Below are 111,514 nucleotides of genomic sequence, written 5' to 3'. Positions count from 1 at the left end.
TGGCGGTCACCCTCGGCGGCCGGGTCGACAACACCGGTGCCCGCGAGTACGGCCGCACCCCGCTGGCCGTCTCCAAGGCCGGCTCCACCCTCTTCGAGGGCACCCCCGAGAACCAGTCGGTGTGGATGTCCCACGGCGACGCCTGCTCCGCCGCCCCCGAGGGCTTCTCCGTCACCGCGTCGACGAACGTCGTCCCGGTCGCGGCCTTCGAGAACGACGAGAAGAAGCTGTACGGCGTGCAGTACCACCCCGAGGTGATGCACTCCACGCACGGCCAGCAGATCCTGGAGCACTTCCTCTACCGCGGCGCGGGCCTCGCCCCCACCTGGACCACTGGCAACATCGTCGAGGAGCAGATCGCGGCGATCCGCGAGCAGGTCGGCGACAAGCGCGCCATCTGCGGCCTCTCCGGCGGCGTGGACTCGGCGGTCGCCGCGGCCCTCGTGCAGAAGGCCATCGGCTCGCAGCTCACCTGCGTCTACGTCGACCACGGCCTGATGCGCAAGGGCGAGACCGAGCAGGTCGAGAAGGACTTCGTCGCCGCCACCGGCGTGCAGCTGAAGGTCGTCGACGCGCAGGAACGCTTCCTGGCCGCGCTCGCCGGCGTCTCCGACCCGGAGACCAAGCGCAAGATCATCGGCCGCGAGTTCATCCGCGTCTTCGAGCAGGCCCAGCTGGAGATCCTCCAGGAGGACGGCCCCGCGGTCGCCTTCCTCGTCCAGGGCACCCTGTACCCGGACGTCGTCGAGTCCGGCGGCGGCACCGGCACCGCGAACATCAAGTCCCACCACAACGTGGGCGGGCTCCCCGACGACATCGAGTTCGAGCTCGTCGAGCCGCTGCGTCAGCTGTTCAAGGACGAGGTCCGGATGGTCGGCCAGGAGCTCGGCCTGCCGGACGAGATCGTCCAGCGCCAGCCCTTCCCGGGCCCCGGCCTCGGCATCCGCATCGTCGGCGAGGTCACCAAGGAGCGCCTGGACCTGCTGCGCGAGGCCGACGCCATCGCCCGCCACGAGCTGACCGCGGCCGGCCTGGACCGCGAGATCTGGCAGTGCCCGGTCGTGCTGCTCGCGGACGTCCGCAGCGTCGGCGTCCAGGGCGACGGCCGCACCTACGGTCACCCGATCGTGCTGCGCCCCGTCTCGTCCGAGGACGCGATGACCGCGGACTGGACGCGCATGCCGTACGAGGTCCTCGCGCGGATCTCCACCCGCATCACCAACGAGGTGCCGGAGGTGAACCGGGTGGTCCTGGACTGCACGAGCAAGCCCCCGGGCACCATCGAGTGGGAGTAGTCCCCGCCACCGCCTGAACCGAAGCCGCCGCTCCCTCCGGAGCGGCGGCTTCGTCGTATGTATGGCCACTTCGCGGGGGCGCCGGTACTTTGCGCCGCGACCCGAAGACGACCGTAGGCGAACGTAGGCGACCGTGAGGAGGGCCCCATGCCGGACCGGCCCGTACCCGTGCCCGTGGAGCGGCTCGGTTTCGAGATGCCGCCCGTGCACGACACCGCCGAGGCGGCGCGCGCCCACCGCAAGGAGCGGCTCGCCGGGGCGCTGCGGCTGCTGGGCCGGCTGGGGTACGAGGACGGGGTGGCCGGGCAGGTCACCGTGCGGGATCCCGAGTTCGAGGACTGCTACTGGGTGAACCCCTTCGGGCAGCCCTTCGCCGCGCTCACCGCCGGCGACCTGCTGCTGGTCGACGGGGACGGGCGGGTGCTCCGTGGGGAGCGTCGGGTCAACGAGCTGGCCTTCGCCGTGCACGCGGCGGTCCACCGGGAGCGCCCCGAGGTGGTGTCCGTGGTGCGCGCGCAGGCCCCGTACGGCCGTGCCCTCGCGGCCCTGGGCGAGCTGCTGGCCCCGATCACCGAGGAGGCCTGCGCCTTCTACGAGGACCACGCGCTGCTGGACGAGTACGCCGGGGCCGAGGAGCCCGGCCGGATCGCGCTCGCGCTGGGCCCGTACAAGGCGCTGGTCCTGCGCAACCGGGGGCTGCTGACGGTCGGGGACTCCGTGGACGCCGCCCTGTGGTGGTTCGTCGCCGCGGAGCGGGCGGCGCAGGTGCAGCTGATCGCCCGGGGCGCCGGGAAGCCGGTGCTCATCGACCACCGCGCCGCGGTCGCCACCCGGGAGCGGTTCGGGTCCGACCTGGCCGCCTGGGCGAGCTGTCAGCCGCTGCTCCGCGAGGGACACGCCGGTGGCGTCAACATCATGAACCGTTAATCACCTGCTCTGACATCGTGCGCAATCCGGAGCACTGCCGCAGTGGTGCACAATTCGCTGGCATTGCACCGTAGTTCAGAGAGGCGGCACGTTCGTGGCTGTCCAAGAGATGTCCAGAGGTACCCATACCACGGCCTGCACCTGCGAGGAGTGCGCACGTGAAGGCCACCGCCGCGCCGTCGCCGCCTTCCTGGAGAAGCGCGACGAGTTCGCCTCCGGGCTCGGCGTGCCGGCCGCCGTGGCCCACTCGCTCGGCGCCTCCCGCCAGTGGGTCTCCGACGAACTGACCCTTTCGGCCCGTACCGTCGCCGACCGGGGCCGGGAGGCCGGGAACTCCTGGCTGTACCTGTTCTCGCGGCGGGCCGTCCTCGCCGTGTGGATCGCCGCCGGGGTGCTGCTGCTGGTCCAGGTCGCCGCGGCGCTCGGCACCGGCTGGACCACGGCGCGCACCGCCGGGCTGCTGGCGGCCGTGGTGCTGGCCGGGCTGCTCACGGTCGCCGCCCGCGCCCAGTCGGTGCGCGGCGGACTGCTGGCGCCACTGGTCGGCGAGGACAACCGGCTGTCCACCTCGAAGGCGGTGCCCAGCGCCTGGGTGGTGCTGACGGCGTTCGCCACCCTGCTGCCCGCGCTGCGGCTGGCCGCCTCGGCGCCCGGGCCCGAGCGGCAGGCGCTGTACGCGGGCCTCGCGCTGGACCGGGCGCTGCCGCTGCTGGCGGTGGTCTCGCTGACCTCGGCCGTTGCGGTGCTGGTGCGCCGGGTGGTGTCCGTACGGATCATGGGCCAGCGGCTGCAGAAGCTGCCGGCCGACCGGCCGCGCGGAGTGGACCTGCTGACGGACGACGCGGGCCGCGGGAGCTTCCCGGACGCGCAGTACGTGCTCGTCTCGACGGTGGTGCTGGCCTACGCGGCGGCGTCGCTGGCCCGCTTCCCCGACCGGCTGCCGCAGCTGCCCTGGGCGCTGGCCCTGCTGGTGGCGCTGTCCGCCGCGGTGTACCTGGCGGCGAAGTACGCGGAGGGCACCCGCCCGCTCGTGCTGTCGGTGGTGCGCAGACGGGAGCCCGGGGATCTGGACGCGGCCGTCCGCCCCGGGGACGACATCGAGATCCGGGGCGTGGGCTTCGTGCCGCCCGGGGCGCAGACGCCGGAGATGCTGGCCCGGCTGGTGGTGCGGATCGGGGCGGTGCACGTGCACGTCCCGCTGGTCCCGGTGCCGGGCGGGTTCACCAACCCCTCCGACGCCGTGCTGACGGTGCCGGTCCCGGCGGAAGTGGAACCGGGGCGCATCGAGATCCAGGTGGTCACCGCCGCAGGAGTGGAATCCAACCGCTGCACCATCGACGTTGCCGAGTGATCGGGGTAGACATGTTTCCGTGACCCGAACCGATGTTCTTGAAGCAGAAGCCCCTCGTGCCGCGGCGGGACTGCGCGAGCTGGCATCCCGGTACGCGCTGCTGCCCCTGCGGATCTTCCTGGGCGTGACCTTCGTCTACGCGGGGCTGGACAAACTGACCGACTCCGCGTTCCTCTCCGCCAGCGGTGACGGCTCCATCGGCGACCTGATGCGCGGGGTGCGCGACACCTCCGCGGTCCCCGCCCTGGTGGACCTGTCGCTGAACTCCCCCGTCGGCTTCGCCGTGGCCCTGGCCATCGGGGAGATCCTGGTGGGCCTCGGGACCCTGGCCGGTCTGCTGACCCGTGTCGCGGCACTCGGCGGAGCGCTGATCGCGCTCAGCCTGTGGCTCACGGTGTCGTGGGCGGTGACCCCGTACTACTACGGCAACGACCTCGTCTATCTGATGGCCTGGACCCCGCTGATCCTCGCCGGGGCGCCCTACCTGTCGCTGGACTCCGTGATCCGGTCGCGCCTGTCCCGGCGCACGGCGTAGGTCACCATCCCGACCAGGGCGGCGAACGAAAGGCCGCCCAAGGTCATCGGGATGACGAGGAACCACGGCAGATCGGCCTCGCCGGCCGCGTCGAGCAGGTACAGCACGCCCGCCGCGATGAGGACCAGCCCCGCGAGGAGCCGCCCCGGCTGGAACTCATGACGCCGCACGGGCCACCTCCACCTGTCCCACACCCGTGTTCAGGTGCAGCTCGATCGTTCCGCCGGCCTCCGTGCCGGCGGCGGGCGGCAGCGTCGCCCGCTGGTGTTCGCCGCCGCTGCGGATCCGCACGTCCCGGCTCGTCTCCCCGGGCATGTGGATGTCGCCCAGACGGACCGAGACGTCGGCCTCGGCCGTCACCTCCCGCGGCAGGATCACCTTGAGCTGCCCCGCGTCGAGGGAGGCGCGGACCGGGACGGTGGCGCCCTTCGGCACGTCCAGGCGGCTCAGGTCCAGGACGGCGAGCCCGGTGCCCGCCTCGTACGAGGGCCGTACGTCGGCCACCGCGGCGGGCCGCCATTCGGTCCGCCGCCAATCGGTGCCGATCTCGGAGGGCAGCGCCGACGCCACCGCGAGGAGGCCCGCCGTGACGACCGCGAGCAGGACGGTGCCGAAGCCGGTGCGGCCCTTGACCGAGCTGACCGCGAGGCCCAGGCCGAAGACGGCCAGTGCGCCGGCCAGCCCGATCTGCAGCGCGTGGCCGAGGGTGCTGCCCTCCCACACCGAGGCGGTGGAGACGATCCCGGCGAGCAGGGCCAGGACGAACACCCGGCCGCCGATCCCGCCGCGCGGGCGGGGCGCCGCCGGGGCGGCCGCGGGAGCCGCCGCGGCGACCGGGCCCGGTGCGCCGGTGACGGCGTCGTCGTCCGGGCCCCACAAGTAGCCGGTCGACCCGACGGGGCCGGTGGTGCCGTCCTTGACCAGCGGGTCCCGCCACCACGACGGGCCGCCGGGCGCCGGCGGGGCCTGGGTCTCGGGAGTCGGCGGGCGGTGGCCGGCCGCATCCTCCGCCTTCGGCGGCAAGGTGTGCCGGTGCCGCTGCGACCAGTACGCCGCCCCGCCCAGGGCGAGGGCGGCCAGGACCGAGAAGACCGCCAGCCCGCCGTTGTCCAGCATCGACAGGAACAGCGCGCAGCCCACCAGCGCGGCGAACACCGCCGCCAGCGTGGCCCCCTCGACCCGGCCCGTCAGCAGCTTCTTCGCCTCGCTGTCCTCCTCCCCCTCCTGCGGGAGCAGCAGCCACGCGAAGCCGTAGAAGATCAGACCGACGCCGCCGGTGACCGCGAGGACACCGAGGACGATGCGGAAGACCACCGGGTCCAGGTCGAAGTACCGGCCCAGTCCGCCGCACACGCCCGCGAGGACCTTGTCGCGCTTGCTGCGGCGCAGGGGCGGCCGGGCGCCGGCGGCCGGGGGACCCCCGGCGTCCGCCGCCGGGGCTTCGTGTACTTCGGTCATGGGTCCATGGTGACGGGCCGCGGAGGCGTGCGGCACCGGGCCCTACCCTGGCGCAACCCTGATATCCCCCGTACAGAAGTGGGGGGATGCCCTGATGCCGGGCCGCCGCCGCACGTGTGACCCTTGGTGACATGCCCGTAGCCGCCGCTCCCCGTACCCCGCACGCACCGGAAGCCGACGAACCACCGCACCGCAAGCTCTACCGCAGCGCGGACGGCCGGATGCTCGGCGGCGTCGCGCGCGGTCTCGCGGGGCACCTCGGGCTGCCCGTGATCTGGGTCCGGCTCGCGTTCCTGGGCCTGTTCATGTGGGGCGACGGGCTGGGCGTCCTGCTCTACGCCGCGTTCTGGGTCTTCGTACCGCTCGGCGTCGGCGGCCGCAGCGGGCACCGCTCCTTCTTCGAGACCCTCCCCGACGGCAGCCGCCGCCTGCGCAAACCCGACCGCGGGCAGATCGCCGCGCTGATCGCCCTGTCCGTCGGCGCGGGCATCTTCGTCTCGAAGGTCCAGGTCGGCGGCGCCTCCGGCCGGTACGTGTGGCCGACGCTGCTGGTCGGGGCCGGTGTGGTCCTCGTATGGCGGCAGGCCGACAATGCCCGCCGCGCCCACTGGACCACGGCCGCCGGACGGCACGGGCGCCTGTTCCAGGTCGCCCGGGCCCTCGCCGGCGTCGCCCTCGTCGGCGTGGGCCTGACCCTCTTCATCGTCGTACGGGGCTCCGCCGCCCAGCTCGGCAACGTCCTCACCGCCACCCTCGCCGTCCTCGTCGGCGTCGCCCTGCTCGCCGGCCCCTGGCTGATCCGGATGACCCAGGACCTCTCCGAGGAACGCCTGATGCGCATCCGCGCCCAGGAGCGCGCCGAAGTCGCCGCCCACGTGCACGACTCGGTGCTGCACACCCTCACCCTGATCCAGCGCAACGCGGAGGACGCCGGTGAGGTGCGCCGGCTCGCGCGGGCGCAGGAACGGGAGCTGCGGAACTGGCTCTACAAGCCCGAGGGCACCGGCAAGGAGGAGGCGGAGGAGCCCGCCACCCTGGCGGAGGCCGTGAAGAAGACCGCCGCCGAGGTGGAGGACCACCACGGCGTCCCCATCGAGGTCGTCGTCGTCGGCGACTGCCCGCTCGACGAGAGACTGGCGGCGCAGGTCCAGGCCGCGCGCGAGGCGATGGTCAACGCCGCCAAGTACGGTGGCGAGGGCGGCCCCGTGCAGGTGTACGCGGAAGTGGAGGGACAGACGGTCTTCGTGTCCGTACGGGACCGGGGACCGGGCTTCGACATCGACGCGGTACCGGACGACCGCATGGGCGTACGAGAATCGATCATCGGCCGGATGCAGCGCAACGGCGGGACCGCACGGCTGCGGTCCGCACCCGACGGCGGCACGGAAGTCGAGCTGGAGATGGAGAGGGCGGCGAACGCAGGATGACCGAGGACAGCGCTGTGACGGAGACCAGGAGGGTCCGCGTGGTCCTCGTCGACGACCACCGGATGTTCCGCACCGGAGTGCAGGCCGAGATCGGCGAGACCGCGCGGACCGGGGTCGAGGTCGTCGGCGAGGCCGCCGACGTCGACCAGGCCGTCACCGTCATCACCGCCACCCGGCCCGAGGTGGTCCTGCTCGACGTGCACCTGCCCGGCGGCGGCGGGGTCGAGGTACTGCGGCGCTGCGCCCCGCTGATGGCGGCGGCCGAGGCCCCCGTCAGATTTCTGGCGCTGTCGGTGTCCGACGCGGCCGAGGACGTCATCGGGGTCATCCGGGGCGGTGCGCGCGGGTACGTCACCAAGACCATCACCGGCACCGACCTGGTGGACTCGATCTTCCGCGTGCAGGACGGCGACGCGGTGTTCTCGCCGCGGCTGGCGGGCTTCGTGCTCGACGCCTTCGCCTCGACGGACGCCCCGCCGGTGGACGAGGACCTGGACCGGCTGACCCAGCGCGAGCGCGAGGTGCTGCGGCTGATCGCGCGCGGATACGCCTACAAGGAGATCGCCAAGCAGCTCTTCATCTCGGTGAAGACGGTGGAATCGCACGTCTCGGCCGTGCTCCGGAAGCTCCAGCTCTCCAACCGCCACGAGCTGACCCGCTGGGCGACGGCCCGCCGGCTGGTGTGACGTCCGGCCCGCTCTGACCTGCGGGTGTGACCCACACCGCAGGTCGGGCGGGCAACCGGGGCAGGTCACGCCGCCCTCTACGGTGGCGTGATGAGCTTGACGGGGACACCCTTCTTCGTGACGGTGATCGTGCTGACCGCGATCGCCGTCGTCCTGCCGCTGGCCGTGTGGAGCAAGGTGCGCGGCCCGGCCGTCGTACGCACCGCCGTACGCGCGCTGATGGTGGTGTTCGCGCAGGTCACCGCCGTCGCGGTGGTGTTCGTCGCCGTCAACAGGGCCGAGCACTTCTACGCGTCGTGGGGAGACCTCTTCGGCACCGGCACGTACGTCACCGCCGCCCCCGACCTCGGCCCGGACGGGCTCGGCGGGAAGAAGGTCGAAGAGGCCCCGAAGGTCAAACAGCAGTTCCAGCCGGTCGAGGGCCTCGGCGGCCGGGTCCAGAAGACCGAGCTCGACGGCAAGATATCCGGGGTCAAGGGCGACGTCATGGTGTGGCTGCCGCCGCAGTACGACGACCCGGCCTACAAGGACAAGAAGTTCCCGGTGGTCGAACTGATCCCGGGCATACCGGGGACGGGCAAGTCCTGGTTCCAGGGGGTCAAGGCGCACGAGGTGCTGGAGCCGCTGATGAAGAGCGGCAAGGTGCAGCCGTTCATCCTGGTCTCGCCGCGCGCCATGCTGGTCGGCAACGGCGACACCGGCTGCGCGAACATCCCCGGCAAGGTCAACGCCGACAGCTGGTTCAGCGTCGACGTCCGCAAGATGGTCGTCGACAACTTCCGGACCTCGGAGGAGGCCCGCACCTGGGGCGTGGCCGGGTACTCGGCCGGCGCCTACTGCGCCGCCAAGCTGGCGATCCTGCACCCCGACCGCTACAGCGCGGCCGTCTCCCTGTCCGGTTACAACGACCCCGGCCAGGAACCCTCCTCACTGGTCGCCCAGGACCCGCAGCTGCGCACCACGCACAACCTGAAGAACCTGCTCAAGGCCGCGCCCACGCCGCCGGCGGTCTCGCTGTGGATGTCGGGGGCGGAGCAGGACGGCTACCTGTCCGGCATGGACCTGAAGGGTCTCGCGCAGAAGCCGACCGTGGTGCACGCGGAGAAGGTGGTCGGCGGCCACAACCTCGAATCGTGGTCCAAGCAGCTGCCGCAGACCTTCGGCTGGCTGAGCACGGTCGTCAAGGCGCCGTAGCCGGCCGGGCCGCTGTCCGGCCGGGCCGCTGTCGGGCCGGGCCGCTGTCGGGCCGGGCGTCTGCTCGGCGGGGCGTATGCCGATCGGCGGATGCGGCCCGCCGAGCGGCCGTCGATCTCTGCCGGTCGGCCGATGTGCCCGGTACCCGCAGGCCGGGAGCCTGGTCCCAGGACGAAATCCAAGGGGGATCAGGGCCATGGCACTTGCGGTGGAGACCGGGGCAGGGCAGGCGGTGGCGGAGGCGACGGTGCGCCACCGGTGGTGGTCGGGCTGGCCCCGCTGGGCCCCGTACGCGGCGGCCGCGTGGTCCCTCGCCTACGGACTGGCCGGGCTGTACTGGGCCCTGGGCGGCGCCGGTTACCCGTTCGGGCCGGTCCCCGAGGACCGCTCGGCCGGATCCATCCTCGAACCGAGCCCGGCCGCCGTCGTGAGCCCGGTCATCGCGTCGCTCGGCCTCGCCGGGGCGGTCTGCGGGGTGCTCATGGCACGCCGCCCGGTGAGGGGCAGGGCCGTCCGGCGGTTCCTGCTCGGCTTCGGCTGGGTGCAGGCCCTCGCGCTCACGGTGGCCCTGCAGGACTACACGCTGATCGCCGTGGTCGCCTTCGCACCGCTCCTCGTGGTGTTCGCCTTCACGGGGGTGCCCGGCCCGCAGGGTGGGGTCGACGAGATCCTCTACTGGCACCGGGACAACCTGCTCATCCTGTTCGTGGGCGGTGTGCTCTGGACCCTGGCGGTGCTCGCCCACCAGCGGCGGACCCACGGACTGTGCGCGCACTGCGGGCGCGGCGGAAGGGCCGCGGCCTGGACCGCGCCGGAGTCGGCGGCCCGCTGGGGGCGCAAGGCCGTGCTGATCGCCGTCCTGTCGAGCATCCCGTACGACGTGACCCGGGTTGCCTGGTTCTTCGGCTACCCGCTGGGCATCACCGACGCGTTCCTCAAGGACATGCAGGACACCCCGGGCATGCTGGGGATCGGGCTCGGTCTGGCGATCGCGTCGACCGCCGGCGGCGTGCTGACCCACGGGCTGGTCGCGCGCTGGGGCGAGGTCTGGCCGCGGTGGGTGCCGTTCAAGGCGGGCAGGCCGGTGGCCCTCGCCACCGCGATCGTCCCGGCCCTGCTCGTCGCGGTGGTGCTCATCCCCGGCGGCCTGCAGATGATCCGGGGCGGGAACCAGCCCTTCGGCTGGGGGACCAACTACCCGGCGATGCTCTGGGTGGTGTGGGGAGCCGCGCTCGGCGCCGCCACCCTCGGCTACTACCTCCGCCGGCGCGGGACCTGCGGGCACTGCGCCCGCGGATGAGCGGGCAGGTGCACGTCCACGTCCACGTCCACGTCCACGTCCACGTCCACGTGCCGCAGGGCCTACGCCGGGCGGGAGGCGCCGGCCCAGGGCATCGAGTCGACCGGTGCCAGCCGGACCGTCGACCCGGGGCGCGGGGCGTGGATCATCTGGCCGTTTCCGATGTAGAGGCCGACGTGGGTCACCCCGGAGTAGAAGAACACCAGGTCTCCGGGGGCCAGCTGGTCGCGGGACACGCGCCGGCCGGCGTTGATCTGGGTGTAGGTGGTGCGGGGCAGGGAGACTCCGGCCGAGCGCCAGGCCGCCTGGGTCAGGCCCGAGCAGTCGAAGGACCCCGGGCCCGTCGCGCCCCACACGTACGGCTTCCCGATCGCCGTGTACGCGAAGGCCACGGCGCGGGCCGCGCGGGACCCGTCGGAAGGCGGCGGCGGGGTGCTGCCCTTCGGGGCGGCGGGCGGGGCGGCGGGCGAGGCGGCGGGCGTCTCGGCCTCGTAGGCGGCGCGCTCCTCGGCGGTGAGCTTGGCCAGCAGACGCTTGGCGGCGGTGAGCTTGTCCTCGATCACGGCCTTGTGCGCGGCGAGTTCGTCCTGCTTGGAGCGGAGGTCGGCGAGCTGCCCGGCGGCCTGGTCCCGGAGCTTCCCGACCTCGTCGAGCCGGCGGCGCACGGTGGTGATCCCGGCGGCGTTGCGGTCCCCGGCGCGGGTGATGAAGGAGGCCTGGGAGAGGTACTCCTGGGGGTCGGACGCCAGCGCGAGCTGCACGGCGGTGCCCAGGGACCCGCTGCGGTACTGGGAGGCGGCGAGCGTGCCGAGCGCGCTGCGGGCGGTGTTGAGCTGGTCGGTCTTGCGGGCGGTCTCCTCGCGCAGGCCGGTCAGCGCGCGCTCGGCCTCGTCGGCCTTCTCCTTCGCCCCGTTGTACTGCTCGGTCGCCGCCTCGGCCTCCTCGTAGAGCCGGTCCACCTCCGACTTGACCTGGGAGGGGGTGGGCCGGGGATCGGCCTGGGAGGTGCCTTCGAAGGCGGTGGCGGTGGCAGCGCCCGCGAGGGCGAGGGTGGCGGCGGTCGTCCGTGCCGTGCCGCCGGAGAGCGGGCGCTGCCTGGGCTTTCGATGACTGGCCACGAGGGCCTCACGTCCTTCCCCTGTCTCTGACGCTGGGTCTTGGGGGAGGACGCTAAACCTGAAAGTAACGGGCCGATGTCGAGATGATCCGAACTGATCGGATGTGGCGGATCGGTATCCGTCAGTGCCAGAGGACGGCGATAAAGATGTTGATCACGGTCAGTCCGCCGACCGCGCCGAACAGCGCCTTGTCGACCGTCTCCTCGTCGCGCTTGACGTAGACGAGGGCGAGGATCACGAAGAGGATCGCGAGCTTCACGCCGACCTTGACGTTGTTGACCGGCGTTCCGTCCATCTCGTTGAAGCCGACCAGCAGTACGCCCGTCACGAGCATGGTGAGCGCGCCGTGCAGCATGGCCGGCGTGAAGCGGGCGGTGCCCGCGCTCATCGCCTTCATCTGGGTCAGGAAACCGCCGAGCAGCGAGGCGATCCCGATGATGTGCAGGCCGACGAAGACATTGATGAGTACGTCCATGCGGTCGAGCGTACGGGGCGGTCCGATCAGCCCAGGAAGCGGACCAGCTCCTCGGTCACGGCCTCCGGCCGCTCCTCCGGGAGGTAGTGGCCGCTGCCGTCGACGCGGACGATCCGGGTGTCGGTGCCGAGCGCCGGCACGGCGCCCCGCAGCTGCTCGTAGTTGCTGTACTCGCCGCCCAGGGCGAGCAGCGGCGCGGTCACCGGGGCGTAGCCGGCGAGGTCGGCGATGTCCTGGGCGAAGGCGCGGTACCAGTCGTTGCCGGCCCGGATCGCCTCCGGTGAGTCGTAGGCGCGGGCGTACACGGCCCGCGAGCGGGCGTCGATGGACGCCGGGTCGGCGGACGCGGCGCCGAACAGCCAGTCCAGCAGGAGGTGGTAGCGGCCGGCGAGCAGTTGTTCGGGCAGGCCGTGCACCTGGTTGAAGGCGAACCACCACAGGTGGTACAGGTCGGGCCGGGGGATCAGCGGCATGAGGGCCCAGCTCTCGTCGGGGTGCGAGACGTCGAGGAGCGCGATGCGGCCGGTGGCCTCGGGGTGGTTGGCGGCGAAGGCGTAGGCGACCATCGCGCCGATGTCGTGGCCCGCGATGTGGGCCCGCTCCAGGCCGAGGTGGCCGAGCAGGGCCCGGACGTCGGCGGCCATCGTCTTCTTGTCGTATCCGCTCTCCGGCTTGGCGGAGCCGCCCATGCCGCGCAGGTCCACGGCGATCACCCGGTGGCGGCGTGCCAGGGCGGGCATCACCTTGTGCCACTGCCACCACGTCTGCGGCCAGCCGCCGAGGAGGACGAGCGGCTCGCCGCTGCCGCCCTGTACGTAGTGCAGGCGGGTGCCGTTGACCTCGGCGTGGTGGCTGGTGAAACCGCCGTCCAGGGAGGCGGCCAGGGAGGCGTCGTCGAGGTCGGTGGTGTCGGACGTGGCAGTGGGCATGGGGGTGTCCTTCGTGGAGGAGTGGGGAGGGACGGCCGGATGACCATACGGAGATCTCGTACGGTTGATCGGAACTGTACGAGATCTTCGAACGATTGGGCAAGGTCCGTACGAGATCTGCGTACAGTTGGGGCATGGCTGCCGCTGCTGACCTGCCCCACCCCGCCGCTGACCGCATCGAGCTGGCCGAGGTCCTGGCCGCGCTCGGGCATCCCGTCCGGCTGGAGATCGTCCGCAAGCTGGCCTCCGGCGAGGAGGCGTTCTGCGGCGAGGTGGTGCCGGACCTGCCCAGGTCGAGCGTCACGCACCACCTCAAGACGCTGCGCGAGAGCGGAGTGATCTGCCAGCGCCCCCACGGCCGCAAGCTCTACCTCGCGCTGCGCCGCGACGATCTGGACGAGTGTTTCCCCGGTCTGCTGGAACTCGTCCTGGCCTGTCGGTCCCGCCCCCTAGACTCGGAATGCGATGAGCAGCCTCTTTGACGACAGTTTCCTGGCGGACCTCTCCCCCTCCGACGAGGTCCCGCCGCCGCCCGAGGAACACGGCGCCCCGGAACCGGGCGCGGACGATCTCTTCGGGGGGCGGTTCGACGTGCCCATGAGCGGGGACGCGTACTACCGGGACGGCGCCCCCAGGCCCGTCATCGACCCGGCGACGCTCCTGGAAGGGCTCAACGAGGAGCAGCGCGCGGCCGTGGTGCACGCGGGCTCCCCGCTGCTCATCGTGGCCGGGGCCGGCTCCGGCAAGACCCGGGTGCTGACCCACCGCATCGGACACCTGCTGTCCGCGCGGAACGTCCACCCCGGCCAGATCCTGGCGATCACCTTCACCAACAAGGCCGCCGGCGAGATGAAGGAGCGCGTCGAGGGCCTGGTCGGCCCGCGCGCCAACGCCATGTGGGTCTCCACCTTCCACAGCGCGTGCGTCCGCATCCTGCGCCGCGAGTCCAAGCGGCTCGGCTTCACCTCCTCGTTCTCGATCTACGACGCGGCCGACTCGAAGCGCCTGATGGCGCTCGTCTGCCGTGACCTCGACCTGGACCCGAAGAAGTTCCCGCCGAAGTCGTTCAACGCCAAGATCTCGAACCTGAAGAACGAGCTGATCGACGAGGAAGCCTTCGCCGACCAGGCCGTCGACGGCTTCGAGAAGACCCTCGCCCAGGCGTACGCGATGTACCAGGGGCGGCTGCGCGAGGCGAACGCACTCGACTTCGACGACATCATCATGACCACGGTCCACCTGCTCCAGGCCTTCCCGGACGTCGCCGAGCACTACCGGCGCCGCTTCCGGCACGTCCTGGTGGACGAGTACCAGGACACCAACCACGCCCAGTACACGCTCGTGCGCGAGCTGGTCGGCACCGGCTACCCGGACCTGCCCCCGGCCGAGCTGTGCGTGGTGGGTGACGCCGACCAGTCGATCTACGCCTTCCGCGGCGCGACCATCCGCAACATCCTCCAGTTCGAAGAGGACTACAAGGACGCGACGACGATCCTGCTGGAGCAGAACTACCGCTCGACGCAGACGATCCTCTCCGCCGCCAACGCGGTCATCGAGCGCAACGAGAACCGCCGCGCCAAGAACCTGTGGACCGAGGCCGGCACGGGCGCGGTCATCACCGGCTACGTGGCGGACACCGAGCACGACGAGGCACAGTTCGTCGCCGACGAGATCGACCGGCTGACGGACGCCGGCGACGCCAAGGCGGGCGACGTCGCGATCTTCTACCGGACCAACGCGCAGTCGCGCGTGTTCGAGGAGATCTTCATCCGGGTCGGGCTGCCCTACAAGGTCGTCGGCGGCGTCCGCTTCTACGAGCGCAAGGAGGTCCGCGACGTCCTCGCGTACCTGCGCGTCCTCGCCAACCCGGAGGACAACGTCCCGCTGCGCCGCATCCTGAACGTGCCCAAGCGCGGCATCGGCGAACGCGCCGAGGCGATGATCGACGCCCTCGCGGCGCGCGAGAAGATCACCTTCCCGCAGGCGCTGCGGCGCGTGGACGAGGCCTTCGGCATGGCCGCCCGCTCGACGAACGCGGTGAAGCGGTTCAACGTGCTGATGGAGGAGCTCCGCACGATCGTCGACTCGGGCGCGGGCCCGGCGGTGGTCCTGGAAGCGGTCCTGGAGCGGACCGGCTACCTCGCCGAACTGCAGGCGTCGACCGACCCGCAGGACGAGACGCGGATCGAGAACCTGCAGGAGCTGGCGGCGGTGGCGCTGGAGTTCGAGCAGGCGCGGGAGGCCGCGGCGGCCGAGGCGGCCGAGACCGGAGCCCCGGCTCCCGGTTCCGGCACCCTGGCCGAGTTCCTGGAGCAGGTCGCGCTCGTCGCCGACTCCGACCAGATCCCCGACGAGGACACCGAGGGCACGGGCGTCATCACGCTGATGACCCTGCACACCGCCAAGGGCCTCGAGTTCCCGGTGGTCTTCCTGACCGGCATGGAGGACGGGGTCTTCCCGCACATGCGCGCGCTGGGCCAGACCAAGGAGCTGGAGGAGGAGCGCCGCCTCGCCTACGTCGGCATCACGCGCGCCCGCGAGCGGCTCTACCTCACCCGGTCGAGCATGCGCAGTGCCTGGGGCACGCCCTCGTACAACCCGCCGTCGCGGTTCCTCGAGGAGATCCCGGCCGAGTACCTCCAGTGGAAGCGGACGGGCGCCACCCAGAAGCCGGCGGGACCGATGCGGAGCTCCGGCTACGGGTCCTCCGGTTCGGGGAAGGCGACCTTCGGCACCTCGCCCGAGGCGTTCCTGTCCTCGTCGCGTACGAAGTCGGGCCCGTCCGGGTTCGCGACGCGGCGGGCCGCGGACAAGCCGGTCATCGCCCTGGTGGTCGGGGACCGCGTCACGCACGACCAGTTCGGGCTCGGCACCGTCATGGAGGTCAAGGGCGCGGGCGCGGACGCCCAGGCCACCATCGACTTCGGGGACGACAAGCCCAAGCGGCTGCTGCTGCGTTACGCGCCGGTGCAGAAGCTGTAGCGGCACGGGCCGGGCCCGGCGGGGTGGTCGGGCTCGGCCTTTCGGCCGGGCCCCGTCAGCTGGTTACGTCGGGTCCAGGCCGTGCACGCGGAGCCACGCCAGCGGGTCGATCGCGGAACCGCCGCCGGGACGGACCTCGAAGTGGAGGTGCGGGCCGGTGGAGTTGCCGGAGTTGCCGGAGTAGGCGATCACGTCGCCCGCCTTGACCTTGCCGCCGCGGATCTTGGTGGAGCTGAGGTGGCAGTACCAGGTCTCGGTTCCGTCGGGCGCGGTCACGATCGCCATGTTGCCGTAGGCGCTGTTGTACTGCGTGCGCACGGTCCCGTCGGTGGCCGCCATGACCGGGGTCCCGTAGGAGACCGGGAAGTCGATGCCGGTGTGCACCGACATCCACATGCCGCCGGCCTGGCCGAAGTTGGCGCTGAGGCCGTGCTGGTTCACGGGGATGGCGAACTTGGGGCGGGCGGCCTCCTTGGCCGCGGCCTCCTCCGCCTTCTTCTTCTTTTCCTCTTCCTGGCGTTCGCGCAGGTCGATGCGCTCCTGCGTGCGGCTCGCGCGGTCCGCGAAATCGCCCGCGTCGGCGCTGAGCGCGACCAGTTGGGTGTCGAGCTTGGTGTTCGCCGCGACCGGCTTCACCGAGGCCGGGTCGGGCGCGGCCATCGTGGTGGTGTCCTGGGCGGGCTTGTCCGTATCGGTGAGCCCGCCGACGGAGGCGGCCGCCACGCCCGCGACGCCCATCACGCAGGCGGAGGGCACGGCCACGGTCAGCAGGGCGGAACGCTTCGCCGGGGTGCGGCGACGGCTGCTGCCCGCCTTGGCGCTGCCCTTGGCGTTGCCCTTGGCGGCGGTCCGGCGCGCGGCGCGCGGAGCGGCGGTCACGGGCATGGCCTGCGTGGGAAGGTCGTGGACCTCGTGCGCGTCGTGGAGTTCGTGGACCTCGGGCAGCTCGTGGACCTCGGGCGCCAGGGGCGCATCCGGAGCCCCGGGGCTTCCGTCGGAGAGCACCTCGAAGACGGCCGTCTCGCTGTACGTGCCGGCGTACGCGTCGGTTCCGGCCTGGATCCCGGCGTCGTAGCCGACGGAGGTCGTCCCGTACGCGTACTGCTGCTGCTCCGGCTGCTCCTGCTGCTGCGCGGGCTGGTACTCGTATCCGTACGCGGCCTCGGGCTGGGCCGGGGTCTCGGCGACGGTGTTCCAGGCGGTGGCGTCGTAGGCGCCGGTCTCGGTACCGGTGGTGCCGTAGCCCGGCATCGCCCAGTGCCCGGTCTGCTCGCCGGAGGCGTCGTAGCCGAAGGAGGCCGGCTGGTACGCGGTGTAACCGGAGTAGTCCGCTCCCGGCGTGTTCCAGGCGCTCGCGTCCCAGGTCCCGGTGGTGTCCTCGGGTGCGGCCTGGGTCGGGACCGTGGACAGGTAAGTGTCCTGAGAGGTCCACGCGGTGGTGTCGTACGCGCCGGTCTCGTAGGAGCCGTAGGCAGCGTAGTTGACCCCCTGGCCCTGCGTTTCATAGGAAACGTAGGTCGAGTCACCAGCGAAAGTGGTGGTGGCAAGGCCGTCATACCCGGGATCCGGGTACTGGCCCGGCGAGGGGCGGTCGTTCACCAACTTCTCTTTCGCCTCGGCAGTGGGGCCTGGGTGGCCGGGAACTCGTGGTTCACCGGAGGAGAGCAGTGGCGTGACTGTACCCGCCGGTTACTCGCGACGACAATCTTCGATGGGTCCCCAGATTGCCGGAACCGGGCATTCAGCCGCCTTTCGGTCGCCGAAAGACGCACCCTTGGCCTTGAGTTCGAAATTCGTTCGACTGAAGGTCGCTCAGCGGCTAGGCGACGGAAGCGGCCTCCGAGCCCGTGACGGCGGTCAGACCGGGCCCGTCGAGGGCGCGACGGACCGCCGCGATCACGGCGGGGTGCGCGGGCAGTGCGAGATGTCCGATGCCGGTGACCTGCACATTTTCCACACATAGATCCGGGTGCTCGATCCGCGCCGTCCCGACCGGAGTCATCAGCGCGTCGAACTCGCTCCAGAACGCCACGCAGCGGGTGGCGCAGCCGGGCGCGGGCGCGGCCAGTTCGGCCAGTACCTCGGAGTCCGGGCGCATCTGCCGCACCAGCGGGTGCGCGTCCAAGAAGGGCGCCACCCGCGTGCCGGAATGCGGGGTCCCCAGGGTGACCAAGGTCCGGACGCGGGCGTCGCCGCCGAGGCGCTGGACGAAGTACCGGCCGACCAGGCCGCCGAGGCTGTGCCCGACCAGGTCCACCCGGTCCTGCCCGGTGCGCTCGCACAGCTCCTCGACGCGCCGGGCGAGATGGCGGGCGGTGACGCGCAGGTCGAGGGTGAAGGGCGAGTAGTTGTACGCCTCCACGTGCCGCAGGCCGCCCACTCCGAGGGCGCGGCGCAGGAGCACGAAGACGGACCGGTTGTCGGTGAATCCGTGGAGGAGGAGGACGGGCGGGCGTGTCGCGGGCGCGCCGGCGGTGACCTTTTCCTGGCACACTCCGGTCGGATAGAGGAGGAGGTGCCCGCCGAGCACCACCACCTCGAGCGCACCTGCCCGCAGTGCGGCGCCGGACAAGGGCATGGACACGGGTATGTACAGCCCCATCGACGGCCTCCCCTGAGCCTCTTGGGACCCGCGGCTTTTGCGCCACCGTGCCGTGCGGCTGTCGGCGCGGTGGCGCAATGCCGTCCCACGTGTGATTTCCCCCTCGTGGTTGACCGCGAAACGGTGGCGTGCGCGATGCTGTACTTAACGTTCGTTCACTCGGGAGGCAGTGCGATGGGTGTGACCGGTCCGATCCGTGTGGTGGTGGCCAAGCCGGGTCTCGACGGCCACGACCGCGGGGCCAAGGTGATCGCGCGGGCGCTGCGGGACGCGGGTATGGAGGTCATCTACACCGGCCTCCACCAGACCCCCGAGCAGATCGTGGACACCGCCATCCAGGAGGACGCCGACGCGATCGGCCTCTCGATCCTCTCCGGCGCCCACAACACGCTCTTCGCGCGCGTGCTGGAACTCCTCAAGGAGCGCGACGCGCAGGACATCAAGGTCTTCGGCGGCGGCATCATCCCGGAGGACGACATCGCCCCGCTCAAGGAGAAGGGCGTGGCCGAGATCTTCACCCCGGGCGCGACGACGACGTCCATCGTGGACTGGGTCAGGGCGAACGTCCGCACCTGACGGCCCCGCCGGCGTGTATTTCAGCCTCGCCGGCGTTTGAGGCGTGGGGTCCGGGGCGTCGTTGAGCCGCGCCGGACCGCCCAGCCCCCCGGGAGGGATCAGGCGGCCGGCGCCAGCTCCGAGAGCATGGCCGCGCGCAGCCGAAGCGTGGCCACCAGCCGCTGAAAGGCCTCGGCCCAGTACGCGGCTGCGCCGGGAGCCGCGTCCGGCGGCTCCTCCGTGGCCGCGGTCAGGGCCTCCAGCCGGCCGGCCTCCGCAGGATCGAGGCAGCGCTCGGCCAGGCCCATCACCCCGCTGAAGCTCCACGGGTAGCTGCCGGCCTCCCGGGCCATGTCCAGCGCGTCCACCACCGCCCGGCCCAGCGCCCCCGCCCACGGCACGACGCACACCCCGAGCAGCTGGAACGCCTCCGAAAGCCCGTGGGCCCGTATGAATGCGGCGACCCATTCCGCCCGCTCCGCATCCGGCAGGGTCTCCAGCAGCTTGGCCCGCTCCGCGAGCGATGCCGTGCCCGGACCCGCCGCGGGCGGTGCGGACGGCGGGCCGAGCAGGGCCCGCGACCACGACGCGTCGCGCTGACGCACCGCCGCCCGGCACCACGCCGCGTGCAGTTCCTCGGTCCAGCCCTCGCCCTCGGCCACCGGCAGTGCCACGATCTCCGCCGGGCCGAGCCCGCCGAACCGCTCCCGCCAGCACGACAGCGGCGCCGCCTCCACGATCTGGCCGAGCCACCAGGCCCGTTCCCCGCGTCCGGCGGGCGGCCGCTTGACCACCCCGTCGCGGAGCATCCCCGCATCGCACTCGGCCGGCGGGGTCACCCCCTCCGGGCCGACGCAGACCAGGGCGCGTTCGGCCATCCGGCCGGCCAGCGCCGATCGCGGCAGTGCCGACAGCAGTTCGGCGGCCGTGGCACGGACATTGCGGCTGCGGTCGCCCAGTGCCGCTTCCAGGAAGGGCTCGTCCCCTTCGGACAGCCCCACCCGCAGCGAATCGAGGAACATCAGCCGGTCCTCGGCCCGTTCGGTGGTCCAGGTCGTCGCCAGCAGCCGCGGCGCGGCCGCCGCCTCGTGCGCCCTCATGGCGCCGAGCAGCGCCACCCGCTCCGCGAACAGTCCCTCCTGCCACAGCCGTTCCACCCCGGCAGGATCCGTCACCTCGGGCAGCTCCCCGGTGCCGCCCGCCCCGCCGCGCAGGGCGAACCGCCAGTCCGGATTCAGCCGGGCCAGCCACAGCCCCCGGGTCCCGGCCAGGGCGAGCGCCTGCGGTCGAAGGTCGGTACGGGCCCGGGCCGCGTCCAGCAGCGCCGGTACGAGGGCGGCCGGCGCGCGGTAGCCGTGCCGGCCGGCCGCGGCCAGCCACTGGGGCAGCAGCTCCGTCAGGTCCGGCGCGGCCCCGCGCCGTCCGCTGCCGCTGCCGCTGCCCGGCCCGGTCCGGCCGGCCAGCAGCTGGGCGAGCCGGCGACGGGCCGCCTCCGGTGGCGCCGGGCGCGGATCCCGGGGTGCGGGCTCCGGGCGCGGGCCCGCCGCGGCCGGCCGCAGCCCGGCCCGGCGCCGTACGGTGTGCACGGCCGCCGCGTCCAGCAGCGCCTCCGGCGAGCCGGCCGGGCTCCCGCCCCTGCGCCGGTCGGTGCCCAGCAGCGCGGCGCCGACCAGCTCCTCCCACTCCCCGTACTCCCCGTACCCCTCGTCACCCTTGCTCATCGGGCCCCTCCCTCGCCGCTCGTCCTTCTTCGCGTCCTGCGCCCCCGTCCCGCCCCCTCCACGGGACCGGAGCAGTCGTGCGTCCGTGCCACTGCGCTCAACTGGCGTGGTTGTCGTTCATGCAAGCCCCCCGGCTTCTCGTCGTCCCAGCGCCGGCGCCCCCGCGCCGCCGCAACCTCGTCGTGCTCGTCGTGCCGCGTACGGCGCCCCCCGGCGCCCACGCGTTCCCTCCCCGCCGCCCCTGTGACGGCATACGTCCCCCCAGGCCCCCTGCTATGTGTGGTGTGTTCCGGCTGCCCTCAGGACAGGGCGACCGGCTCGGGCGAGTCCGGCTGCCAGGCCGTCAGCGGCGTGAAGCCGCGGTGGCCGCACTCCCCGAACACCGTCACCGGCCCCCCTCCCGACAACGCGGCCAGCTGCCACAGGCCCGAGCGGGAACGGCTGCCGGACCCCGTGAGGGGCACCGGCAGGGCACAGGTGCCCTCCGCGTCCGCCAGCTGCCAGCCGAGCTCTCCCGGTATCGGAACCACCGGGCCGAGCACCACCGGCCAGGACTCCAGCCACGGGTCCTCCCGCAGCGCCGCCCCGTACGCCTCCAGTGCCGTCCCCGTGCTCACCCCGGCCGGAACCCCGGCGCACGGAACGGCCGCCGAGAGTCTCTCCCCGAGGTCCGCCCGCAGCCCCGCCGATCCGGGCCGGAAGCGGACCTCCGCCTCCAGCACCAGCCCGACCGGCAGCGACAGGCCCGGCGGCCGCCCGGGCGGTCCGAAGTCCAGTACCAGGGCGGGCCGTCCGCCCTGCAGTCCGCGCAGCCATATCCGGCGGGTGGTGAGCCGGCCGTCCGGTGAAACCGAGTCGTACTGGGCCAGCACCAGCCAGCGGTCCCGTACGGCCTCCCCCTCCCCGGAGGCCGGCAGTCCCACCCGGCTGCGCACCGTCGCCGCCAGCTGTTCCGGCAGCCCGGCCACCCCCAGCCAGGCCCGGTCCAGCAGGTGCAGCAGCGCCGCCTCCTCCAGCATCCGGGCGGGCCAGCCCGGGCCGCAACTGGGTATCGTCCCCAACTCCCTTACCCGTCCGGCCAGTCCGGGCGCCTGTGCGTCGACCATCCGGGCGGCGGTCTCCTCCCACCCCGCGTAACCGGCCTGTTCCTGGCCCGCGAGGCCGCCTCGCAGCAGATCGGCCAGCCGCTGCTCCAGCTCGGTGACGCCCGTACCGACGCGGGCCGCCCGCCGCTCGGCCCGCTTCCGCGCCCCCTCCTCGTCCACCGGCCCGCCCGCCCCGGCGGCCGGACGCGCGGCCTTCGCCGCCCGGTCCGCCAGCCACTGCGCGGCCCAGTCCGGCGCCTCGCCCGGCTCGCCGACCCCCTCGGCGGACCAGAGCAGCAGCAGTCCCAGCGCGTGCTTGCACGGGAACTTACGGCTCGGACAGGAGCACTTGTACGCCGGTCCGGCCAGATCCACGACCGTCCGGTACGGCTTGCTGCCGCTGCCCTTGCACAACCCCCATACAGAACCGGAAGCGGAACCTCCGATCTGTGACCACGGACCCGCCCCGCCGAGTCTGCTCCCCGCTTTGCGTGAGGCATCGTCAGGAGCCAGAGCCAGTACCTGTTCCGCTGTCCAGCGGACCCCCTGCTCAGTCATGTGTCCCACCGTAGAGAACCCCACTGACAATCGCTCTGACCTGCAACAACACTGTGAACAGGGCCCGTTGTCAGTGGTGTGGTGCACCTTGGATGCAGCAGTCGGAAGCGGCTGCCGAGCCTTGGAGGGGGACCATGACCACGCCCGAGAACGAACGCCCGGCCGAAGCGCTGCGACCGCACGCCGAAGACGCCTTCGCACACGAACTGAAAGCCCTCGCGGCCGCCGACGACCGGCCCCGCCCGGCCCGCTGGAAGCTCTCCCCGTGGGCCGTCGCCACGTACCTGCAGGGCGGCACGCTCGACGACGGCACGGTCATCACACCCAAGTACGTGGGACCGCGCCGCATCGTCGAAGTCGCCGTCACCACCCTGGCCACCGACCGCGCGCTGCTCCTGCTCGGCGTCCCCGGCACCGCCAAGACCTGGGTGTCCGAACACCTCGCCGCCGCCGTCAGCGGAGACTCCACCCTCCTCGTCCAGGGCACCGCCGGCACTCCCGAGGAAGCCATCCGGTACGGCTGGAACTACGCCCGGCTCCTCGCCCACGGACCCAGCCGCGAGGCCCTCGTCCCCAGCCCCGTCATGCGGGCCATGGCCGAGGGCATGACCGCCCGCGTCGAGGAGCTCACCCGCATCCCCGCCGACGTCCAGGACACCCTCATCACCGTCCTGTCCGAGAAGACGCTGCCGATACCGGAGCTCGGCGAAGAGGTACAGGCCGTGCGCGGCTTCAACCTCATCGCCACCGCCAACGACCGCGACCGCGGGGTCAACGAACTCTCCAGCGCGCTGCGCCGCCGCTTCAACACCGTCGTGCTGCCGCTGCCCGCCAGCGCCGACGCCGAGGTCGACATCGTCGCCCGCCGGGTCGACCAGATGGGCCGCGCCCTCGACCTGCCGGCCGCGCCCGAAGGACTGGAGGAGATCCGCCGCGTCGTCACCGTCTTCCGCGAGCTGCGCGACGGGGTCACCGACGACGGCCGTACGAAGGTCAAGTCGCCCAGCGGCACGCTGTCCACCGCCGAGGCCATCTCCGTCGTCACCGGCGGCCTGGCCCTGGCCGCCCACTTCGGGGACGGCGTGCTGCGCCCCTCCGACGTGGCCGCCGGGATCCTCGGCGCCGTGGTCCGCGACCCGGCCGCCGACAAGGTGGTCTGGCAGGAGTACCTGGAGGCCGTGGTCCGCGAGCGCGACGGCTGGAAGGACTTCTACCGGGCCTGCCGGGAGGTGACGGTATGAGCCCGAGCCCACAGGGCCCGCTGCTGCTGGGGGTGCGGCACCACGGCCCCGGCTCGGCCCGCGCGGTGCGGGCCGCGCTGGACGCGGCCCGCCCGGCGGCCGTGCTGATCGAGGGGCCGCCCGAGGGGGACGGGCTGCTCGCGCTGGCCGCCGACCCCGGGATGCGGCCCCCCGTGGCGCTGCTCGCGCACGCCGCGGACGACCCCGGCCGGGCCGCGTTCTGGCCGCTGGCCGACTTCTCCCCGGAGTGGGTGGCGATCCGCTGGGCGCAGCGGGCCGGCGTACCGGTGCGGTTCATGGACCTGCCGGCCGCGCACTCGCTGGCCGCCGAGCCGGGCGCGGACCACGACGAGCCCGACGCGGTCAGGGTGGACCCCCTCGCGGTGCTGGCCGAGACAGCCGGGTACGACGACCCCGAGCGATGGTGGGAGGACGTGGTCGAGCACCGGGGCGCGGGGGGCGCCGACGGCACCGGGGGCGGGCCACAGGAGGTGCTCGGCGCGTTCGAGGCGCTCGGGGAGGCCATGGGAGCCCTGCGCGAGGCGTACGGCGACGGCGGCCACCGCCGCGACCTCGTGCGCGAGGCGTACATGCGGCAGCGGATGCGGGCCGCCCGCCGGGAGTTCGGCGACGCGTACGCCGTGGTGTGCGGGGCCTGGCACGTCCCGGCGCTGCGGGCGAAGACCACGGTGGCCGCGGACAAGGCTCTGCTGAGCGGCCTGCCGAAGGTCAAGGTGGAGACCACCTGGGTGCCGTGGACCCACCGCCGGCTCGCCCGGGCCGGCGGGTACGGCGCGGGGATCACCTCGCCCGGCTGGTACGCCCACCTCTTCGAGGCGCGGGACCGGCCCGTCGAGCGGTGGCTGACCAAGGTCGCCGGCCTGCTGCGCGCGGAGGACCGGCAGGTCTCCTCGGCGCACGTCATCGAGGCGGTCCGGCTGGCCGAGACCCTGGCCGCGATGCGGGGACGGCCGCTGCCCGGCCTGACGGAGACCCTCGAAGCGGTCCGGGCGGTGATGTGCGACGGCTCCGACATACCGCTCGCGCTGATCGAGGACCGCCTTGTGGTCGGCGACGTGCTCGGCGAGGTCCCGGACGCGGCGCCCGTCGTACCCCTCCAGCGGGACCTGACGCGGCAGCAGCGCTCGCTGCGGCTCAAGGCCGAGGCGCAGGACCGCGAACTGGAACTCGACCTGCGCAAGGACACCGACGCGGCGAAATCCCTGCTGCTGCACCGGCTGCGGCTGCTCGGCATCGGATGGGGCACCCCGACCGCCTCCCGCGGCAGCACCGGGACCTTCCGGGAGACGTGGCGGCTGCGGTGGGAGCCCGAACTGTCGGTGCGGGTCGCCGAGGCCGGGATCTGGGGCACCACCGTCCTCGCGGCGGCCACCGCCAAGGCCGAGGCCGACGCGGCCGGAGCCGAGGAGCTGGGCGAGGTGACGGCGCTCGCCGAGCGGTGCCTGCTGGCCGGGCTGTCGGAGGCGCTGCCCGCCGTACTGCGGGCCCTCGCGGACCGGGCCGCACTGGACACCGACGTGGCGCGCCTCGCCAAGGCCCTGCCCGCGCTGGCCCGTTCGCTGCGGTACGGGGACGTGCGCGGCACCGACGCGACGGCCCTCGCCGTGGTGGCGGCCGGGCTCGCCGAGCGGATATGCGTGGCGCTGCCGCCGGCCTGCGCGGCCGGCCTGGACGCCGACGCGGCGGCGGAGCTGCGGGGCCACGTGGACGGGGTGCACGGGGCGGTGGCACTGCTGGCCGACGCCGACGAAGGGCTGCGGGAGCGCTGGTCCGCGGTGCTGCGGACGCTGGCCGGCCGGGACACCGTGCCGGGCGTCATCCGCGGCCGGGCGGCCAGGCTGCTCCTCGACGACGGGCGGCTGCCGGCCGAGGAGACGGCGCGGCTGATGGGGCTCGCGCTGTCCCCGGCGGCCTCCCCGGCCGACGCGGCGGGCTGGATCGAGGGCTTCGCGGGCGGGAGTTCGGGCGGGGGCACGCTGCTGGTCCACGACGAGCGGCTGCTGGGGCTCATCGACACCTGGCTGGTGGGGGTGCCGGAGCGGGCCTTCACCGACGTACTCCCGCTGCTGCGGAGGACCTTCGGGGCGTACGAGCCGGGGGTGAAGCGGAGCCTGGGCGAGCTGGTGCGGCGGGGGCCGGGCCGGTCCGCTGCCGCGAGCCCGGCGTCCTCGGCGCCCGAGGGCTTCGCCCCGGACCTGGACCCGGAGCGGGCGGACGCGGTGGTGGGGCTGGTGCGGATGCTGCTTGCCGGGTGAGGTGCCGCGCCGCTGGGGCTGGATCGGTGCGGCGGGGCTGGATGAGCGGGTCGGGATGGACGGATGAAGCCGGCAGGACCGGTGGACACGACGAGTGCAGGGGGACGGACGGATGGGCGGTACGGACATGAGTGCGGGGGTACGACACGAAGCCGCAGACCCCGCCGGAGGCGAGCGGCTGAGGCGGTGGCGGATGGTGCTGGGCGGGGGTGAGGCCGACGGGACGGGGTGTGCGCTGGGCGGGCGGGATGCGGCGATGGACGCCGCGCTCGGCGCGCTGTACGGGGGCGACGGCGGGTCGCGCAAGGGGCCGGGGGCACGGTCGGCGGGGCTCGGCGGGTCCGCGCCGAACGTGGCGCGCTGGCTCGGGGACATCCGCACGTACTTCCCCAGCTCGGTGGTCCAGGTGATGCAGCGCGACGCGATCGAGCGGCTCGGTCTGTCCGCACTGCTGCTGGAACCGGAGATGCTGGAGGCCGTCGAGCCCGACGTGCACCTCGTGGGCACGCTGCTCTCGCTGAACAAGGCGATGCCCGAGACGACGAAGGAGACGGCGCGGGCCGTGGTCCGCAAGGTGGTCGAGCAGCTGGAGAAGAAGCTCGCGGCGCGGACCCGCGCGACGCTGACCGGCGCCCTCGACCGGTCCGCGCGGATCAGCCGCCCCCGCCACCACGACATCGACTGGAACCGCACGATCCGGGCCAACCTCAAGAACTACCTGCCCGAGTACCGGACGGTCGTCCCCGAGCGGCTGATCGGGTACGGCCGTGCGGCGCAATCGGTGAAGAAGGAGGTGATCCTCTGCATCGACCAGTCGGGTTCGATGGCGGCCTCCGTCGTCTACGCCTCCGTCTTCGGCGCGGTGCTGGCCTCCATGCGCTCGATCGCGACCCGGCTCGTCGTCTTCGACACCGCCGTCGTGGACCTCACCGATCAGCTCGACGACCCGGTGGACGTCCTCTTCGGCACCCAACTGGGTGGCGGCACCGACATCAACCGCGCCCTCGCCTACTGCCAGTCGAAGATCACCCGGCCCGCCGACACGGTCGTCGTCCTGATCAGTGATCTCTACGAGGGCGGCATCCGCAACGAGATGCTCAAGCGGGTCGCCGCGATGAAGGGGGCGGGGGTCGAGTTCGTGACCCTGCTGGCGCTGTCCGACGAGGGGGCCCCGGCCTATGACCGCGAGCACGCCGCCGCCCTTGCGGCGCTCGGGGCGCCGGCCTTCGCCTGCACCCCGGACCTGTTTCCGGAGGTCATGGCCGCGGCGCTGGAGAAGAGGCCCCTGCCGACCCCCTGACGGCGCGGTTCCGGCTTCGTCCCGGCCGCGTCCCGGCCCGTCCTGTGAATCGGTGAAACGCACGAACTTCCAGTTCAACCGTGAGGCGATCTGTGACAGGTATCACCGCTCAGGTGTGATCTGCGATTTAGGGACCTACGGCCTGCGGGGATAACCTGCGGGACGGACATGCCGCGTCCACGGTCACCGTGTGCGCCTTCCTTGTGACAGCGCCGTCACGTTGCCCTCCGCGGCACGCCCACGCAGATAGCAGACAACCGCGAATCACTGCGAATCTTTAAAAAAGACAAGGGACGGACGCGCGTGGACCTGTTCGAGTACCAGGCGAGGGACCTCTTCGCCAAGCACGGTGTACCGGTGCTGGCCGGTGAAGTCATCGACACGCCTGAGGCGGCTCGCGAGGCCACCGAGCGGCTGGGCGGCAAGTCGGTCGTCAAGGCGCAGGTGAAGGTCGGCGGCCGCGGCAAGGCCGGCGGCGTGAAGCTGGCCGCCACCCCGGACGAGGCCGTCGCCCGGGCGACGGACATCCTCGGCATGGACATCAAGGGCCACACGGTCCACAAGGTGATGATCGCCGAGACGGCTCCCGAGATCCTCGAGGAGTACTACGTCTCGTACCTCCTCGACCGCACCAACCGCACCTTCCTGGCCATGGCCTCGGTCGCGGGCGGCATGGACATCGAGCAGGTCGCCGAGGAGACCCCGGAGAAGCTCGCCAAGGTCCCGGTGAACGCCAACGAGGGCGTGACCATCGAGAAGGCCCGCGAGATCGTCGCGCTGGCGCAGTTCCCGGCCGAGGTCGCGGAGAAGGTCGCCGAGGTCCTCGTGACCCTGTGGGCCACCTTCATCGCCGAGGACGCGCTCCTCGTCGAGGTCAACCCGCTCGCGAAGGTCGCCAACGGCGACGTCATCGCGCTCGACGGCAAGGTCTCGCTCGACGAGAACGCCGAGTTCCGCCAGCCGGGTCACGAGGAGTTCGTGGACCACGCGGCCGCGAACCCGCTCGAGGCCGCCGCCAAGGCGAAGAACCTCAACTACGTCAAGCTCGACGGTGAGGTCGGCATCATCGGCAACGGCGCGGGTCTCGTCATGAGCACCCTCGACGTCGTCGCCTACGCCGGCGAGAACCACGGTGGCGTCAAGCCCGCCAACTTCCTGGACATCGGCGGTGGCGCCTCCGCCGCCGTCATGGCCAACGGTCTCGAGATCATCCTCGGCGACCCGGACGTCAAGTCCGTCTTCGTCAACGTCTTCGGTGGCATCACCGCCTGCGACGAGGTCGCCAACGGCATCGTCCAGGCGCTGGCCCTGCTGGAGGAGAAGGGCGAGGCGGTCACCAAGCCGCTCGTCGTCCGTCTCGACGGCAACAACGCCGAGCTGGGTCGCAAGATCCTCTCGGACGCCAACCACCCGCTGGTGCAGCGCGTGGACACCATGGACGGCGCGGCCGACAAGGCCGCCGAGCTCGCGGCTGCGAAGTAAGGGCAGAGGTCACAGACTCACATGGCTATCTTCCTCAACAAGGACAGCAAGGTCATCGTCCAGGGCATGACCGGTGCCACGGGCATGAAGCACACCAAGCTGATGCTGGCTGACGGCACCAACATCGTCGGCGGCGTGAACCCGCGCAAGGCCGGCACCACCGTCGACTTCGACGGCACCGAGGTCCCGGTCTTCGGCTCCGTCGCCGAGGCGATGGAGAAGACGGGCGCCAACGTCTCCGTCCTCTTCGTCCCGCCGGCCTTCGCCAAGGCCGCCGTGGTCGAGGCGATCGACGCCGAGATCCCGCTGGCCGTCGTCATCACCGAGGGCATCGCGGTGCACGACTCCGCCGCCTTCTGGGCGTACGCGACCGCCAAGGGCAACAAGACCCGGATCATCGGTCCGAACTGCCCGGGTCTGATCACCCCCGGCCAGTCCAACGCCGGCATCATCCCGGGCGACATCACCAAGCCCGGCAAGATCGGTCTCGTGTCCAAGTCCGGCACGCTGACCTACCAGATGATGTACGAGCTCCGTGACATCGGCTTCACCTCCGCCGTCGGCATCGGTGGCGACCCGGTCATCGGCACCACGCACATCGACGCCCTGGAGGCCTTCGAGGCCGACCCGGACACCGAGCTGATCGTCATGATCGGCGAGATCGGCGGCGACGCCGAGGAGCGTGCGGCGGACTTCATCGCGAAGAACGTCACCAAGCCGGTCGTCGGTTACGTCGCGGGCTTCACCGCCCCCGAGGGCAAGACCATGGGCCACGCCGGCGCCATCGTCTCCGGCTCCTCCGGCACCGCGCAGGCCAAGAAGGAGGCCCTCGAGGCCGCCGGCGTCAAGGTCGGCAAGACGCCGACCGAGACCGCGAAGCTGGCGCGCGAGATCCTGAACGCCGCTCAGTAAGCAGTCCCCGTACGGTCACACGTACGGATGTACGGGCGTGGCCCGCACCCCTCGGTGGGTGCGGGCCACGCCCGTTCTCATTCGCCCTTCGGGGCGATCCTGGCGGGCCCGGCCTCCGGGTCGGCGCGCAGCTTGTCGTGGAGCTGCCGGCTCCGCGCGGTGAGCTGCTGGGGTCCGCTCAGCGGAGGCACGCCGGAGACGCTCTGGCCGGGTGCCTGCGGGGGCTCGTAGTGGTCGGCCGCGGTCACCGCGGTGTAGCCGGTCGCGGTGGCGATCACCGCGGTCAGCCCGAGGGCCCCGCGGCTCCACAGCCGTACGCGCCGCTCGCCGCCGCCCCGTACGGCCGCCGCCGGGCGCGGGTCGAGCGGGGCGGCCGGCCGCAGCGCGGTGAACAGGTCGCGCAGCAGCGCGGACTGCTTCTCGGGCGGTACTTCGGCCAGCTCGGGGATCCGGTCGGCGAGGTCGGCGTGCGCGTGCACGAGGCGGATGCCGGCGGTGGGGGTGCTGGCCTCGGTCTCGGCAGCGGTGTCGGGCAGGTCGAGGCCGACGCCGTCGTAGAGCATGACGGTACGGCGGTGGCGCGTGGGCAGCGCGAGCACGGCGTCGAGCAGGATGCGGTCGGCGGGATCGGCGGGGCGCGCGTCCTGCCGGCGGTGGACGCGCCGGAACCGGTGCCAGGGGGAGAGGGCGTAGTCGTACGCGACCGCGCGCACCCAGCCCACCGGATCCGGGTCGGTGGCCACCTCGGGCCACCGGGCCCAGGCGCGGGTGAAGGCGCGCTCCACGGCCTTCAGGGCGAGGGTCCGGCGCCCGGTGAGCAGGTAGGTCTGCCGGGCGAGGGCGGGGGCGGCATGGTCGTAGAGGGCGTCGAAGTCCGCGGCCGGGCCCCTTGCCGGGCCTTCTGCCGGCACCCCTGCGGAGTCCTCGGCGGGCGTGGCGGGCGTGGCGGTCGTGGCGGGCGCGTCCGCCGTCGCTGTCTGCGCCGTCTGCGCCGTCTGGGCCGTTTGGGGCGTCCCGGCCTCGGATGCCGTACCGGCGGGCCCGTCTGACGCGGTGTCGGCCCGCTCCGGGGCGGCCGCCGGCGCCGCCAGGGCGGTCAGGAACGCCGCGTACGCCTCGCGGTTGCGGCCGCGGGGGTCCGTGCGGCCCGTTTCCCAGGAGCGGACCGTCGTCGCGGTGACGCCCACCGCCTCCGCGACCTGCTCGTGCGTCAGTTCCGCCGCTTCGCGCAGCCTGCGCCGCTCCTCGGGGGCGGGCAGGCGCAGCTCCGAGGCCGATGAGGAGGCCGTCTCGACGCTTCGTGTCATGCCACACTCCCCGCGACCCGACCGCCTTGGGCGAAAAAGTACATAAACGTATATTGGGCGACACCACGGACATTCGCCTGTTACCCGCCCATAGCGCGTGTCGTTGGCACCATGGCGGGGTGACCCAAGTGACCGAACGCGGGACCTCGTTGCCGACGGCCCCGCGAGCCGCTGCGCGGCGCCGTTCGCCCGCCGCCGCAGCATGCGTGGCGGGCGGCGCCGTGGCGGCCGGACTCGGGCTCGGCTTCCTCGCCGTGCTCGTCATCGTGCTGTGGATCAGTTCCCCCTACCCCGACAGCGGCCCCGGCGGGGCCCTGCACCTCGCCGCCGGGCTGTGGCTGCTCGCCCACGGGACGGAGCTGGTGCGGTACGAGACCCTGTCCGGCGTGCCCGCGCCCGTCGGCCTGACGCCGCTGCTCCTCATCGCGCTGCCCGTGCTCCTCATGCGGCGGGCCGCCCGGCTGGGGAGCGCGTCCGAGGAGGAGGACGAGGAGGTGCTGCCGGCCGGCGCCGTGTTCTCGGCCGTGCTCTGCGGATACCTCGCCGTCGGGGCCCTCGCCACGGTCTACGCCGCCGGCGGCCCCATGCCGGCCGACCCGCTCAGCGCGGCCTGGCACGTCCCGCTGGTCGCCGTGCTCGCCGCCCTCGGCGGGGTGTGGGGAGCCAGGGGGCGTCCGCTCGGACCGCTGCCGTCCTGGCTGCCAGGGGGCGTACGAAGGGCCGTCATGCGCCCCCGCTACGCGCTGGCGCTGCGGGCCGGGGCGGGCGGCGCGCTGGTCCTGCTGGGCGGCGGCGCGCTGCTCGTCGGCGCCTCGCTCGCGTGGCACGGCGCCGAGGTCCAGACCGCGTTCCTGTCGCTGACCGGGGTGTGGTCGGGCCGGTTCGCGGTCCTGCTGCTCGCGCTCGCGCTGATGCCGAACGCCACAATCTGGGGCGCGGCCTACGCCCTCGGGCCCGGCTTCGCCCTCGGCGCCAGCGCCACCGCCACGCCGCTCGGCTTCGCGGGCCAGCCCGGGCTGCCGCGCTTCCCGCTGCTGGCGGCGCTCCCGCCCGAGGGACCTGGTACCCCGCTGACCTGGGCGGTCGCCGGAGTGCCGGTGGCCGCCGGGCTGGCGGTGGGCTGGTTCGCGGTGCGCCGGGCGCGCGAGGTCTCGTACGGGGAGACCGCGCTCACGGCGGCGCTGGGGGCGGTGGTCTGCGGGCTGGTGATGACCGGGCTCGCGGCGGCCTCGGCGGGGCCGATGGGTTCGCGGCGGCTGTCGGACTTCGGGCCGGTGTGGTGGGCCACCGGGGCGGCGGCCTGCGCGTGGACGCTGCTGCTGGCCGTGCCGGTGGCGGTGGCGGTGCATGCGTGGCGGAACCGGCCGGCCAGGGGGCTGGCCGCGCTCGACGCGCTGTCCGCGCTGGACGTGGACGAGGTGGTGGACGACCGGTGGCACGACAGTGGCGTACGGGAGGTTCGGTGGGCCGCGATGCGGAAGGCGGCGGGGGTGCTGATTCCTGAGATCGGGGCGGTGGCGGCCCCGCCGGAGCCTCCGGCGGCTCCCTTGATCCCTCTGGCGGCCTTGGCTCCGGCCGCTGCTGAGGCTCCTGTGGCGCGGGCGCCTCGGGCGGTGACCGTCGTGTCGGGGCGCGGGCTGGATCTGACGCCGATCCTGATCGCGGCGAAACCGGTCGGCTTGCCGGTCGATCCGGCTCCTGCGCCGGCTCCGCCGTTGGCTCCGCCGGTGGTGGGGGTGCGGGTCTTGGCCCGCCGGAAGCCGCCCGCCTAGGCCCGGCTGCCGGGGGCTCCGCCCCCAGACCCCCGCGCCTCAAACGCCGGCGGGGCCGGGGGAGGCGGCGGGGGTGGATGGTGCGGCGGGGCCGGAATGTGCCGGGCGCGGCGCCGTTGCCGGGGGCTCCGCCCCCAGACCCCCGCGCCTCAAACGCCGGCGGGGCCGGGGGAGGCGGCGGGGCCGGATGGTGCGGAGGGGCTGGGGGTGCCGGCGAGGCTACTGGCGGACCTTCAGGACGTCGCCCACCACGTTGTCCGGGAGGAGGGTGTTGCACTGGAGTTCCGCCGTGCTCGTGAGGGCGTCGTCGCGGCAGACGTAGAAGTCCTTGTACGCGAGCTGCAGCCCGTACGAGCTCATCGCCAGCAGGATCGCCAGTGAGGCCGTGACCAGGCCGCTCACCGCCGCCGTGCGCTGGGGGCGGGCCGCCGGGCCCAGGGCGTCCAGGCCGGCGGGGGCGCCCGGGGCGGCCGCCGCCGCGGGCTTGCCGCGGAGGGCGCTGATTCCCCAGTACAGGGCGAGCGCACCCAGCAGCAGGCCCACCGACGGGATGCCGAAGATCCCGAAGAAGAAGCCCCACATGCCGGCCAGCAGCGCATAGCGGGCGCGGCGCTGGATCGGGTCGGTCGGGTCCCAGCGCGCCGGGCCCCGCCGGCCGTCGGAATCCCCCGGGCCCTCCCCGTTCCCGCCGTCACCACCGCTGCGCGGCTGCCAGGGCTGGTCGGGCCGGCCTTCCGGCGGAGCCGCGAAGGGGTTGTCGTCGGTGGGGGAGTCGGGCTGACGGCGGTCCGGCATCGGGTGTGTTTCTTCCCCTGTGTCATGGACGTCGTGGCGACGTCGTGGCGAGGTGAGGCCAGTTTGCGGCTTGTACGCCTGACGCTACCGCCCGGCCGTCCCCCCGTCCCTCGGGGGCCGTCCGGTGTGCCGGTATCGTTGCAGGCGGTCGGTGGCTTCGTATGGTTCCCCGTATATCGGTACCCCGAAGTTTTGTATGACCACACAAAGACGAACACCGCAATTCCGCGAGAAAGGGCCTCCCATGGCCGCCTCCCGCCTGGTCGTGCTGGTCTCCGGCTCCGGCACCAACCTCCAGGCCCTGCTCGACGCCATCGACGCCCACCCCGGCGGATCCGAGGGCTTCGGTGCCGAAGTCGTCGCCGTGGGGGCCGACCGCAAGGGCATCGCCGGCCTGGAGCGGGCGGAGAAGGCCGGGATCCCCACCTTCGTCTGCCCGGTGAAGGACTACGCGAGCCGTGCGGAGTGGGACGTCGCCCTGACGGAGGCGACCGACGCCCACGCGCCGGACCTCGTCGTGTCGGCCGGGTTCATGAAGATCGTGGGCAAGGAGTTCATCGACCGCTTCGGCGGCCGGTTCATCAACACCCACCCCGCCCTCCTCCCGGCCTTCCCCGGTGCGCACGGCGTACGGGACGCGCTCGCCTACGGCGCGAGGGTCACCGGCTGCACGGTCCACTTCGTGGACAGCGGCGTGGACACCGGTCCGATCATCGCCCAGGGTGTGGTCGAGGTCCGGGACGAGGACGACGAAGCCGCTCTCCATGAGCGCATCAAGGAAGTCGAGCGCCAGCTGCTCGTCGATGTCGTGGGGCGCCTGGCCCGGCACGGCTACCGCATTGAGGGACGAAAGGTAACGATCCAGTGACCGCCGCAGACATCGCAGCGAGCAACGACCCGACCACGAACCAGCGGCCGATCCGGCGTGCGCTCATCAGCGTCTACGACAAGACGGGACTGGAAGAGCTGGCCCGCGGGCTGCACGAGGCGGGCGTCGCGCTCGTCTCCACCGGCTCCACCGCCTCGAAGATCGCCGCGGCCGGGGTGCCCGTCACCAAGGTCGAGGAGCTGACCGGCTTCCCCGAGTGCCTGGACGGCCGCGTCAAGACCCTGCACCCGCGCGTGCACGCCGGCATCCTCGCCGACCTGCGCCTGGAGGACCACCGCAACCAGCTCGCCGAGCTGGGCGTCGAGCCCTTCGACCTCGTGGTCGTCAACCTGTACCCGTTCCTGGCCACCGTCCAGTCGGGTGCCACCCCCGACGAGTGCGTCGAGCAGATCGACATCGGCGGCCCGTCGATGGTCCGCGCCGCCGCCAAGAACCACCCGTCGGTCGCCGTCGTCACCAGCCCCGCGCGGTACGCCGACGTCATCGCCGCGGCCCAGGGCGGCGGCTTCGACCTCACCGCCCGCAAGCGGCTGGCGGCCGAGGCCTTCCAGCACACCGCCGCCTACGACGTGGCCGTCGCCTCCTGGTTCACGAACGCGTACGCGCCGGAGCCGGAGGCGGTCCTGCCGGAGTTCCTCGCGGGCGCCTGGGAGCGCAAGTCGACCCTGCGCTACGGCGAGAACCCGCACCAGGCCGCCGCGCTCTACACCGACGGGCAGCCGGGCGGGCTCGCCAACGCCGAGCAGCTGCACGGCAAGGAGATGTCCTTCAACAACTACGTGGACACCGAGGCCGCGCGCCGCGCCGCCTACGACCACGACGAGCCCTGCGTCGCGATCATCAAGCACGCCAACCCGTGCGGCATCGCGGTCGGCGATGACGTCGCCGCCGCCCACCGCAAGGCGCACGCCTGCGACCCGCTGTCGGCCTTCGGCGGCGTCATCGCCGTCAACCGCCCGGTGACCGTCGAGCTCGCCGAGCAGGTCGCGGAGATCTTCACCGAGGTCATCGCCGCCCCCGGCTACGAGGACGGCGCGGTCGAGATCCTGGCCAGGAAGAAGAACATCCGCGTCCTGAAGGTGGACGGCACCCCGCACCAGCCGGGCGACCTCAAGCCGATCTCGGGCGGCACGCTGCTCCAGCAGTCGGACGTCTTCCAGGCCGAGGGCGACGACCCGGCCAACTGGACCCTCGCCACCGGCGACGCCCTCTCCGGGGCCGAGCTCGCCGAGCTGGCCTTCGCGTGGAAGGCCTGCCGGGCCGTCAAGTCCAACGCGATCCTGCTCGCCAAGGACGGCGCCTCGGTCGGCGTCGGCATGGGCCAGGTCAACCGCGTCGACTCGGCGAAGCTCGCCGTCGAGCGGGCGGGCGCCGAGCGCGCGCAGGGCTCGTACGCCGCGTCCGACGCCTTCTTCCCCTTCCCGGACGGGCTGGAGATCCTGACGGCTGCGGGCATCAAGGCCGTGGTCCAGCCGGGCGGTTCGGTCCGTGACGAGCTGGTCGTCGAGGCCGCGCAGAAGGCCGGCGTGACCATGTACTTCACCGGCACCCGGCACTTCTTCCACTGATCACCGATACCCGGCTGACGGCGAAGGCCGCGCCCCGCACTGCGGGACGCGGCCTTCGCCGTGTGCGTACGGGAGGGGCTCAGTACTGGGGGCGCCGGAAGTAGTCGCCCGCCTTCGCGAGGCCCACGATGACCGTGATGCCGAGGGCGAGGGAGAGCAGCGACGGCAGTGCGGCGATCAGGGCGAAGCCGGCCGGGGTGTGCTCGTCGGCACTGAGCGCGACCAGGTTCGTCAGCAGGCCGAGAGCGGCGAAGAGGGCCTGCAGCGATCCGTAGATGATGCCGGAGACACGGACGCCGCCCCGGCCCTTGGCCATCTTGGCCGCGGTCAGGATGGGCCACAGGGCGAGGCCGATGAAGAGGAGGCCGATGACGAGGCCCACGGTGCCGGCGATGGCCCCCGCGTCCTCCGTGGAGGAGCTGGAGTAGCTGGATTCCGAGAACGCCGCGGCGAACACGGCGCCGCCGATGATGAAGAACAGGCCGCCCATGACCTGCAGGCCGCCGATGATGAAGAGGATGACCCGGGCCGCCTTCGCGCCGCCGGGCATCTCGTAGACCGGAGCGCCCGGGTATCCGACGGGACCGCCCGGGTACGCCTGGGGTGCCTGCTGCGGGTAGGCGTAGCCGCCCTGCGGCGGGATGCCCTGCGGGGCCTGCTGCGGGTAGCCGTAGCCGGGCTGGCCCTGCGGGGCCTGGGGCGGCTGCTGTCCGTACGGATTGTGCGGGTCGCCGAAGCTCATCTTGGGGTGTTCCTCCGTGGAAGTGCGGGGACGCACGGCAATGAGCGCGGAGGAATCCTGCACGGTGCGGTCCGCCCCCCGGCACTGCCCGCGGCACTCAGTCGTTTCATCGTCGTCCGGCAGCCATGGCTTGTCCAGTTCGTTACGGTGCGGCCGGTCACTTGTTGTGCAAGTGCAATGAACGCTGCACACCCGTGAGCGCCTTGACTGGAACAGGGGCCACCTCATCCGGGAGGATGGGGGCATGACCGCCCAGATTCTCGATGGCAAGGCCACCGCCGCCGCGATCAAGTCCGAACTGACCGCCCGCGTGGCGGCCCTGAAGGCCCGGGGCATCACCCCCGGCCTCGGCACCCTCCTGGTCGGTGACGATCCGGGCAGCCGCTGGTACGTCAACGGCAAGCACAAGGACTGCGCCGAGGTCGGCATCGCCTCCATCCAGCGCGAACTGCCCTCGACGGCCTCCCAGGAGGACATCGAGGCGGTCGTGCGGGAGCTCAACGCCAACCCGGAGTGCACGGGCTACATCGTCCAACTCCCGCTCCCCAAGGGCATCGACACCAACCGGGTCCTGGAGCTGATGGATCCGCTGAAGGACGCCGACGGCCTGCACCCCATGTCGCTCGGCCGGCTGGTGCTGAACGAGCCGGGCCCGCTGCCCTGCACCCCGTACGGGATCGTCGAACTGCTGCGCCACCACGGCGTCGGCATCAACGGCGCGCACGTCGTCGTCCTCGGCCGCGGGATCACCGTGGGGCGCTCCATCGGCCTGCTGCTCACCCGCAAGTCCGAGAACGCCACCGTGACGCTCTGCCACACCGGTACGCGCAACCTCTCCGGGCTGCTGCGCCAGGCGGACATCATCGTCGCCGCGGCCGGTGTCCCGCACCTGGTCAAGCCGGAGGACGTGAAGCCGGGCGCGGCCGTGCTCGACGTGGGCGTCAGCCGCGACCAGGACGGGAAGATCGTCGGCGACGTGCACCCCGGCGTGGCCGAGGTGGCCGAGTGGATCTCCCCGAACCCGGGCGGAGTCGGCCCGATGACCCGGGCCCAGCTCCTCGTCAACGTGGTCGAGGCGGCGGAACGGACCACCAGTGCAGGCTGAACGGGACGGCGAGCACGCCGGGCGCGCGGCCGGCGGCGGTGGCGCGGCCGCGGCGAACGGCACGCCCGTCACCGCCGGTGCGCCCGGCACGCCCGTCACCCCGGGCGCGGCCGGCGCGGTCGCCTCGCCCGCGGACGAGGCGCGCCGGTCCCGGCGCTTCCCGTCCGTCACCCGGGACACCGCCCGCCCCGAGGGCAGCGGCCGCGCCGTCCCGGGGGCCGTGTCCACCCCCGCCCGTCAGTGGCCGATGCTCAGCGTGCTCACCGCGACCGCGGCCGGGCTGCTGGCCACCGCGCTGGGGCACCCGAAGATCGGCTGCCTGGCGATCGGCGTGGCCCTGATCGCCGCCTCGGTGCTGCGCCGCGTGCTGCCCTCGGTGGGGATGCTCGCGGTGCGCTCCCGCTTCACGGACATGATCACGTACGGGCTGCTGGGCGTGGCGATCACGCTGCTCGCGCTGGTGATCGAGCCCAAGCCGCTGCTGGAGATCCCGTTCCTGGAGAGCGCGGTCCGCTTCACCGTGCGGTGAGTGCGCCGGGTCCTGCGAGCGCGGCGAGTCCGGTGAGTGCGGCCAGGGCGGCCGCGATGGCCGGCTGGGTCTCCGTGCCCGCCCGGACCTGCACGTCCAGGGTCCGCCCCGGCCCCGGCAGCTCCCGTACGGCGGCGCCGGGCGGCGGGGCGTCGCACAGCAGCCTCGGCAGGATCGACACCGCCCGCCCGGTGGCCACGAGCCACAGCCCGGCGCGCAGGTCCCCGCACTCGTGCGCGATGCGCGGGGTGAACCCGGCGTTCCTGCAGGCGTGGAGCAGCATCTCGCGGCAGCTGCTCGGGGCCGGGGCCGAGACCCAGTCGGCCTCCCGCAGCGCGGCGAGCCCGTCCCGCTCGTAGGCGGGGACCAGGGCCCGCGGCAGCGCCAGGCACAGCGGGTCCTCGAACAGCGGCACCGCGGTGGTCCCGGGCGCGGGCGGGGCGCCGAGCAGCGGATACGCGTAGGTGACCGCCAGGTCCAGACGGCGCGCGCGGAGCTGCGGCACGGCCTCCTCCGGGTCCGCCTGCACGATGCGCGGCCGCAGCCGGGGGTGGCGTACGGCTAGCTCGGCCACGAGCGGCGCGGCCACCGTGGCCAGCGCGCTCGGGGCGCAGCCGACGGCCAGTTCGCCGCAGGGCTCCGTGGCGAGGGCCCGTACCGCCCCTTCGGCCCGTTCCAGGGCGGCCAGCACCGGCTCGCAGGCGGCCGCCAGCGCCGCGCCGGCCGGGGTGAGCCGCAGACCGCGTCCGTCCCGCTCGACGAGGACGGCCCCGGCCTCGGCCTCCAGGGCGCGCAGCTGCTGGGAGACGGCGGAGGGGGTGACCGCGTGCAGGTCGGCGACGGCGGTCACCTTCCCGTGGGCCGCAAGGTCTCGGAGGATGATCATCCGCTTCACGTCAAGCATGAGCTCATCTTAATGATTGCTGTAGGAGAGGTAGCTGGACTTCATCATCAGGTGGGGTGATGCTCGTGCCATGAACGCGAAGCAGAAGGTCCTCCTGGTCGGAGCGAACGGCACCCTCGGCAGGGCGGTCCACGCGGCCCTGCGCGAGCGCGGCCACCAGGTCGTCACCGCCTCCCGCAAGGGCGCCGACGTTCCGGTGGACATCACCGACCCGGAGTCCGTCCGGACCATGTACGCGCAGGCGGCCGAACGGGTGGGCGAGATCGACGCGGTGGCGAGCGCGGCCGGCAGCGTGCCGTGGCGCCGCCTGGGCGAACTGGGCACGGACGACATCCGCAGCGGCCTCGAAGGGAAGGTCGTCAGCCAGATCGAGCTGGTCCGCCAGGGCCTCGCACACCTGCCCGCGCACGCCTCGTACACACTGATCACCGGCATCCTGGCCCGCGAACCCCTGCTCACCGGCGCGGTGGCCGCCCTCGCCAACGGCGCCGTCGAGGCCTTCGTGCGCGCCGCGGCCATCGAACTGCCCGGCCGCCAGCGCATCAACGCCGTCAGCCCCACCGTCTTCGAGGAGTCCCTCGACGTGTACGGGGACACCTTCGCGGGGTTCGACCCGGTGCCGGTCGCCCGCGCGGCGAACGCGTACGTCAAGTCGATCGAGGGCCACCAGACGGGCCGGATCTTCCTGGTGGAGTAGTCGGAACGGGGGCCGAACGGGGGCCGAACGGGGGCCCTGGAACCGGCTCCGCCTTCGAAACCGCGGGGTCCGTGTGCCACGCACCACAGGGACCCGGGGGTTAGCCCGCTTCCGGGTCGGATAGCCTGACCGCGGATGTCTCTTCACGTCAAGATTTACAGGGGAGCGGCGTCCTCCAGCACATGGGGCAGGGACGCCCCACCGCCAGCTGTCTAACGGAGAAGGCCATGACCCGCACTCCTGTGAATGTCACCGTCACCGGCGCCGCCGGCCAGATCGGCTACGCGCTGCTCTTCCGCATCGCCTCCGGTCACCTGCTCGGCGCGGACGTGCCGGTCAAGCTCCGTCTTCTGGAGATCCCCCAGGGCATGAAGGCCGCCGAGGGCACCGCCATGGAGCTCGACGACTGCGCCTTCCCGCTGCTCAAGGGCATCGACATCTTCGACGACCCCAACCAGGGCTTCGACGGCGCCAACGTCGCGCTGCTCGTGGGCGCCCGCCCGCGCACCAAGGGCATGGAGCGCGGTGACCTGCTCTCCGCCAACGGCGGCATCTTCAAGCCGCAGGGCGCCGCGATCAACGCGAACGCCGCGGACGACATCAAGGTCCTGGTCGTGGGCAACCCGGCCAACACCAACGCGCTCATCGCGCAGGCCGCCGCCCCGGACGTGCCGGCCGAGCGCTTCACCGCGATGACCCGCCTGGACCACAACCGCGCGATCTCGCAGCTCGCGCAGAAGACCGGCGCCGCCGTCTCCGACATCAAGCGCCTCACCATCTGGGGCAACCACTCGGCGACCCAGTACCCGGACATCTTCCACGCGGAGATCGCCGGCAAGAACGCCGCCGAGGTCGTCAACGACGAGCTGTGGCTCGGCGAGACCTTCATCCCGACCGTCGCCAAGCGCGGCGCCGCGATCATCGAGGCCCGTGGCGCGTCCTCGGCCGCCTCGGCCGCCAACGCCGCCATCGACCACGTGCACACGTGGGTCAACGGCACCGCCGAGGGCGACTGGACCTCGATGGGCATCCCGTCGGACGGCTCCTACGGCGTCCCGGCCGGTCTGATCTCCTCCTTCCCCGTCACCTGCAAGGACGGCAAGTACGAGATCGTCCAGGGCCTGGACATCAACGAGTTCTCCCGCACCCGCATCGACGCCTCCGTCCAGGAGCTGTCGGAGGAGCGCGACGCGGTCCGCGAGCTCGGCCTGATCTGATCCGTCCTTCCCGCCGAGGAGTGCGATCACCTCGGCGGGGAGTACGGACCCGAGCGCCCCGGCCCCACCCGGCCGGGGCGCTTTGGCGTGTTTACGCCTATCGCATGATGTAGGGGAAACCTAAGGTCGGTCGGTGACCGAGAGCCCGATTCCCCGTCAGTCCGCAGGCGATCCGCAGGACGACCTGCGCAACGGCCGTCCCCCCGTCGAACCGGCGTTCAGCGAGGCCGGCCGCTTCCTGTGCGCGGGCACCTACATCGACGCCGGGTACCGCGATCGGGTGATCGAGGAGCTGTACGTCCACGAGGAGCGGATCGTCGCGCCCTCGTACGGGTTCGACGCCTCGCGCGTCCTCGCCCACGCCCTCCGCGCCCGCCGCGCCGAACTCGGCTGGGCGCTCGGCGTACTCGGCGCCTGGTTCGTGGGTTCCGTGCTCACCGGGGGCGCCCTCGCGCTGCTGCTCGTCCCGTTCCTGCTGCTGAGCCTCGCCGGCTGGCTCAGGGCCCGGTCCGGCCTGCTGGCCCGCCTCCTGTCCATCGTGGTGCGGATCTACGCCTGGTGGAACCTGCTCGCCCTCCTGTTCCTGGTCCTCTGGATCTGGCTGGCCCTGCTCGGCGCCTTCGACGACACGGGCGGCACGATCGGCCTCGGCGCCCTGATCTTCTCGCAGGGCATCGGAGGCGTGGCGACCGGATTCGTCATCGGCTGGGTGCCGGCGGTCTTCGCCGCGGTCGTCACCGTCGTGGGACTCCAGCGCGGCTACGTCGCCCGGACCATCGCCAACGACCTCAACCGGGACCGGTACGCCCACCGGCCGGCCGATCCCGCCGAGGCCGACGTCGGCGTACGGTTCGCCCGCGTGCGGCAGCGCATCATCGACGAACAGCACTCGCCGCTGATCATGTACGACATCAACGACCCGTTCGCCGGGGCCGGTCAGGCGTACCGCCCCTGGCAGGACTCCTTCGAACTGCGCCCCCGCGAGGACCTGCCCGCCGGCACCACACCGGAGCCGCTCACCAACGCCCGCATCCTGGAGGGGGTCGTGCCCCTGGTGGAGCGGCTGCGGGTGCCCTCGCCGCACGGGTCCCCGCAGGCCCAGGCCGCCGTACTGGACCGGATGCGCGAGCTGGTCGTCGACCAGTGCGTGTTCCTGCCGGGCGGCGGCCTGGGGCACCGCGACGAAGGACCGCACGTGCGGGCGGACTTCGAAACGCACCGGGCCGAGGCCATCGAGGAGGGCGGCGAACGCCGCCGGCACTTCCTGCGCATCCGCGTGGGCGGCTGGGACGAGAACATGGTCGTCACCCTGTTCGTACGGGTCCACACCCAGGGCGGGATGATGATGGTGGAGCTGGCGCCGCACGTGCTGCTGCCCGTCCACGTCGCCTTCCACAACGCGGACGCGGACGCCCGCCGTTACCTGAACAACAACCGGTTCGGGAAGGTGGTCTGGGCCCTGCGGCACACCCCCGGCTCCTTCACGGCCTCCCTCGTCACCCTGGGCCGCGGCGTCGCGAGCTGGGTGAGGATCGCGGCCGGCGGTCACGGAGGCGCCCGGCCGGAGGGGCCGCGCGTGTCGGTGCGCGAACTCGCGGCGCAGGACAACGGATCGCTGTTCCATCTCATGGACCTCGACCGGTACTTGAAGACCATTCAGGACCGGGTCATCGCCGGTATTACCTTGGTCCTGCACGAAGGCGGCTGGCACACCGAGGCGTTCGCGCGGCGCGCGGGCATCCACATCGAGAACTACCTGGGTGCGGCGCACGACAGCGCGATCAGCTTCGGCGGCAGCGGCAATCACAACAGCACACACAGGGGGAGCCATGGCGGCAGATAGCGGAAGCGGAAGCGGGAGCGGGCCGGAGCCCGGGGTGTGGATCGGCGGCGTCCACGGCAGCGCGGTCAGTTTCAGCGGCTCCAACAACACCAACACCGTCCACCACGGCGGTACGGGAGCGAGCGCACCCGACGCGGCACAGCTGCTGGAGGCCGTGCTCACCCTGCGCGAGGCGCTCGTACGGGAAGCCCCCCGGGGCGACGACAGAACCGCGCTCGACGCCGAACTGGACGGGATCGCCGAGCAGCTGGAGGGCACCGAGACGATCCGGCCCGGCCTGCCCGCCCGGCTGCGCGCGGCGCTGGAGCGGTGGGCTCCGCTGGTCGAGTCGGTGAGCGCGGCCGCTGCCCTGGGCAGCCTGCTCGGCGCGCTGGGAGGCTGAGCCGTGGCTCCGGCACAGCCGCCGTCCGGCCCGCGCCGCTGGGACGCGCAGGCGCAGCGCTGGGTGGTGGACCAGGCCCCGCCGGCGGGGCCGCCACCGGGCATGCCTCCGGTTCCGCCGCCGCGGCCGCAGGGCGCGCCGCCGGCGTACGACCCGCTCGGGCCGGGGGCTCCGCCCCCGCCCCCGTACGGGGCGCCGACCGCACCGCAGCCGCCGTTCGGCGCCGAGCCCGCGTACCTGCCGCCCGTACCGCCGCCGCCCGGTTACCCGGCGCCCTCCGGCGGGCCGGGCGGCCGGTGGCGGACCCCGGTGACGGCGGGCATCGCGGTGGCCTCCGTCGTGATCGGCGCCGGGGCGGTGTGGTTCCTGGCCCGGGACACGGACGACCGCGCGGGGGAGAAGAACGAGACGGTGGCCTCGGGTACGCCGTCGTGGTCCGGCGGGGGGCCGTCCGGGACGGCATCGCCCACCGCCTCCGGCTCCCCGACGGCCGGCCCCGGCCCGAGCCTGGTCCCGGGCCCGAGCGCGTCCGGCACCGGGCCGGGGGCGGGGGGCCACGAGACCAGGCAGGACCCGTCGGGCTTCACCATCGCCGTCCCGGCCGGCTGGGTGCGGGAGGAGCTCAAGGAGGGGGTCTTCTACCGCTCGGCCGACCGGACCGCGCTGATCCAGATCTTCCGGGTGTCGGAGCCGGAGCTCAGCCCGCTCGACGCGGTCAAACAGGCCTCCACCTACCTGCGGGGCGGCACCCGCGGGTACGAGGAGATCAGCGTGGGCCCGGTCCAGGGCGGTTCCGGGGCGGCGGAGCTCGTCTACCAGTACGACAGCGAGGAGTCGCGCGGGGTGCGGCGCGGTGTCGAACGGGTCTTCTTCGCGGGGGACGGCGGCAAGTGGGCGGTGCTGACCGCCGGCCCGGCCGCCGAATGGCAGGTCACGCAGGACCACCACGCGGCGGCGCTGGCCGCGTTCCGGCTGGGCGGCTGACCGGGAGGCTGACCGGGCGTCGGGTGACCCGGCCCGGCGCCGGCCTGGCCGGTCGGCCGCCGCGGTGTGCCTGCTGCCCGGCCCGCTCCTTCAGGGGCGGGTCAGGACTGGTACATGCCCGGCTTGTAGTGGCCCGGCACCATGCGGGTGGTGACGCCGATGCGGTTCCAGACGTTGATCGTCGCGATGACGGCGATCAGCTGGGCCAGCTCGCGCTCCTCGAAGTGCTTCGAGGCCCTCTCGTACACCTCGTCCGGCACGAAACCGTCCGTCAGGACCGTGACGGCCTCGGTGAACTCGATCGCCGCGAGCTCCTTCTCGGTGTAGAAGTGCCGCGACTCCTCCCAGGCGGCCAGCTGCACGATCCGGTCGACGCTCTCACCGTGCGCGATCGCGTCCTTGGTGTGCATGTCGAGGCAGAAGGCGCAGTGGTTGACCTGCGAGGCGCGGATCTTGACGAGCTCGACCAGGGCCGGGTCCAGGCCCTTGCGGGAGGCGATCTCCAGGGCCAGGACGGCCTTGTAGACCTCGGGGGCGAGCTTCGCCATCTGCATGCGCGGGGTGTGCTCGGGCGCGTGCTCGTGCGCCGGGGAAGGGGTCTGCCGGTTCTGCGTGCTGTTCGTCATGTGATCCACCGTAGGAGGAAGGCGGCCCAGGGATATGGTCCATATCCATGACGGAATCATGGGCCACTTTCGGCGCCGACCTGCATCTGGACCTCTCTGCAGGGCGCGGTCTGCGGGCCGGTCTCACCGAGGCGCTGCGCGAGGCCGCGCGCAGCGGGCGGCTGGCGGCCGGGACCCGGCTGCCGTCCTCCCGCACCCTCGCCGCCGACCTGGGCATCGCACGCAACACGGTGGCGGAGGCGTACGCCGAACTGGTGGCCGAGGGGTGGCTGACCGCCCGCCAGGGGTCCGGCACCCGGGTCGCGGAACGGGCCCGTCCGCGCCGGGCCGCGGCGGCCGCGCCCGTACGGCGCCCCGCGCGCAAGGGGCCCTCGTACAGCCTGCTGCCCGGCTTCCCGGACCTGGGCGCCTTCCCGCGCGCGGCCTGGCTGTCGGCGGCCCGGCGGGCGCTGACCGACGCGCCGAACGAGGCCTTCGGGTACGGACTCGACGGGCGCGGCCGCATCGAGCTGCGGCAGGCGCTGGCCGGCTACCTGGCACGCGCCCGCGGGGTGTACGCGGACCCGGAGCGGATCGTGCTGTGCGCGGGCTTCCTGCACGGGCTGACGCTGCTGGCGGGGGTGTTGCGGGCGCGGCGGGTGCGGGAGGTGGCCGTCGAGGGGTACGGCCTGGACTTCCACCGGAACCTGCTGGTGCGGGCGGGGCTGCGGACGCGGCCGCTGGGGGTGGACGGGGACGGGGCCCGCACGGGGGAGCTGACCGCAGCGGCGGGCGCGGTGCTGCTGACCCCGGCGCACCAGTTCCCGACGGGCGCGGCCCTGACCCCGGCCCGCCGGGCGGCGGCGGTCGACTGGGCCCGGACCACGGGCGGTCTGATCCTGGAGGACGACTACGACGGGGAGTTCCGCTACGACCGCCAGCCGGTCGGCGCCCTCCAGGGGCTGGACCCGGACCGGGTGGTCTACCTCGGGACGGCCAGCAAGTCACTGGCGCCGGGGCTGCGGATGGGCTGGATGGTGGTCCCGCCGGGGCTGCTGGACGAGGTGCTGGCGGCCAAGGGCCCCACGGACTGGGCCTCCAGCACGCTGGAGCAGCTCACGCTGGCGGAGTTCATCACCTCGGGGGCGTACGACCGCCACGTGCGCGGGATGCGGCTGCGGTACCGGCGGCGGCGGGACGAACTGGTGGCGGCGGTGGCGGGCCGGGTGGGCGTGTCGGGGATCGCGGCGGGGCTGCACGCCGTGCTGGACCTCCCGGCGGGGACGGAGAGGTCGGTCCTGCAGTCGGCCGCCTGGCAGGACCTGGCCCTGCACGGCCTGTCCGCGTTCCGGCACCCGGAGGCGGGGCTCGCGCCGCGGGACGCGCTGGTCGTCGGCTACGGGACCCCGTCGGACAGCGCCTGGTCCCCCACCCTGGCCGCCCTCGTCGCCGCCCTCCCGTGACCGGCCGCCTGCTGGGGAGCCCCGGCGCGGCGGGGCGCGGGTGGCGGACGGGCCGGCATCACCGCCTGGGGTTCGGGCGGAGCCCCGGCGCGGCGGGGCGCGGGTGGCGGACGGGCCTGCATCACCCGCCTGGGGTGCGGGGCGGAGCCCCGGGGCGGCGGGGCGCGGGTGGCGGACGGGCCTGCATCACCCGCCTGGGGTGCGGGGCGGAGCCCCGGGGCGGCGGGCGGGGAGGATCGGCTTGGTCACCCGGCCGGGGACGGCGTCGGCGGTGGGGCTGGTTCGCCGAAGCGGGCCAGGGCCAGGGAGCCGGCCACCGCTACGACGAAGCCGGTCACGGCGAGCCAGGTCAGGCCCTCGCGGGTGCGGTCGCCGAGCCAGACCACGCCCACCACCGCCGGCCCGATCGTCTCGCCGAGCACCAGCCCCGCCGTCGCCGCGGTCACCGAGCCGCGCGCCAGCGCCGAGGTGAGCAGCAGGAAGGCCGCCCCGCCGCCCAGCAGGAGTGCGTACAGCGCGGGGTTGCGCAGGTCCCAGGGGGAGTCGATGAGCCGCACCGCGACCTCGACCACCCCGAAGCCCGTCCCCGCGGCCAGACCCAGGACCAGCGCCCGGGGGCCGTCCGGGAGCCGCCCCGCCACCGCGCCGACCACCAGCACCAGCCCCGCCACCGCCAGCAGCCCCAGCTCCAGCGCGAGCGACCCGGTGCCCGAGCCCTCCTCCCCGGCGGCGAGCCCGAGCATCAGCAGCCCCGCGCACACCACCCACACCGCGCCCCACTCCGTCCGGGACAGCCGCACCCGCAGCAGCCGCGCCGCGACCACCGCCGTCACCGCCAGGCTGGCGGCCAGCGCGGCCCCCACCGCGTAGATCGGGACATGGCGGAGCGCGATGATCTGGAGGACGAAGCCGACCGCGTCGAGGCCGAGGCCCAGCAGGTAGCGCCACTGCCGTACGGCGCGCAGGAACAGCGCCGTGTCCACCCCGGACCCCGATCCCGGCTCCGCCGCCCGCGCCGCGACCGCCTGGAGAACGGACGCCGTGCCGAAGCAGACCGCCGCACCGAGGGCGCAAATCATCCCAATGAGCACGAACTGACTCTAGGTCACGGATCTCACGGCGGCCGGATTCCATCGGCCGGGGCCACCGCTCTACTCTGTCGGCAGTACGCCAGGCCCCAGGGGGAGCAGCAGACATGGACAGCAGCAGCACCAACCAGCGCCGTATGCGCTCCGGCGCGGTCGCCCTCGGCGGCATGGGCCTGCTCGCGGCCACCCTCGTGGCCTGCGGCAGCAGCGACGAGCCCGACAAGCGCTGCGCGTCCCGCTCCACGCTGGAGCACCTGAACAACAAGGAGTGCAAGAGCGGCGGCCGCGGCGCGTACTACTACGGCGGCATCATCAGCGCCGGCAAGGTCTCCGGCGGCAGCTTCGACAAGTCCGCCGTCACCCGCGGCGGCATCGGCGGCCACAGCAGCTCCGGCTCCAGCGGCGGCTGAGGAAACCGGAACCCATGCAGCGGCACACCATCGAGCCCCGCCCCGGCTGGCAGAAGACCGTCGAGGAGCAGGGGCTCATCTATCCCCTCACCCGCTATCCCGACGACACCCTGCGCCCCTACTGGGACGAGAGCGCGTACTACTCCTTCTCCCTCCCCGAGGTCGAGGCCCTGGAGAACGTCGTCGAGGAACTGCACGCCATGTGCCTGGCGGCGGCCGCGCACATCGTCGAGCACGACCGTTTCGCCGACCTCGGCATCACCGATCCCGCGCTCGCCGCGCTGATCGCCGAGTCCTGGCGCCGGCGCGCCGAACAGCCCTCCCTCTACGGCCGTTTCGACCTGCGCTACGACGGCACCGGCAGCCCGGCCAAGATGCTGGAGTACAACGCCGACACGCCCACCTCCCTCGTGGAGGCGGCCAGCCCGCAGTGGTTCTGGATGGAAGAACGGTTCCCCGGCGCCGACCAGTGGAACTCCCTCCACGAGCGCCTCGTCGACGCCTGGCGCCGCCAGGCCGAGCTGCTGCCGTCCGGCCCGCTGCACTTCGCGCACTCCGAGACCGACGAGCTCGGCGAGGACCTGATGACGGTCGCCTACCTGCAGGAGACCGCCGAGCAGGCCGGCCTGGACACCCACGCCCTCTCCGTCGAGCAGATCGGCTGGGACGGCCTGTCCGGCCGGTTCGTGGACGAGAAGCTCCGCTTCATCCGCAGCTGCTTCAAGCTCTACCCGTGGGAGTGGCTGGCCACGGACGAGTTCGGCCCGCAGGTCCTCGGCACGTACGACCACGGCGGCGGCACCGGCACCACCTGCTGGATCGAGCCCCTGTGGAAGATGCTGCTCTCCAACAAGGCGCTGCTGGCGATCCTGTGGGAGCTCTTCCCGGAGCACCCGAACCTGCTGCCCGCCTACCTCGACGGCCCGCGCGAACTGGCCGCGGCCGGGTCCGCCGGCTACGTGGCCAAGCCGCTCCTCGGCCGCGAGGGCGCGGGGGTCACCCTGCACGAACCGGGCGAGGGCGGCGAGCCGTTCGTACCGGAGGAGGGCGAGCGGTACTGCTTCCAGGGCCTGGCCCCGCTGCCCGACTTCGACGGCAACCGGGTGGTGCTCGGCGCGTGGGTCGTCGAGGACGAGGCGGCGGGGCTCGGCATCCGCGAATCGGCGGGGCCGGTCACGGACGAGTACGCCCGCTTCCTGCCCCACGTGATCCTCTAGGCGCTCAGGCCAGCACCGCCCGGAGCTGGTCCAGCCCCCAGTCCAGGTCCTCCTTGCTGATCACCAGCGGCGGGGCGAGCCGGATCGTCGATCCGTGGGTGTCCTTCACGAGCACCCGCCGGTCCATCAGCCTCTCGGACACCTCCCGGCCCGTCCCGTGGCCCGGGGCGATGTCCACGCCCGCCCACAGTCCGCGGCCCCGTACGGCGGTTACGGCGCCCCCGCCGACCAGCAGGCCCAGCTCGTGGTGCAGGTGGTCGCCCAGCTCGGTGGCGCGCTGCTGGAACTCGCCGCTGCGGAGCATCGCGACGACCTCCAGGGCCACGGCGCACGCGAGGGGGTTCCCGCCGAAGGTGGACCCGTGCTGCCCCGGCCGGAACACCCCGAGCACGTCCCGGTCGGCGACGACGGCCGACACCGGCACCACGCCGCCGCCGAGCGCCTTGCCGAGGATGTAGACGTCGGGGACGACCCCCTCGTGCTCACAGGCGAAGGTCTTCCCGGTCCGCCCCAGCCCCGACTGGATCTCGTCCGCCATGAAGAGGACGTTCCGCTCGCGGGTCAGCTCCCGTACGCCGCTCAGGTACCCGGCGGGCGGCACCAGCACCCCCGCCTCGCCCTGGATCGGCTCCAGCAGCACGGCCACGGTGTTCTCGGTGACCGCGTGGGACAGCGCGGTGAGGTCCCCGTACGGGACGATCTCGAAGCCCGGCGTGTACGGACCGAAGTGGTCGCGGGCGTCGTGGTCCGTCGAGAAGGAGACGACGGTCGTGGTCCGGCCGTGAAAGTTGTCGGCGGCGACCACGATCTTGGCGTGGCCGTCCGGAACGCCCTTGACCTCGTAGCCCCACTTGCGGGCGGTCTTCACCGCCGTTTCCACGGCCTCCGCTCCCGTGTTCATCGGCAGCACCATCTCCTTGCCGCACAGCGCCGCGAGCTCGGTACAGAAGTCGGCGAACCGGTCGTGGTGGAAGGCGCGCGAGGTGAGCGTGACCCGCTCCAGCTGGGAGCGGGCGGCGTCGATCAGACGCCGGTTGCCGTGCCCGAAGTTGAGGGCGGAGTACCCGGCGAGCATGTCGAGGTATCTGCGGCCCTCCACGTCCGTCATCCACGCGCCTTCCGCGGACGCGACGACGACGGGCAGCGGATGGTAGGTGTGCGCGCTGTGCGCGTCGGCGGAGCGGATGGCATCAGCAGTTGTCGACACGGGGTCTCCGATCGTCCGTCTTGCCCGGTGCAGCGGTGACGAGGGTGGCGTCACCCTTCTTATCGTCGCTTTCTTATCGTCGCTCTGGTCCCGGAAGCAGAAACCTTCCGCGCGGCGCGCCCGCCGGGTGAGCAGAGTCCGCAGTGTCGCCTCCCCACAGGCGACAGTGCGGACTCGCTCATCTAGGGTGGGCGGTACGCACGGCGACTGGCGCACGGAGAACGAACTCCGGGGGAGTCGTGCGCGTTCGACCGCATTCAGGGCCGCTCGCCTGGGCCTCGCGGGGTACCGATCACATCGACCCCGGAGGAGCCCGCCATGTCCGCGAGCCGCCATCCCGCCCTTTGCGCGACCGATCCCGAACTGGCGTCGTTCGTCGCGGCGGAAGAAGTGCTCCAGGCGCAGACGCTGCGCCTGATCCCCAGCGAGAACTACGTGTCCGCGGCCGTCCTCGAGGCCTCCGGCACCGTGCTGCAGAACAAGTACAGCGAGGGCTACCCCGGCCGCCGCTACTACGAGGGCCAGCAGAACATCGACCGCGTCGAGGCCCTGGCGGTCGAGCGGGCGAAGGGCCTGTTCGGCGTGGACCACGCGAACGTGCAGCCGTACTCCGGCTCGCCGGCCAACCTGGCCGTGTACCTGGCCTTCGCGAAGCCCGGCGACACCGTGATGGGCATGGCCCTGCCGATGGGCGGGCACCTGACGCACGGCTGGGGCGTCTCGGCGACGGGCTCGTGGTTCCGGGGCGTGCAGTACGGCGTCCAGGCCGGCACCGGGCTCATCGACTACGACGCCGTGCGCGACCTGGCCCTCGCCGAGCGGCCCAAGCTGATCTTCTGCGGGGGCACCGCCCTGCCGCGCACGATCGACTTCGCGGCCTTCGCGTCCATCGCCGAGGAGGCGGGCTCGATCCTGGTCGCGGACGTGGCCCACATCGCGGGCCTGATCGCGGGTGGCGCGCACCCGTCCCCGGCGGGTCACGTGGACGTCATCTCCACCACGACGCACAAGACCCTGCGCGGTCCGCGGGGCGCGATGCTGATGTGCCGCGAGGAGCACGCGAAGGCCATCGACAAGGCGGTCTTCCCGGGCCTCCAGGGCGGCCCGCACAACCAGACGACGGCCGGCATCGCGGTGGCCCTGCACGAGGCGGCCCAGCCGTCCTTCACCGCCTACGCGCACGCGGTCGTCGCCAACGCGAAGGCGCTGGCGGCGGCGCTGCTGGAGCGGGGCTTCGACCTGGTGTCGGGCGGTACGGACAACCACCTGATCCTGATCGACCTGACGGGCAAGGACGTGCCGGGCAAGGTCGCGGCCAAGGCCCTGGACCGGGCGGGGATCGTGGTGAACTACAACACGGTTCCGTTCGACCCGCGCAAGCCGTTCGATCCCTCGGGGGTGCGGATCGGTACGCCGTCGCTGACGTCGCGGGGTCTGGGCGTCGCCCACATGCCGCAGGTCGCCGACTGGATCTCGCGCGCCGTCGACGCCGCGGCCAAGGGTGACGAGCCGGCCCTGGCCGCGGTCCGCGCCGAGGTCGCCGACCTCATGGCCGCCTTCCCGGCCCCGGGACTCCCGCTGTCCTGACCTGCGCCGCCGCTGCTGGGGCTCCGCCCCAGACCCCGCGCCCCAAACGCCGGCGGGGCTGGATTTCCAGCCCGCCCGGCGTTTGAGGGCGTCCCGGGCCGGAGGCCCCGGGTGCGGGCCTGAGCGGCCGCCGCACGACCAAGCCCCGCCGGCGATCGAGGCGCGGGTGTGGGCGGCGCCCGCGGAGCCCCGCGCAGCGGTGTCGGGCCTGCCCTGTCCCGGAACGGAAACCGGTCGCTCGGCCGGGGCTGGATCCGGACGCGCCGCTACCGCCCGGTACCCCGGCACCGTACGGACCGGGTCGGCGCGACCCGGAAGGATCCGGCCAGCGGCGGGCCCGAGCTCGCCCCCGCACCTGAGAGAATGAAGCCATGGCTTCTGATCGTCCTCGCGCGCTCTCCGGCATCCAGCCCACCTCCGGTTCGTTCCACCTCGGGAACTACCTCGGAGCCATTCGCCAGTACGTCGCCCTGCAGGAGACGCACGACGCGTTCTACATGGTCGTCGACCTGCACGCGATCACCATGCCGCAGGATCCGAAGGACCTCCGCGCGAACACCCGTCTCTCCGCCGCGCAGCTGCTCGCCGCCGGCCTGGACCCCGAGCGCTGCACGCTCTTCATCCAGAGCCACGTGCCCGAGCACGCGCAGCTCGGCTGGGTCATGAACTGCATCACCGGTTTCGGCGAGGCCAGCCGGATGACCCAGTTCAAGGACAAGTCCGCGAAGGGCGGCGTCAACAGCGCCAGCGTCGGCCTGTTCACGTACCCGATCCTCCAGGTCGCCGACATCCTGCTCTACCAGGCGAACGCCGTCCCCGTCGGCGAGGACCAGCGCCAGCACATCGAGCTGACCCGCGACCTCGCCGAGCGTTTCAACCAGCGCTACGGCCAGACCTTCACCCTGCCCGCCGCGCACATCGTCAAGGAGGTCGCGAAGATCTACGACCTCCAGGACCCGGCGATCAAGATGTCGAAGTCCGCGTCCTCCCCCAAGGGCCTGATCAACCTCCTCGACGAGCCCAAGGTCACCGAGAAGAAGATCAAGAGCGCGGTCACCGACACCGAGGCCGAGATCCGCTTCGATACCGAGAAGAAGCCCGGCGTCAGCAACCTGCTCACGATCTACTCCACCCTCACGGGCGAGACGATCGCCGAGCTGGAGGCGAAGTACGAGGGCAAGGGCTACGGCGCGCTGAAGACCGACCTGGCCGGTGTGATGGTCGATTTCGTCACACCGTTCAAGCAGCGCACCCAGGAGTACCTGGACGACCCGGAGACGCTGGACTCCATCCTGGCCAAGGGCGCGGAGAAGGCCCGTGCGGTCGCCGCCGAGACCCTCGCGCAGGCGTACGACCGCCTCGGTCTGGTGCCCGCCAAGCACTGACGAACGCAACTACGGACAGAGGGCCCTGGCAAGAACGGGGGTGCTGCCGCCACACTGGGGCGGCAGCAGTCCACAGCGACAAGCGGAGGAGAGATACGTGGGGACCGTAACGCTCGGCGTTTCGATCGCGGTCCCGGAGCCGTACGGCAGCCAGCTCCAGCAGCGGCGCGCCGGCTTCGGGGACGCCGCCGCGCACGGCATCCCCACGCACGTCACCCTCGTACCGCCGACCGAGGTGGAGGCGGACCGGCTCCCGGCGATCCGGGCCCACCTCGCCGGGGTCGCGGCAGCCTCCCGCGCCTTCCGGATGCGGCTGGGCGGGACGGGAACCTTCCGCCCCCTCTCGCCGGTCGTCTTCGTCCAGGTCGTCGAGGGCGCCGAGGGCTGCACCCGCCTCCAAGGCGAGGTCCGCGACCCCCACGGGCCGCTCAGCCGCGAGCTGGCCTTCCCGTACCACCCCCACGTCACCGTCGCCCACGGGATCTCCGAGGAGGCGATGGACCTGGCGTTCTCGGCCCTCTCCGAGTACGCCGCCGAGTGGCTCTGCGAGGGCTTCGCGCTCTACGAGCAGGGCTCGGACGGGGTCTGGCGCAAGCTGCGCGAGTACCCCTTCGGGACCGGGGCGAGCGGCGTGCCGACGCAGCCGGGCTGCCCCGCGGGCGAGGCGGCGGGCGCCACCGGGGCGACCGCACTGCCGTCCTGACGGAGCGGACGCAGGGTCAGCCGGGCGGTGCGCCGGGCGCGGAATCTCAGCCTTCGCAGGACCAGCGTGTGGAACGGGCGACCCGCAGGGCGCGCTTCGGAAAAAGTCACAGTCGACGACCGTAGTACCCGAAACCGACAATCCCGGCTATTTCCGAGCGCTCATTTACGGTGACCCCATGGACTGGCTGACGAAACTCCCGGTGATCGGGCCGCTGGCGGCCCGTCTCATGCGGACGCACGCGTGGCGTTCGTACGAACGCCTCGACCGCGTGCACTGGACCCGGCTCGCCGCCGCGATCACCTTCATCAGCTTCCTGGCGCTCTTCCCGCTGATCACCGTGGCCGCCGCGGTGGGCGCGGCGCTGCTCAGCGAGAAGCAGCTGGACCAGCTGGAGAAGAACCTCTCCGAGCAGGTCCCGGGCATCTCCGACCAGCTCGACATCGAGGGGCTCGTCGCGAACGCGGGCACCGTCGGGCTCGTCGCCGGCGCCCTCCTGCTCTTCACCGGCATCGGGTGGGTGGGCTCGATGCGGGACTGCCTGCGCGCCGTGTGGGACAAGGACGACGAGGACGACGGGAACCCCATCGTCCGCAAAGGCAAGGACGGGCTCGTCCTGCTCGGCCTCGGCGGGGTGGGCCTGGCCTCGGCCGCCGCCTCGATCTTCGGGGCTTCGGCGGTCGGGAAGTCCGCCGAGTGGCTGGGCATCCCGCGCGAGGGCGCGGGCGGCGCGCTCCTGCGCGCGGCCGCCTTCGTCGTCGGCGTCGTGGCCGCCTTCCTGGTGCTGCTCTACCTGCTGACCCTGCTCCCCGGGGTGGAACCGCCGCGCCGGCGCCTGATCGAGGCGGCGCTCATCGGCGCGGCGGGCTTCGAGCTGCTGAAGCTGCTGCTCAGCGGCTACATGCGGGAGGTCGCCGCGAAGAGCATGTACGGGGCCTTCGGCGTGCCGATCGCCCTGCTGCTGTGGATCAACTTCTCGGCGAAGCTGCTGCTGTTCGTCGCGTCCTGGACGGCCTCGCGCGATGAGGAAGAAGACCCGAAACCCCAGGTGAGGGGCGAGGCAGACTCGATCGGGTGAATCATGGGCTCGGCCCCGGCAGGCCTGGGCAGCGGCGCCAGTTCTGAGCGAAGGGTCCGGTCCGGGCCCGTCCGGGTCCGGACCGGACCTACACCAGGTCCTCGCCCCGGCTGCGGCGGCCGCGGGGCCAGCGGCGGTTGACCACGAAGGCGCCGCCCGCCAGTACGGCCAGCACGCCGCCCGCGACGCCCAGCGCGGTGCCCACGCCGCCCGAGCCCTGCCCGGCCGCCGACGGGTTGTTCTCGTGCGACTGGGCCGGGGAGCCGTGCGAGGAGGTGTCGGCGCTCTTCGGCGGCACCAGTTCACCCACCGGCTTGACCTTGCCGGCCGCCGCGAAGCCCCAGTCGAACAGCGCCGCTGTCTCCTCGTAGACGGAGTTCACGCCGCCCGCGTCCGGGTTCATCACCGTGACCAGCAGCTTCTTGGAGCCCTGCTGGGCGGCACCGGTGAAGGTGGAGCCGGCCATGGTGGTGTTGCCGTTCTTCACCCCGGCGATGCCCTTGTAGGGGGAGAGCCCGCCCGCACCCGTCATCAGCCGGTTGGTGTTCTGGATCTCGAAGTACTCGCGCGGCTTGCCGGCCTCCTGCCGGCCGGGGAACTTCGCGTTCGCCGTGCCGCAGTACTCCCGGAAGTCCTGCTTCTGCAGCCCGGAGCGGGCGATCAGCGTGAGGTCGTACGCGCTCGACACCTGTTCCGGGGCGTCGTACCCGTCGGGGGACACGACGTGCGTGTCGAGGGCCTGCAGCTCCTCGGCGTGCGCCTGCATGTCCTTGACGGTCTTGTCGATGCCGCCGTTCATGGCCGAAAGTACGTGCACGGCGTCGTTCCCCGAGCGCAGGAACACCCCGAGCCACAGGTCGTGGACGGAGTACTCGAGGTCCTCCTTGACCCCGACCAGGCTGCTGCCCGGGCCCACGCCGTCCATGTCCTGCTCGGTGACCTTGTGGACCTGCTCCTTGGGCAGGCCCGGCAGCACGGTGTCCGCGAAGAGCATCTTCATGGTGGAGGCCGGGGGAAGCCGCCAGTGCGCGTTGTGCGCCGCCAGGACCTCGCCCGACTCGGCGTCCGCCACGATCCAGGACCGCCCGGTGAGGTTCGTGGGCAGGGCGGGCGCGCCGGGCAGCAGGTTCACCTGGGTGCCCGGCTGGCCGAGCAGGGATCCGCCGACCGTCGACATCGACACGGGCGGAGCGGGCGCCTGCGGCGCCTTGACGGGCCCGCCCTTTCCGTCGGCCGGCGGGGTCGGTGCGGCGTGGGCGGGGGCCACCAGCAGGGCGGGCGCCAGCAACGCGGCGGAAAGGACCGTCAGCGCGGTCGTCTTGGCAGACACGCAGGTGAAAGTACCTCCCGATGAGCTGTCCGGCGCCGCGGACCGGCCAATTCGGTGCAACCACCCCCGGGACAGCCCACCCCGGCGCGTCCGTCCTGGGGACGAATCCGATACTGAAGGCATGAAACTCAGCCGTGCCGCCTCCTGGTTCCTGCTCGCCTTCGGAGTGTGGAGCTGGTTCATCTGGGTGTCTTTCGTCCGGAACCTGTGGAAGAACGGCAGTGGCCAGGCCTTTGATGCGGCGGGCGATCCCACTTCCTACTTCTGGGTGCACCTGACGCTCGCGGTGACGTCCTTTCTCCTGGGGACGGCGGTCGGTGTGATCGGGTTGCGCGGGGTCCGAGCCCTGCTGCGTGAATCACGTACGGCCACGGACACGGGCACGGGCGGCGACAGAGGGGCCTCGGCATGACGATCCTCGTCTTCGCGCTCGTCGCGCTCGCGGTCTGCGCCCTGCTGGTGCTGGTGCACCGCTGGCTCTGGATCCGCCTGGTCCGCGACACCACGGAGCCCGGCGCCCTCACCCGCCGCGTCGGCACGGCCTTGACCATCGCCCTGCCCCTCCTCTCTGTGGCCGCCCTGACCACGGGTCGCGCCGGAGCCCCCTTCTGGCTGCAGCAGACGGTGGCCTGGCCGGGATACCTCTGGCTCGCGGTGCTCCTGTACCTGACCCTGACGATGCTGGTCGCGGAGCCGATCCGCGCGCTGTTGCTCCGCCGTCTGGCCCACCGGGTCCCCTCCGGGGCGGTCGCCGGACCTCCCGCGCCGCAGACCGTTCCCCGGGCCGCCGGCCCGGGGCCCGCCCCCGAGCCGGCCCCCGAGCCCGCCCCGGCGTCCGTCGCGGCCGCCACCGCGGAGCCCGCCGAGCCCGCCGCCATGGGCCTGGAGCTGACCCGCCGCCGGTTCGTCGCGCGGGCGGTCGGCGGGGCGGCCGCCGCCGTGGCCGTCGGCACCGTCGCGACCGGGACGTACGGGGTCCTGCGCGGACCGAGCGTGCGGCGGGTGCAGGTACCGCTGGCCAAACTGCCGCGCGCGGCGCACGGTTTCCGCATCGCCGTCGTCAGCGACGTCCACCTCGGCCCGGTGCTCGGCCGCGCCCACACCCAGCGCATCGTCGACACCGTCAACCGCACCCAGCCCGACCTCATCGCCATCGTCGGCGACCTCGTCGACGGAAGCGTCCCGGACCTCGGGCCCGCCGCGGAGCCGCTGCGCCGGCTCTCCGCCCGCCACGGCTCGTACTTCGTGACCGGGAACCACGAGTACTTCTCCGGTGCACGGCAGTGGATCGACCACGTCCGCGAGCTCGGGCTGACCCCGCTGGAGAACGCCCGCCGCGCGCTGCCCCACTTCGACCTCGCCGGCGTCAACGACATCCAGGGGGAACTGGAGGGAAGCGGACCCGACTTCCAGGCGGCCCTCGGTGACCGCGACCGGACGCGGGCCGCCGTGCTCCTCGCCCACCAGCCCGTCGTCATCCACGACGCCGTCCGCCACGGCGTCGACCTCCAGCTCTCCGGCCACACCCACGGCGGCCAGCTCTGGCCCGGCAACTACCTCGCCGAGCTCGCCAACCCCACCGTCGCCGGGCTGGAGCGCTACGGAGACACCCAGCTCTACGTGTCCCGCGGGGCCGGCGCCTGGGGACCCCCGGTCCGGGTGGGCGCACCGTCCGACATCACGGTCGTAGAACTCGCCTCATATCAGGCCTGACCGCCGAACCGGCCATGCCCCGCGGCAAATCGGCGCTCCCGAAGCTGAATTCCGGCAGAAGAAGGCGGGCAGAGAGTCGTCCGGTCAAGACGCCATGGCCTGCGAGGCAGTCACTGGTGCCCAGTGCCTCTCTGCCGGGGCCGGGGTCTGGCGCCTGTGGGAACTCAACTGGCTCTGAGCCGGAGCCCCGGGCCTACGAGGGTTCCGGCTCAGAGCCGGGGTCCGGGTCCGACGCCTTGCGCCGGGCCCCCGCCGTGGCCGTCTGGGCCATGCCCGGCAGGAAGTCCGCGAAGAGTTCGTGCACTTCCCGCACCAGCGGCCGCAGCACCCGGAACCTGGCCAGGACGATGCCCCGCGTCGTCAGCTGCGCGCCGCGCTCGGCGAGCCGCCGCGTCTTCTCGCTGTTCGGGGAGCGGTCGAAGACCCAGTACAGGACCAGGCCCATCTGCGAGAGCCACATGAGCTCCGGCAGCACGTCGGCCAGCTCGGCCGGCACCTTGGTCTTCGCCCCCGCCAGCACCTCGCGGTGGATGTCGATCGCCGCCTGCCGCGCCGTTTCGGATTCCGGCGAGAACGGGCTGAGCGGACTCTCGGGGTCGGCCGCGTTCTTGAAGAACTGCGAGGCGAACTCGTGGTACGGAGCCGCGATGTCCATCCAGCTGGTCAGTACGCCCGCGAGCCGCTTCTGCAGATCGGTCTCGTTGTCCAGGATGGGCCGGACCGCTGCCTGGTGGGCGGCGCCGATCCGGTCGTAGAACCCCTGGACCAGATGTTCCTTCGATTCGAAGTAGTAGTAGGCGTTGCCGACCGAGACACCGGCCTCCTTCGCGATACCCCGCATCGTCGTCTTGTCGAAGCCGCGCTCCTGGAAGAGACGGAGCGCGGTTTCGAGGATGAGCGTGCGGGTCTGCTCGCTCTTGGGAGCCTTCTGATCAGTCACGGTGTATGAGCCTATCGGGGGACGGAGCACTGGTCGTCACAGGCCGGTCCCTCCGCACTCTCGGGCCCGCCCTCGGTCCGTACCGCCTGCCGCCAGGCGGAGGCGGTGTACATGGCGGCCCGGGCGAAGGGCCGGCCGGCCGTGGTGGCCAGCCAGTTGGCCTTCGGCCGGTGTTCCGCCAGCGCCCACAGGCACACGATGAAGGCGTCGGTCCCGGTCCACACCTGCCCCGAGTCCCCGATCACGGTGATCTCCTTCAGCGTCGACGCGTGGTCGAGCTGCGGGTACCGGCGCTGCGCCTCGTACGAGCCCGCGGGGACCAGGGCGAGCGGGACCAGCCGGCGCTGCGCGAGCAGCCAGTGCCGGATGTGCACGCAGAGCGGACAGTTCGCGTCGTACAGGACGGTCAGTTTCCGTATCGCTCCCGTGGCGGCCACGGTTCAGGCCCCGGCCGGCGCGGTCCACCCCTGCGGGGGGACGGGCGGGGTCTGCTGGCGCTCCATGATGCCCCGGCGGCGCATCTTGTTCAGGACCCACACGTTTCCGAGGTGCATGACCCCGAGGACCAGCAGGACGACGCCGAGCTTGACCGAGAGGGCCTCGAAGAGGCCGCGGGCGCTGTCGATCTCTTCGCTCGACCTCAGGTAGAGGGTCACGAAGCCGATGTTCACGAGGTAGAAGCCGACCACGAGCAGCTGGTTGACGGCGTCCGCGAGCTTCTCGTTCCCCTGGAGGACGTCGCCGATGAAGACGCGGCCGTTGCGGCTGAGCGTGCGGGCCACCCAGACGGTGAGCCCGATGCTGATGAGCAGGTAGATGACGTACGTGACCACGGTGAGGTCCATTGCCCCAGCCCCCTTGAACGCGTTCAAATGCTTACGTCGTTGACTGTAGGGCCTTTTTTGAACAAGTTCAAGCGAGCGGAGAGGCCCTGGGTGCACACGCCCGGCGGCTCTCGTACACGCTCGGCGACGGCCGCGTCACCTTCGTCAAGAACGGCTCCAAGGTCCACGTCATCCCGGCCGAGCTGACCGAGCTGCCGCTCCTGCGCGGCTTCGACGATCCGCTGGCGCTCGGCGCGCTGGCCGAGAAGTTCGTGCAGAAGGAGTACCAGCCCGGCCAGGTCATCGTGCACTCCGGCAAGAAGGCCGACCACGTCTTCCTCATCGCCCACGGCAAGGTCGAGAAGATCTGCCCGGGCAAGTACGGGGACGAGAACGTCGTCGGCCGCCTCGGCGACGGCGACACCTTCGGCGGCCACACCCTGGCCCGTGCCAAGGGCACCACCTGGGAGTACACCGCCCGCGCGGCGCCCACCCGAAGGCCATCGCCGCCTTCGGCAAGGAGTGCAACAAGCGGGGCATCGGTCTCGACGGCGTCGAGGTCGACGGCCACCGCATCCCCGCCTGGCGAGGGGTGCCGCTCCTGCCCTGCGGGAAGATCCCGCTCACCGCACAGCACACCTCCTCGATCATCGCGGTGCGCACGGGCGAGGACGACGAAGGCGTGATCGGCCTCTACCAGACCGGCCTGCCGGACGAGTTCGAGCCGGGGCTCAACGTCCGCTTCATGGGCATCGACGAGCGCGCGGTCATCTCGTACCTCGTCACCGCCTACTGCTCGGCGGCCGTCCTGGTCCCGGACGCCGTCGGCGTCCTGGAGAACGTCGAGGTCCGTCCGCGTGCGTGAGGGCGGCGGCTCCCGCCGGCCGGGGCCCCGCCCCGCCCGGTCGGATCCGTCAGAAGCTCAGTGACCGGGCGTAGTTCACCTGAGACATCACCCACTGGTAGGTGCCCGCGTTCGTCGCCGGGATCATCGTGGAGTGGTGGCGGCCGCCGCTGGTCACCGTGACCTGGATGTAGCCGGTGGTGGTCTTCTCCTTCATCAGGAGGAAGAGCAGGCCGAGCAGGCAGAAGATGAAGAACACGATCGCCAACACGATCGCGTGGGGCGGGATCTTCTCCTCGGTGCGCGAGAAGTCGGTCGCGTTCCACATCGCGCCCTTGAGCGGCATCGGGCCCGACGGGGTGATGATCTGGTCCCCGGCGATGGTGATGTCACCGAGGGACAGGGCGGCGCCGCCGACCGGGGCGGCGGCGGGGTAGCCGGGGGCCGGCAGGCCCGCGCCGCCGATGGTCGGCTGGTAGGCCGGGGCCGCCGGATAGGGCTGGGGGTAGCCGTAACTGGCCTCGCCGGGGCCCCACTTGTAGTCGTCCTGGCCGGGGGTGCCGGGCTGACCGCCCTGGCCGGCGGGGTCATTGGCGTACGGGTTCGGCTGCTGCTCGCTCATATGGCCGATCCTTCCACAACGACACCCTTCCCCGTGTGCCGGTCAGAGAGCTGCCTCGACGATGCCGGTGACGTGTTCGATGGCCTCGGCCCTGGTCGCGGTCCGGGTCGGCAGGAAGGAGTACGTGACCGCGCGGCGGCCGTCCGCGGTGCCGAAGACCCCGCCGGAGTACTGGGCCATGCTGCCGGTCTTGCCCCACACCTCGGTGCCGTCCGACAGCGTGTAGGGGGCCAACCCTCCCGCGCTGTAAGGCTCCTTGGCGGACTTGGAGAGCGGGGGCATGACGAACAGCCGCCGCTGCTGCGCCGGCGGCAGCAGACGGCCGCCGAGCAGCGCCTTCATGAAGCGCTCCATGTCGGGAGCGTTGGAGATCATGCCGCCCTCGGCCCACGCCCACGGCTCCTTGGGGGTCGGCGCGTCCAGTGACGGAGAGGGGACGGACGTGTCCCCCGGCTGCGGGAGGTACGTGTGGCGCAGGCCGAGCGGGCGTGTGATGCGCCGCCGGACCTCGTCGGCGTAGGTGTGGCCGGTGACCTTCTCGATCGCCAGGCCGAGGATGAAGTAGTTGGCGCCGTTGTACTGCTGGACGGTGACGGGGGACTCCGGTGCGGCGGCGCAGCTGGTCCAGGCGCGGACCACCCGCTCGGGCGTCAGACCGAGGCCGTCGCCGAGGGGCTCGCAGGGCAGGCCGAGGCCGCTGGTGTGGCTCAGCAGCTGGCCGATCGTGATCGGCTTCCAGTGCGCCGGAACGGTGTCGGGGAGGACCTCGCGGACCGGGGTGTCCAGGGTGAACCGCCCCTCGGCGACCAGCTGCAGCACCACCGTGGAGGTGAACAGCTTGGTCATGCTGCCGATGCGGAAGGACGCCGCGGGGTCCTGGGAGAGCGGGCCCGTCGCCTTCGTCCAGCGGACGCCCGGCCCGGAGATCCGCACCATCGTCCCCGTCGCGACACCGTCGGGGGCCATCGCCTTCGCCAGGGCCTCCTCGTCGACCGCCGGACGATGGCCGAAAATCGTGCCCGTGCCCGCCACCGGAGCCGGGTTCGGCTGGGCCGAGGCCGGCAGGGCGCCGACGGTGAGCGAGGCCACGGCCGCGCCGGCGGCTGCCAGGGTGATCCAACGGGCCGTGCGCGTACGGAGGTTCGCGGGGTTCGTCATGACCGCAAGCCTGCCGTGAGCAAGATCCGCCGACCATGAGGGACGTCCCCCACCCGCCCCCGACCCGCCCCTGACCTTCCGTCCGGTCCCGCCCCCGCCCGTTGTCAGTGGTCGCCCCTACGGTCGGCGGTATGGGAATGGTGACTTTCGTCGACGAGACGACCGCCGGGGGCCGTGGCGACGGCTGGGGACTCGAGATCGCCGAGGAGCGGCTCGCGCTGCGCGAACTGATCCGGCGCAGGGTGTTCCAGGAGGTCGCGGAGTACCACGCCCGGCGGCCCGAGGTCTTCCGGGGGCTGGTCCAGCCGGAGGAGGCCGAGCGGGCCCTGAACGGGTACGCGCTGCGCACGCCGCGCCGCATCGACCCGGAGAAGCAGACCGAGCTGGCACTCAGGGCGTTCGAGCGCAACGGCTTCCTGGTGCTGGTGGGGGACCGTCAGATCACGGAACTGGACGAGGAGATCGTCCTTCCGCTCGGCGTCGAGGTCACCTTCCTGAAGCTCGTCGCCCTGGTGGGTGGCTGATGACGACGGCGCACGAGGCCAAGGCGCTGGCGGACGGACTGGTCCGCCGGGCCGTGACGGCGAATCTCCACCAGCCCGCCGTCATGGAGCAGCTCGACGGGGTGCAGCGGCTCCCGGAAGACGACCGGCGCCGGCTGGTCGAGGCCCTCGCCGACCGCTACCGGCGGGCATCCGACACCGAGCGGGTGCAGGAGAAGGTCCTGACCCTGATCGCGATCGTCGGACGCGGTCTGGACGGTCTTCCGCTGGCCGGGGAGCGCACCGCCCGGCTCGACGTCCTCGCCCGGTCCCATTCCTACTGGTTCGCCGACCGGCACGAGGTCCTCGCCGACGCCGAGCTCGCCGCGGGGCACGCGCTCTCGCCCGCCGTCATCGCGACCATCCGGCGCAGCGCGCTGAGCTCGTACCGTGACAGCAGCCTCCCCGCGTTCGCCGCGCGGCTCACCGAGCCCGTGCTCAACGTCGGCGAGGAATGGGCCGAGCGGGCCATGGAGGACGGGGGCCTGCGGGAGCTGCTCGCGTACGCGCTGACCGCCACCGCCGCCAAGCCTTCCGCCGCATGGGAGAAGGGCGGCCGGGCGCTCATCGGGACCCTCGGCGGCGACGCGGTGCGCGAAGCCGTGCTGCCGTGGCTGGCCCTCGTCGGGCGGCCCCGCACCTTCGAGCTGGAGCGGGCTCCGTACGAAGCGGACGTCAACAGTGCCTTCGACCCGTACAACGCCAACGCCCTGCGCGGCCTGGCCTGGCTGCTGTCCTTCCTCCCGCCGCACCCCGCCACGGTCCGCGCGCTCGGCGTGCTCGTCGAGTGCTCCCTGCGCAAGGCCGCCGGACTCGGGCCGCGCAACCCCAAGGTGGCCAACGCGGCGGTCAACTCCCTGGCCCGGCTGGACGGTGAGGCCGCCCTCGCCGAACTGGCCAGGCTCGGCTCCCGGGTGACGTACAAGGGCACCCTCAAGCTCATCGACGCGGCGCTGGAGACGCGCGCCGCCGCCCTCGGGCTGAGCCGCGAGGAGATCGAGGAGCTGGCCGTTCCCGCGTACGGGCTGACGGAGGTGGGGAAGGCCGAGTTCCGCGTGGGGGAGGCGATCGCGCTGCTGGAGGTGCGCGGGAACAAGGCCGCACTGACCTGGAGCAACGCCACCGGGAAGCGGGTCAGGGCCGCGCCCGCCGCCGTCCGCAGGGACCACGCCGAGGAGCTCAAGGACCTCAAGGGCCTGGTCAAGGACATCGACAAGTCCCTGTCCGCGCAGGCGGAACGGCTGGACCGGCAGTTCCTGGCCCGGCGCACCTGGGCGTACGGGCAGTGGCGTGCGCGCTACCTCGACCACCCGCTGGTCGGGACCCTGGCCCGGCGGCTGATCTGGACCGTGGACGGGACGGCCGCCTGCTTCGCGGACGGTGCGCTGCGCACCCTCACGGGAGCCCCCGTCACCGGCGGCGCCACCGTCGAGCTGTGGCACCCGGTCGCCGCCGTGCCCGCCGAGGTGGTCGCCTGGCGGGAGTGGCTGGAGCGGCACGCCGTGACCCAGCCCTTCAAGCAGGCCCACCGCGAGGTCTACCTGCTCACCGACGCCGAACGCAGGACACGGACGTACTCCAACCGCTTCGCCGCGCACATCCTGCGCCAGCACCAGTTCAACTCGCTCGCCGCCGTCCGGGGATGGCGCAACAAGCTCCGTCTCTGCGTCGACGGCTCCGCCCCGCCGGCCACCCGCGAGCTGCCGCAGTGGGGGCTGCGGGCCGAGTACTGGATCGAGGGCGAGGGGCAGGAGTACGGGCTCGACACCACCGACGCGGGGACCTACCTGCGGCTGCGGACCGACCAGGTGCGCTTCTACCCGGTCGACGCCCCGCAGAACTGGGCGAGCACGTACGGCGGCGGGTACGCCATGTGGCCGGAGGACGGCCGCCGCCGCCACGTCGACCCGCTGCCGCTCGACCGGATACCGGCGCTGGTGCTGAGCGAGGTGCTCCGGGACGTCGACCTGTTCGTGGGCGTGGCCAGCGTCGGCAACGACCCGACCTGGTCCGACGGCGGGCCGCAGGGCCGCTTCCGCGAGTACTGGACCTCGTACGGCTTCGGCGAGCTGAACCAGAGCGCGGAGACCCGGCGGGCGCTGCTGGAGCGGCTGGTGCCGCGCCTGGCCGTCGCCGACCGCTGCACGGTCGAGGGCCGCTTCCTGCACGTGCGGGGCGAGCTGCACACGTACAAGATCCACCTGGGCTCGGGGAACGTCCTGATGACCCCGAACGACCAGTACCTGTGCATCGTCCCCGGCGGATCCACCGCTCCCGACACCGGCTACCTGCCCTTCGAGGGGGACCGGACGCTGGCCGTGATCCTCAGCAAGGCCATGCTGCTCACGAAGGACACGGAGATCACCGACCCGACCATCGTCAGCCAGCTCCGCCGCTGAACGCCTGCGGGAACGACGAGGGCCCCGCACCCGGTGAACCGGGTGCGGGGCCCTCGTACGGGCACGGGCCGGGAAATCAGAAGCGGCGCGTGATCAGGGCGCGCTTGACTTCCTGGATCGCCTTCGTGACCTCGATGCCGCGGGGGCAGGCATCGGTGCAGTTGAAGGTCGTGCGGCAGCGCCACACGCCGTCCTTGTCGTTCAGGATCTCCAGCCGCTGCTCGCCGGCCTCGTCACGCGAGTCGAAGATGAAGCGGTGCGCGTTGACGATCGCCGCCGGGCCGAAGTACTGGCCGTCGTTCCAGAACACCGGGCACGAGGACGTGCACGCGGCGCACAGGATGCACTTGGTGGTGTCGTCGAAGCGCTCGCGGTCCTCGGCGGACTGCAGGCGCTCGCGCGTCGGCTCGTTGCCCTTGGTGATCAGGAACGGCATGACGTCGCGGTACGCCTGGAAGAAGGGCTCCATGTCGACGACGAGGTCCTTCATCACCGTGAGGCCCTTGATGGCCTCGACGGTGATCGGCTTCTCCGGGTTGATGTCCTTGATCAGCGTCTTGCAGGCGAGCCTGTTCTTGCCGTTGATCCGCATCGCGTCGGAGCCGCAGATGCCGTGCGCGCACGAGCGGCGGAAGGTCAGCGTGCCGTCGAGGTCCCACTTGATCTTGTGGAGACCGTCGAGCACGCGCTCCTTCGGGTCGATCTCGACCTGGAAGTCCTGCCAGGTCGACTCCTCCGAGATCTCCGGGTTGAAGCGGCGGATCCGGAAGGTGACCGTGATGAACGGCGAGGCGGCGGCCGCCGCCTCCATCTTGTCCAGGGTGGGGGTGGCCATCAGTACTTACGCTCCATCGGCTGGTAGCGGGTGACGACGACGGGCTTGTAGTCCAGCCGGACGGAGTCCTTGCCGTTGTCGCCGACCTCGCGGTACGCCATGGTGTGGCGCATGAAGTTGACGTCGTCGCGGTTCGGGTAGTCCTCGCGGTAGTGACCGCCGCGGGACTCCTTGCGCGCCAGCGCGGACACGGCCATGACCTCGGCCAGGTCGAGCAGGTTGCCCAGCTCGATGGCCTCCAGCAGGTCCGTGTTGAAGCGCTTGCCCTTGTCCTGGACGGACACGTTCTTGTAGCGCTCGCGCAGCTCCGCGATCTTCTCGACCGCGGTCTTGATGGTCTGCTCCGTACGGAACACCATCACGCACGCGTCCATCGTCTCCTGGAGCTCCAGACGCAGGTCGGCGACCCGCTCCTTGCCCGTGGAGTTGCGCAGGTGCTCGACGAGGTCGATGACCTGCTGCGCCGGGTTCTCGGGGAGCTCGACGTAGTCGTTCTCCTGCGAGTACCTGGCCGCGGCGATACCGGAGCGCTTGCCGAAGACGTTGATGTCCAGCAGCGAGTTGGTGCCCAGGCGGTTCGCGCCGTGCACCGACACGCACGCGACCTCGCCGGCCGCGTACAGGCCCGGGACGACGGTGGTGTTGTCCGCCAGGACCTCACCCTCGACGTTGGTCGGGATGCCGCCCATGGCGTAGTGCGCGGTGGGCTGGATCGGGATCGGGTCCGTGTACGGCTCGATGCCCAGGTAGGTGCGCGCGAACTCGGTGATGTCCGGGAGCTTCGCGTCGAGCTGCTCCGGCGGCAGGTGCGTCAGGTCCAGGTACACGTGGTCACCGGCGGGACCGCAGCCGCGGCCCTCACGGATCTCGGTGTAGATGGAGCGCGAGACGACGTCACGGGACGCGAGGTCCTTCATGACCGGCGCGTACTTCTCCATGAAGCGCTCGCCGTCCTTGTTGCGGAGGATGCCGCCCTCACCGCGGGCGCCCTCCGTCAGCAGGATGCCCATGCGCCAGATGCCCGTCGGGTGGAACTGGAAGAACTCCATGTCCTCGAGCGGCAGGCCGCGGCGGTAGCAGGCCGCCTGGCCGTCACCCGTGAGGGTGTGCGCGTTGGAGGTCACCTTGAAGAACTTGCCGGTGCCGCCGGAGGCGTAGATGACGGCCTTGGCCTGGAACACGTGGATTTCGCCGGTGGCGAGCTCGTACGCGACCACACCGGCCGACTTCTTGACGCCGTCCTCCTCGACCAGGAGCTGGTCCAGGACGTAGAACTCGTTGAAGAACTCCACGCCCTCCTTGACGCAGTTCTGGTACAGCGTCTGGAGGATCATGTGACCGGTGCGGTCCGCGGCGTAGCAGGACCGGCGGACCGGGGCCTCGCCGTGGTTGCGCGAGTGGCCGCCGAAGCGGCGCTGGTCGATGGTGCCGTCCGGCGTGCGGTTGAACGGCAGGCCCATCTTCTCCAGGTCGAGGACCGCGTCGATGGCCTCCTTCGCCAGGATCTCGGCGGCGTCCTGGTCGACCAGGTAGTCACCGCCCTTGACCGTGTCGAAGGTGTGCCACTCCCAGTTGTCCTCTTCCACGTTGGCCAGCGCGGCGGCCATGCCGCCCTGCGCGGCACCCGTGTGGGAGCGGGTCGGGTAGAGCTTCGTCAGCACCGCGGTGCGGCTGCGCTTCGTCGACTCGATGGCGGCGCGCATGCCCGCGCCGCCCGCGCCGACGATGACGGTGTCGTACTTGTGGATCTTCATTGGTTTCGCCTCAGCCCCGTTGCCTAGCGGATGTTCGGGTCGAAGGTGAAGATCACCAGCGTGCCCAGAAGGATGGTGAACACCGTGGCGGTGTAGAGCAGGCCCTTCAGCCACAGCCGCGTGTTGGCGCGCTCCGCGTAGTCGTTGATGACCGTACGCAGACCGTTGGCGCCGTGCAGCATGGCCAGCCACAGCATCAGCAGGTCCCAGACCTGCCAGAACGGGGAAGCCCACCGGCCGGCCACGAAGGCGAAGCCGATCTTGGAGACGCCGCCGTCGAGCACCAGCTGGATCAGCAGGTGGCCGATGACCAGGACGACGAGCACGATGCCCGAGAGGCGCATGAAGAGCCACGCGACCATCTCGAAGTTGCCGCGGGTCGAGCGCGGGGTCTTGCCCGTGCGCTTGCGCGGGGCCTCGATGTAAGGCGCGGGGTTGTCGACGTCGTAGAGGGACACGCCCTCCACGCCGCCGACGCCCTTGGTCATGTCGACGGAAGAAGTGTCAGAAGACATGCGTGTCACTTCCCGAACAGTTCAAGGTAGGCGTGGCCCAGTACGGGGATCAGGGCCCCGACCATCAGCGCCATCCAGATGACCACGACGGACCAGAGCATCTGCTTCTGGTAGCGCGGGCCCTTGGACCAGAAGTCCACGGCGATGACACGGAGACCGTTGAGCGCGTGGAACAGGATTGCGGCGACGAGGCCGTACTCCAGCAGCGCGACGATCGGAGTCTTGTAGGTAGCCACCACGTCGTCGTACGCCTCGGGGGAGACGCGGACGAGTGCGGTGTCGAGGACGTGTACGAACAGGAAGAAGAAAATGAGGACGCCGGTGACTCGATGAGCCACCCAGGACCACATTCCTTCCCGGCCGCGGTACAACGTTCCAGCCGGCACGGAAAACCCTCCGGAAGCGGGGCGGGGGCCAGCCGGCTTCTTTGTCGGTCGGGCCCGGCCGGGTACGGTCCTCCGGCCCCGGACATCGTAGCGACGCTTTGTCGGTTCCCTTGCGCGGGGGCCATCGGTGTGATCAAACAGGCACGTACGGACTATCCCACAGGGGCGAATAGCCCGATTTCCGTGGCAGTCGGCCCATCCGTGGAGGTCAGCCAGCGTGTCAGGTCCCAGAGCCGGGCCTGTGCGACGCGGCGCAGCTCGTCCGCGGAGATCGAGCGCTCCTCGTCCACCTCGTGCGTCATCCGGCGGCGGATCGCCCCCAGCAGCTGGTCCGCCTGCTCCTCGGGCGGATGCCCTGCGAGGCAGATCACGAAGGCGTGCCCGAATTTACGTTCGTACTCCGCGTGCGCCGCGTCGAGGGCCAGCAGGGCGGCGTACGGCGCGCCGTGGTCCAGCTCCGCAGAGTTCTCCGCGGCCAGCGCCTCGGTCAGGTCGGCCTGCGAGAGGTCGTACGAGGCCTCGTCCGCGGCGGCGAGCAGGGCGCCCGGATCCGGGTAGGGGCGGTGGGTGGCCACCCGGTGCGCCCAGCGGCGGCTCCCGCAGCACTGCAGCAGGACGGCCTGGGCGGTCTCGGGGGACAGGACGTTGAACCGCGCCAGCCCTGAGCCGTGAGAAGGATCGGAGCAGCCGCGGGCCTGTCCCGGAAGGTGGCTGGACAGCGGGGGGCTCCTCTGGGCGCGGCGCGGGTGTACCGCCACGCTAGCGATGCAAGGCAGGGTGTGTCGTACCCATCAGGGGTTTTCACCCGGAAGTGAGCCGAAAGGATGACGTGAGCGCCGCAGCCAGGCCCGGGAAGTGGTCCGGGAGGGGGAGGGCGACCGAGGCCGCCACCCCCCACAGGAGAGGCCCCGGCCGCCATCCGTCACGGACTCGTGCGACAAGCCCGTATCCCTGTCAGCGCCTCGAGTGCGTTTTGTGTCACACCTCGCTCCGCACAGGGTTGGTTGCACGTTGTATCACGCGTGGACGCGAGGTACTTGAAAGCCGTAACGTGCTGATTTGCGCCACACGTACAGGACAGTGAACGGGTTGGGGACTTTGCTGGGGGACGACGCGGAGCTGACCGCCGCGGTGCTCGCGGCACAGGACGGCGACGAGAACGCGTTCCGTGCTGTGTACCGCGCCGTGCACCCACGCCTGCTCGGATACGTACGCACGCTCGTCGGGGACGGCGACGCGGAGGACGTGACCTCCGAGGCCTGGCTGCAGATCGCCCGCGACCTCGACTCCTTCACCGGCGACGCCGACCGCTTCCGCGGCTGGGCCGCCCGCATCGCCCGCAACCGGGCCCTCGACCACATCCGCATGCGCGGCCGCCGTCCCGCCATCGGCGGCGACGACACCGAACTGGCCGCGTGGGCCGCCGACTGCGACACCGCGGGCGCGGCGATGGAGTCCCTCTCCACCGGCCGGACCATGGCCCTCATCGCGAAGCTGCCGCAGGACCAGGCCGAGGCCGTCGTCCTGCGGGTCGTGGTCGGACTGGACGCCAAGAGCGCGGCCGAGACCCTCGGCAAGCGGCCCGGTGCCGTACGGACCGCGGCGCACCGGGGTCTGAAGAAGCTGGCCGAGCTGCTCGGCGAAGAGGGTTCCGAGGGCGGGTTCGGGCCCGACCAGGGCACCGGCGCGGAGCCGGCCGCGGCGGTCGGCCATAATGCCGGTGGCCAGCCGTGGGACGGCGGGGGCGGGAGGGATCTCGACGCCGTACCCGCACAGCGTGGCCGAGGCGGGGGCTTCGTAGAGCAAACCGGTGTGACGCATTCACGTTGGCGGACGCAGAAGGACATGTGATGGCCGACGAGCGCAACAGGTGGCTGGACCAGGCCGCGGCGGACAGACTGCTGCGCGGCGAACCGGCGGAACCTGTGGGCCCGGCCGGCGCCGAACCGCGCGCCCGCGTCGAGGCCGCCCGGCTGCGCGCCGCACTCGACGCCCTGGAAGCCCTGGGCGCCGGCGGAGCGCTGCCGCCCGCGGGAACGGAACTGCCCGGCGAGGCCGCGGCCGTGGCCGCCTTCCGTACGGCGCGGACCGCCGCCGGCCGCTCCGCGGACCGGTCGGAGCGGACCGCGACGGCCGGATCCGGCGAACCCGTGGTCGATCTCGGCCGTCTCGTCCCCTCCTTCGCACCCCCACCCGCACCCGCCCGCCGGCGCGGCCGGACCGTGAGCTTCGGTCTGGCGGCCGCCCTGGCGAGCGTCGCCGTCGGCGGCCTCGCCGCGGCGGCGGGTGCCGGGCTGCTGGACCGCGACCGGCACGACAGTGCGGGACCCGGACCGGCGATGTCCGTCACCGCCGGCGAGAACGCGGACCCGGGCATCGACAGCGGAGCCCCGACGCTCACCCCGAAGCTGCGGCCCACCCCGCTGCCGGACGGCTCGAATTCGATGCTCACCCCGGGCCCGTCGCAGCCGCCGGGCACGGACGGACGTACGGTGCCCGGCACCGGAACCGGCGGGGACACCTCGGCGGGCACCTCGCTGACCGGCGGCTCGGGCAAGGACACCCGGGGCGACCTGAGCGGCGCGGGCGGCACGGGCGACAAGGACCCGGACCGGGACACCTTCGGCGGCGGAGACACCGGCAAGGACCGCGAGCGGCGCGAGCGGGAGAACCTGATCAAGGCGCTGGACCTCTGCCAGGACTACCGGTCGGGCCGCCTCGACGACGACCGCCGCGAGCGGCTCTCACGCCTGGCCGACGGGCTCACCCGGATCCCGGACTACTGCAAGTCGCTGCTGGAGCGGGACTCCGGCGGCAGGCGCAACGACACCCCGCTGGGGGACGGGGTGCTCAAGGCCCCGACCCTGGACCCGGCGGTTCCGCGGGGCTCGACGGGCCTGCGCGCCGGTCTCTGACACATGCGCTGAGCTGCCTGTAACACTTTTCGAACCGGCGGCGCAGTACATATCGAGCCGACTGGTCATCGGCCGCGCATGAGCCGGGGTTCCCCCCGTACCCCTGGGCTCTGCGCAACCGGCGCGGGCGGGGCACGTTCCCCCGGCCCTGCCCGCGCCCTTTACTTCGACCCCCGGAGGCCGTCCCTCGGCCTCCCACAACAAGGCCTTCGACCGGATCCGGTCGAAGGCCTTCCGCATGGGCCCGTGGGGCCGCGCGCATCACCAGTACACGACGACCTTGTCGCCGACGTTGACCTGGCCGAAGAGGTTCGACAGCTTGCCCTTGTCCCGGACGTTCACACAGCCGTGCGAGGCGCCGTTGTAGCCGCGGGCCGCGAAGTCGGCCGAGTAGTGCACGGCCTGGCCGCCGCTGAAGAACATCGAGTACGGCATGGCGGTGTGGTAGAGCGTGGACGTCCACTCCTTCTCCTTGCGGTCCACCTTGAAGACGCCCTCGCGGGTCGGGGTGTTCTCCGAACCGAAGCGCACGTCCATGGTGGAGATGACCTTGCCGTCGATCATCCAGGCGAGGGTGCGGCTCTCCTTGCTGATGCACATCACCCGGCCCTCCATGCAGCGCGGGTCCGGCGCGTCGACCTCGTTGACGGTCGGCGGGCGCAGCTCGTCGTCGGTGGGCTTCTTGCTGGCGCTCTGGATCTTCTTCCAGGTGGCGTCGTCGACCGAACCGGTCGCGTTCAGGCCGTTCTTCGACTGGAAGGACTTGACCGCGGCCGTGGTCTTCGAGCCGTAGAAACCGGTCGGCGCCACCGACATCAGCTTGAGCTGGCGCAGACGCGCCTGGAGCTCGCGCACCTGGTCGCTGTCGTCGCCGTTGGCCATGATCTGCTTCACCGAGGGCGAAGGAGAGGACGACGGGGAAGCCGAGGCGGAGGGCGACGCGGAGGCCGACGGCGAGGCCTCGCCGGGCTTGTCGTCGGTGGTCGGTGAGGCTTCGGGGGAGACGCCCGCCGTGGGCGAGGACGAAGCCGGGGAAGCGGAGCCGGCGGACTCCGACTTCTGCGGCCCGCAGGCGGTCGCGGTGAGCGCGACGGCGGTGGCAACCCCGAGCGTGCGGATTATGAATCTCTGGCGCTGCATTGCAGTCCCCCGGTTTCTACGTCGTGTATCTAGGTGATGCCTGCCGCGCGTGGAGAGTTGCACTGGGCCACGGGATGTTGCGCCATTGTGACCAGCAGCCGTCCGCGGTCTTGAGAAGAGATGGCGGGCAAGGCTGTACCAGCCCGGGCCCGGCAGCTCCACGGAGGTCTTCGTCACATGGCACGCACCGAGAGCGGACTCCCGATCGAACCCGTCTACGGGCCCGGCGACCTGACGGGGTGGGACCCCGCGGCCGCCCTGGGCGAACCGGGTGATTTCCCCTACACCAGGGGGATTTATCCGAACATGTACACCGGTCGGCCGTGGACCATGCGGCAGTACGCCGGCTTCGGCACGGCCGCCGAGTCCAACGCCCGCTACCGGCAGCTCATCGCCGGCGGCGGCACCGGACTCTCCGTCGCCTTCGACCTGCCGACCCAGATGGGACACGACTCCGACGCCCCGCTCGCGCACGGAGAGGTCGGCAAGGTCGGGGTCGCCGTCGACTCCGTCGACGACATGCGGACGCTGTTCGACGGGATCCCGCTCGACCGGGTCTCCACCTCGATGACCATCAACGCGCCCGCCGCGCTGCTCCTGCTGCTCTATCAGCTGGTCGCGGAGGAACAGGGCATCCCGGGCGGGCAGCTGACGGGCACCGTCCAGAACGACGTCCTGAAGGAGTACATCGCTCGGGGGACGTACATCTTCCCGCCCGAGCCCTCGCTCCGGCTGACGGCCGACACCTTCCGCTACTGCCGGGCCGAGATCCCCAAGTGGAACACCATCTCCATCTCCGGCTACCACATGGCCGAAGCGGGGGCCTCGCCCGCGCAGGAGGTGGCCTTCACCCTCGCCGACGGCATCGCGTACGTCCGTACGGCCCTGGCCGCCGGGATGGCGGTCGACGAGTTCGCGCCCCGGCTCTCCTTCTTCTTCGTCTCCCGCACCACCCTGCTGGAGGAGGTCGCGAAGTTCCGCGCGGCCCGGCGGATCTGGGCCCGCGTCATGCGCGAGGAGTTCGGGGCGCGGGATCCGAAGTCGCTGATGCTGCGCTTCCACACCCAGACGGCCGGGGTCCAGCTGACCGCGCAGCAGCCCGAGCTGAACCTCGTACGGGTGGCCGTGCAGGCACTGGCCGCCGTCCTGGGCGGCACGCAGTCCCTGCACACCAACTCCTTCGACGAGGCCATCGCGCTGCCGACGGAGAAGTCCGCCCGCCTCGCGCTGCGCACCCAGCAGGTCCTCGCGTACGAGACGGACGTGCCGCACACCGTGGACCCGTTCGCCGGGTCGTACGCCGTGGAGCGGATGACGGACGAGCTGGAGGCGGCGGCGCTCGCGCTGATGCGGCGGGTCGAGGACCAGGGCGGGGCGGTGGCCGCGATCGAGAACGGCTTCCAGAAGGGCGAGATCGAGCGGAACGCCTACCGCATCGCGCAGGAGACCGAGAGCGGGGAGCGGGTGGTGGTCGGCGTCAACCGTTTCGCGCTCGACCGGGAGGAGCCGTACGAGCCGCTGCGCGTGGACCCGGCCATCGAGGCGCGGCAGTGCGCGGCGCTGGCGCGGCTGCGGGCGGAGCGGGACCCGGCGGCGGTCTCGGCGGCGCTCGCGGCCCTGCGGGAGGCGGCCGCGGGAACGGAGAACGTGCTGTATCCGATGAAGGAGGCGCTGCGGGCGAGGGCCACGGTGGGGGAGGTGTGCGGGGCGCTGCGGGAGGTGTGGGGGACGTACGAGCCGACGGATTCCACATGGTGAAACCCGCTGGACTGTCAGGTGTGTCCTCATGGGACACTCCTGCGCATGCTGGGTGTCACCGATCTGCCGACGTACCTCGCCGGCCTCGTACTGATCATTCTTCTGCCGGGTCCGAACTCGCTGTACGTGCTCTCCGTGGCCGCACGGCGAGGGGTGCGGACCGGATACAAGGCCGCCGCCGGGGTGTTCACCGGCGACGCCGTGCTGATGGTGCTCACCGCCGTGGGCGCCGGAGCACTGCTCCGGGCGAGCCCGCTGGTGTTCACCGTGGTCAAGTTCCTCGGCGCCGGGTACCTGGCCTGGCTGGCCGTGGGGATGATGCGGGGCGCCTGGGCGCTGTGGCGCACGCGCCGGGAGCGGCAGGAGGCGCCGGCCGCCGCCCCCGCCGAACCGGGCGGCAACGAGCGGCCCTACCGGCGGGCGCTGCTCATCAGCCTCCTCAACCCGAAGGCCATCCTCTTCCTGATGTCCTTCTTCGTGCAGTTCGTGGACCCGTCCTACGCCTACCCGGCGCTGTCGTTCCTGCTCCTCGGCGCTCTGCTGCAGACCGGCAGCTTCGTGTACCTGACGCTGCTGATCTTCGGCGGCACCCGGCTCTCGGAGGCATTCCGCCGGCGCAAGCGGCTGTCGGCCGGCGCCACCTCCGCGGCGGGCGTGCTCTTCCTCGGCTTCGCGGCCAAGCTCGCCGTCAGCTGACGGCGCGGCGCAGCCGGCTCAGCCGCCGTACGGCCCGGCGCACCGCGCGGCTGCGCGGCAGGAACGAGAGCTGCGCCGGGATGCCGCCCGGCAGCCCCAGGGCCGTGAGCCGGCGGCGGGTGAAGTACCGCCAGGTGCGGGTGGTCAGGTGCCGGGCCAGGTAGGCCTCGGCCGCCGGCCGGCGTGCGGCCAGGATCTGCGGCTGCATGGTGAACCCGACGGCGGTCAGCAGCGCCGCCGGCTTCCCCCGGACCTGCTCGGGTGTCGGGGGCGCCCAGGTGCGCACCGCCTCCGCGTCGGCGAGGTCCGGGAGCAGGGCGTCCACCAGGGCCAGCGGGACCCGGTTGCTGTTCGGGTACGGGGTCAGGCGGGCCAGGACCGCTTCCGTGCCGGTCCGGGCCACCGGGAGCCCGTACAGGGTGGCGGCGGTCAGCAGACCGGTGGAGAAGCAGCCGACGACCAGTGCCGGACGCAGCCGCTGGTAGAGGGTCTCGGCCAGTATCGGGGCGGCGATCACGGTCAGCCGGGCGCCGAGCCGCCCGGCCTCCTCCTCGGCCCGGCGGGAGTACGCGGCCGGGGCGCCGGGATGCGGTTTGAACACCAGCTCGTTGTGGCCCAGGGCGTGGGCGCCCCGCACCATCGACACGTGGAGCTCCTCCTCCTCGGCCAGGGTCATGAGGTCGAGCGCCGAGAGGTACTGGCCCAGGAGGAGCGCCGGCGGCTCGGCCCCAGGAGCCTCGACGGCGCCGGCGGTGGCCTCGGCGGTGCCGGTGGCCTCGGCGAGTTCGGCGAGGACCTTGAGGACGGACTCCGTCGGCACCAGCTCCTCCCGCGCCCCGAACTCGGTCAGCAGCAGCGGCTTCAGGCCCGGTACGAGGTCCAGGTGGAGCACCCGCCGCACCCGCATCCCGAGCTGCGGGTCCAGCCGGAAGCGGGTGGGTCCGTAGCTCATCAGCCCGTCGGCGTAGACGTCGACCGCGGCGCCGGGGAAGAGCCGGCACAGGGTCTGGGCCGGCGGCACCTGCAGGGACTCCACGATCAGCTCGACGCGGTCCTCGCCGAGGTCCCACAGGGAGCGCAGCTGCCGTTCCCAGATCGGGGCGTCCTCCGCGCGCGGGGCCCAGGTGCTCGGGTGCTGCGGCTCGATGACCCGGTTCCAGTCGAGCACCTCGTCGAAGCGGGTGCGCAGGGCGGCGAAGCCCGGCATGTCCGCGACCCCCGGGGTCACCTCGGCGGTGACGGCGTGATTGCTGGTCAGCAGGATCCGGCGGCCGGCGGGAGGGAAGCAGCCCGCGTCGATGCCCGCGGCAAGCGTGGCCGCACCGTAGAGGGTGGAGGCCAGGAAGATCTGGGTGGGCATCAGGCGGCCGCTCCCGACGGGGTGCGGCGGCCGCCGCGCACGCGCCGCAGCAGGGTGGAGCGTTCGATGTCCATCGAGTCCAGGACCTGGTCCAGAACCTCCTGGGGCATGCGGCCCATCGCGGCCGCGCTCATCGAACGGAGTTTCTTGGCCACGGCCGGTTCGAACCTTTCGATGGATCCGAAATGGTGCGCGATAATCGCGCAATATGTTCGGACGGCTTTCGGGAGCAGCAGACCGGATTCCCGGTCGGCGGCGACGTCCGCCAGCACTTGATCAAATGCGCGGATGAAATCGAGCTGCCGTTCGTCCCCGATCTGCGTCAGGGACGTGGCGACCCCGCGCCGGTAGAAGATCCCGGGCAGGCCCACCGCGGCGAAGGACTCCGCCTCCCGGTGCAGCCGCCAGATCCACGGCCGGTCCTCCGCCGTGCGCAGTCCGTCCGTGAAGTGCAGGACCCCGCGATCCAGCAGCCGCCGGTGGTACATGCCGGCCCAGGCGTACGGGTAGTCCACCGAGGTGGCCCGGTCGACGGGCAGGATCGCGGTGCGCGGATCGGCGACGACCGACTGCGGGCCGTACGGGACGCGCTGCACGCTCCGCGACCTGCCCGTGCACCGGACATGGTCGGTGCGGATGAAATCGCAGCTCAGCGCCTCTATGGCGGCCAGCGTGCGGGCCAGGTGGCCGGGGGCCAGCCAGTCGTCCCCGTCCAGGAAGGTGAGGTACTCGCCGCGGGCCGCGTCCAGGCCGGTGTTCCGCGCGGTGGCCAGGCCGCCGTTCCGCTCGTGTCTGAGGTGCACCGCCCCGGGCAGCTCGCTCGCCGCCCGCTCCAGCAGGCCGGGCGTCCCGTCCGTCGAGCAGTCGTCGACGAGCAGGAACTCGAAATCCTCCCGTGCGTTGAGTTCGAGACTCTTGAGGGCATCCGGTGCGTATGTCTGCACGTTGTAGAACGGCACGACAACAGAGAGCTTGGGCACCCGCGAGACATTAGGGCGCCGCCCGGCATTCACTGTGGCCCGGATGCGGATTCCACGTGAACGACGCGGGGCGGGCGAGTTAACCCGTGCGCTTTCGCATTGAGTCGACACGTTGTTAACCCGCTGTTGTGCGTTCGTTGGGCCGATCACCGAAATTGCGGAATAGCTTCTGCCGCGTGCCAGAACGCAAACGCGTCGCCGTACTCGCCGATTCCGATACGCGATGGAAATGGGGCGCACTCACCGCCCGCCGTCTCGTGCCCGACCACCAGCTCACCGGATACCTGCTGCGCGGCCGCGCCACACCCACCGCGCGCCAGCTCGGTGAGGTGGGGGTGCGGGCCGACCGGCTGACCGAGGTGACCTGCGCGGAGTTCCTCGCCGAGATCGGGCGGGAGCGCTACGACGTGGTCGTCCTCGCCCTCGTCGGAGGGGCCGTCCAGGCCGTCCTGCACGGGGCCCGCGCCCTGTGGCCGACCCCGGCGAAGCGCCCCGTACTCGTCACCGGATACGTCGGTGTCGTATACGAGAAGCTCGCCGACGGGCTGCTGCTGCGGCACGGGGCCGACCTCGTCCTCGCCAACTCCCGCCACGACGCGGAGCGTTTCCGCGCCGTGTACGAGGGGGTCGGCGCGGACGCCGGAGCCGTCACCGAGACCGCGCTGCCCTTCCTGGGCGGGGCGCCGTACGAGCCGGCCGGCAGCAGGGCCCACACCGTGGTCTTCGCCGTCCAGCCCTCCGTGCCCGACAGCCGCGCCGACCGCGCCTACCTGCTGGAACGGGCCGCCGGGCACGCGCGGCTGCACCCCGAGCGGGAGGTGCTGATCAAACTGCGCAGCAAGCCCGGGGAGCACACCACGCACCTGGAGGAGCAGCCGTACCAGCGGCTCGCGGAGAAGATCCCGGGCGGACTGCCCGCCAACTGCCGTCTGGTGTACGGGAACATGGGCGAGGTGCTGGACGGCACCGACCTGCTGGTCACCGTCTCCTCCACCGCCGCCCTGGAATCCCTGCACCGCTCCATCCCGACGGCGATCCTCACCGACCTCGGCATCCGCGAGGCCCTCGGCAACCACCACTTCCTGGGCTCCGGCTGCCTGGCCTCGTGGGACCAGCTCGACTCCGGCCTCCTCCCGGAGGGCGATCCGCTCTGGCTGGCGGCCCAGGGCGTACTCCCGGGCCGGGCCACGGCCGCGCCGGTCGCCGCCGAACCGGTCGCCGCCGAACCGGTCGCCGCCGAACCGGTCGCCGCCGAACCGGGTGCGGCCGAACCGGGTGCGGCCGAACCGGCCGAGGCCGCGCATCCGTCCGCCGAGCCCGCCGCAGGCGCGCCGCACGACGCCTACGCCGTCGCCCGGGCCAAGGTCGCCGGGCTGGTGGCCGCGGCCCGGCTGCCCGCCCCCGCGCCGTACTACACGCTCACCACCGCCCCCCGGTACCTGCCCGGGATCCTCGCCCGCCACCACCTCGCCCCCGACGGCACCCCGCTGCCCGGTGCGGTGCGCCCGTCCGCGGGGGAGTCCCGGCTGCGCCGCCGGCTCCGCGCCCACCTGCGCGAGGCCGCGCGCGGTGCGTACCGGCACGGCGTGCAGCGCGTCGCGCCGGTGATCCGCAGGCTGGGGGAGCTGTGAGCCCCCGCGTCCTCGCCGTGATCCCGGCCCGCGGCGGCTCCAAGGGGGTTCCGGGCAAGAACCTCGCCGAGGTCGCCGGCACCCCGCTCGTCGCCCGCGCCGTCCGGGCCTGCCGCTCCGCGCCGACTGTCACCGACGTGGTGGTCTCCACGGACTCCGGCGCGATCGCCGAAGCCGCCCGCGCCGCCGGAGCCGACGTGATCGCCCGTCCGACCGCGATCTCCGGCGACACCGCGAGCAGCGAGGCCGCCCTCCTGCACGCGCTCGCCGCCTTCGAGGAACTGCACTCCGTCAGCGTGGACGTGGTCCTCCTCGTCCAGTGCACGAGCCCCTTCCTCACCGCCTCCGACGTCGAGTCGGTCGCCGTGGCCGTCGCCTCCGGGGCGGCCGACTCGGCCCTGACCGCGGCCCCCTTCCACGGGTTCCTCTGGCGCTCCGGAGCCGACGGCTCCGGAGTCGGGGTCAACCACGACCAGGCGTACCGCCCCCGGCGCCAGGACCGGCCGCAGGACCTGCTGGAGACCGGCGCCGCCTACGCGATGGACGCCGACGGCTTCCGCGCCGCCCGCCACCGCTTCTTCGGCCGCACCCTGCCCGTCACCACCGACCCCTCCCGGGTCCTGGAGATCGACGACCCGCACGACCTGGAACGCGCCCGCCTGCTCGCGCCCCTGCTCGACCCGCACCCCGCACCCCGCTCATCCCCGCACACCGAGCCACACCCCCAGCCCCACCCCGACCCGCAGCCCACACCCCGCACACCCCCGCACCGAAGGACGCCCCCTGCCATGACCTCCACCCCCGACCCCCGCCTCCGTGCCTTCGGAGCGCGCACCGCGGGCCCCGGCCGCCCCGTCTACGTCGTCGGCGAGATCGGCATCAACCACAACGGCGACCTCGGCAACGCCTTCGCCCTGATCGACGCCGCCGCCGAAGCCGGCTGCGACGCCGTGAAGTTCCAGAAGCGCACCCCGGAGATCTGCACCCCGCGCGACCAGTGGGACATCGAACGCGACACCCCCTGGGGCCGGATGACCTACATCGACTACCGCCACAAGGTCGAGTTCGGCGAGGACGAGTACCGCGCCATCGACGAGCACTGCGCCAAGCGCGGCATCGACTGGTTCGCCTCCCCGTGGGACACCGAGGCGGTCGCCTTCCTGGAGAAGTTCGACGTACCCGCCCACAAGGTGGCCTCCGCCTCCCTCACCGACGACGAGCTGCTGCGCGCCCTGCGCGCCACCGGCCGCACCGTCGTGCTGTCCACCGGGATGTCCACCCCGCAGCAGATCCGCCACGCGGTGGAGGTGCTCGGCAGCGCCAACATCCTCCTCTGCCACGCCACTTCCACCTACCCGGCCAAGGCCGAGGAGCTCAACCTGCGGGTCATCGACACCCTGCGGGACGAGTACCCCAACGTCCCGATCGGCTACTCCGGTCACGAGACGGGTCTGCAGACCACCCTCGCCGCCGTCGCCCTCGGCGCCACCTTCGTCGAGCGGCACATCACCCTCGACCGCGCGATGTGGGGCTCCGACCAGGCCGCCTCGGTCGAGCCCGGCGGCCTGACCCGCCTGGTCCGCGACATCCGCACCATCGAGACCGCCCTCGGCGACGGGGTCAAGCGGGTCTACGAGTCCGAGCTCGGCCCCATGAAGAAGCTCCGCCGCGTCCGGGGCGAGCTGGCAGCCGTCTGACCTGCGGTTCGGCGCGTACGAGTTCCGCCCCCTGACAAGGAGTACGTGGTGCCCCCCTCCGCCTCCACCCTGGCGTTCGTCGAGAGCCCGGTCCAACTCCTCAACGTGCTGGAGTGGGCGCACGCGCGCAGCGCCCCGGCGGGCCCCGGCCCGCAGCAGCCGCAGCTGGACGGGGTCCCGCGCCAGCGGGGGTCCCGCGCCGGCGGGGCGGAACCCGGCCCGGACCGGGCCCGCGCGGAGGGGGGCGGCGGGGCCGGACCCGGCGGCGAACCCGCTCCGGCGGGCGCGGGGCCATCGCTGAGGATCGTCGTCCTGCCGCCCACCGACCCCATGTCCCGCGGCCAGCTGCGCCGGATGGCCGCGCTGGCCCGGGACGAGGGGTACGAGGTGTGCTGGCAGGAGGCGCGCGGCAGCCGGTTCGCGCCGCTGAAGGCGCTGGCCGCGCTGGCGCGCGACGTCCGCGCGGCGCGCACGGTCGTCATCGGCGACCCCTTCTCGCGCTACGTCCAGCTGCTGCTCACCCTCGTGCGCGCCGAGGAGCTCGTCGTGGTCGACGACGGCACCGCCACGATGGAGTTCGTCGCCCAGACCGCCCGCGGCGAACGCCTCGTACGCTGGCACCGGGCCGGCGGCGGGGGACTGCCCGGCCGGGTCCGCGAGCTGGTGTACGCGCCCGTCTCGGCGACCGCGCGCCGCCGCTTCACCCCCGTCCGGGGCCGCGGCCACCGCGTCGAGGTGTTCAGCTCGATGCCCGTCACCGCCCACGGCGCCATGACCCTGCGGGTCAACGACTTCGCCTGGACCCGCGCCCGCTTCGGCCCGCCCCGCCTGACCAAGGGCACCGACCTGGTCGGCACCTCGCTGGTGGAGACCGGTGTGGTGGACCCGGCCCGCTACCTGGAAGCCGTGCGCGCCCTCACCCTGGAGCACGGCGCCACCCGCTACTTCGCGCACCGCCGCGAGTCCCCGGAGAAGCTGCGCGCGCTGAGCCGGGCGACCGGGCTGGAGATCGTCCGCCCGGACCTGCCGCTGGAGCTGATCGCGCGGCGCGGTCCGGTCGGCCGGACGATCGTCAGCTTTCCGTCCACGGTCGTCCACACGCTGCCGTACGCCCTGACCGGTACCGGTGTGACCGTCGCCGTATGCGATGTGGACCCCGCCTGGCTCACCGGGTCCGCGTCCGCGCGCGCCCGCAGTTTCCTCGCCGGGGTCACCGACACCGCCCGTGATGTGCGCAGACTCCCTGCCCAGGCGGCTCCCACGGCCGGATGAGCGCGCGAGTTTACCCCCGGGGGCACCCGGTCATGCGCCAGAGGCCGCGTTTCTTTCCCCTAACGGCATGAACTTTTCGGGATCCCCGGCCAGTTGACCCGTCCGTGCGCCTACCCTTCAACGGGTGAACCAGTTGATGTCCCGCGAGTCCCAGACCGCCCAGCCCGCCGCGTCCGACCGGCCCGAGCTGCCCGGCACACTTCCGGACCACCTGCGTACCGAACTGATCGCCTTCCGCCGGGACTTGCACATGCACCCGGAGCTCGGACACCAGGAATTCCGTACCACCGCGGCGATCAAGGCCCGGCTGGAGGAAGCCGGCCTGCGACCACGGGTGCTGAAGTCCGGCACGGGCCTGATCTGTGACGTCGGCACCTGGGACGGGGGCCGGCCGATGCTGGCCCTGCGCGCGGACATCGACGCCCTGCCCATCCCGGATGCCAAGACGCACGTCTCGTACCGCTCGACCTTCCCGGACCGCGCCCACGCCTGCGGCCACGACGTGCACACCGCGGTCGTCCTCGGCGCCGGCCTGGTGCTCGCCGAGCTCGACCGGCAGGGGCTGCTGCCCCGCCCCGTACGGCTGCTCTTCCAGCCCGCCGAGGAGGTGCTCCCCGGCGGGGCCACCGATGCCATCGACTCCGGGGTGCTGGACGGCGTGGGCAGGATCGTCGCCGTGCACTGCGACCCCCGGGTCGACGCGGGGCGGATCGGGCTGCGGGCCGGCCCCATCACCTCGGCCTGCGACCGGCTGGAGGTCACCCTCACCGGCTCCGGCGGGCACACCGCCCGGCCGCACCTGACCACCGACCTGGTGACGGCCGCCGCCCGGGTGGCCGTCGACGCCCCGGCCCTGCTGGCCCGCCGGATGGACGCCCGCTCGGGCATGTCGGTCACCTGGGGCCGGATCGAGGCCGGGCACGCCTGCAACGTCATCCCGATGCACGCCGAGCTGTCCGGAACCGTCCGGTGCCTGGACCTGAACGCCTGGCACGAGGCGCCGGACATGATCCACGCGGCGATCGACGAGATCGCGACCATGCACGGGGCCAAGTTCGACATCGACCACGTGCGCGGGGTGCCGCCGGTGGTCAACGACCCGGTGATCACCGAATTGCTGCGCGAGGCGATGGCGGCCCGCTGCGGCACCGAGTCGGTCGAGGACACCGAGCAGAGCCTGGGCGGGGAGGACTTCTCCTGGTACCTGGAGCACGTTCCGGGCGCCATGGCCCGCCTGGGGGTCCGCGCACCCGGCGACACCGCCAAGCACGATCTGCACCGCGGGGACTTCGACGTGGACGAGGACGCGATCGCGGTCGGCGTGGAGTTCTTCACGGCCGCCGCGCTGCTGGACGGGCGGCGGGCCGGGCCCGCCAGGTAGCGGCCGGGGCGAGGCTCCTTACAACATCGACGGATCTTCCGTCGGGCGTGTCCGGCCCTTGGTACACAAGGGCTGGGCGCGTGAGGAGTCACCAATCGGTCACTGTCCGGTTCACGACGATCCGATAACGACTCATGAACGGGCCTTTAACTGACATCTACGCGCGTTACGATCGCCGCGAAACCAGCGCCGGTCGTGGCGCTTCGGTCAGGTTTTGAAGGAGCCTCCCCTTGCGCCGGATCACCAGGATCGCCACCGTGGGCATCGCGTCCGCGGCGCTGGCCCTCTCGGCCACCGCCTGTGGCGGTAAGAAGTCCTCTGACACCTCCTCCTCCTCCCCCTCGGAGTCGGGTCAGAAGTCCGCTGCCATCGCGTACGACATCGGTGGCCGCGGCGACCAGTCGTTCAACGACGCCGCCTACGCCGGCCTGAAGAAGGCCGAAACCGATCTGAAGATCAAGGGCGCCGAGGCGGAGCCCACCGACGGTGAGGGCGAGGCCGACAAGGTCCAGCGCCTCACCGAGCTTGCCCGCAAGGGCAACAACCCGGTCATCGGCGTCGGTTTCGCCTATGCCCCGGCCATCAAGAAGGTCGCGCCGAAGTTCCCGGACACCACCTTCGCCATCATCGACGACACCTCGGTGACCGGCCCGAACATCGCCAACCTCGTCTTCAACGAGGAGCAGGGCTCCTACCTGGCCGGCGTCGCCGCCGCCAAGGTGTCCAAGACCGGCACGGTCGGCTTCATCGGCGGTGTCGAGGTTCCGCTGATCAAGAAGTTCGAGGCGGGCTTCACCCAGGGCGTCAAGGACACCAACCCGAACGCCAAGGTGCTCTCCCAGTACCTGACCCAGCCGCCGAACTTCGACGGTTTCGCCAAGCCCGACCTCGGCAAGGCCGCCGCGCAGGGTCAGATCGACGCGGGCGCGGACGTTGTCTACGCCGCCGCCGGTCTCGCGGGTTCCGGTGCCATCGAGGCCGCTTCGGCCAAGGGCAAGTGGGCCATCGGTGTCGACTCCGACCAGTACAACCAGGCCGGTCTGGCGAAGTACAAGGACTCCATCCTGACCTCGGTCACGAAGGACGTCGAGGACTCCGTCTTCAACGTGATCAAGTCGGTCCAGGACGGCAAGCCGACCACCGGTGAGATCCGCTACGGCCTGGACAAGGACGGCGTCGGCCTGGCCGACTCCAACCCGAAGTACAAGGAGATGGCCGACGTCATCGCCGCGGTGGAGAAGGCCAAGGCCGACATCATCGCCAGCAAGATCAAGGTCAAGACCCAGCCGTAAGGCCGTCGCTGACATGTAGTCCTGGTCTCCGGGGTCCGGGAAGCGGTCTCGATCGCATCCCGGGCCCCGAGCCACGTTCTGTGATCACTATTCTGTGACCGAGCGGCCCCGTGGCCGCTAGTTTTCACTTCCGACAGTGCTACGCGCGTAGAAGCATCGTGGACGCGATACTTTCACTCCCCGCCCTGTCCCCCCCCCCTGCCTTCCGCTCCTTCCGCGCCAAGGAGAGTGCGTCATCAACGCGTCCAGCCCGCCCCACGCCGTAGAACTGCACGGCATCACCAAGCGCTTCCCCGGCGTCGTCGCCAACAAGGACATCGCGATCACCGTCCGCAAGGGCACGGTCCATGCCTTGATCGGCGAGAACGGCGCCGGCAAGTCGACCCTGATGAAGATCCTCTACGGCATGCAGAAGCCGGACGAGGGCACCATCGCCATCGACGGGCAGCAGGTCTCCTTCAGCACCCCCGGCGACGCCATCGCCCTCGGCATCGGCATGGTGCACCAGCACTTCATGCTCGCCGACAACCTCACCGTCCTGGAGAACGTGGTTCTCGGCGGCGAGAAGCTCTACGGCATCGGCGCCAAGGCCCGTAAGAAGATCAAGGAGATCTCGGACGCGTACGGCCTCGGCGTGCGCCCCGACGTCCTGGTCGAGGACCTCGGTGTCGCCGACCGGCAGCGCGTGGAGATCCTCAAGGTCCTCTACCGCGGCGCGAAGATCCTCATCCTCGACGAGCCGACCGCAGTGCTCGTGCCGCAGGAGGTGGACGCCCTCTTCGACAACCTGCGCGAGCTCAAGGCCGAGGGCCTGACCGTCATCTTCATCTCGCACAAGCTGGGCGAGGTGCTGAAGGTCGCCGACGACATCACCGTCATCCGGCGCGGCACCACGGTCGGCACCGCCGACCCGAAGACCGCCACCACCAAGCAGCTCGCCGAGCTGATGGTCGGCTCCGAGCTGCCGTCGCCCGAGACCCGCGAGTCGACGGTGACCGACGTCCCTATGCTCCAGGTGAAGAACCTGACCCTCGCCGCGAGCGACGTCGTCGTCGCCGAGCCGGAGGTCCTGGTTCCCGCGGGCGCCGCGGACTCCGCGACCGTGGAGAACGTCGAGACCGGCCGCCTCCTGCTGGACGACATCAGCTTCACGATCCACAAGGGCGAGATCCTCGGCATCGCCGGTGTCGAGGGCAACGGCCAGACCGAGCTGATCGAAGCCCTCATGGGCATGGCCGCCGCCGACGCGGGCGTGATCACGCTGGACGGCACGGACATCACCAAGACCTCGGTGCGCAAGCGCCGCGAGGGCGGCATCGGGTACATCCCCGAGGACCGCCACCGCCACGGCCTGCTGCTGGAGTCCCCGCTCTGGGAGAACCGGATCCTCGGCCACGTCACCGAGGCGCCCAACTCCAAGAAGGGCATCCTCGACCCGAAGGCGGCCCGCAAGGACACCGAGCGGATCGTGCGCGAGTACGACGTCCGCACCCCGGGCATCGAGGTCACCGCGGCCTCGCTCTCCGGCGGCAACCAGCAGAAGCTGATCGTCGGCCGCGAGATGAGCCACAACCCGAAGTTCCTCATCGCCGCCCACCCCACCCGTGGTGTGGACGTCGGTGCGCAGGCGCAGATCTGGGACGCGATCCGCGAGGCCCGCCGTGAGGGCCTGGCCGTCCTGCTCATCTCCGCGGACCTGGACGAGCTCATCGGCCTGTCCGACACCCTGCGCGTGATCTACCGCGGCCGCCTGGTCGCGGACGCCGACCCCGCGACCGTCACCCCCGAGGAGCTCGGCACCGCCATGACGGGCGCCGCTTCGGGGCACCTGGAAGCAACCGACAACCACTCCGCCGCTGCCGACGGTGACACGACGGAGGACGAGGCCCGATGAAGAAATTCGACAAGGACCGGCTGCTCCTCGGCTTCGCCGGGCCCGTGCTCGCCCTGGTCAGCGCCTTCCTGCTGACCATGATCGTGCTGGCCGCGACGGGCATCGACCCGATCGAGCCGCTGCGCCTCATGGTGGAGAACGCCGGCTACGAGGACGTCCAGGTCCTCATCGTGAACCAGGCCGGTACGTACTACCTGGCGGCCCTGGCCGTGGCCATCGGCTTCAGGATGAACCTCTTCAACATCGGCGTCGACGGCCAGTACCGCCTCGCGGCGATGCTCTCCGCCGTGGTCGGTGCGGCCGTGGCCCTGCCGGGCCCGCTGCACCTGCTGCTGATCCTGCTCGTGGCGATGTTCGTCGGTGCCTTCTGGTCCGGTATCGCCGGTGTCCTCAAGGCCAAGCGCGGGGTGAGCGAGGTCGTCTCCACGATCATGCTGAACGCCATCGCGACCAGCCTGATCGCCTGGCTGATGCTGACGAAGAACCTCGGCGTCCAGATCGAGGGCTCCAACGACCTGACGACCGGCGACATCGCCGAGTCGGGCTGGTTCCCGGCCGTGTCCCTCGGCGACGGGCTGGAGCTCTACGGCTTCACCTTCGTGGCCTTCGCCCTCGGCATCGTCTACTGGTTCGCGCTCAACCGGACCCGTTTCGGCTTCGACCTGCGCGCCACCGGTGCCAGTGAGTCCGCCGCCCAGGCCTCCGGCGTCGACGCCAAGAAGATGATCATCACCTCGATGCTCATCTCCGGTGCGGTCGCGGGTCTCGCCGGCATGCCGCAGCTGCTGGGCGAGACGCACACCTACAACCTGGCCTTCCCGGTCGGTGTCGGCTTCACCGGCATCACCATCGCGCTGCTCGGCCGCAACAGCCCGGTCGGCATGCTCTTCGCCGCGTTCCTGATGGCCTTCATCGACAAGGCCTCGGCCTCGCTCGACCAGGCCGGGTACGCCAAGGAGATCGGCACGATCATGAAGGGCCTGATCGTGATCGCGGTCGTCGTCTCGTACGAACTCGTCGGCCGCTACGGCATCCGGCGCCAGCAGCAGAGGGTCGGCGAGGAGCTCGCCGCCGGGCACGCCATCAAGACCGACAAGGAGGTCGCGGCGTGAGCACCAGCACTGTCTCCGCGACGGCCGCCGCCCCGAAGAAGTCCGGCGGCCGCAAGAAGCTCACCCTGCCCTGGATCATGCTGATCATCGCGGGCAGCCTCGCGCTGGTCTCGCTGGTCCGCCTGATCAGCGGCGCGAACGACCTGACCTCGGTCGGCCAGGTCTCCGGCGCCCTCTCGCTCGCCGTACCGATCGGCCTCGCCGGCCTCGGCGGCCTGTGGGCCGAGCGCGCGGGCGTCGTCAACATCGGCCTCGAGGGCATGATGATCCTCGGCACCTGGTTCGGTGCCTGGGCCGGCTACCAGTGGGGTCCGTGGACCGGCGTCATGGCCGGCATCATCGGCGGCGCCATCGGCGGCCTGCTGCACGCGATCATCACGATCACCTTCAACGTCAACCACATCGTCTCCGGTGTGGCCGTCAACATCCTGGCGCTGGGCTTCACCCAGTACCTGTCGAACTTCACCTTCGCGGACGCGCCGGGCGGCTCCTCCAAGCAGTCGCCGCAGGTCGAGCCGATCTACAAGATCACCGTTCCGGGGTTGTCCGACTGGATGTCCGATCTCCAGGCCGAGCACTGGTTCTTCGTCTCGGACCTCGCCGGCGTCATCGGCGGTCTGGTCACGGAGCTGTCGCTGCTTACCGTCGTCGCCCTGCTGCTGATCCCGGCCACCTGGTGGGTGCTGTGGCGGACCACCTTCGGTCTGCGGCTGCGCTCCTGCGGTGAGAACCCGATCGCCGCCGAGTCGCTGGGCGTCAACGTCTACAAGTACAAGTACATCGCCGTGATCGTCTCGGGCGGCCTGGCCGGCCTCGGCGGCGCGTTCCTGTCGATCGTCGCCAGCCCGATCTACCAGGAGGGCCAGACCGGCGGCCGCGGCTACATCGGCCTCGCCGCGATGATCTTCGGTAACTGGATGCCGGGCGGCATGGCGCTGGGCGCGGGCCTGTTCGGCTTCATCGACAGCCTCAAGCTGCGCGGTGGCGCCACGAACGTCCACGCGATGCTGCTGCTGATCGCCATCGTGCTGGTGCTCGTCTGCGCCTGGCAGCTCTACAAGAAGAAGTACCTGCAGGCCGGCATCTCGGCGGTCTTCGCCGCGCTGCTGTTCGTCTGGTACGCGATGACCGACTCGGTGCCCAGCCAGTTCGTGGACGCGGCGCCGTACGTGACCACGCTGCTGGTGCTCGCCCTGTCCGCGCAGCGCCTGCGGATGCCCAAGGCGGACGGCATGCCGTACCGCAAGGGTCAGGGCAAGTGACCCCGGCCCACGCCGTGGACTGGGAAGCCCTGCGGACGGCCGCCCGGGACGCGATGTCCCGGGCGTACGCCCCGTACTCGGGCTTCTCGGTCGGGGTCGCCGCCCTCGTCGACGACGGCCGTACCGTCGTGGGCTGCAACGTCGAGAACGCGAGCTACGGACTCAGCCTGTGCGCCGAGTGCGGCCTGGTCTCCTCCCTCCAGGCCACCGGCGGTGGCCGCCTCACGCACTTCACGTGCGTCGACGGCCGGGGCGAGATCCTCGTGCCGTGCGGCCGCTGCCGCCAGCTGCTCTTCGAATTCGGCGGACCGGACCTGCTGGTGGAGACCCCGAAGGGGATCCTTCCGCTGGCGGAGATGCTGCCCCAGGCCTTCGGGCCCGACCACTTGAGATAGCCGTGCCGACGGCCCTTCGCCCCCGGGGGGCGGAGGGCCGCCGTACTTCCGCAAACCCCTCTCTCTATGCGCGTAGAAGGAAGCACCACATGGACGTCATCTCCGTCATCCGTACGAAGCGGGACCGAGGCGAGCTGAGCCCGGAGCAGATCGACTGGGTCATCGACGCGTACACGCGCGGTGTCGTCGCCGACGAGCAGATGTCGGCGCTGGCGATGGCCATCCTGCTGAACGGCATGAACCGCACCGAGATCGCCCGCTGGACCGCGGCGATGATCGCCTCCGGCGAGCGGATGAACTTCGACTCCCTTTCCCGCCCCACCGCCGACAAGCACTCCACCGGCGGCGTGGGCGACAAGATCACCCTGCCCCTGGCCCCGCTCGTCGCCGCCTGTGGCGCGGCCGTCCCGCAGCTCTCGGGCCGCGGCCTCGGCCACACCGGCGGCACCCTCGACAAGCTGGAGTCGATCCCCGGCTGGCGCGCGCTGCTCTCCAACGAGGAGATGCTGCACGTCCTCGACACCACGGGCGCCGTCATCTGCGCGGCCGGCGACGGCCTGGCCCCGGCGGACAAGAAGCTCTACGCGCTGCGTGACGTCACCGGCACCGTCGAGGCCATCCCGCTGATCGCCTCCTCGATCATGTCCAAGAAGATCGCCGAGGGCACCGGCTCGCTCGTCCTGGACGTGAAGGTCGGCACCGGCGCCTTCATGAAGAACCTCGCGGACGCGCAGGAGCTGGCCCACACGATGGTCAGCCTCGGCACGGACAGCGGGGTGAAGACGGTCGCGCTGATCACCGACATGTCGACCCCGCTCGGCCTGACCGCCGGCAACGCCCTCGAGGTCCGCGAGTCGGTCGAGGTCCTGGCCGGCGGCGGCCCCTCGGACGTCGTGGAGCTGACCATCGCGCTGGCCAAGGAGATGCTGGACGCCGCGGGCATCAAGGACGCCGACCCGGCGAAGGCCCTGGCCGACGGCTCCGCGATGGACCACTGGCGCCGGATGATCGCGGCCCAGGGCGGCGACCCGGACGCGACCCTGCCGGTGGCCCGCGAGCAGCACGTGGTCACCGCCCCGGCCTCGGGCGTCCTGACCCGCCTCGACGCGTACGGGGTCGGCGTCGCCGCCTGGCGCCTCGGCGCCGGCCGCGCCCGCAAGGAGGACCCGGTGCAGGCCGGCGCGGGCGTCGAGCTGCACGCGAAGCCGGGCGACACCGTCACCGCCGGCCAGCCGCTGATGACCCTGCACACGGACACCCCGGAGAAGTTCAACTACGCCCTGTCCTCCCTGGAGGGCACGTACGACATCGCCCCGGCCGGCACGGCCTTCTCCGCCACGCCGATCGTCCTGGACCGCATCGCCTGACCTGCGCTTCCCTTTCGGGTGAACGGGATCGGTGGACCCCCGCCGGTCCCGTTCGGCATGCTGGGATCGGTGACGAACCGATTGAGGAGCACACCATGAGCGCACTCGCAGTCGAGCACCAGCCTCCGAGCGGTGACGACTGGGATTCGGTCGTCCGTCTCTGGGAGGAGATGGACTGGCCGGAGGGCTGCAAGGTGGAGATCATCGAGGGGATCATCACCGTGGCACCACCGCCCGTCAACGACCACAACCTGATCGCGGAGTCAGTGCAGCGCCGTCTGTACACGGTCATCCCCGATGGCTGGGGCGTCCACCAGACCCTCAACGTAGCCGTCCCGAGCCGGAGCGGTCTCTACGTTCCGGACCTCGCGGTCGTGCCGAGGGAGAAGGTCCCGGAAGGGGGAAAATTCGTTCCGGCGGCCGCCGCCGAACTCGTCGCCGAGGTCACCTCGAAGTCGAACGCAGTCAGCGACCGCGTCGCCAAGCTCAACGGCTACGCCGCGGCGGGCGTACCGCTCTACCTGCTCATCGATCCCCACGCGACGGGCAGCCCCACCATCCACCTGTACGGTGAGCCCAGCGACGGCAAGTACCGGCTTCTGCACGCGGGCAAGTTCGGCGAGGCCGTCCATCTCCCCGAGCCGTTCGACCTCATCCTCGACACCTTCGGCTTCCCCCGCCCCTGACCTCAGAGCCGCGGCGGGGATTCACCGGGCCATGGTGCGGACCCGCCGATGAGTTCGGGCGGGTAGGGGAGTCACCCCCTCGTGGAGATCAGACGACTCGTGCTGCCCGGACCCGGCCCGACCCGGCGCGACACCGCGCGGCTGTGCGCACGGCTGGCCCGGCTGTACGAGGGCGGGGCGACGGCGGTGGAGTGCGACGCGCGGGCCGTCACCGCGCCGGACCTGGCCGCGGTCGAGGTGCTGGCCCGGCTGCGGCTGACCGCCCGGGGGCGCGGGGGCCTCACCGTGACCGGCGCGGGCCCCGCCCTACGCGCCCTGCTGGACCTCGTAGGACTCGTCGAGCTGCTCGGGGAGCCCGAAGAGCGGGAACCAGCGGGCGGTGTCCAGGAAGGCGTTGAGCCCGACGATCCTGCCCCCTGAGATCTCCAGGACCTGGAGCGCCCACGGGGTGTGGCCCTTCCCGTCGGCGGCCGGCCGGTACTGCCCGAAGGCCGGCATGCCGTTCGCCGTCGTCGGGACCAGCCGCGAGCCCTTGCAGCCGATGCCCTGGTTCAGGTGCCAGGCCGCGATGTCCTCGTGGCCGCGCAGCCACAGGTCGAACGGCGGCATCGACAGCACCGCGTCCTCGTGCAGCAGCGTGGTGAGCCGCGTGATGTCGTACGCCTCGAAGGCCGACAGGTACCGCTCCAGCAGCTTCGCCTGGTCCGGGTCCAGCGGGTCCGCCGGATCGCTGTCGCGGATGCCCTGCGCGGCCAGCGTGGCCCGTGCCCGCTGCAGCGCGCTGTTCACCGAGGCCACCGTGGTCTCCAGCAGCTGCGCGACCTCGTCGGCCTTCCAGGCCAGCACCTCGCGCAGGATCAGCACCGCCCGCTGCTTCGGCGGCAGGTGCTGCAGCGCCGCGACGAAGGCCAGCCGTACGGACTCCTTCGCCAGCGCCATCTCGGCCGGATCGGCGGTCTGCGGCAGCACCCGGCCGTCCGGGACCGGCTCCAGCCAGGTCACCTCGGGCCGCTCGCTGAGCACGGCGGAGGCCTGGTGCTGCGGGGAAGTCAGGTCCATCGGGCGGGCCCGCTTGTTCCCCGCGTTCAGCAGGTCCAGGCACACGTTGGTGGCGATGCGGTACAGCCACGACCGCAGCGAGGAGCGGCCCTCGAACTTCTCGTAGCTCCGCCAGGCACGGACGTACGTGTCCTGCACGGCGTCCTCGGCGTCGAAGGAGGAGCCGAGCATCCGGTAGCAGTAGCCGGTGAGCTCGACCCGGTACCGGTCCATCGCCGCGTCGAGGTCCGTACTGGTGGCGAGGTCGCTCATGTCCGTTCATCCCCCTGCTGGTTCGGCTACTCCCGAAACTATCGGAGGGCTCTGACAACGGCAGCCGGAAGCGCTCGGGCGGTCCAGGTCTATCGACATCAAGTATCTTGACGTCAAGATTGAATTGGGGCAGGCTTCCGCATGTATCTCGACGTCGAGATACATGGACGGTGGATGCGGGGGCTGGGATGCGGCGCGGCGGGGAGATCCGGAAGGCACGGCGGGGGGAAGCCGGGCTGCTGGCGCAGTTGCGCCGGCCGCCGGGCGGCCGGGACGCGCGGATCATGCTGCTCGCCCAGCTGCTGGACCGCGCGGGCACGGGCGTGTGGGCCGCGTCCTCCGTCCTGTACTTCACCTTCGTCGTCGGCCTCGACGCCGGGCGGATCGGCCTGCTGCTCGGCGCGGCCGGAGCGGCGGGCATCGCCGGATCGCCGCTGGCCGGCCACCTCGCCGACCGCTTCCCGGTCCGCGCCCTGCTGATCGGCTGCCACCTGGTCCGCCTCGGGACGCTCTGCGCGCTGCTGGCCGTCACCGACTTCGCGGTGCTGCTGCCCGTCTTCGCCGTCACCCACCTGGGAGACCGCGCGGCCAAGACGCTGGAGATGCTCTTCGCCACCCGGGTCGCGGGCGAGCGGCGCGCCACCTACCAGGCACTGTCGCGCAGTTCCGCCAACGCCGGCTACGCGCTCGGCGCCGGCCTCGCCGCCATCGGCCTCGCCGTCGGCACCCCGGGCGCCTACCAGGTGCTGATCCTGGCCAACGCACTGTCGTTCCTCGTGGCCGCGGTCCTCGTGTGGCGCACCCGCGAGCCGCGCGGCCGCGGGCTCGTGGCCGCACCCCCCGGCGGCGCCGCGCCGGGGCCGGCCGAGGGCGCGGCCCCGGACCCCGCGCCCGGTACCGGGACGAGCGCCTGGCGGGACCGCGGCTACCTCCGGTTCGTCCTCCTGGACATCCCGATGAACCTGGACGACTCGATCCTGGGCGTCGGCCTGCCGCTGTGGCTGGTCAGCCACACCACGGCGCCGCACGCCCTGATCCCGGCCTTCCTGGTCGTCAACACCGTGCTCGTCGTCCTCCTACAGCTGCGCGTCTCGGCGCAGTTCCAGGGCGCCCGGGCCGCGACGCGCGCGGTCGCCCTCTACGGCGTGACGACGCTCGTGAGCTGCGTCCTGCTGGCCGCCGCGGCCGGCGGCGGGATCCTGCGCGCCTCGGCGGCCCTGCTCGCCGCGGCGGTGCTGGCCACCGCGGCGGAGCTGATGCGCTCGGTGAGCTCCTGGGAACTGGCGGTCTCCCTCGCGCCCCCGGAGGCACGGGCCTCGTACCTCGGCGTCGCCGGCATGGCCCAGTCCGTCCAGAAGTCCGCCGGCCCGCTGCTGCTGACCGGCGCGGTCATGACGGCGGGTCCCGCGGGCTGGCTGGTCCTCGGGGCCGCGGTGGCCGGCCTGTCCCTCGTGCAACGGCGGGCCAGCCTGCGGCGGTTGGACGACCTGAGGGCGGCGGCGGGCGAGCGCGCCGCGGCGGAGTCCGCGCCCGCGCGGTGAGGAATCAGGTGCCGGGCTTGCGGCCGTACACGTAGACGTCCTCGCCCTTCCCCAGCAGGTTCCAGTACGCCTTGGCGTCGGCGGGCCGCATGTTCACGCAGCCGCCCGAACCGGGCGGGTTCCACATGCTCTTGGTGGTCGAGTGGAAGGCGATGCCGCCGTCGAAGAACTGCGCGTACGGCATCGAGACGTCGTACAGCGTCGACCAGTGGTCGATGCTGCGGTAATAGATCTTCTTGAGGCCGGTCCGGGTCTCCGTGCCGTCCTTGCCGGTGCGGACCGGGACGGGACCGTACTTCAGCGCCGCACCGTCCTGGATCCAGCTGAGCTGCCGCGTCAGGTCGACGCAGGCGATCCGCCCCCGGTTCGTGGGGCAGTTGCCCGCCTTGTTCGGGGTGCTGCCCGCCGCCCGCTGGGCCAGCATCGTGCTCATCGTCTGCCAGGTCAGCGGTCCGGCGTACCCCTGGGCCGGGGTGATCCCGTGGGCCGCCTGGAACGACCTGGTCGCCGTGCAGTCCGCCGCGGACTGCTTCCCGTCCACGGGCCGCCCCAGGAACTGCTCCACCTGCCGCTGGTACGGCCCGGTGGTCAGATTGCAGGACGCGGCCGCCTGCGCCGTCCCGCCTCCCGCGACCACCAGCGGCAGCGCCAGCGCCAGCACCCCGCCCAGTACCGTCGCCCGCCGCTTCACGCGCACGCGTGTCGTCAGCGTCCCCATCCGGTCCTCCCCTGTTCGCACAGCTTCCGTTCTCCGTGTTGGATGCCCGGAAAACATGCGGGGGTTGCCTCGTGCGGGAGCGTAGATTTCGTCAGCGCGCGGCCATGGCCGACGTCGGCATCCGCCGTTCCGCACGGGCCGCGTGCGAGCCGTACAGGGTGATCGACACGACGCCCAGCACCGCCAGCAGCGCGATCCCGACCGTGGCCGCCCACCCGGCCCCGTGGTACGCGAGGGCGCCCAGGGTGCCACCGGCGCTGGAGCCGAGGTAGTACGCCGACTGGTAGAGCGCGGAGGCCTGCGCGCGGCCCGTCTTCGCCGTCCGGCTCACCGCGGCGGAGGCCGCCGCGTGCCCGGCGAAGAAGCCCGCCGTGATCAGGACCAGCCCGATCAGGACCGCCGCCAGGGACTCGGCCAGTGACAGCAACAGCCCCAGCGCCGTGGTCGTCACGGCCAGGTACAGCGCGCCGCGCCGCCCCGTACGGGCCACCAGCTTGCCGGCGGCGGCCGAGGACACCGTCCCCACCAGGTAGATCAGGAAGATCGACCCGATCACGCCCTGCCCGAGCGAGAACGGCTCCTCCACCAGGCGGTAGCCGATGACCGTGTAGACCGCGCCGAACACCGTCATGAACAGCGCGCCGATCCCGTACAGCCGCAGCAGCAGCGGATCGCGCAGATGACCGACGACCGTACGGCCCACCGCACGCGGGTTCAGCGACGCCGGGCGGAAGAACCGCGCCCGGGGCAGCAGCACCAGGAACGCCGCCGCGCAGGCCAGCGACATCAGCGCGACCGCTCCCAGCCCCGCCCGCCAGCCCCCCAGCTGTGCCGCCCAGCCGGTGACGAGGCGGCCGCTCATGCCGCCGATGGAGTTCCCCGCCACGAACAGGCCGATCGCGCCCACCAGGGCCTTCGGCTTGACCTCCTCCGCCAGGTACGCCATCGCGGAGGCCGGGATCCCGGCGATCGCCGCGCCCTGGACGGCGCGCAGCGCCACCAGCCACTCCAGGCTCGGCGCGAACGGCACCAGCAGGCCCACGCCCACGGCCACCGCCATCGACCAGGTCATCATCCGGGTGCGCCCGAACCGCTCGGACAGCGCGCTGAGCGGCAGGACGAACAGGGCGAGCGCGCCGGTGGCCGCGGACACCGTCCAGCTGGCCTGACCCGCGGTCACCCCGAACCCGTCGGAGATCGCGGGCAGCAGCGCCTGGGTGGAGTAGAGGAGGGCGAAGGTCGCGAGTCCGGCGGCGAAGAGCGCGAGGCTCATCCGGCGGTAGCCGGGGCGGCCGGGGGCTCGGAGCTCGGGGGGGCTGGGCTGCGGAAACGACGGGGTGGAGGCACCCGGGATGACGGGTGCCCCGGTATGAACGGGAGGCATGCATCGAAGGTAGGCCGGTGTTTTTGATGCGTCCAATGCACAGAATCGCGATAATCGATCCACTCACGCATCAGCACAGCTCAGGACGGTGCCTGTCTATGAACCGTTACGAAGAAGACATGACCGTGACACGTCTGCTGGCGCCCCGGCTGGCCTACTTCGCCGCCGTCGCCCGGCACGAGCACGTCACCCGCGCCGCGCACGAACTGGGCGTACCGCAGTCCACCCTGTCGCGGGCCATGGTCCGCCTCGAACAGGACCTGGGCGTCACGCTGTTCGCCCGCAAGGGCCGCAACGTCGCCCTCACCACGGCGGGCCGCACCTTCCTGGCCTCCGCCGAACAGGCCCTGGACGGCATCGCCCGCGCCGCCGAATCCGTCCAGCAGGACGCCGACCCGGCCTTCGGCAAGGTCGCCTTCGGCTTCCTCCACACCCTCGGCTCCGAGACCGTACCCGGCCTGATCCGCGCCTTCCGGGCCGACCACCCCCGTGTGCGCTTCTCCCTCGTCCAGAACTACGGCGAGGCCATGCTGGAGAAGCTCCGGGCCGGCGAACTCGACCTCTGCCTCACCTCGCCACTCCCCGACGCCCCCGACCTCGTCGCCCGCCGCCTCGACGAACAGCGCTTGCGCCTGGTCGTCCCCGAGGACCACCGCCTCGCCGTCCGCAAGCGCATCCGCCTCGCCGAGGCCGCGGAGGAAACCTTCGTGACCCTCGAACCCGGCTACGGCCTGCGCCGCATCACCGACGACCTGTGCGCGGAAGCCGGCTTCACCCCGCGCGTCGCCTTCGAGGGCGAGGAGGCCGAAACCCTGCGCGGCCTGGTCGCCGCCGGCCTCGGCGTGGCCCTCCTGCCGCCCCCGGCCGTGGCCCGCCCCGGGGTGGTCGAACTGACGGTCACCGCGCCGCGCGCCGTCCGCGAGATCGGCCTCGCCTGGCTCGACGGCCACCCCGACACCCCACCGGTGGCAGAGTTCAAACGCTTCCTCCTGTCCAGGAGGGGCAGCCTGATCCCCGCACTGGAACCGCCCGCCGCGTGAACCGGGCCGGCCCCCGCACCCGCCGGGGCCGTCATGAGGCCGTCCCTCCCGGGTCCGCCGGGGCCGGTGCGGGGGCCGGCGTCGCGGAGAGCAAGTAGCCGGCCTGGAAGCGGGACTTGGCGCCCACCGCCCGCATGATCTCCGCGATGTGGCGCTGGCACGTCCGCTCCGACATGCCGAGGCGGCGCGCGATCACCTTGTCCTCCAGGCCCTCCGACAGCAGCCGCACGATCGTCTGCCGCAGCTCGTCCGAGATCGACCGCGCCGCCTCCGGGCTCACCGAGGTCGGGAACGGCTCCGCCCCCAGCCAGGACCGCTCGAAGGCCGCCGTCATGAAGTGCACGACGCTCGGCTCCCGCACCACCAGCGCCGCGCCGGTCCGGTCCGGCACCGCCATCAGTCCCGTGCGCCCGTCGAAGACCAGCATCCGCATCAGCCCGTCGCCCAGCGTCCGTACCTGCGCGCCCAGTGCCGTCACCCGCTCGACGTACGCCGCCGTCGGCCGCGAGTACCGCGCCGTGGTGCTGGTAGATCGTGCGCATCCGGACCCCGCGCGTCAGCAGCGACTCGTCCCGTCCGATCGACTCCTCCAGCGTCTCCAGCGGCCGGCCGCCGCCGGGCTGCGAGGTCAGCAGCTCCCGCTCGCAGGAAGCGGCCAGTTCCGCGATCAGCCCCCGTACCGCGCCGAGGTCCGTGACCAGCTCCAGGCGGCCCGACCCGCTCAGGTCCCGGTGCGCGGTCCCCGCCTCGTAGGCCGGCACCAGCGTCTCCAGCCGCCCCCGCAGCCGGTCCATCTCGTCGTGGGTCTCCCGTACGAGCAGGGCCAGCGGGGCCAGCGCGCGGGCCGCCGCGGCCCGGGGCGCCACCGCGCTCCACCGCTCCGGCCCGCCGCCCGGGGCCCGCTGGAGCAGGTGCGCGGCGGCCAGCTCGGTGATCGCGGCGGCGGCGCGCACGCCCAGGGCCTCGGTGGCCTCGGCCGCGTCGAAGGCGTGCCGCTCGACGGCGTACGCGTACAGGCGCCGGGCCGCGGGACTCAGCTCCCCGGCGGCTCCGGTCCCTCCGGCCGCTCCGCCTGCTCCGGTCTCCTCTGCGGGCATATTCCCATTCGTCCCGTTCTGTTCATGTCTGTAAACCCCTCGTGTTCCCGCAAGGCGGCAAGACGACGCCTGGCCCGCCGCGACCGGCATATGCCGAACCGGCACAGTGGATGCACGGCGTGAGGGGGGAGCGCGGTATGCGGCAGCGGACGGCCGGTGAGGGGCGGGGGCCCGTGGCCGTCCTGCTGAGCCCGCGGCCAGCCGTGGTGGCGGCCGCCCGCCGTGCGGGCGCGCACACCGTGGTGGTCGCGCCGGGTCCATCGGTGCCATCCGACCGTGAGGGGGCGGAGCGGCGGGTACGGACGGACTGGCGCGACCACCGGCACCTGGTCGGGGCCGTCGGCCGGATGGAGGCCGTCCGGCACGGCCGCGCCGCCGTCTTCGGCTTCGACGCCGCCGGAGCCCTCGCCGCCGCCCGCGCCAACGAGGAGCTGGGCCTGCCCGGCACCCCCACCGCCGCCGTCACCGCCCTCATGGACAAGGCCGCCCTGCGCGCCCGCTCCAACGCCGTGCACCCGGTCCGGCCGGTCTCCTTCGCCCGCTGCGGCCGCGCCGACACGCTCCCCTTCGTCACCGGCCTCATCGGCTACCCCTGCGTCGTCAAGCCCCGGGCGGGCGCCGGCGGGGAAGGGGTCCGGCTGGTCCGCGACGAGGCCGAGGCCCGGGCCGCCGCCCACGGCTACCCCGAGGTCACCGACCTCCTCGTCGAGGAGTACCTCGAAGGCCCGGAGCTCACCGTCGAGGCCCATTCCAGAGCGGGCCGCCACCGCATCCTCGGCTGGGCCCGCCGCCTGCCCGCCCCCGCCGCCCCGCACCTCACCCCCACCAGCTTCGCGGCCACCGGCCACGGCCTGCCGGTGGCCCTGGCCCCCCGGACCGGCGAGGCCGTACGGGCCCTCGTACGCGCCGTCCTCGACCTCGTTCGCCACCGCGACGGCCCCTCGCACACCGGTGTCGTCCTCACCCCGCACGGCCCCCGCCTCGTCGAGGCGCACGCCCGCCCCGGCCCCGAGGAGTTCGCCGGGCTGCTGCGGCTCGCCCACGGCATCGACGTGCTCGGCCTCGCGCTCGCCGCCGGGCTCGGCCTGCCCGAGCCCGTGCGCGTCCCACGCCCGCGCACCGCCCACGCCGGGCTGCGGTACGTGGACTTCCCTCCCGGCCGCCTCGACGGGGTCCGCGCGGCGCTCGCCGCGGCCCGCGCCGTGCCCGGCGTGGCCCGGGTCCAGCTGGAGATCCCGCCGGGCGCCCTGGTCCGCCGTGCCCCCACGGGCGCGCTGCACCACGCCTACGTCCTCGCCACCGCCCCGACGGCGGGCTCGCTGGCCCGCACCCTCGACCGGGCCGCGGGTCTGCTCCGGCAGGGGTCGCCGGGCGGTCTGCGGGGGCCTCAGCCGGAAGGCTTCGCGAAGTTCCCGTAGCCGGTCCAGTCCAGGACGACGCACTGTTCGTCGCCCACGACCCAGGCGTCGTGCCCGGGCGGGATCCGGACGTAGTCGCCCGCCGCGACCTCGATGCTGTCGCCGCCGTCCATGACGATCTGCATGCGGCCCTTCACGACGTACCCGGTGTGGTCGCCCAGGCAGCTGTCCGTACCGGCCAGCGGCTTGATGTGCTCGGACCACTTCCAGCCCGGCTCGAAGACGGCGCGCCCGACCAGGCCGCCGCCGTCCGTCTCCACCAGGTCCAGCCGGCCCTTGCCGCCCTCGAACGGCCGGGTCTCGTCCGCCTTGTCGAAACTCTTGGACACCAGACCGGCCATGGTCATCGCCTCCGTCGGAGAAGCCCGAGTCCTTGCTTTCACTCTACGCGCGGGCTCTCTCTCCGTGCCCGCGCTCCGTGCCCGCGCGGACCGCCCCGCCCTCACCTGCGCAGCGACCTGCCGAATCCGGAGGCGAGCGGCATCCGCAGGCCCAGGGGCGGCGGCGCGGCCAGGGCGTCCGTCACCGGCCGCGAGTACCGCCCCGAGAACACCGCGCCGAGTACGAAGTCCACGGCCAGCGCCACCACTTCGGCCTGGTGCTCGCGCAGCCCGTGGCCGTCCGAATGCACCTCGAAGCGGCAGGTCGAACGATTCGCCTTCTTCGCCCGCGCCGCCAGCCGGAAGGAGGTCTCCGGGTCGCTGCGCGCGTCGTTGGTGCCGTGCACGATCAACACCTGCCGCCCCGACAGCTGTTTCACCGGTTCAGGGGAGTCCGGGGCGGCCGCCTCACCTAAACACGGAGCCATCGCCAGAACGGAGTTGACGGCCCCGTGCCCCGCGGCGCGCAGCGCGGCCAGTCCCCCCGCGTCGTAGCCGGCCAGGCACACCGGCACGTCCCCGTACCGCCGCACCACCTCGTCCGCCGCCCACCCCGCCTGCTCCTCCCGCGAGGACTCCCCGCCGTGGACGACGGTGTGCGTGACCAGCCCGTCCGCCCCGCCCTCCCGGGCCAGCGCCCGCGCGAGCGGACGTACCGGACCGGGGGAGAATCTGGACGCTCCGGGAAGCAGGAGCACCACCCCGTTGACCGGACTTTCCGTCGAACCCGAGCCGGTTCTCGCGCCGGCCGCCCGCCCCAGACGGGCCCCGCGCGCCGGCGGCGCATGCTGTGCCATGGCGGAACAGTCTCAGACCCCTGAGGTGTACGCCATCCGTCCGCGCGGTCTCTGTTACATATCGACGCCCGCCGTGGACACCCCGCTCTACGCGCGTAGGAGCTAGAGTGCGCAGATGACGAGCGAGACCCCCAACCTGCCGACCCCGGATCAGATCCGCCGCTCCCCGAAGGTGCTCCTGCACGATCACCTCGACGGTGGACTGCGCCCCGGGACGATCATCGAGCTGGCCCGCGAGGTCGGCTACGAGAACCTCCCCGAGACCGACGCCGACAAGCTCGGCATCTGGTTCCGTGAAGCCGCCGACTCCGGCTCCCTCCCGCGCTACCTCGAGACCTTCGCGCACACCTGCGCGGTCATGCAGACGAAGGCGGCCCTCTTCCGGGTCGCCGCCGAGTGCGCCGAGGACCTGGCCGAGGACGGCGTCGTGTACGCCGAGATCCGCTACGCCCCCGAACAGCACCTGGAAGCCGGCCTGACCCTCGAAGAGGTCGTCGAGGCCGTGAACGACGGCTTCCGCGAGGGCGAGCGGCGCGCGAAGGCCAACGGCCACCGCATCCGCATCGGCGCCCTGCTGACCGCGATGCGCCACGCGGCCCGTGCGCTGGAGATCGCCGAGCTGGCGAACCGCTACCGCGACAACGGCGTCGCCGGCTTCGACATCGCCGGTGCCGAGGCCGGTTTCCCTCCCACCCGCCACCTCGACGCCTTCGAGTACCTCAAGCGCGAGAACAACCACTTCACCATCCACGCGGGCGAGGCCTTCGGTCTGCCGTCGATCTGGCAGGCCCTGCAGTGGTGCGGCGCCGACCGCCTCGGTCACGGCGTGAAGATCATCGATGACATCGAGGTCGCCGCCGACGGTTCCGTGACCCTGGGCCGCCTGGCCTCGTACGTCCGGGACAAGCGCATCCCCCTGGAGATGTGCCCGACCTCGAACCTGCAGACGGCCGCGGCCGCCTCGTACGCCGAGCACCCGATCGGTCTGCTGCGGAAGCTGCACTTCAGGCTCACGGTCAACACCGACAACCGGCTGATGAGCGGCACCAGCATGAGCCGCGAGTTCGAGCACCTGGTGGACACCTTCGGCTACACGCTGGACGACATGCAGTGGTTCACCGTCAATGCGATGAAGTCCGCGTTCATTCCTTTCGATGAACGATTGGCCATGATCAACGAGGTCATCAAGCCCGGCTATGCGGAGCTGAAGTCGGAGTGGCTGTTCCAGCAGACCGCTTCCACCAGCGGTTCTGTCTCGGCCTAGGCCACGGCATGACGTACTGAAAGCGCCCGGGAGGGGCAATTCCCGGGCGTTTTCTCGTATTTAATGATGTTTGCGGGCGAGGGTTTCAAGTGACTAGTTTGCGGAGCCGCTCAATTCCCCGTCGCAAGGAATACCTTTCATGAAGCAGTCAGCTGCCAAGACCCTCGGCGTCGCCGCTCTCGGTGCCGCCCTCACCGCCGTCGCCGCCGGTACCGCTTCCGCCGCCGTTCCCGCAGTCGGTCTCACCGACGCCCTGGGCACCGTCACCGGCGCCGCCCAGGGGCTCACCAGCCAGCAGCAGGTGAAGGCCGAGGAGGGGCAGCAGTCGAGCGACCCGGCCGCCGCGCTCGCTCCGGTCACCGGTCTGCTCGGCGGTCTGCCGACCAGCAACCTCGGCGGCTGATTCGTAGCTGGATTCGTACGCGAGCACGCGTGGCGCACGCCTGATCGAGTGGGTGGGCGCCGCGTTGTGCCGTGTGCCACGATCGCCACCAACTGCCCGCCGACATAAGCGGTTTGAGGTCCTTGGTCATGCACATGAAGGCACGAGCGACGATGGTCGCGCTGGTCCCCGCCCTGCTCATCGCGGCGGTGGGGTGCAGCAGCGGCACCCCCGCCACGGGCAAGGACCCGGACCCCAAGGGTTCCTCCGGCGCACCCGGCGCCCCGGTACCGTCCGCCGGCTCGACGGGATCACCGGCATCCGCCACGCCGAAGACCGGCGGCACCCGGCTCGACCGCTCCGCGCTGGAACAGGGCGACCTGCCCGGCTACCAGATCTCCGCCCAGGGCAAGAACCCCAATGCCCCGGACGGTCAGCCGCAGGCCGACCGCAAGGCCTGCCAGCCGCTGGCCGACATCATGGGAGACAAGCCGGACCCGGCCGCGCGCCAGACCGTCAACCGCGGCGTCGGCTCCCAGAAGCAGGTCGGGCTCGCCGTGTCCGCCTCCGTCAGCTCCTACGCCGAGAGCGACGCCAAGGCGCTGATCGCCCGGCTCAAGGCCGCCGTGGCCGCCTGCGGTACGGGCTTCTCCGCCACCGTCGAGAAGCAGACCGGCAGCTACCGCGAGGTGCGGGCCGCCGCCTACCGCACGAGCGGCGACGAGACCGTCAGCTGGACCACGACCGCGGCCGCCCAGGGCGTCTCGGCGCCGGTCCACCTGGTCGTCGCACGTGAGGGCGACACCATCGTGCGGCTGATGGCCCTCAACGTGGCGGCGGCCGAGAAGAAGGCCCAGGTACCGCAGGAAGTGGCCGACAAGCAGCTGGAGAAGGTCCGCAAGGCCGGCTGACCGGCCGCCCCGCCGGGCGGCCGCCGATCGCGGCCGCCGGTCACCAGGCGGTGGAGGCGGACTTCTCGTTCGGCAGCAGCACCCACAGCGCGATGTAGATCAGGAACTGCGGGCCGGGCAGCAGGCACGAGACGGCGAAAATGGCTCGCATCGTGTTCGCGGAAATTCCGAAACGCCTGGCCAGTCCGGCGCACACTCCACCGATCCAGCGGCCGTCACGGGGGCGGACAAGGGCGCTCATGGGGTTCTCCTTCGTCGGGATCGCGGTTCTGAAGACCGGCACGGCCTCGCGATGACTCAATATTCCCGCTGGACCGCTGACAGAACGTCGGTCCAGGGGCCGAGCCCGACCCTGGAAATCTTCGGGGTGTTCCCCTGATAAGCGGTGTGTGAACGCCGCAGCCGGGCCCGCAGGGCCGGTACGACGGCCACGTGTGCGAGCAGCACACCGGCGGTGTTCAGCAGCACCGAATCCACGTCGACGACCTGGCCCGGGACGGCGGTCTGGAGCATCTCGATGCTCAGCGAGACCAGCGCGCCCGCGGCGGCGGTCCGGGCCAGCGAGGACCACGCGGACAGCGTCGACAGCGCGAGCCGTCCGCCCGCCAGCGGCAGCAGCACCCCGAGCGGGGCCAGCAGGGCCAGGCCCTCGCCGATCCGCCGGGCCGCCTCCAGCGGCCCGTAGGCGAGGTCCGTCCGGATCCCCTCCAGAGGGGTCAGATTGGCGGCCGCGGCCCAGGGTACGTCGAGCGGCCGAAGGGTCAGCCAGCCGACGACCAGGAGATGGGCGGCGAGCAGGACCCCGGCCAGGAGTCGGAGCCGGAGATGGATCGCGGTGGCGGTGGCGGCGCTGCCGCCGGCCTCAAGACGCTGCACACCTGCGAGGACGCACCACCCGGTAGCCCCGGTTCCGTCCTGACGGGGGGTGTGGCCGGGAGCACCCGGGGCCGCTCCGCGCAGGTCAGCGGATGGCGATGAGGACGATCAGCGCCAGCGCGCCGACCACGGCGGGCGCGATGATCTCGTACGACCAGTGGATGCGCACGCTGCCCTGGGCACCGGCCCGCTCGGCGCCGCGTTCGGCCATCCGCTGCAGCTCGTCCACGATCCGGTCCGCGCTCGCCCGCATCGGCTCGGCCGGCATCCGGGGCTTCTCGCCGGGGCTCCGCTGCTCCCGGTCCTTTAGACCCTCGTAGTGCAGCCGCTGCCGGTTCGCCTTCTTCCGCTCGCGCAGCGAAACGGGCACGGACCACAGCTGGTACTTCGACCCCTCGGCCAGCACCTCCGCCGAGTAGCCGGAGCGCACCGCGTCCACGGCCGCCCAGGGCAGCTCGATGACCCGGAAGGGGTTGCGCACGCGCATCCGGTCGTCGTCGGCGAAGACCGCCGGGCGGATCGTGAACGCCACGATCAGCGGTACGGCGCACAGTGCCAAGGCCACCGCGATCCAGGGAGTGTTCCCCGAGCCGCGCAGTACGGCGTCACCGCAGAGCCACGCGGTCAGCGCGAGCAGCAGTACCCCCGAGACGACGCCCATGGTGGAGCGGTAGACCCGGTCGTCGTGGACGGGCTCATCGGTCGGCTGCTGCTGGCTGCTCATGGGGTCGATTCTGCCCCACTGTGCCGCCGGGTGGATCAGCCGACGAGATCGGCGTACAGGATGATGTTGTCGGGCCGGTGGCCGTCGGTGATCTCGCCGCCGCAGGTGATGATGCGCAGCTCGGGACCCGCGGTGTCCCCGTACACCTTGGCGGTCGGGAACCTCTTCTTGTCCACCTGCTCCAGCTCGCGGACGCGGAAGACGGCCGTGCTGCCGTCCGCCCGCGAGACCGTGATCTGCTCACCGGCGCGCACGCGCGCGACGTCCTTCAGCACGGCCGGGCCGCGCGCGGTGTCGAAGTGGCCGATCAGCACGGCGGGACCGGTCTCGCCGGGGGTGACGCCCCTGGTGTACCAGCCGATCTTGTCCCCGTCGGCCACGGAGGGCACCTCCACGGTGCCGTCGGCGGCCAGCCCCAGCCGCAGCAGCGGGGAGGCGTCCACGCCGGCCGCCGGGATCCGTACGCGTACGGGCGCGGAGGCGGGCAGCGGGGCGGCCACCGTGCGGGCCGCGGGGGCGGTGGTGGGCGTGACCGACGGCGGGGCGGCGGAGGGGGCGGTCGCGCCGGGCGCGGGTGCGCCGGCGGTGGCCGCGCCGCAGCCGGTCAGGGCGGCGGCGAGGAGGACGGCGGCGAGCAGGGGGCGGACGCGGTGGGCCATGCAGGACTCCGGAGACGGCTTTCGGCGGGCCACCGGGTGGGTGGCCCGCCGGAGGAGGGCAGGAACAGGAGGGGATGAGGGCGCGTCAGCCCCGCGTGGGGCGGCGGCGGCGCAGGACCACGCTGGCGCCCAGGGCGCCGAAGGCGGCGATCAGGGCGGCGCCGGCCGTCATGGTGGCGGTGTTTCCGGTGTCCGCGGCGGTCTCGACCGGGAGCTCGGCGCCCGCGGCGACCGGACCCTTCGGGACCACCGACGTCTGTCCCGCGGTCTGCGGCTTCATCGGGGCGGCGGTGGTGGGGGCGGCCGACGCGGTGGGCTGCGGCACAGGCGTGGCCGCGTCTTCCTGCACCTTGTAGTTGAGCTTGCAGCCCTGGGGGAGCCCGGGGAAGTAGGCCTTACCGAGCGGGACGTGGACGCCGCCCTGGGGGTTCGACCACTCGAAGACGGGGTGGGCGCCGCTCGGGTTCACGATGCGCACGTCCCGGCCCGTGGGGTCGGTACGGGTCAGCGTCAACGACCAGGTCCGGGACGGGTCGGCGGAGTGGGCGACGGCCTTGGGGCCCTCCGGCGACATCGTCAGGTCGGCGACGCTGCCCTCCCCGATGTCGACCCGCTCGAGCCGGGAGACGCACTTGTCGGCCGGCGGCGGCGAAGCCTTCGGCAGCGGGTAGGACTTGGCGACCCCGCCCCGGGTGACGACGAGCACGGGCTCGGCGGATTCGGCCTCGGTGAGTTCGAGGTACACGTCGCCGACCTTGTCGGAGGTCCGGGTCCGGTCCAGCTTCGCCACGACCGAGACCATGTAGGGGTCGCCCGGCTTCCAGTCGTGGCCGACCCAGCGGATCCAGGCCTCGGGGCCCTCCTCCTTGTTGCGCAGCACCGCGACCATGCCCTGGCCGATGGCGTGCACCTCGCCCTCGTAGCGGTCGTCGTCCGCGGTGGCGGCCGTCTGCGGCACGGCCGTGACGGGTGCGGCGGCGACCGGGGCGGCGAAGGCGCTGCCGGCGAGGGGTGCGAACACCGCGCCCGCGAGGGCGGCGGTGACGATCGAGGTGCGGAGGGCGGTACGCATAACGACTCCTTGAAGCGTGGGTGAGGAGAGTGGAGGAGAGCCGCATGCCGCGTTGCGTCTGTTCGGTCTGGTGCACCGGGTCAGGTGTGGCGGGCTGCTGAAGAGAAAACTATGGCTCGCGTACGCGTGGAAGATCTTGCTCCTGTCATGGCCGCGTAACAGCAAACGGGGCCCTCGGTTCCGAATGAATCGGAGGGTGGGGGTGACAGGTCGCTACGCGCGTAGATATGCTCATGTGGTGACCATGCCCACCACCCTCACCGCATTCGCTGACGTGACGACGTCCGACAGTGCGCTGCGCCGCTTCCTGCACGGGCTGCCCGGCGTCGACACTGTCGGCCTGGAGGCCCGCGCGGCCTCCCTCGGCACCCGTTCGATCAAGACGACGGCCAAGGCGTACGCCATCGACCTGGCCATCTCGATGATCGACCTGACGACGCTCGAAGGCGCGGACACCCCGGGCAAGGTCCGGGCGCTCTCCGCCAAGGCCGTCCATCCCGATCCGACCGACCGTACGACGCCCATGACCGCCGCGGTCTGCGTCTACCCCGACATGGTGGCCACCGCCAAGGCCGCGCTGAACGGCGCCGACGTCAAGGTCGCCTCCGTCGCCACCGCCTTCCCGGCCGGCCGCGCCGCGCTGCCCGTCAAGCTCGCGGACACCCGTGACGCCGTCGCCGCCGGCGCCGACGAGATCGACATGGTCATCGACCGTGGCGCCTTCCTCGCCGGCCGCTACCTCGACACGTACGAGCTGATCAAGGCCGTCAAGGAGGCCTGCGTCCGCCCCGACGGCACCGCGGCCCGCCTCAAGGTCATCTTCGAGACCGGCGAACTGTCGACCTACGACAACATCCGCCGGGCCTCCTGGATCGGCATGCTCGCGGGCGCCGACTTCATCAAGACGTCGACCGGCAAGGTGGGCGTCAACGCCACCCCCGCGAACACCCTGCTCATGCTCGAAGCCGTCCGCGACTTCCGGGAGCAGACTGGAATCCAGATCGGCGTGAAGCCGGCCGGCGGCATCCGCACCACCAAGGACGCGATCAAGTTCCTGGTCCTGGTCAACGAGACCGTGGGCGAGGACTGGCTGAGCAACCACTGGTTCCGCTTCGGCGCCTCCAGCCTGCTCAACGACCTGCTGATGCAGCGCCAGAAGCTGAGCACCGGCCGTTACTCCGGTCCCGACTACGTGACGGTGGACTGATCACCATGGCATCTGCATTCGAATACGCACCGGCTCCCGAGTCCCGCTCGGTCGTCGACATCGCCCCCTCCTACGGGCTCTTCATCGACGGCGAGTTCACCGACGCCGCCGACGGCAAGGTCTTCAAGACCGTCTCGCCGTCGTCCGAGGAGGTCCTCGCCGAGGTCGCCCAGGCCGGCGCCGCCGACGTGGACCGCGCCGTCAAGGCCGCCCGCAAGGCCTTCGAGAAGTGGTCCGCGCTGCCCGGCTCCGAGCGCGCCAAGTACCTCTTCCGCATCGCCCGGATCATCCAGGAGCGCAGCCGCGAGCTCGCCGTCCTGGAGACCCTGGACAACGGCAAGCCGATCAAGGAGACCCGCGACGCGGACCTCCCGCTGGTCGCCGCCCACTTCTTCTACTACGCCGGCTGGGCCGACAAGCTCGACCACGCGGGCTACGGCGCGAACCCGCGCCCCCTCGGCGTGGCCGGCCAGGTCATCCCGTGGAACTTCCCGCTGCTGATGCTCGCGTGGAAGATCGCCCCGGCGCTCGCCACCGGCAACACGGTCGTGCTGAAGCCGGCGGAGACGACCCCCCTCTCGGCCCTGTTCTTCGCGGACATCTGCCGCCAGGCGGGCCTGCCCAAGGGCGTCGTCAACATCCTCACCGGCTACGGCGACGCGGGCGCGGCCCTCGTCGAGCACCCGGACGTCAACAAGGTCGCCTTCACCGGCTCGACCGCCGTGGGCAAGAAGATCGCCCGCCACGTCGCCGGCACCGACAAGAAGGTCACCCTGGAGCTGGGCGGCAAGGGCGCCAACATCGTCTTCGACGACGCCCCCATCGACCAGGCCGTCGAGGGCATCGTCAACGGCATCTTCTTCAACCAGGGCCAGGTCTGCTGCGCGGGCTCCCGCCTGCTGGTCCAGGAGTCGATCCACGACGAGCTGCTGGACAGCCTCAAGCGCCGCCTCTCCACGCTGCGCCTGGGCGACCCGCTCGACAAGAACACCGACATCGGCGCGATCAACTCCGCCGAGCAGCTCGCCCGGATCACCGCGCTCGCGGAGACCGGCGAGGCCGAGGGCGCCGAGCGCTGGTCCCCGGCGTGCGAGCTGCCGTCCGCCGGCTACTGGTTCGCCCCGACGCTCTTCACGAACGTCACCCAGGCGCACACCGTCGCCCGTGACGAGATCTTCGGCCCGGTGCTGTCCGTGCTGACCTTCCGCACGCCCGACGAGGCCGTCGCGAAGGCCAACAACAGCCAGTACGGCCTGTCCGCCGGCATCTGGACGGAGAAGGGCAGCCGCATCCTCGCGGTCGCGAACAAGCTCCGCGCGGGCGTCGTCTGGGCCAACACGTTCAACAAGTTCGACCCGACCTCGCCCTTCGGCGGCTACAAGGAGTCGGGCTTCGGCCGCGAGGGCGGCCGCCACGGCCTGGAGGGCTACCTCGATGTCTGAGTCGACCCGTCTGAACGTCTTCAAGACCTACAAGCTGTACGTCGGGGGCAAGTTCCCCCGCTCCGAGAGCGGCCGGGTGTACGAGGTGACGGACTCAAAGGGCAACTGGCTGGCCAACGCGCCGCTGTCCTCCCGCAAGGACGCCCGTGACGCGGTCGTCGCCGCGCGCAAGGCCTTCGGCGGCTGGTCGGGCGCGACCGCGTACAACCGCGGCCAGATCCTCTACCGCATCGCCGAGATGCTGGAGGGCCGCCGGGAGCAGTTCGTCCGCGAGGTCGGCGAGGCCGAGGGGCTGTCCAAGTCGAAGGCCGGCGCCGTCGTGGACGCGGCCGTCGACCGCTGGGTCTGGTACGCGGGCTGGACCGACAAGATCGGCCAGATCGTGGGCGGGGCCAACCCGGTCGCGGGGCCGTTCTTCAACCTCTCCACCCCGGAGCCGACCGGCGTCGTGACCGTGATCGCCCCCCAGGACTCGTCGTTCCTGGGCCTGATCTCGGTGATCGCCCCGGTCATCGCGACCGGCAACACGGCGGTCGTGATCACCTCCGAGAAGTCTCCGCTGCCGGCCCTCTCCCTGGGCGAGGTGCTCGCCACCTCCGACCTGCCCGGCGGCGTGGTCAACATCCTGTCCGGCAAGGCCGCCGAGATGGGCCCGCACCTGGCGTCCCACCAGGACGTCAACGCGATCGACCTGGCCGGAGCCGATGCGGCGCTGGCCAAGGAGCTGGAGATCGCGGCGGCCGACAACCTCAAGCGCGTCCTGCGTCCACAGCCTGTGGGCGACTGGAACGCCGACCCGGGCACGTCGCGCATGACGGCGTTCCTGGAGACCAAGACGGTCTGGCACCCCACGGGGTCGCTGGGCTCGGGCGGATCCTCGTACTAGGAGAAGATCCCCGCGAACCGGCCCCGGCAGCGTCCCCCGCGCTGCCGGGGCCTCCGCGTACCCGCTTCCCTACTTCTTCACTTCTTCGGCAGGACCGGCCCGAGCAGCGAGGAGACCGCGGCGGTGGGCAGCTCGCCGACGGACGGCCCCTGGGTCAGGACCCCGGTGACCATGCCGGTGCCGACGGCGGGGAAGTCCGCGACCTTGGTGGCCACGCCGTTGTCCAGCGGGTCCACGCCGGTGTGGGCGAGCGGGTTCACCTTGAGGTTCGCCACCGGATCGGTGACCCCGGCCAGAGCCGCCGGCACATCGAGCTCACTGGCCTGAGCACCCCCCGCGGCCATCGCGAGCGCGGCGCCCGCCATGGAGACCGTCAGACCCGCGGAACGGAGCCGGCTGCTTGCGGAGGAGGCTGCTGCGTGGCGTGCCATGGGATTCCCACCCTGTGGTCGTATGCGGTCGATCGTAATCATGCGCGCACGCAGCGTAGTGGAGCCGCGCTCCTCGAGACCAGCGGGCAGGTCCGCGGGCCGATGAGGTCACTCGTTCGTGGAGGCCGTCGGGAATCGGGCGAGGGTGGCGAGGCGGGGCGATACGTTCGCACCGAGAGACAAGAATTCCGCATACGTGATGTCGGTCCGGGCTGGTCTCAACCCGGCTGGCGCCGATCGCGGAAGACCTGACAGCCCGCAGGGCTGCCAGGCTGCGTGAGTCAGGAATCCCCTTTTGTCTTTTCGCGGGGGAGGATTCAAACTGGTGTCCCGTGAGCTCCTCCTCTCCTTTGCCGACGCGTGTCGTCCTTCTGACCGGACCCTCGGG

105 protein-coding genes, 3 pseudogenes and 1 riboswitch (2 of these 109 cut by a window edge) are annotated in these 111,514 nt (G+C 72.2%); of the genes and pseudogenes, 66 read left to right on the top strand and 42 right to left on the bottom strand.

Annotation, left to right across the window (positions count from 1 at the left end; translation table 11 throughout):
• The 4 genes from guaA to RIU97_RS16000 form a co-directional block, all read left to right on the top strand.
• Positions 1-1,295 carry the 3' portion of a glutamine-hydrolyzing GMP synthase gene (gene guaA / locus RIU97_RS16015; RefSeq protein ID WP_404957367.1) on the top strand. It extends 292 nt beyond the left edge of the window, so 1,295 of the gene's 1,587 nt are visible here — the last part of the coding sequence; the start codon falls outside the window, past its left edge; the stop codon is at positions 1,293-1,295.
• A gap of 147 nt (positions 1,296-1,442) precedes the next feature.
• Positions 1,443-2,222, top strand: a complete 780-nt coding sequence (locus RIU97_RS16010; RefSeq protein WP_404957365.1) for a class II aldolase/adducin family protein — start codon at positions 1,443-1,445, stop codon at positions 2,220-2,222.
• A gap of 109 nt (positions 2,223-2,331) precedes the next feature.
• Entirely contained in the window at positions 2,332-3,573 is a 1,242-nt protein-coding gene (locus RIU97_RS16005) for a hypothetical protein (protein WP_404957363.1), read from the top strand.
• Between the two features lie 19 nt (positions 3,574-3,592).
• Positions 3,593-4,108, top strand: a complete 516-nt coding sequence (locus RIU97_RS16000; RefSeq protein ID WP_404957361.1) for a DoxX family membrane protein — start codon at positions 3,593-3,595, stop codon at positions 4,106-4,108.
• Here RIU97_RS16000 and RIU97_RS15995 read toward each other — a convergent pair.
• Complete coding sequence (locus tag RIU97_RS15995) at positions 4,054-4,278, bottom strand: hypothetical protein (RefSeq protein ID WP_319726437.1); 225 nt, start codon at positions 4,276-4,278, stop codon at positions 4,054-4,056. The two genes, RIU97_RS16000 and RIU97_RS15995, sit on opposite strands and share 55 nt — an antisense overlap.
• Entirely contained in the window at positions 4,265-5,566 is a 1,302-nt protein-coding gene (locus tag RIU97_RS15990; RefSeq protein ID WP_404957359.1) for a PspC domain-containing protein, read from the bottom strand. The genes RIU97_RS15995 and RIU97_RS15990 overlap by 14 nt, the downstream gene beginning before the upstream one ends.
• A 131-nt stretch (positions 5,567-5,697) precedes the next feature.
• Between RIU97_RS15990 and RIU97_RS15985 the strand changes: the two genes are divergently transcribed.
• The 4 genes from RIU97_RS15985 (at position 5,698) to RIU97_RS15970 (ending at position 10,173) form a co-directional block, all read left to right on the top strand.
• On the top strand, positions 5,698-6,993 hold the full coding sequence (locus tag RIU97_RS15985) for a PspC domain-containing protein (protein WP_404957357.1): 1,296 nt from the start codon (positions 5,698-5,700) through the stop codon (positions 6,991-6,993).
• A complete protein-coding gene (locus RIU97_RS15980; RefSeq protein ID WP_383565237.1) occupies positions 6,990-7,679 on the top strand; it encodes a LuxR C-terminal-related transcriptional regulator in 690 nt (229 codons plus the stop codon). The genes RIU97_RS15985 and RIU97_RS15980 overlap by 4 nt, the downstream gene beginning before the upstream one ends.
• Positions 7,680-7,769: 90 nt before the next feature.
• Complete coding sequence (locus tag RIU97_RS15975) at positions 7,770-8,873, top strand: alpha/beta hydrolase (protein WP_404957354.1); 1,104 nt, start codon at positions 7,770-7,772, stop codon at positions 8,871-8,873.
• Positions 8,874-9,069: 196 nt separating this feature from the next.
• A complete protein-coding gene (locus RIU97_RS15970; RefSeq protein ID WP_404957352.1) occupies positions 9,070-10,173 on the top strand; it encodes an NYN domain-containing protein in 1,104 nt (367 codons plus the stop codon).
• 62 nt (positions 10,174-10,235) lie between these two features.
• On the opposite strand, the gene RIU97_RS15965 is transcribed toward RIU97_RS15970, so the two are convergent.
• From RIU97_RS15965 to RIU97_RS15955, 3 genes are all read right to left on the bottom strand, one after another.
• On the bottom strand, positions 10,236-11,291 hold the full coding sequence (locus RIU97_RS15965) for an NlpC/P60 family protein (RefSeq protein ID WP_404957349.1): 1,056 nt from the start codon (positions 11,289-11,291) through the stop codon (positions 10,236-10,238).
• Positions 11,292-11,412: 121 nt separating this feature from the next.
• The gene (locus RIU97_RS15960) at positions 11,413-11,766 is read right to left on the bottom strand and encodes a hypothetical protein (protein WP_404957347.1); all 354 of its coding nucleotides are present in this window, start codon (positions 11,764-11,766) and stop codon (positions 11,413-11,415) included.
• A 26-nt stretch (positions 11,767-11,792) separates the two neighbouring features.
• Positions 11,793-12,695 (bottom strand): alpha/beta fold hydrolase, encoded by a 903-nt coding sequence (locus RIU97_RS15955; protein ID WP_404957345.1) that lies wholly within the window; start codon positions 12,693-12,695, stop codon positions 11,793-11,795.
• 134 nt (positions 12,696-12,829) lie between these two features.
• On the opposite strand from RIU97_RS15955, the gene RIU97_RS15950 reads away from it, so the two are divergent.
• Together RIU97_RS15950 and pcrA are read left to right on the top strand one after the other, a co-directional pair.
• The gene (locus tag RIU97_RS15950; protein ID WP_404957343.1) at positions 12,830-13,177 is read left to right on the top strand and encodes an ArsR/SmtB family transcription factor; all 348 of its coding nucleotides are present in this window, start codon (positions 12,830-12,832) and stop codon (positions 13,175-13,177) included.
• Complete coding sequence (gene pcrA, locus RIU97_RS15945) at positions 13,161-15,677, top strand: DNA helicase PcrA (protein WP_404957341.1); 2,517 nt, start codon at positions 13,161-13,163, stop codon at positions 15,675-15,677. Before RIU97_RS15950 ends, pcrA begins: the two co-directional genes overlap by 17 nt.
• Positions 15,678-15,740: 63 nt before the next feature.
• Here pcrA and RIU97_RS15940 read toward each other — a convergent pair whose 3' ends face one another.
• Together RIU97_RS15940 and RIU97_RS15935 are read right to left on the bottom strand one after the other, a co-directional pair.
• Positions 15,741-17,276 carry a M23 family metallopeptidase gene (locus RIU97_RS15940; RefSeq protein WP_404957339.1) on the bottom strand — a complete coding sequence of 512 codons (1,536 nt, stop codon included), beginning with the start codon at positions 17,274-17,276 and terminating at the stop codon, positions 15,741-15,743.
• A gap of 220 nt (positions 17,277-17,496) precedes the next feature.
• On the bottom strand, positions 17,497-18,279 hold the full coding sequence (locus RIU97_RS15935; RefSeq protein ID WP_404957337.1) for an esterase/lipase family protein: 783 nt from the start codon (positions 18,277-18,279) through the stop codon (positions 17,497-17,499).
• A gap of 174 nt (positions 18,280-18,453) precedes the next feature.
• Between RIU97_RS15935 and RIU97_RS15930 the strand changes: the two genes are divergently transcribed.
• Entirely contained in the window at positions 18,454-18,855 is a 402-nt protein-coding gene (locus tag RIU97_RS15930) for a cobalamin B12-binding domain-containing protein (protein ID WP_404957335.1), read from the top strand.
• 98 nt (positions 18,856-18,953) lie between these two features.
• Here the strand turns inward: RIU97_RS15930 and RIU97_RS15925 are convergent, their stop codons facing one another.
• Together RIU97_RS15925 and RIU97_RS15920 are read right to left on the bottom strand one after the other, a co-directional pair.
• The gene (locus RIU97_RS15925; protein WP_404957333.1) at positions 18,954-20,555 is read right to left on the bottom strand and encodes a DUF5691 domain-containing protein; all 1,602 of its coding nucleotides are present in this window, start codon (positions 20,553-20,555) and stop codon (positions 18,954-18,956) included.
• 299 nt (positions 20,556-20,854) lie between these two features.
• Positions 20,855-22,198: an SWIM zinc finger family protein gene (locus tag RIU97_RS15920; RefSeq protein WP_404957331.1), complete on the bottom strand. Its 1,344-nt coding sequence runs from the start codon at positions 22,196-22,198 to the stop codon at positions 20,855-20,857.
• Between the two features lie 134 nt (positions 22,199-22,332).
• Between RIU97_RS15920 and RIU97_RS15915 the strand changes: the two genes are divergently transcribed.
• From RIU97_RS15915 to sucD, 5 genes are all read left to right on the top strand, one after another.
• A complete protein-coding gene (locus RIU97_RS15915; RefSeq protein ID WP_361760504.1) occupies positions 22,333-23,439 on the top strand; it encodes an AAA family ATPase in 1,107 nt (368 codons plus the stop codon).
• A complete protein-coding gene (locus RIU97_RS15910) occupies positions 23,436-25,715 on the top strand; it encodes a DUF5682 family protein (protein ID WP_404957328.1) in 2,280 nt (759 codons plus the stop codon). Before RIU97_RS15915 ends, RIU97_RS15910 begins: the two co-directional genes overlap by 4 nt.
• 112 nt (positions 25,716-25,827) lie before the next feature.
• On the top strand, positions 25,828-27,015 hold the full coding sequence (locus tag RIU97_RS15905) for a VWA domain-containing protein (RefSeq protein ID WP_404957326.1): 1,188 nt from the start codon (positions 25,828-25,830) through the stop codon (positions 27,013-27,015).
• A 303-nt stretch (positions 27,016-27,318) separates the two neighbouring features.
• On the top strand, positions 27,319-28,497 hold the full coding sequence (sucC, locus tag RIU97_RS15900; protein ID WP_266626308.1) for an ADP-forming succinate--CoA ligase subunit beta: 1,179 nt from the start codon (positions 27,319-27,321) through the stop codon (positions 28,495-28,497).
• 21 nt (positions 28,498-28,518) lie between these two features.
• Positions 28,519-29,409, top strand: a complete 891-nt coding sequence (gene sucD, locus RIU97_RS15895; RefSeq protein WP_362056576.1) for a succinate--CoA ligase subunit alpha — start codon at positions 28,519-28,521, stop codon at positions 29,407-29,409.
• Positions 29,410-29,486: 77 nt separating this feature from the next.
• Here the strand turns inward: sucD and RIU97_RS15890 are convergent, their stop codons facing one another.
• Entirely contained in the window at positions 29,487-30,716 is a 1,230-nt protein-coding gene (locus tag RIU97_RS15890) for a helix-turn-helix domain-containing protein (protein ID WP_404957323.1), read from the bottom strand.
• A 119-nt stretch (positions 30,717-30,835) separates the two neighbouring features.
• Between RIU97_RS15890 and RIU97_RS15885 the strand changes: the two genes are divergently transcribed.
• On the top strand, positions 30,836-32,488 hold the full coding sequence (locus RIU97_RS15885; protein WP_404957321.1) for a DUF6350 family protein: 1,653 nt from the start codon (positions 30,836-30,838) through the stop codon (positions 32,486-32,488).
• 219 nt (positions 32,489-32,707) lie between these two features.
• Here RIU97_RS15885 and RIU97_RS15880 read toward each other — a convergent pair whose 3' ends face one another.
• Positions 32,708-33,283: a hypothetical protein gene (locus tag RIU97_RS15880; RefSeq protein WP_404957319.1), complete on the bottom strand. Its 576-nt coding sequence runs from the start codon at positions 33,281-33,283 to the stop codon at positions 32,708-32,710.
• Positions 33,284-33,527: 244 nt separating this feature from the next.
• Here RIU97_RS15880 and purN point away from each other — a divergent pair, with 244 nt between their 5' ends.
• Entirely contained in the window at positions 33,528-34,151 is a 624-nt protein-coding gene (gene purN / locus RIU97_RS15875; RefSeq protein WP_404957317.1) for a phosphoribosylglycinamide formyltransferase, read from the top strand.
• The gene (gene purH, locus RIU97_RS15870) at positions 34,148-35,740 is read left to right on the top strand and encodes a bifunctional phosphoribosylaminoimidazolecarboxamide formyltransferase/IMP cyclohydrolase (RefSeq protein ID WP_404957315.1); all 1,593 of its coding nucleotides are present in this window, start codon (positions 34,148-34,150) and stop codon (positions 35,738-35,740) included. Before purN ends, purH begins: the two co-directional genes overlap by 4 nt.
• Before the next feature lie 79 nt (positions 35,741-35,819).
• On the opposite strand, the gene RIU97_RS15865 is transcribed toward purH, so the two are convergent.
• A complete protein-coding gene (locus RIU97_RS15865; RefSeq protein WP_404957313.1) occupies positions 35,820-36,482 on the bottom strand; it encodes a hypothetical protein in 663 nt (220 codons plus the stop codon).
• A gap of 244 nt (positions 36,483-36,726) precedes the next feature.
• Here RIU97_RS15865 and RIU97_RS15860 point away from each other — a divergent pair, with 244 nt between their 5' ends.
• The gene (locus RIU97_RS15860) at positions 36,727-37,587 is read left to right on the top strand and encodes a bifunctional methylenetetrahydrofolate dehydrogenase/methenyltetrahydrofolate cyclohydrolase (protein WP_404957311.1); all 861 of its coding nucleotides are present in this window, start codon (positions 36,727-36,729) and stop codon (positions 37,585-37,587) included.
• Entirely contained in the window at positions 37,577-38,116 is a 540-nt protein-coding gene (locus RIU97_RS15855; RefSeq protein WP_404957309.1) for a DUF3017 domain-containing protein, read from the top strand. The genes RIU97_RS15860 and RIU97_RS15855 overlap by 11 nt, the downstream gene beginning before the upstream one ends.
• On the opposite strand, the gene RIU97_RS15850 is transcribed toward RIU97_RS15855, so the two are convergent.
• Complete coding sequence (locus RIU97_RS15850) at positions 38,103-39,020, bottom strand: LysR family transcriptional regulator (RefSeq protein WP_404957307.1); 918 nt, start codon at positions 39,018-39,020, stop codon at positions 38,103-38,105. The two genes, RIU97_RS15855 and RIU97_RS15850, sit on opposite strands and share 14 nt — an antisense overlap.
• A gap of 70 nt (positions 39,021-39,090) precedes the next feature.
• Between RIU97_RS15850 and RIU97_RS15845 the strand changes: the two genes are divergently transcribed.
• The 5 genes from RIU97_RS15845 (at position 39,091) to RIU97_RS15825 (ending at position 44,143) form a co-directional block, all read left to right on the top strand.
• The gene (locus RIU97_RS15845) at positions 39,091-39,717 is read left to right on the top strand and encodes a short chain dehydrogenase (protein ID WP_404957305.1); all 627 of its coding nucleotides are present in this window, start codon (positions 39,091-39,093) and stop codon (positions 39,715-39,717) included.
• Between the two features lie 227 nt (positions 39,718-39,944).
• The gene (locus RIU97_RS15840; RefSeq protein WP_401607229.1) at positions 39,945-40,934 is read left to right on the top strand and encodes a malate dehydrogenase; all 990 of its coding nucleotides are present in this window, start codon (positions 39,945-39,947) and stop codon (positions 40,932-40,934) included.
• A 133-nt stretch (positions 40,935-41,067) separates the two neighbouring features.
• Positions 41,068-42,777 carry a hypothetical protein gene (locus tag RIU97_RS15835; RefSeq protein ID WP_404957302.1) on the top strand — a complete coding sequence of 570 codons (1,710 nt, stop codon included), beginning with the start codon at positions 41,068-41,070 and terminating at the stop codon, positions 42,775-42,777.
• On the top strand, positions 42,764-43,159 hold the full coding sequence (locus RIU97_RS15830; RefSeq protein WP_404957300.1) for a hypothetical protein: 396 nt from the start codon (positions 42,764-42,766) through the stop codon (positions 43,157-43,159). Before RIU97_RS15835 ends, RIU97_RS15830 begins: the two co-directional genes overlap by 14 nt.
• 3 nt (positions 43,160-43,162) lie before the next feature.
• Positions 43,163-44,143: a serine/arginine repetitive matrix protein 2 gene (locus RIU97_RS15825; RefSeq protein WP_404957298.1), complete on the top strand. Its 981-nt coding sequence runs from the start codon at positions 43,163-43,165 to the stop codon at positions 44,141-44,143.
• A 101-nt stretch (positions 44,144-44,244) separates the two neighbouring features.
• On the opposite strand, the gene RIU97_RS15820 is transcribed toward RIU97_RS15825, so the two are convergent.
• Entirely contained in the window at positions 44,245-44,769 is a 525-nt protein-coding gene (locus RIU97_RS15820) for a carboxymuconolactone decarboxylase family protein (RefSeq protein WP_404957297.1), read from the bottom strand.
• A 47-nt stretch (positions 44,770-44,816) separates the two neighbouring features.
• Between RIU97_RS15820 and RIU97_RS15815 the strand changes: the two genes are divergently transcribed.
• A complete protein-coding gene (locus RIU97_RS15815; protein ID WP_404957296.1) occupies positions 44,817-46,211 on the top strand; it encodes a PLP-dependent aminotransferase family protein in 1,395 nt (464 codons plus the stop codon).
• 245 nt (positions 46,212-46,456) lie between these two features.
• Here RIU97_RS15815 and RIU97_RS15810 read toward each other — a convergent pair whose 3' ends face one another.
• Complete coding sequence (locus RIU97_RS15810) at positions 46,457-47,302, bottom strand: hypothetical protein (RefSeq protein WP_404957294.1); 846 nt, start codon at positions 47,300-47,302, stop codon at positions 46,457-46,459.
• A gap of 104 nt (positions 47,303-47,406) precedes the next feature.
• On the opposite strand from RIU97_RS15810, the gene RIU97_RS15805 reads away from it, so the two are divergent.
• Both RIU97_RS15805 and RIU97_RS15800 read left to right on the top strand, forming a co-directional pair.
• Positions 47,407-47,709: a hypothetical protein gene (locus RIU97_RS15805; protein WP_404957292.1), complete on the top strand. Its 303-nt coding sequence runs from the start codon at positions 47,407-47,409 to the stop codon at positions 47,707-47,709.
• Between the two features lie 14 nt (positions 47,710-47,723).
• A complete protein-coding gene (locus tag RIU97_RS15800; protein WP_404957290.1) occupies positions 47,724-48,926 on the top strand; it encodes a glutathionylspermidine synthase family protein in 1,203 nt (400 codons plus the stop codon).
• Between the two features lie 4 nt (positions 48,927-48,930).
• Here RIU97_RS15800 and rocD read toward each other — a convergent pair whose 3' ends face one another.
• On the bottom strand, positions 48,931-50,133 hold the full coding sequence (rocD, locus tag RIU97_RS15795) for an ornithine--oxo-acid transaminase (protein WP_404957288.1): 1,203 nt from the start codon (positions 50,131-50,133) through the stop codon (positions 48,931-48,933).
• 193 nt (positions 50,134-50,326) lie between these two features.
• Positions 50,327-50,417: riboswitch (ZMP/ZTP riboswitch) on the top strand.
• Positions 50,418-50,451: 34 nt separating this feature from the next.
• Here rocD and glyA point away from each other — a divergent pair.
• The 4 genes from glyA (at position 50,452) to RIU97_RS15775 (ending at position 54,886) form a co-directional block, all read left to right on the top strand.
• Positions 50,452-51,720, top strand: coding sequence for a serine hydroxymethyltransferase (glyA, locus tag RIU97_RS15790; protein WP_404957286.1), 1,269 nt, complete (start codon positions 50,452-50,454; stop codon positions 51,718-51,720).
• Positions 51,721-52,091: 371 nt separating this feature from the next.
• Positions 52,092-53,105, top strand: coding sequence for a tryptophan--tRNA ligase (gene trpS / locus RIU97_RS15785; protein ID WP_404957284.1), 1,014 nt, complete (start codon positions 52,092-52,094; stop codon positions 53,103-53,105).
• A 97-nt stretch (positions 53,106-53,202) separates the two neighbouring features.
• Positions 53,203-53,808 carry a 2'-5' RNA ligase family protein gene (locus tag RIU97_RS15780; protein WP_404957282.1) on the top strand — a complete coding sequence of 202 codons (606 nt, stop codon included), beginning with the start codon at positions 53,203-53,205 and terminating at the stop codon, positions 53,806-53,808.
• Positions 53,809-53,986: 178 nt separating this feature from the next.
• A complete protein-coding gene (locus RIU97_RS15775) occupies positions 53,987-54,886 on the top strand; it encodes a YihY/virulence factor BrkB family protein (protein WP_404957280.1) in 900 nt (299 codons plus the stop codon).
• A gap of 88 nt (positions 54,887-54,974) precedes the next feature.
• Here RIU97_RS15775 and RIU97_RS15770 read toward each other — a convergent pair whose 3' ends face one another.
• Positions 54,975-56,195, bottom strand: coding sequence for a D-alanyl-D-alanine carboxypeptidase family protein (locus RIU97_RS15770; RefSeq protein ID WP_404962851.1), 1,221 nt, complete (start codon positions 56,193-56,195; stop codon positions 54,975-54,977).
• Between the two features lie 142 nt (positions 56,196-56,337).
• Here RIU97_RS15770 and RIU97_RS15765 point away from each other — a divergent pair, with 142 nt between their 5' ends.
• Together RIU97_RS15765 and RIU97_RS15760 are read left to right on the top strand one after the other, a co-directional pair.
• The gene (locus tag RIU97_RS15765; RefSeq protein ID WP_404957278.1) at positions 56,338-56,628 is read left to right on the top strand and encodes an SCO4848 family membrane protein; all 291 of its coding nucleotides are present in this window, start codon (positions 56,338-56,340) and stop codon (positions 56,626-56,628) included.
• On the top strand, positions 56,625-57,929 hold the full coding sequence (locus tag RIU97_RS15760) for a metallophosphoesterase (protein WP_404957276.1): 1,305 nt from the start codon (positions 56,625-56,627) through the stop codon (positions 57,927-57,929). The genes RIU97_RS15765 and RIU97_RS15760 overlap by 4 nt, the downstream gene beginning before the upstream one ends.
• Before the next feature lie 193 nt (positions 57,930-58,122).
• Here the strand turns inward: RIU97_RS15760 and RIU97_RS15755 are convergent, their stop codons facing one another.
• Genes RIU97_RS15755 through RIU97_RS15745 form a run of 3 tightly spaced genes read right to left on the bottom strand, consistent with a single transcriptional unit; the run spans position 58,123 to position 59,714 of the window.
• Positions 58,123-58,869, bottom strand: coding sequence for a TetR family transcriptional regulator (locus RIU97_RS15755; protein WP_404957274.1), 747 nt, complete (start codon positions 58,867-58,869; stop codon positions 58,123-58,125).
• Between the two features lie 11 nt (positions 58,870-58,880).
• A complete protein-coding gene (locus RIU97_RS15750; RefSeq protein ID WP_404957272.1) occupies positions 58,881-59,306 on the bottom strand; it encodes a thiol-disulfide oxidoreductase DCC family protein in 426 nt (141 codons plus the stop codon).
• A 3-nt stretch (positions 59,307-59,309) separates the two neighbouring features.
• Positions 59,310-59,714: a hypothetical protein gene (locus tag RIU97_RS15745; protein ID WP_319725769.1), complete on the bottom strand. Its 405-nt coding sequence runs from the start codon at positions 59,712-59,714 to the stop codon at positions 59,310-59,312.
• Positions 59,715-59,815: 101 nt separating this feature from the next.
• Between RIU97_RS15745 and RIU97_RS15740 the strand changes: the two are divergent.
• Positions 59,816-60,558 (top strand): annotated as a pseudogene (locus tag RIU97_RS15740) (cyclic nucleotide-binding domain-containing protein); the annotation flags it as partial.
• A 49-nt stretch (positions 60,559-60,607) separates the two neighbouring features.
• Here the strand turns inward: RIU97_RS15740 and RIU97_RS15735 are convergent.
• On the bottom strand, positions 60,608-61,159 hold the full coding sequence (locus tag RIU97_RS15735; RefSeq protein ID WP_404957269.1) for a hypothetical protein: 552 nt from the start codon (positions 61,157-61,159) through the stop codon (positions 60,608-60,610).
• Positions 61,160-61,201: 42 nt separating this feature from the next.
• Positions 61,202-62,317, bottom strand: a complete 1,116-nt coding sequence (locus tag RIU97_RS15730; protein WP_404957267.1) for a serine hydrolase domain-containing protein — start codon at positions 62,315-62,317, stop codon at positions 61,202-61,204.
• A 131-nt stretch (positions 62,318-62,448) separates the two neighbouring features.
• On the opposite strand from RIU97_RS15730, the gene RIU97_RS15725 reads away from it, so the two are divergent.
• Positions 62,449-62,841, top strand: coding sequence for a hypothetical protein (locus RIU97_RS15725; RefSeq protein WP_404957265.1), 393 nt, complete (start codon positions 62,449-62,451; stop codon positions 62,839-62,841).
• Positions 62,841-65,258 (top strand): DUF4132 domain-containing protein, encoded by a 2,418-nt coding sequence (locus tag RIU97_RS15720; protein ID WP_404957263.1) that lies wholly within the window; start codon positions 62,841-62,843, stop codon positions 65,256-65,258. Before RIU97_RS15725 ends, RIU97_RS15720 begins: the two co-directional genes overlap by 1 nt.
• A gap of 76 nt (positions 65,259-65,334) precedes the next feature.
• Here the strand turns inward: RIU97_RS15720 and RIU97_RS15715 are convergent, their stop codons facing one another.
• The 5 genes from RIU97_RS15715 to RIU97_RS15695 all read right to left on the bottom strand — a co-directional run bounded on the left by RIU97_RS15715 (position 65,335) and on the right by RIU97_RS15695 (position 69,506).
• A complete protein-coding gene (locus RIU97_RS15715; protein ID WP_389123214.1) occupies positions 65,335-66,093 on the bottom strand; it encodes a succinate dehydrogenase iron-sulfur subunit in 759 nt (252 codons plus the stop codon).
• On the bottom strand, positions 66,093-67,847 hold the full coding sequence (sdhA, locus tag RIU97_RS15710; RefSeq protein WP_404957260.1) for a succinate dehydrogenase flavoprotein subunit: 1,755 nt from the start codon (positions 67,845-67,847) through the stop codon (positions 66,093-66,095). The genes RIU97_RS15715 and sdhA overlap by 1 nt, the downstream gene beginning before the upstream one ends.
• 23 nt (positions 67,848-67,870) lie before the next feature.
• Positions 67,871-68,362 (bottom strand): succinate dehydrogenase hydrophobic membrane anchor subunit, encoded by a 492-nt coding sequence (locus RIU97_RS15705; RefSeq protein ID WP_361757804.1) that lies wholly within the window; start codon positions 68,360-68,362, stop codon positions 67,871-67,873.
• A 5-nt stretch (positions 68,363-68,367) separates the two neighbouring features.
• On the bottom strand, positions 68,368-68,748 hold the full coding sequence (gene sdhC, locus RIU97_RS15700) for a succinate dehydrogenase, cytochrome b556 subunit (RefSeq protein ID WP_404957258.1): 381 nt from the start codon (positions 68,746-68,748) through the stop codon (positions 68,368-68,370).
• Between the two features lie 152 nt (positions 68,749-68,900).
• Positions 68,901-69,506 (bottom strand): 2-oxo-4-hydroxy-4-carboxy-5-ureidoimidazoline decarboxylase, encoded by a 606-nt coding sequence (locus tag RIU97_RS15695; protein WP_404957256.1) that lies wholly within the window; start codon positions 69,504-69,506, stop codon positions 68,901-68,903.
• Positions 69,507-69,846: 340 nt separating this feature from the next.
• On the opposite strand from RIU97_RS15695, the gene RIU97_RS15690 reads away from it, so the two are divergent.
• Positions 69,847-70,599, top strand: a complete 753-nt coding sequence (locus RIU97_RS15690) for an RNA polymerase sigma factor (protein WP_404962850.1) — start codon at positions 69,847-69,849, stop codon at positions 70,597-70,599.
• Positions 70,599-71,663 (top strand): hypothetical protein, encoded by a 1,065-nt coding sequence (locus RIU97_RS15685; RefSeq protein ID WP_404957254.1) that lies wholly within the window; start codon positions 70,599-70,601, stop codon positions 71,661-71,663. The genes RIU97_RS15690 and RIU97_RS15685 overlap by 1 nt, the downstream gene beginning before the upstream one ends.
• Positions 71,664-71,924: 261 nt before the next feature.
• Here RIU97_RS15685 and RIU97_RS15680 read toward each other — a convergent pair whose 3' ends face one another.
• Positions 71,925-72,803 carry a peptidoglycan-binding protein gene (locus RIU97_RS15680; RefSeq protein ID WP_404957252.1) on the bottom strand — a complete coding sequence of 293 codons (879 nt, stop codon included), beginning with the start codon at positions 72,801-72,803 and terminating at the stop codon, positions 71,925-71,927.
• 177 nt (positions 72,804-72,980) lie between these two features.
• Between RIU97_RS15680 and RIU97_RS15675 the strand changes: the two genes are divergently transcribed.
• Together RIU97_RS15675 and leuE are read left to right on the top strand one after the other, a co-directional pair.
• Positions 72,981-74,561, top strand: a complete 1,581-nt coding sequence (locus RIU97_RS15675; RefSeq protein WP_404957250.1) for a methylmalonyl-CoA mutase — start codon at positions 72,981-72,983, stop codon at positions 74,559-74,561.
• A gap of 45 nt (positions 74,562-74,606) precedes the next feature.
• Positions 74,607-75,257, top strand: a complete 651-nt coding sequence (gene leuE, locus RIU97_RS15670; protein ID WP_404957248.1) for a leucine efflux protein LeuE — start codon at positions 74,607-74,609, stop codon at positions 75,255-75,257.
• On the opposite strand, the gene RIU97_RS15665 is transcribed toward leuE, so the two are convergent.
• Both RIU97_RS15665 and RIU97_RS15660 read right to left on the bottom strand, forming a co-directional pair.
• The gene (locus RIU97_RS15665) at positions 75,250-76,617 is read right to left on the bottom strand and encodes a polysialyltransferase family glycosyltransferase (protein ID WP_404957246.1); all 1,368 of its coding nucleotides are present in this window, start codon (positions 76,615-76,617) and stop codon (positions 75,250-75,252) included. The two genes, leuE and RIU97_RS15665, sit on opposite strands and share 8 nt — an antisense overlap.
• Positions 76,617-77,597, bottom strand: coding sequence for a glycosyltransferase family 2 protein (locus tag RIU97_RS15660; RefSeq protein ID WP_404957244.1), 981 nt, complete (start codon positions 77,595-77,597; stop codon positions 76,617-76,619). Before RIU97_RS15660 ends, RIU97_RS15665 begins: the two co-directional genes overlap by 1 nt.
• 176 nt (positions 77,598-77,773) lie before the next feature.
• Here RIU97_RS15660 and RIU97_RS15655 point away from each other — a divergent pair, with 176 nt between their 5' ends.
• From RIU97_RS15655 to RIU97_RS15595, 13 genes and pseudogenes are all read left to right on the top strand, one after another.
• Complete coding sequence (locus RIU97_RS15655) at positions 77,774-79,228, top strand: DUF6716 putative glycosyltransferase (RefSeq protein ID WP_404957242.1); 1,455 nt, start codon at positions 77,774-77,776, stop codon at positions 79,226-79,228.
• A pseudogene (locus tag RIU97_RS15650) lies at positions 79,225-79,593 on the top strand (cytidylyltransferase domain-containing protein); the annotation flags it as partial. The gene RIU97_RS15655 and the pseudogene RIU97_RS15650, both read left to right, overlap by 4 nt.
• 423 nt (positions 79,594-80,016) lie before the next feature.
• Complete coding sequence (locus RIU97_RS15645) at positions 80,017-80,925, top strand: N-acetylneuraminate synthase family protein (RefSeq protein WP_404962849.1); 909 nt, start codon at positions 80,017-80,019, stop codon at positions 80,923-80,925.
• A 48-nt stretch (positions 80,926-80,973) separates the two neighbouring features.
• Complete coding sequence (locus RIU97_RS15640) at positions 80,974-82,197, top strand: hypothetical protein (RefSeq protein ID WP_404957240.1); 1,224 nt, start codon at positions 80,974-80,976, stop codon at positions 82,195-82,197.
• A 136-nt stretch (positions 82,198-82,333) separates the two neighbouring features.
• The gene (locus RIU97_RS15635) at positions 82,334-83,578 is read left to right on the top strand and encodes an amidohydrolase (protein WP_404962848.1); all 1,245 of its coding nucleotides are present in this window, start codon (positions 82,334-82,336) and stop codon (positions 83,576-83,578) included.
• A gap of 230 nt (positions 83,579-83,808) precedes the next feature.
• Positions 83,809-84,870, top strand: a complete 1,062-nt coding sequence (locus tag RIU97_RS15630; protein WP_404957238.1) for a BMP family protein — start codon at positions 83,809-83,811, stop codon at positions 84,868-84,870.
• A gap of 235 nt (positions 84,871-85,105) precedes the next feature.
• The gene (locus RIU97_RS15625; protein WP_404962847.1) at positions 85,106-86,764 is read left to right on the top strand and encodes an ABC transporter ATP-binding protein; all 1,659 of its coding nucleotides are present in this window, start codon (positions 85,106-85,108) and stop codon (positions 86,762-86,764) included.
• Positions 86,761-87,876 carry an ABC transporter permease gene (locus RIU97_RS15620; RefSeq protein WP_404957236.1) on the top strand — a complete coding sequence of 372 codons (1,116 nt, stop codon included), beginning with the start codon at positions 86,761-86,763 and terminating at the stop codon, positions 87,874-87,876. Before RIU97_RS15625 ends, RIU97_RS15620 begins: the two co-directional genes overlap by 4 nt.
• Complete coding sequence (locus RIU97_RS15615) at positions 87,873-89,138, top strand: ABC transporter permease (RefSeq protein ID WP_404957234.1); 1,266 nt, start codon at positions 87,873-87,875, stop codon at positions 89,136-89,138. The genes RIU97_RS15620 and RIU97_RS15615 overlap by 4 nt, the downstream gene beginning before the upstream one ends.
• Positions 89,135-89,533, top strand: coding sequence for a cytidine deaminase (locus RIU97_RS15610; protein ID WP_319724002.1), 399 nt, complete (start codon positions 89,135-89,137; stop codon positions 89,531-89,533). The genes RIU97_RS15615 and RIU97_RS15610 overlap by 4 nt, the downstream gene beginning before the upstream one ends.
• Before the next feature lie 89 nt (positions 89,534-89,622).
• A complete protein-coding gene (locus RIU97_RS15605) occupies positions 89,623-90,900 on the top strand; it encodes a thymidine phosphorylase (RefSeq protein ID WP_404957232.1) in 1,278 nt (425 codons plus the stop codon).
• 95 nt (positions 90,901-90,995) lie between these two features.
• A complete protein-coding gene (locus RIU97_RS15600; protein ID WP_404957230.1) occupies positions 90,996-91,586 on the top strand; it encodes a Uma2 family endonuclease in 591 nt (196 codons plus the stop codon).
• Positions 91,587-91,667: 81 nt separating this feature from the next.
• Positions 91,668-92,006, top strand: a complete 339-nt coding sequence (locus RIU97_RS15595; protein WP_404957228.1) for an STAS domain-containing protein — start codon at positions 91,668-91,670, stop codon at positions 92,004-92,006.
• Here RIU97_RS15595 and RIU97_RS15590 read toward each other — a convergent pair.
• Positions 91,893-92,897, bottom strand: coding sequence for a sigma-70 family RNA polymerase sigma factor (locus tag RIU97_RS15590; protein WP_404957226.1), 1,005 nt, complete (start codon positions 92,895-92,897; stop codon positions 91,893-91,895). The two genes, RIU97_RS15595 and RIU97_RS15590, sit on opposite strands and share 114 nt — an antisense overlap.
• Before the next feature lie 170 nt (positions 92,898-93,067).
• Here RIU97_RS15590 and RIU97_RS15585 point away from each other — a divergent pair, with 170 nt between their 5' ends.
• Positions 93,068-94,438, top strand: coding sequence for an MFS transporter (locus RIU97_RS15585; protein WP_404957224.1), 1,371 nt, complete (start codon positions 93,068-93,070; stop codon positions 94,436-94,438).
• Between the two features lie 4 nt (positions 94,439-94,442).
• On the opposite strand, the gene RIU97_RS15580 is transcribed toward RIU97_RS15585, so the two are convergent.
• Positions 94,443-95,156 (bottom strand): L,D-transpeptidase family protein, encoded by a 714-nt coding sequence (locus RIU97_RS15580; protein ID WP_404957222.1) that lies wholly within the window; start codon positions 95,154-95,156, stop codon positions 94,443-94,445.
• A gap of 91 nt (positions 95,157-95,247) precedes the next feature.
• Positions 95,248-96,540: an MFS transporter gene (locus RIU97_RS15575; RefSeq protein WP_404957220.1), complete on the bottom strand. Its 1,293-nt coding sequence runs from the start codon at positions 96,538-96,540 to the stop codon at positions 95,248-95,250.
• Between the two features lie 98 nt (positions 96,541-96,638).
• Between RIU97_RS15575 and RIU97_RS15570 the strand changes: the two genes are divergently transcribed.
• Positions 96,639-97,580: a LysR family transcriptional regulator gene (locus RIU97_RS15570; protein WP_404957218.1), complete on the top strand. Its 942-nt coding sequence runs from the start codon at positions 96,639-96,641 to the stop codon at positions 97,578-97,580.
• A gap of 31 nt (positions 97,581-97,611) precedes the next feature.
• Here RIU97_RS15570 and RIU97_RS15565 read toward each other — a convergent pair whose 3' ends face one another.
• Positions 97,612-98,058: a LuxR C-terminal-related transcriptional regulator gene (locus tag RIU97_RS15565; RefSeq protein WP_404957216.1), complete on the bottom strand. Its 447-nt coding sequence runs from the start codon at positions 98,056-98,058 to the stop codon at positions 97,612-97,614.
• Positions 98,059-98,814: 756 nt separating this feature from the next.
• On the opposite strand from RIU97_RS15565, the gene RIU97_RS15560 reads away from it, so the two are divergent.
• Positions 98,815-100,095: an ATP-grasp domain-containing protein gene (locus tag RIU97_RS15560; RefSeq protein ID WP_404957214.1), complete on the top strand. Its 1,281-nt coding sequence runs from the start codon at positions 98,815-98,817 to the stop codon at positions 100,093-100,095.
• On the opposite strand, the gene RIU97_RS15555 is transcribed toward RIU97_RS15560, so the two are convergent.
• Together RIU97_RS15555 and RIU97_RS15550 are read right to left on the bottom strand one after the other, a co-directional pair.
• On the bottom strand, positions 100,065-100,436 hold the full coding sequence (locus tag RIU97_RS15555; RefSeq protein ID WP_404957212.1) for a cupin domain-containing protein: 372 nt from the start codon (positions 100,434-100,436) through the stop codon (positions 100,065-100,067). The two genes, RIU97_RS15560 and RIU97_RS15555, sit on opposite strands and share 31 nt — an antisense overlap.
• 101 nt (positions 100,437-100,537) lie before the next feature.
• Entirely contained in the window at positions 100,538-101,272 is a 735-nt protein-coding gene (locus tag RIU97_RS15550; RefSeq protein ID WP_404957210.1) for an alpha/beta hydrolase, read from the bottom strand.
• Between the two features lie 115 nt (positions 101,273-101,387).
• Between RIU97_RS15550 and RIU97_RS15545 the strand changes: the two genes are divergently transcribed.
• The 3 genes from RIU97_RS15545 (at position 101,388) to RIU97_RS15535 (ending at position 103,829) form a co-directional block, all read left to right on the top strand.
• Entirely contained in the window at positions 101,388-102,536 is a 1,149-nt protein-coding gene (locus RIU97_RS15545; protein ID WP_404957208.1) for an adenosine deaminase, read from the top strand.
• Between the two features lie 139 nt (positions 102,537-102,675).
• Positions 102,676-102,939, top strand: a complete 264-nt coding sequence (locus RIU97_RS15540; protein WP_404957206.1) for a hypothetical protein — start codon at positions 102,676-102,678, stop codon at positions 102,937-102,939.
• A gap of 134 nt (positions 102,940-103,073) precedes the next feature.
• Positions 103,074-103,829: a hypothetical protein gene (locus RIU97_RS15535; protein ID WP_404957204.1), complete on the top strand. Its 756-nt coding sequence runs from the start codon at positions 103,074-103,076 to the stop codon at positions 103,827-103,829.
• A gap of 40 nt (positions 103,830-103,869) precedes the next feature.
• Here RIU97_RS15535 and RIU97_RS15530 read toward each other — a convergent pair whose 3' ends face one another.
• From RIU97_RS15530 to RIU97_RS15510, 5 genes are all read right to left on the bottom strand, one after another.
• Complete coding sequence (locus tag RIU97_RS15530) at positions 103,870-104,070, bottom strand: PspC domain-containing protein (RefSeq protein ID WP_327415949.1); 201 nt, start codon at positions 104,068-104,070, stop codon at positions 103,870-103,872.
• Between the two features lie 56 nt (positions 104,071-104,126).
• Positions 104,127-104,705, bottom strand: coding sequence for a VanZ family protein (locus tag RIU97_RS15525; protein WP_404957202.1), 579 nt, complete (start codon positions 104,703-104,705; stop codon positions 104,127-104,129).
• Positions 104,706-104,790: 85 nt separating this feature from the next.
• Positions 104,791-105,429: a PH domain-containing protein gene (locus RIU97_RS15520; RefSeq protein ID WP_404957200.1), complete on the bottom strand. Its 639-nt coding sequence runs from the start codon at positions 105,427-105,429 to the stop codon at positions 104,791-104,793.
• Positions 105,430-105,464: 35 nt separating this feature from the next.
• Complete coding sequence (locus RIU97_RS15515; RefSeq protein WP_404957198.1) at positions 105,465-106,088, bottom strand: class F sortase; 624 nt, start codon at positions 106,086-106,088, stop codon at positions 105,465-105,467.
• A gap of 85 nt (positions 106,089-106,173) precedes the next feature.
• Entirely contained in the window at positions 106,174-107,160 is a 987-nt protein-coding gene (locus RIU97_RS15510) for a hypothetical protein (protein WP_404957196.1), read from the bottom strand.
• 244 nt (positions 107,161-107,404) lie between these two features.
• Between RIU97_RS15510 and deoC the strand changes: the two genes are divergently transcribed.
• Genes deoC through RIU97_RS15495 form a run of 3 tightly spaced genes read left to right on the top strand, consistent with a single transcriptional unit; the run spans position 107,405 to position 110,695 of the window.
• The gene (gene deoC, locus RIU97_RS15505) at positions 107,405-108,367 is read left to right on the top strand and encodes a deoxyribose-phosphate aldolase (protein ID WP_404962846.1); all 963 of its coding nucleotides are present in this window, start codon (positions 107,405-107,407) and stop codon (positions 108,365-108,367) included.
• Positions 108,368-108,372: 5 nt separating this feature from the next.
• Positions 108,373-109,809 (top strand): aldehyde dehydrogenase family protein, encoded by a 1,437-nt coding sequence (locus tag RIU97_RS15500; protein ID WP_404957194.1) that lies wholly within the window; start codon positions 108,373-108,375, stop codon positions 109,807-109,809.
• The gene (locus RIU97_RS15495; protein ID WP_404957192.1) at positions 109,802-110,695 is read left to right on the top strand and encodes an aldehyde dehydrogenase family protein; all 894 of its coding nucleotides are present in this window, start codon (positions 109,802-109,804) and stop codon (positions 110,693-110,695) included. Before RIU97_RS15500 ends, RIU97_RS15495 begins: the two co-directional genes overlap by 8 nt.
• 77 nt (positions 110,696-110,772) lie before the next feature.
• On the opposite strand, the gene RIU97_RS15490 is transcribed toward RIU97_RS15495, so the two are convergent.
• On the bottom strand, positions 110,773-111,126 hold the full coding sequence (locus tag RIU97_RS15490; RefSeq protein WP_404957190.1) for a hypothetical protein: 354 nt from the start codon (positions 111,124-111,126) through the stop codon (positions 110,773-110,775).
• 169 nt (positions 111,127-111,295) lie between these two features.
• Here RIU97_RS15490 and RIU97_RS15485 point away from each other — a divergent pair.
• Both RIU97_RS15485 and RIU97_RS15480 read left to right on the top strand, forming a co-directional pair.
• Positions 111,296-111,406, top strand: a pseudogene (locus tag RIU97_RS15485) (RNA-guided endonuclease TnpB family protein); the annotation flags it as partial.
• Positions 111,407-111,458: 52 nt separating this feature from the next.
• Positions 111,459-111,514, top strand: the 5' end (the start) of a protein-coding gene (locus RIU97_RS15480) for a uridine kinase (protein ID WP_404957188.1). Its footprint extends 580 nt past the window's final position; 56 of the gene's 636 nt are visible here — the first part of the coding sequence; it begins with the start codon at positions 111,459-111,461; its stop codon lies beyond the right edge, outside the window.

It is taken from the genome of Streptomyces sp. 147326 (assembly GCF_045000215.1).
Classification (GTDB): domain Bacteria; phylum Actinomycetota; class Actinomycetes; order Streptomycetales; family Streptomycetaceae; genus Streptomyces.
The sequence above is the reverse complement of the archived record's forward strand: the minus strand, read 5'-3'. Positions and strand labels throughout refer to the sequence as shown.

Excerpts from the sequence above, each read along its gene's own strand:
- RIU97_RS16010 (WP_404957365.1), top strand. The coding sequence starts at position 1,443 with ATGCCGGACCGGCCCGTACCCGTGCCCGTGGAGCGGCTCGGTTTCGAG.
- RIU97_RS16005 (WP_404957363.1), top strand. The coding sequence starts at position 2,332 with ATGTCCAGAGGTACCCATACCACGGCCTGCACCTGCGAGGAGTGCGCA.
- RIU97_RS15990 (WP_404957359.1), bottom strand. The coding sequence starts at position 5,566 with ATGACCGAAGTACACGAAGCCCCGGCGGCGGACGCCGGGGGTCCCCCG.
- RIU97_RS15985 (WP_404957357.1), top strand. The coding sequence starts at position 5,698 with ATGCCCGTAGCCGCCGCTCCCCGTACCCCGCACGCACCGGAAGCCGAC.
- RIU97_RS15980 (WP_383565237.1), top strand. The coding sequence starts at position 6,990 with ATGACCGAGGACAGCGCTGTGACGGAGACCAGGAGGGTCCGCGTGGTC.
- RIU97_RS15975 (WP_404957354.1), top strand. The coding sequence starts at position 7,770 with ATGAGCTTGACGGGGACACCCTTCTTCGTGACGGTGATCGTGCTGACC.
- RIU97_RS15970 (WP_404957352.1), top strand. The coding sequence starts at position 9,070 with ATGGCACTTGCGGTGGAGACCGGGGCAGGGCAGGCGGTGGCGGAGGCG.
- RIU97_RS15960 (WP_404957347.1), bottom strand. The coding sequence starts at position 11,766 with ATGGACGTACTCATCAATGTCTTCGTCGGCCTGCACATCATCGGGATC.
- RIU97_RS15955 (WP_404957345.1), bottom strand. The coding sequence starts at position 12,695 with ATGCCCACTGCCACGTCCGACACCACCGACCTCGACGACGCCTCCCTG.
- RIU97_RS15950 (WP_404957343.1), top strand. The coding sequence starts at position 12,830 with ATGGCTGCCGCTGCTGACCTGCCCCACCCCGCCGCTGACCGCATCGAG.
- pcrA (WP_404957341.1), top strand. The coding sequence starts at position 13,161 with ATGAGCAGCCTCTTTGACGACAGTTTCCTGGCGGACCTCTCCCCCTCC.
- RIU97_RS15935 (WP_404957337.1), bottom strand. The coding sequence starts at position 18,279 with ATGGGGCTGTACATACCCGTGTCCATGCCCTTGTCCGGCGCCGCACTG.
- RIU97_RS15930 (WP_404957335.1), top strand. The coding sequence starts at position 18,454 with ATGGGTGTGACCGGTCCGATCCGTGTGGTGGTGGCCAAGCCGGGTCTC.
- RIU97_RS15925 (WP_404957333.1), bottom strand. The coding sequence starts at position 20,555 with ATGAGCAAGGGTGACGAGGGGTACGGGGAGTACGGGGAGTGGGAGGAG.
- RIU97_RS15920 (WP_404957331.1), bottom strand. The coding sequence starts at position 22,198 with ATGACTGAGCAGGGGGTCCGCTGGACAGCGGAACAGGTACTGGCTCTG.
- RIU97_RS15915 (WP_361760504.1), top strand. The coding sequence starts at position 22,333 with ATGACCACGCCCGAGAACGAACGCCCGGCCGAAGCGCTGCGACCGCAC.
- RIU97_RS15910 (WP_404957328.1), top strand. The coding sequence starts at position 23,436 with ATGAGCCCGAGCCCACAGGGCCCGCTGCTGCTGGGGGTGCGGCACCAC.
- RIU97_RS15905 (WP_404957326.1), top strand. The coding sequence starts at position 25,828 with ATGGGCGGTACGGACATGAGTGCGGGGGTACGACACGAAGCCGCAGAC.
- sucD (WP_362056576.1), top strand. The coding sequence starts at position 28,519 with ATGGCTATCTTCCTCAACAAGGACAGCAAGGTCATCGTCCAGGGCATG.
- RIU97_RS15890 (WP_404957323.1), bottom strand. The coding sequence starts at position 30,716 with ATGACACGAAGCGTCGAGACGGCCTCCTCATCGGCCTCGGAGCTGCGC.
- RIU97_RS15880 (WP_404957319.1), bottom strand. The coding sequence starts at position 33,283 with ATGCCGGACCGCCGTCAGCCCGACTCCCCCACCGACGACAACCCCTTC.
- purN (WP_404957317.1), top strand. The coding sequence starts at position 33,528 with ATGGCCGCCTCCCGCCTGGTCGTGCTGGTCTCCGGCTCCGGCACCAAC.
- RIU97_RS15865 (WP_404957313.1), bottom strand. The coding sequence starts at position 36,482 with ATGAGCTTCGGCGACCCGCACAATCCGTACGGACAGCAGCCGCCCCAG.
- RIU97_RS15860 (WP_404957311.1), top strand. The coding sequence starts at position 36,727 with ATGACCGCCCAGATTCTCGATGGCAAGGCCACCGCCGCCGCGATCAAG.
- RIU97_RS15850 (WP_404957307.1), bottom strand. The coding sequence starts at position 39,020 with ATGCTTGACGTGAAGCGGATGATCATCCTCCGAGACCTTGCGGCCCAC.
- RIU97_RS15845 (WP_404957305.1), top strand. The coding sequence starts at position 39,091 with ATGAACGCGAAGCAGAAGGTCCTCCTGGTCGGAGCGAACGGCACCCTC.
- RIU97_RS15840 (WP_401607229.1), top strand. The coding sequence starts at position 39,945 with ATGACCCGCACTCCTGTGAATGTCACCGTCACCGGCGCCGCCGGCCAG.
- RIU97_RS15830 (WP_404957300.1), top strand. The coding sequence starts at position 42,764 with ATGGCGGCAGATAGCGGAAGCGGAAGCGGGAGCGGGCCGGAGCCCGGG.
- RIU97_RS15820 (WP_404957297.1), bottom strand. The coding sequence starts at position 44,769 with ATGACGAACAGCACGCAGAACCGGCAGACCCCTTCCCCGGCGCACGAG.
- RIU97_RS15815 (WP_404957296.1), top strand. The coding sequence starts at position 44,817 with ATGACGGAATCATGGGCCACTTTCGGCGCCGACCTGCATCTGGACCTC.
- RIU97_RS15805 (WP_404957292.1), top strand. The coding sequence starts at position 47,407 with ATGGACAGCAGCAGCACCAACCAGCGCCGTATGCGCTCCGGCGCGGTC.
- RIU97_RS15800 (WP_404957290.1), top strand. The coding sequence starts at position 47,724 with ATGCAGCGGCACACCATCGAGCCCCGCCCCGGCTGGCAGAAGACCGTC.
- glyA (WP_404957286.1), top strand. The coding sequence starts at position 50,452 with ATGTCCGCGAGCCGCCATCCCGCCCTTTGCGCGACCGATCCCGAACTG.
- trpS (WP_404957284.1), top strand. The coding sequence starts at position 52,092 with ATGGCTTCTGATCGTCCTCGCGCGCTCTCCGGCATCCAGCCCACCTCC.
- RIU97_RS15775 (WP_404957280.1), top strand. The coding sequence starts at position 53,987 with ATGGACTGGCTGACGAAACTCCCGGTGATCGGGCCGCTGGCGGCCCGT.
- RIU97_RS15765 (WP_404957278.1), top strand. The coding sequence starts at position 56,338 with ATGAAACTCAGCCGTGCCGCCTCCTGGTTCCTGCTCGCCTTCGGAGTG.
- RIU97_RS15760 (WP_404957276.1), top strand. The coding sequence starts at position 56,625 with ATGACGATCCTCGTCTTCGCGCTCGTCGCGCTCGCGGTCTGCGCCCTG.
- RIU97_RS15745 (WP_319725769.1), bottom strand. The coding sequence starts at position 59,714 with ATGGACCTCACCGTGGTCACGTACGTCATCTACCTGCTCATCAGCATC.
- RIU97_RS15735 (WP_404957269.1), bottom strand. The coding sequence starts at position 61,159 with ATGAGCGAGCAGCAGCCGAACCCGTACGCCAATGACCCCGCCGGCCAG.
- RIU97_RS15730 (WP_404957267.1), bottom strand. The coding sequence starts at position 62,317 with ATGACGAACCCCGCGAACCTCCGTACGCGCACGGCCCGTTGGATCACC.
- RIU97_RS15725 (WP_404957265.1), top strand. The coding sequence starts at position 62,449 with ATGGGAATGGTGACTTTCGTCGACGAGACGACCGCCGGGGGCCGTGGC.
- RIU97_RS15720 (WP_404957263.1), top strand. The coding sequence starts at position 62,841 with ATGACGACGGCGCACGAGGCCAAGGCGCTGGCGGACGGACTGGTCCGC.
- RIU97_RS15715 (WP_389123214.1), bottom strand. The coding sequence starts at position 66,093 with ATGGCCACCCCCACCCTGGACAAGATGGAGGCGGCGGCCGCCGCCTCG.
- sdhA (WP_404957260.1), bottom strand. The coding sequence starts at position 67,847 with ATGAAGATCCACAAGTACGACACCGTCATCGTCGGCGCGGGCGGCGCG.
- RIU97_RS15705 (WP_361757804.1), bottom strand. The coding sequence starts at position 68,362 with ATGTCTTCTGACACTTCTTCCGTCGACATGACCAAGGGCGTCGGCGGC.
- RIU97_RS15685 (WP_404957254.1), top strand. The coding sequence starts at position 70,599 with ATGGCCGACGAGCGCAACAGGTGGCTGGACCAGGCCGCGGCGGACAGA.
- RIU97_RS15680 (WP_404957252.1), bottom strand. The coding sequence starts at position 72,803 with ATGCAGCGCCAGAGATTCATAATCCGCACGCTCGGGGTTGCCACCGCC.
- RIU97_RS15675 (WP_404957250.1), top strand. The coding sequence starts at position 72,981 with ATGGCACGCACCGAGAGCGGACTCCCGATCGAACCCGTCTACGGGCCC.
- leuE (WP_404957248.1), top strand. The coding sequence starts at position 74,607 with ATGCTGGGTGTCACCGATCTGCCGACGTACCTCGCCGGCCTCGTACTG.
- RIU97_RS15665 (WP_404957246.1), bottom strand. The coding sequence starts at position 76,617 with ATGCCCACCCAGATCTTCCTGGCCTCCACCCTCTACGGTGCGGCCACG.
- RIU97_RS15645 (WP_404962849.1), top strand. The coding sequence starts at position 80,017 with ATGACCTCCACCCCCGACCCCCGCCTCCGTGCCTTCGGAGCGCGCACC.
- RIU97_RS15635 (WP_404962848.1), top strand. The coding sequence starts at position 82,334 with ATGTCCCGCGAGTCCCAGACCGCCCAGCCCGCCGCGTCCGACCGGCCC.
- RIU97_RS15620 (WP_404957236.1), top strand. The coding sequence starts at position 86,761 with ATGAAGAAATTCGACAAGGACCGGCTGCTCCTCGGCTTCGCCGGGCCC.
- RIU97_RS15605 (WP_404957232.1), top strand. The coding sequence starts at position 89,623 with ATGGACGTCATCTCCGTCATCCGTACGAAGCGGGACCGAGGCGAGCTG.
- RIU97_RS15600 (WP_404957230.1), top strand. The coding sequence starts at position 90,996 with ATGAGCGCACTCGCAGTCGAGCACCAGCCTCCGAGCGGTGACGACTGG.
- RIU97_RS15590 (WP_404957226.1), bottom strand. The coding sequence starts at position 92,897 with ATGAGCGACCTCGCCACCAGTACGGACCTCGACGCGGCGATGGACCGG.
- RIU97_RS15580 (WP_404957222.1), bottom strand. The coding sequence starts at position 95,156 with ATGGGGACGCTGACGACACGCGTGCGCGTGAAGCGGCGGGCGACGGTA.
- RIU97_RS15575 (WP_404957220.1), bottom strand. The coding sequence starts at position 96,540 with ATGCCTCCCGTTCATACCGGGGCACCCGTCATCCCGGGTGCCTCCACC.
- RIU97_RS15570 (WP_404957218.1), top strand. The coding sequence starts at position 96,639 with ATGAACCGTTACGAAGAAGACATGACCGTGACACGTCTGCTGGCGCCC.
- RIU97_RS15560 (WP_404957214.1), top strand. The coding sequence starts at position 98,815 with ATGCGGCAGCGGACGGCCGGTGAGGGGCGGGGGCCCGTGGCCGTCCTG.
- RIU97_RS15555 (WP_404957212.1), bottom strand. The coding sequence starts at position 100,436 with ATGGCCGGTCTGGTGTCCAAGAGTTTCGACAAGGCGGACGAGACCCGG.
- RIU97_RS15550 (WP_404957210.1), bottom strand. The coding sequence starts at position 101,272 with ATGGCACAGCATGCGCCGCCGGCGCGCGGGGCCCGTCTGGGGCGGGCG.
- RIU97_RS15545 (WP_404957208.1), top strand. The coding sequence starts at position 101,388 with ATGACGAGCGAGACCCCCAACCTGCCGACCCCGGATCAGATCCGCCGC.
- RIU97_RS15540 (WP_404957206.1), top strand. The coding sequence starts at position 102,676 with ATGAAGCAGTCAGCTGCCAAGACCCTCGGCGTCGCCGCTCTCGGTGCC.
- RIU97_RS15535 (WP_404957204.1), top strand. The coding sequence starts at position 103,074 with ATGAAGGCACGAGCGACGATGGTCGCGCTGGTCCCCGCCCTGCTCATC.
- RIU97_RS15530 (WP_327415949.1), bottom strand. The coding sequence starts at position 104,070 with ATGAGCGCCCTTGTCCGCCCCCGTGACGGCCGCTGGATCGGTGGAGTG.
- RIU97_RS15520 (WP_404957200.1), bottom strand. The coding sequence starts at position 105,429 with ATGAGCAGCCAGCAGCAGCCGACCGATGAGCCCGTCCACGACGACCGG.
- RIU97_RS15515 (WP_404957198.1), bottom strand. The coding sequence starts at position 106,088 with ATGGCCCACCGCGTCCGCCCCCTGCTCGCCGCCGTCCTCCTCGCCGCC.
- RIU97_RS15510 (WP_404957196.1), bottom strand. The coding sequence starts at position 107,160 with ATGCGTACCGCCCTCCGCACCTCGATCGTCACCGCCGCCCTCGCGGGC.
- deoC (WP_404962846.1), top strand. The coding sequence starts at position 107,405 with ATGCCCACCACCCTCACCGCATTCGCTGACGTGACGACGTCCGACAGT.
- RIU97_RS15500 (WP_404957194.1), top strand. The coding sequence starts at position 108,373 with ATGGCATCTGCATTCGAATACGCACCGGCTCCCGAGTCCCGCTCGGTC.
- RIU97_RS15495 (WP_404957192.1), top strand. The coding sequence starts at position 109,802 with ATGTCTGAGTCGACCCGTCTGAACGTCTTCAAGACCTACAAGCTGTAC.
- RIU97_RS15490 (WP_404957190.1), bottom strand. The coding sequence starts at position 111,126 with ATGGCACGCCACGCAGCAGCCTCCTCCGCAAGCAGCCGGCTCCGTTCC.